This window comes from Sphingomonas sp. RS6 (genome assembly GCF_054489705.1).
Window position 1 is genome coordinate 1 of record NZ_JBTMWM010000009.1, and the last position, 114,433, is coordinate 114,433.

The 114,433-nt window shown below is 66.8% G+C and carries 98 protein-coding genes, 1 tRNA gene and 1 pseudogene (1 of these 100 cut by a window edge); 50 read left to right on the forward strand and 50 right to left on the reverse strand.

What is annotated here, in order from left to right:
• Positions 1-20: 20 nt before the first annotated feature.
• The 10 genes from ACX40Y_RS14655 to ACX40Y_RS14700 form a co-directional block, all read right to left on the reverse strand.
• Positions 21-1,172: a reverse transcriptase family protein gene (locus ACX40Y_RS14655; protein WP_459120311.1), complete on the reverse strand. Its 1,152-nt coding sequence runs from the start codon at positions 1,170-1,172 to the stop codon at positions 21-23.
• Between the two features lie 181 nt (positions 1,173-1,353).
• Entirely contained in the window at positions 1,354-2,493 is a 1,140-nt protein-coding gene (locus tag ACX40Y_RS14660) for a phosphoribosyltransferase-like protein (RefSeq protein WP_459120312.1), read from the reverse strand.
• Positions 2,493-3,890 (reverse strand): hypothetical protein, encoded by a 1,398-nt coding sequence (locus ACX40Y_RS14665; RefSeq protein ID WP_459120313.1) that lies wholly within the window; start codon positions 3,888-3,890, stop codon positions 2,493-2,495. Before ACX40Y_RS14665 ends, ACX40Y_RS14660 begins: the two co-directional genes overlap by 1 nt.
• The gene (locus ACX40Y_RS14670) at positions 3,883-4,911 is read right to left on the reverse strand and encodes an HNH endonuclease (protein WP_459120314.1); all 1,029 of its coding nucleotides are present in this window, start codon (positions 4,909-4,911) and stop codon (positions 3,883-3,885) included. Before ACX40Y_RS14670 ends, ACX40Y_RS14665 begins: the two co-directional genes overlap by 8 nt.
• On the reverse strand, positions 4,908-5,735 hold the full coding sequence (locus tag ACX40Y_RS14675; RefSeq protein ID WP_459120315.1) for a DUF6339 family protein: 828 nt from the start codon (positions 5,733-5,735) through the stop codon (positions 4,908-4,910). Before ACX40Y_RS14675 ends, ACX40Y_RS14670 begins: the two co-directional genes overlap by 4 nt.
• Positions 5,732-6,643 (reverse strand): hypothetical protein, encoded by a 912-nt coding sequence (locus ACX40Y_RS14680; protein WP_459120316.1) that lies wholly within the window; start codon positions 6,641-6,643, stop codon positions 5,732-5,734. The genes ACX40Y_RS14675 and ACX40Y_RS14680 overlap by 4 nt, the downstream gene beginning before the upstream one ends.
• Positions 6,643-8,478, reverse strand: a complete 1,836-nt coding sequence (locus ACX40Y_RS14685) for a hypothetical protein (RefSeq protein WP_459120317.1) — start codon at positions 8,476-8,478, stop codon at positions 6,643-6,645. Before ACX40Y_RS14685 ends, ACX40Y_RS14680 begins: the two co-directional genes overlap by 1 nt.
• Entirely contained in the window at positions 8,460-9,473 is a 1,014-nt protein-coding gene (locus tag ACX40Y_RS14690; RefSeq protein WP_459120318.1) for a PD-(D/E)XK motif protein, read from the reverse strand. The genes ACX40Y_RS14685 and ACX40Y_RS14690 overlap by 19 nt, the downstream gene beginning before the upstream one ends.
• On the reverse strand, positions 9,463-12,102 hold the full coding sequence (locus ACX40Y_RS14695) for a Z1 domain-containing protein (RefSeq protein ID WP_459120319.1): 2,640 nt from the start codon (positions 12,100-12,102) through the stop codon (positions 9,463-9,465). The genes ACX40Y_RS14690 and ACX40Y_RS14695 overlap by 11 nt, the downstream gene beginning before the upstream one ends.
• Positions 12,103-12,244: 142 nt before the next feature.
• Entirely contained in the window at positions 12,245-13,855 is a 1,611-nt protein-coding gene (locus ACX40Y_RS14700; RefSeq protein ID WP_459120320.1) for a DNA cytosine methyltransferase, read from the reverse strand.
• A gap of 76 nt (positions 13,856-13,931) precedes the next feature.
• On the opposite strand from ACX40Y_RS14700, the gene ACX40Y_RS14705 reads away from it, so the two are divergent.
• From ACX40Y_RS14705 to ACX40Y_RS14715, 3 genes are all read left to right on the forward strand, one after another.
• Entirely contained in the window at positions 13,932-14,399 is a 468-nt protein-coding gene (locus ACX40Y_RS14705; RefSeq protein ID WP_459120321.1) for a very short patch repair endonuclease, read from the forward strand.
• 115 nt (positions 14,400-14,514) lie between these two features.
• A complete protein-coding gene (locus ACX40Y_RS14710; protein ID WP_459120322.1) occupies positions 14,515-15,138 on the forward strand; it encodes a type IV toxin-antitoxin system AbiEi family antitoxin domain-containing protein in 624 nt (207 codons plus the stop codon).
• Positions 15,131-16,006 (forward strand): nucleotidyl transferase AbiEii/AbiGii toxin family protein, encoded by an 876-nt coding sequence (locus ACX40Y_RS14715; RefSeq protein ID WP_459120323.1) that lies wholly within the window; start codon positions 15,131-15,133, stop codon positions 16,004-16,006. The genes ACX40Y_RS14710 and ACX40Y_RS14715 overlap by 8 nt, the downstream gene beginning before the upstream one ends.
• Before the next feature lie 53 nt (positions 16,007-16,059).
• Here ACX40Y_RS14715 and ACX40Y_RS14720 read toward each other — a convergent pair whose 3' ends face one another.
• Positions 16,060-17,784 carry a hypothetical protein gene (locus ACX40Y_RS14720; protein WP_459120324.1) on the reverse strand — a complete coding sequence of 575 codons (1,725 nt, stop codon included), beginning with the start codon at positions 17,782-17,784 and terminating at the stop codon, positions 16,060-16,062.
• 324 nt (positions 17,785-18,108) lie between these two features.
• A pseudogene (locus tag ACX40Y_RS14725) lies at positions 18,109-18,890 on the reverse strand (IS5 family transposase).
• Positions 18,891-19,271: 381 nt separating this feature from the next.
• Here ACX40Y_RS14725 and ACX40Y_RS14730 point away from each other — a divergent pair.
• From ACX40Y_RS14730 to ACX40Y_RS14785, 12 genes are all read left to right on the forward strand, one after another.
• Positions 19,272-21,323, forward strand: a complete 2,052-nt coding sequence (locus ACX40Y_RS14730; RefSeq protein ID WP_459120325.1) for a conjugal transfer protein TraG — start codon at positions 19,272-19,274, stop codon at positions 21,321-21,323.
• Positions 21,324-21,325: 2 nt separating this feature from the next.
• Complete coding sequence (locus ACX40Y_RS14735; RefSeq protein WP_141986233.1) at positions 21,326-21,727, forward strand: CopG family transcriptional regulator; 402 nt, start codon at positions 21,326-21,328, stop codon at positions 21,725-21,727.
• A complete protein-coding gene (gene trbB / locus ACX40Y_RS14740) occupies positions 21,724-22,713 on the forward strand; it encodes a P-type conjugative transfer ATPase TrbB (protein WP_459120326.1) in 990 nt (329 codons plus the stop codon). The genes ACX40Y_RS14735 and trbB overlap by 4 nt, the downstream gene beginning before the upstream one ends.
• A 2-nt stretch (positions 22,714-22,715) precedes the next feature.
• The gene (locus tag ACX40Y_RS14745) at positions 22,716-23,045 is read left to right on the forward strand and encodes a TrbC/VirB2 family type IV secretion system protein (protein ID WP_459120327.1); all 330 of its coding nucleotides are present in this window, start codon (positions 22,716-22,718) and stop codon (positions 23,043-23,045) included.
• Complete coding sequence (locus ACX40Y_RS14750; RefSeq protein ID WP_459120328.1) at positions 23,042-23,314, forward strand: VirB3 family type IV secretion system protein; 273 nt, start codon at positions 23,042-23,044, stop codon at positions 23,312-23,314. The genes ACX40Y_RS14745 and ACX40Y_RS14750 overlap by 4 nt, the downstream gene beginning before the upstream one ends.
• Positions 23,308-25,746, forward strand: coding sequence for a conjugal transfer protein TrbE (gene trbE / locus ACX40Y_RS14755; RefSeq protein ID WP_459120329.1), 2,439 nt, complete (start codon positions 23,308-23,310; stop codon positions 25,744-25,746). The genes ACX40Y_RS14750 and trbE overlap by 7 nt, the downstream gene beginning before the upstream one ends.
• Positions 25,747-25,750: 4 nt before the next feature.
• Complete coding sequence (trbJ, locus tag ACX40Y_RS14760) at positions 25,751-26,491, forward strand: P-type conjugative transfer protein TrbJ (RefSeq protein ID WP_459120330.1); 741 nt, start codon at positions 25,751-25,753, stop codon at positions 26,489-26,491.
• Between the two features lie 113 nt (positions 26,492-26,604).
• The gene (gene trbL, locus ACX40Y_RS14765; RefSeq protein WP_459120331.1) at positions 26,605-27,903 is read left to right on the forward strand and encodes a P-type conjugative transfer protein TrbL; all 1,299 of its coding nucleotides are present in this window, start codon (positions 26,605-26,607) and stop codon (positions 27,901-27,903) included.
• Between the two features lie 3 nt (positions 27,904-27,906).
• The gene (trbF, locus tag ACX40Y_RS14770; RefSeq protein ID WP_459120332.1) at positions 27,907-28,713 is read left to right on the forward strand and encodes a conjugal transfer protein TrbF; all 807 of its coding nucleotides are present in this window, start codon (positions 27,907-27,909) and stop codon (positions 28,711-28,713) included.
• A gap of 152 nt (positions 28,714-28,865) precedes the next feature.
• Positions 28,866-29,639, forward strand: a complete 774-nt coding sequence (gene trbG / locus ACX40Y_RS14775; RefSeq protein WP_459120333.1) for a P-type conjugative transfer protein TrbG — start codon at positions 28,866-28,868, stop codon at positions 29,637-29,639.
• The gene (locus ACX40Y_RS14780; protein ID WP_459120334.1) at positions 29,636-30,844 is read left to right on the forward strand and encodes a TraB/TrbI/VirB10 family type IV secretion system protein; all 1,209 of its coding nucleotides are present in this window, start codon (positions 29,636-29,638) and stop codon (positions 30,842-30,844) included. Before trbG ends, ACX40Y_RS14780 begins: the two co-directional genes overlap by 4 nt.
• 9 nt (positions 30,845-30,853) lie before the next feature.
• The gene (locus tag ACX40Y_RS14785) at positions 30,854-31,078 is read left to right on the forward strand and encodes a DUF2274 domain-containing protein (protein WP_126002469.1); all 225 of its coding nucleotides are present in this window, start codon (positions 30,854-30,856) and stop codon (positions 31,076-31,078) included.
• A gap of 396 nt (positions 31,079-31,474) precedes the next feature.
• On the opposite strand, the gene ACX40Y_RS14790 is transcribed toward ACX40Y_RS14785, so the two are convergent.
• Positions 31,475-31,888, reverse strand: a complete 414-nt coding sequence (locus ACX40Y_RS14790) for a hypothetical protein (RefSeq protein ID WP_459120335.1) — start codon at positions 31,886-31,888, stop codon at positions 31,475-31,477.
• A gap of 89 nt (positions 31,889-31,977) precedes the next feature.
• Here ACX40Y_RS14790 and ACX40Y_RS14795 point away from each other — a divergent pair, with 89 nt between their 5' ends.
• The 5 genes from ACX40Y_RS14795 to ACX40Y_RS14815 all read left to right on the forward strand — a co-directional run bounded on the left by ACX40Y_RS14795 (position 31,978) and on the right by ACX40Y_RS14815 (position 37,259).
• Positions 31,978-32,913, forward strand: a complete 936-nt coding sequence (locus tag ACX40Y_RS14795; RefSeq protein ID WP_459120336.1) for a LysR family transcriptional regulator — start codon at positions 31,978-31,980, stop codon at positions 32,911-32,913.
• A gap of 41 nt (positions 32,914-32,954) precedes the next feature.
• Positions 32,955-33,386: a MarR family winged helix-turn-helix transcriptional regulator gene (locus ACX40Y_RS14800; RefSeq protein WP_459120337.1), complete on the forward strand. Its 432-nt coding sequence runs from the start codon at positions 32,955-32,957 to the stop codon at positions 33,384-33,386.
• 74 nt (positions 33,387-33,460) lie between these two features.
• The gene (locus tag ACX40Y_RS14805; protein ID WP_459120338.1) at positions 33,461-33,967 is read left to right on the forward strand and encodes a (2Fe-2S)-binding protein; all 507 of its coding nucleotides are present in this window, start codon (positions 33,461-33,463) and stop codon (positions 33,965-33,967) included.
• Positions 33,964-34,950, forward strand: coding sequence for an FAD binding domain-containing protein (locus tag ACX40Y_RS14810; RefSeq protein ID WP_459120339.1), 987 nt, complete (start codon positions 33,964-33,966; stop codon positions 34,948-34,950). The genes ACX40Y_RS14805 and ACX40Y_RS14810 overlap by 4 nt, the downstream gene beginning before the upstream one ends.
• A complete protein-coding gene (locus ACX40Y_RS14815) occupies positions 34,947-37,259 on the forward strand; it encodes a xanthine dehydrogenase family protein molybdopterin-binding subunit (protein WP_459120340.1) in 2,313 nt (770 codons plus the stop codon). The genes ACX40Y_RS14810 and ACX40Y_RS14815 overlap by 4 nt, the downstream gene beginning before the upstream one ends.
• Before the next feature lie 41 nt (positions 37,260-37,300).
• On the opposite strand, the gene ACX40Y_RS14820 is transcribed toward ACX40Y_RS14815, so the two are convergent.
• Together ACX40Y_RS14820 and ACX40Y_RS14825 are read right to left on the reverse strand one after the other, a co-directional pair.
• Positions 37,301-37,603, reverse strand: coding sequence for a DoxX family protein (locus tag ACX40Y_RS14820; protein WP_459120341.1), 303 nt, complete (start codon positions 37,601-37,603; stop codon positions 37,301-37,303).
• On the reverse strand, positions 37,600-37,800 hold the full coding sequence (locus ACX40Y_RS14825) for a hypothetical protein (protein WP_459120342.1): 201 nt from the start codon (positions 37,798-37,800) through the stop codon (positions 37,600-37,602). The genes ACX40Y_RS14820 and ACX40Y_RS14825 overlap by 4 nt, the downstream gene beginning before the upstream one ends.
• Before the next feature lie 144 nt (positions 37,801-37,944).
• On the opposite strand from ACX40Y_RS14825, the gene ACX40Y_RS14830 reads away from it, so the two are divergent.
• Positions 37,945-38,850: a LysR family transcriptional regulator gene (locus ACX40Y_RS14830; protein ID WP_459120343.1), complete on the forward strand. Its 906-nt coding sequence runs from the start codon at positions 37,945-37,947 to the stop codon at positions 38,848-38,850.
• A gap of 45 nt (positions 38,851-38,895) precedes the next feature.
• Here ACX40Y_RS14830 and ACX40Y_RS14835 read toward each other — a convergent pair whose 3' ends face one another.
• Positions 38,896-39,810 carry an SDR family oxidoreductase gene (locus ACX40Y_RS14835; protein WP_459120344.1) on the reverse strand — a complete coding sequence of 305 codons (915 nt, stop codon included), beginning with the start codon at positions 39,808-39,810 and terminating at the stop codon, positions 38,896-38,898.
• A 113-nt stretch (positions 39,811-39,923) separates the two neighbouring features.
• On the reverse strand, positions 39,924-40,808 hold the full coding sequence (locus ACX40Y_RS14840; RefSeq protein WP_459120345.1) for an AraC family transcriptional regulator: 885 nt from the start codon (positions 40,806-40,808) through the stop codon (positions 39,924-39,926).
• A 298-nt stretch (positions 40,809-41,106) separates the two neighbouring features.
• Here ACX40Y_RS14840 and ACX40Y_RS14845 point away from each other — a divergent pair, with 298 nt between their 5' ends.
• The 6 genes from ACX40Y_RS14845 to ACX40Y_RS14870 all read left to right on the forward strand — a co-directional run bounded on the left by ACX40Y_RS14845 (position 41,107) and on the right by ACX40Y_RS14870 (position 48,684).
• Complete coding sequence (locus ACX40Y_RS14845; RefSeq protein ID WP_459120346.1) at positions 41,107-42,309, forward strand: MFS transporter; 1,203 nt, start codon at positions 41,107-41,109, stop codon at positions 42,307-42,309.
• A gap of 145 nt (positions 42,310-42,454) precedes the next feature.
• A complete protein-coding gene (locus tag ACX40Y_RS14850; RefSeq protein WP_459120347.1) occupies positions 42,455-43,252 on the forward strand; it encodes a MipA/OmpV family protein in 798 nt (265 codons plus the stop codon).
• A 76-nt stretch (positions 43,253-43,328) separates the two neighbouring features.
• Positions 43,329-43,799, forward strand: a complete 471-nt coding sequence (locus ACX40Y_RS14855; RefSeq protein ID WP_459120348.1) for a (2Fe-2S)-binding protein — start codon at positions 43,329-43,331, stop codon at positions 43,797-43,799.
• Positions 43,800-43,894: 95 nt separating this feature from the next.
• Complete coding sequence (locus tag ACX40Y_RS14860; protein ID WP_459120349.1) at positions 43,895-44,473, forward strand: Isoquinoline 1-oxidoreductase subunit; 579 nt, start codon at positions 43,895-43,897, stop codon at positions 44,471-44,473.
• Positions 44,474-44,495: 22 nt separating this feature from the next.
• The gene (locus ACX40Y_RS14865) at positions 44,496-46,664 is read left to right on the forward strand and encodes a xanthine dehydrogenase family protein molybdopterin-binding subunit (protein WP_459120350.1); all 2,169 of its coding nucleotides are present in this window, start codon (positions 44,496-44,498) and stop codon (positions 46,662-46,664) included.
• 67 nt (positions 46,665-46,731) lie between these two features.
• Complete coding sequence (locus tag ACX40Y_RS14870; protein ID WP_459120351.1) at positions 46,732-48,684, forward strand: M61 family metallopeptidase; 1,953 nt, start codon at positions 46,732-46,734, stop codon at positions 48,682-48,684.
• On the opposite strand, the gene ACX40Y_RS14875 is transcribed toward ACX40Y_RS14870, so the two are convergent.
• Positions 48,681-49,514 (reverse strand): helix-turn-helix transcriptional regulator, encoded by an 834-nt coding sequence (locus tag ACX40Y_RS14875; protein ID WP_459120352.1) that lies wholly within the window; start codon positions 49,512-49,514, stop codon positions 48,681-48,683. The two genes, ACX40Y_RS14870 and ACX40Y_RS14875, sit on opposite strands and share 4 nt — an antisense overlap.
• A gap of 97 nt (positions 49,515-49,611) precedes the next feature.
• On the opposite strand from ACX40Y_RS14875, the gene ACX40Y_RS14880 reads away from it, so the two are divergent.
• A complete protein-coding gene (locus ACX40Y_RS14880) occupies positions 49,612-50,508 on the forward strand; it encodes an SDR family oxidoreductase (protein ID WP_459120353.1) in 897 nt (298 codons plus the stop codon).
• Here the strand turns inward: ACX40Y_RS14880 and ACX40Y_RS14885 are convergent.
• On the reverse strand, positions 50,505-51,875 hold the full coding sequence (locus ACX40Y_RS14885; protein WP_459120354.1) for a sensor histidine kinase: 1,371 nt from the start codon (positions 51,873-51,875) through the stop codon (positions 50,505-50,507). The two genes, ACX40Y_RS14880 and ACX40Y_RS14885, sit on opposite strands and share 4 nt — an antisense overlap.
• Positions 51,872-52,549 (reverse strand): response regulator, encoded by a 678-nt coding sequence (locus ACX40Y_RS14890; protein ID WP_459120355.1) that lies wholly within the window; start codon positions 52,547-52,549, stop codon positions 51,872-51,874. Before ACX40Y_RS14890 ends, ACX40Y_RS14885 begins: the two co-directional genes overlap by 4 nt.
• Positions 52,550-52,691: 142 nt before the next feature.
• Here ACX40Y_RS14890 and ACX40Y_RS14895 point away from each other — a divergent pair, with 142 nt between their 5' ends.
• Positions 52,692-53,405 carry a hypothetical protein gene (locus ACX40Y_RS14895; RefSeq protein ID WP_459120356.1) on the forward strand — a complete coding sequence of 238 codons (714 nt, stop codon included), beginning with the start codon at positions 52,692-52,694 and terminating at the stop codon, positions 53,403-53,405.
• A gap of 411 nt (positions 53,406-53,816) precedes the next feature.
• Here ACX40Y_RS14895 and ACX40Y_RS14900 read toward each other — a convergent pair whose 3' ends face one another.
• The 12 genes from ACX40Y_RS14900 to ACX40Y_RS14955 form a co-directional block, all read right to left on the reverse strand.
• Positions 53,817-55,049 (reverse strand): tyrosine-type recombinase/integrase, encoded by a 1,233-nt coding sequence (locus ACX40Y_RS14900; protein ID WP_459120357.1) that lies wholly within the window; start codon positions 55,047-55,049, stop codon positions 53,817-53,819.
• A 196-nt stretch (positions 55,050-55,245) separates the two neighbouring features.
• Positions 55,246-55,321: transfer RNA gene (locus tag ACX40Y_RS14905), tRNA-Thr, on the reverse strand.
• A 139-nt stretch (positions 55,322-55,460) separates the two neighbouring features.
• On the reverse strand, positions 55,461-58,421 hold the full coding sequence (locus ACX40Y_RS14910) for a TonB-dependent receptor domain-containing protein (RefSeq protein WP_459120358.1): 2,961 nt from the start codon (positions 58,419-58,421) through the stop codon (positions 55,461-55,463).
• A gap of 145 nt (positions 58,422-58,566) precedes the next feature.
• Positions 58,567-61,308: a TonB-dependent receptor gene (locus ACX40Y_RS14915; RefSeq protein ID WP_459120359.1), complete on the reverse strand. Its 2,742-nt coding sequence runs from the start codon at positions 61,306-61,308 to the stop codon at positions 58,567-58,569.
• A gap of 37 nt (positions 61,309-61,345) precedes the next feature.
• On the reverse strand, positions 61,346-62,341 hold the full coding sequence (locus ACX40Y_RS14920; RefSeq protein ID WP_459120360.1) for a N(4)-(beta-N-acetylglucosaminyl)-L-asparaginase: 996 nt from the start codon (positions 62,339-62,341) through the stop codon (positions 61,346-61,348).
• A 259-nt stretch (positions 62,342-62,600) separates the two neighbouring features.
• The gene (locus ACX40Y_RS14925; RefSeq protein WP_459120361.1) at positions 62,601-64,529 is read right to left on the reverse strand and encodes an alpha-L-fucosidase; all 1,929 of its coding nucleotides are present in this window, start codon (positions 64,527-64,529) and stop codon (positions 62,601-62,603) included.
• The gene (locus ACX40Y_RS14930; protein WP_459120362.1) at positions 64,526-66,727 is read right to left on the reverse strand and encodes a hypothetical protein; all 2,202 of its coding nucleotides are present in this window, start codon (positions 66,725-66,727) and stop codon (positions 64,526-64,528) included. Before ACX40Y_RS14930 ends, ACX40Y_RS14925 begins: the two co-directional genes overlap by 4 nt.
• On the reverse strand, positions 66,727-69,048 hold the full coding sequence (locus ACX40Y_RS14935) for a GH92 family glycosyl hydrolase (RefSeq protein WP_459120363.1): 2,322 nt from the start codon (positions 69,046-69,048) through the stop codon (positions 66,727-66,729). The genes ACX40Y_RS14930 and ACX40Y_RS14935 overlap by 1 nt, the downstream gene beginning before the upstream one ends.
• Positions 69,048-70,475: a glycoside hydrolase family 125 protein gene (locus ACX40Y_RS14940; RefSeq protein ID WP_459120364.1), complete on the reverse strand. Its 1,428-nt coding sequence runs from the start codon at positions 70,473-70,475 to the stop codon at positions 69,048-69,050. The genes ACX40Y_RS14935 and ACX40Y_RS14940 overlap by 1 nt, the downstream gene beginning before the upstream one ends.
• Positions 70,472-73,033, reverse strand: a complete 2,562-nt coding sequence (locus ACX40Y_RS14945) for a glycoside hydrolase family 3 C-terminal domain-containing protein (RefSeq protein WP_459120365.1) — start codon at positions 73,031-73,033, stop codon at positions 70,472-70,474. The genes ACX40Y_RS14940 and ACX40Y_RS14945 overlap by 4 nt, the downstream gene beginning before the upstream one ends.
• Positions 73,033-75,621: a beta-mannosidase gene (locus ACX40Y_RS14950; RefSeq protein WP_459120366.1), complete on the reverse strand. Its 2,589-nt coding sequence runs from the start codon at positions 75,619-75,621 to the stop codon at positions 73,033-73,035. The genes ACX40Y_RS14945 and ACX40Y_RS14950 overlap by 1 nt, the downstream gene beginning before the upstream one ends.
• Complete coding sequence (locus ACX40Y_RS14955; protein WP_459120367.1) at positions 75,618-77,930, reverse strand: beta-N-acetylhexosaminidase; 2,313 nt, start codon at positions 77,928-77,930, stop codon at positions 75,618-75,620. Before ACX40Y_RS14955 ends, ACX40Y_RS14950 begins: the two co-directional genes overlap by 4 nt.
• A gap of 247 nt (positions 77,931-78,177) precedes the next feature.
• On the opposite strand from ACX40Y_RS14955, the gene ACX40Y_RS14960 reads away from it, so the two are divergent.
• Together ACX40Y_RS14960 and galA are read left to right on the forward strand one after the other, a co-directional pair.
• Positions 78,178-78,915: a GntR family transcriptional regulator gene (locus ACX40Y_RS14960; protein WP_459120435.1), complete on the forward strand. Its 738-nt coding sequence runs from the start codon at positions 78,178-78,180 to the stop codon at positions 78,913-78,915.
• A gap of 67 nt (positions 78,916-78,982) precedes the next feature.
• On the forward strand, positions 78,983-81,871 hold the full coding sequence (gene galA / locus ACX40Y_RS14965) for a beta-galactosidase GalA (protein ID WP_459120368.1): 2,889 nt from the start codon (positions 78,983-78,985) through the stop codon (positions 81,869-81,871).
• A gap of 380 nt (positions 81,872-82,251) precedes the next feature.
• Here galA and nagE read toward each other — a convergent pair whose 3' ends face one another.
• The 8 genes from nagE to ACX40Y_RS15005 form a co-directional block, all read right to left on the reverse strand.
• Positions 82,252-83,973, reverse strand: coding sequence for an N-acetylglucosamine-specific PTS transporter subunit IIBC (nagE, locus tag ACX40Y_RS14970; protein ID WP_459120369.1), 1,722 nt, complete (start codon positions 83,971-83,973; stop codon positions 82,252-82,254).
• Positions 83,970-86,465 (reverse strand): phosphoenolpyruvate--protein phosphotransferase, encoded by a 2,496-nt coding sequence (gene ptsP / locus ACX40Y_RS14975; protein ID WP_459120436.1) that lies wholly within the window; start codon positions 86,463-86,465, stop codon positions 83,970-83,972. Before ptsP ends, nagE begins: the two co-directional genes overlap by 4 nt.
• 69 nt (positions 86,466-86,534) lie before the next feature.
• Positions 86,535-87,668: an N-acetylglucosamine-6-phosphate deacetylase gene (gene nagA, locus ACX40Y_RS14980; protein ID WP_459120370.1), complete on the reverse strand. Its 1,134-nt coding sequence runs from the start codon at positions 87,666-87,668 to the stop codon at positions 86,535-86,537.
• Entirely contained in the window at positions 87,665-88,714 is a 1,050-nt protein-coding gene (locus tag ACX40Y_RS14985) for an SIS domain-containing protein (RefSeq protein WP_459120371.1), read from the reverse strand. The genes nagA and ACX40Y_RS14985 overlap by 4 nt, the downstream gene beginning before the upstream one ends.
• A gap of 61 nt (positions 88,715-88,775) precedes the next feature.
• Positions 88,776-89,516, reverse strand: a complete 741-nt coding sequence (locus tag ACX40Y_RS14990) for a copper homeostasis protein CutC (protein ID WP_459120372.1) — start codon at positions 89,514-89,516, stop codon at positions 88,776-88,778.
• A 67-nt stretch (positions 89,517-89,583) separates the two neighbouring features.
• On the reverse strand, positions 89,584-90,498 hold the full coding sequence (locus ACX40Y_RS14995; RefSeq protein ID WP_459120373.1) for a hypothetical protein: 915 nt from the start codon (positions 90,496-90,498) through the stop codon (positions 89,584-89,586).
• Complete coding sequence (locus ACX40Y_RS15000) at positions 90,441-90,788, reverse strand: MmcQ/YjbR family DNA-binding protein (protein ID WP_459120374.1); 348 nt, start codon at positions 90,786-90,788, stop codon at positions 90,441-90,443. The genes ACX40Y_RS14995 and ACX40Y_RS15000 overlap by 58 nt, the downstream gene beginning before the upstream one ends.
• On the reverse strand, positions 90,781-92,100 hold the full coding sequence (locus ACX40Y_RS15005; RefSeq protein WP_459120375.1) for a replication-associated recombination protein A: 1,320 nt from the start codon (positions 92,098-92,100) through the stop codon (positions 90,781-90,783). The genes ACX40Y_RS15000 and ACX40Y_RS15005 overlap by 8 nt, the downstream gene beginning before the upstream one ends.
• A 136-nt stretch (positions 92,101-92,236) precedes the next feature.
• Between ACX40Y_RS15005 and ubiM the strand changes: the two genes are divergently transcribed.
• The 3 genes from ubiM (at position 92,237) to ACX40Y_RS15020 (ending at position 94,533) form a co-directional block, all read left to right on the forward strand.
• Positions 92,237-93,409: a 5-demethoxyubiquinol-8 5-hydroxylase UbiM gene (gene ubiM / locus ACX40Y_RS15010; protein WP_459120376.1), complete on the forward strand. Its 1,173-nt coding sequence runs from the start codon at positions 92,237-92,239 to the stop codon at positions 93,407-93,409.
• A 217-nt stretch (positions 93,410-93,626) separates the two neighbouring features.
• A complete protein-coding gene (locus ACX40Y_RS15015; RefSeq protein ID WP_459120377.1) occupies positions 93,627-94,133 on the forward strand; it encodes a PadR family transcriptional regulator in 507 nt (168 codons plus the stop codon).
• A 76-nt stretch (positions 94,134-94,209) separates the two neighbouring features.
• On the forward strand, positions 94,210-94,533 hold the full coding sequence (locus ACX40Y_RS15020) for a DUF2218 domain-containing protein (protein WP_459120378.1): 324 nt from the start codon (positions 94,210-94,212) through the stop codon (positions 94,531-94,533).
• A 28-nt stretch (positions 94,534-94,561) separates the two neighbouring features.
• Here the strand turns inward: ACX40Y_RS15020 and ACX40Y_RS15025 are convergent, their stop codons facing one another.
• Complete coding sequence (locus tag ACX40Y_RS15025) at positions 94,562-95,716, reverse strand: glycosyltransferase family 4 protein (RefSeq protein WP_459120379.1); 1,155 nt, start codon at positions 95,714-95,716, stop codon at positions 94,562-94,564.
• A 95-nt stretch (positions 95,717-95,811) separates the two neighbouring features.
• Here ACX40Y_RS15025 and ACX40Y_RS15030 point away from each other — a divergent pair, with 95 nt between their 5' ends.
• From ACX40Y_RS15030 to ACX40Y_RS15045, 4 genes are all read left to right on the forward strand, one after another.
• The gene (locus ACX40Y_RS15030; RefSeq protein WP_459120380.1) at positions 95,812-96,033 is read left to right on the forward strand and encodes a hypervirulence associated TUDOR domain-containing protein; all 222 of its coding nucleotides are present in this window, start codon (positions 95,812-95,814) and stop codon (positions 96,031-96,033) included.
• Positions 96,034-96,083: 50 nt separating this feature from the next.
• On the forward strand, positions 96,084-97,454 hold the full coding sequence (radA, locus tag ACX40Y_RS15035) for a DNA repair protein RadA (protein WP_459120381.1): 1,371 nt from the start codon (positions 96,084-96,086) through the stop codon (positions 97,452-97,454).
• A gap of 274 nt (positions 97,455-97,728) precedes the next feature.
• Positions 97,729-98,301, forward strand: a complete 573-nt coding sequence (locus ACX40Y_RS15040; RefSeq protein ID WP_459120382.1) for a PEP-CTERM sorting domain-containing protein — start codon at positions 97,729-97,731, stop codon at positions 98,299-98,301.
• Positions 98,298-98,918: a L,D-transpeptidase gene (locus ACX40Y_RS15045; RefSeq protein ID WP_459120383.1), complete on the forward strand. Its 621-nt coding sequence runs from the start codon at positions 98,298-98,300 to the stop codon at positions 98,916-98,918. Before ACX40Y_RS15040 ends, ACX40Y_RS15045 begins: the two co-directional genes overlap by 4 nt.
• 21 nt (positions 98,919-98,939) lie before the next feature.
• On the opposite strand, the gene ACX40Y_RS15050 is transcribed toward ACX40Y_RS15045, so the two are convergent.
• Positions 98,940-99,611 carry a CAP domain-containing protein gene (locus tag ACX40Y_RS15050; RefSeq protein ID WP_459120384.1) on the reverse strand — a complete coding sequence of 224 codons (672 nt, stop codon included), beginning with the start codon at positions 99,609-99,611 and terminating at the stop codon, positions 98,940-98,942.
• 211 nt (positions 99,612-99,822) lie between these two features.
• On the opposite strand from ACX40Y_RS15050, the gene ACX40Y_RS15055 reads away from it, so the two are divergent.
• The 6 genes from ACX40Y_RS15055 (at position 99,823) to ACX40Y_RS15080 (ending at position 103,895) form a co-directional block, all read left to right on the forward strand.
• Positions 99,823-100,383, forward strand: coding sequence for a CvpA family protein (locus ACX40Y_RS15055; RefSeq protein WP_459120385.1), 561 nt, complete (start codon positions 99,823-99,825; stop codon positions 100,381-100,383).
• Between the two features lie 76 nt (positions 100,384-100,459).
• On the forward strand, positions 100,460-100,894 hold the full coding sequence (locus tag ACX40Y_RS15060) for an iron-sulfur cluster assembly scaffold protein (RefSeq protein ID WP_459120386.1): 435 nt from the start codon (positions 100,460-100,462) through the stop codon (positions 100,892-100,894).
• Positions 100,894-102,672 carry a cation:proton antiporter domain-containing protein gene (locus tag ACX40Y_RS15065; protein WP_459120387.1) on the forward strand — a complete coding sequence of 593 codons (1,779 nt, stop codon included), beginning with the start codon at positions 100,894-100,896 and terminating at the stop codon, positions 102,670-102,672. Before ACX40Y_RS15060 ends, ACX40Y_RS15065 begins: the two co-directional genes overlap by 1 nt.
• A gap of 16 nt (positions 102,673-102,688) precedes the next feature.
• Complete coding sequence (locus tag ACX40Y_RS15070) at positions 102,689-103,030, forward strand: DUF423 domain-containing protein (protein ID WP_459120388.1); 342 nt, start codon at positions 102,689-102,691, stop codon at positions 103,028-103,030.
• On the forward strand, positions 103,027-103,386 hold the full coding sequence (locus ACX40Y_RS15075; protein ID WP_459120389.1) for a hypothetical protein: 360 nt from the start codon (positions 103,027-103,029) through the stop codon (positions 103,384-103,386). Before ACX40Y_RS15070 ends, ACX40Y_RS15075 begins: the two co-directional genes overlap by 4 nt.
• Positions 103,387-103,397: 11 nt before the next feature.
• Complete coding sequence (locus ACX40Y_RS15080) at positions 103,398-103,895, forward strand: YcxB family protein (protein WP_459120390.1); 498 nt, start codon at positions 103,398-103,400, stop codon at positions 103,893-103,895.
• A 4-nt stretch (positions 103,896-103,899) separates the two neighbouring features.
• Here ACX40Y_RS15080 and ACX40Y_RS15085 read toward each other — a convergent pair whose 3' ends face one another.
• From ACX40Y_RS15085 to ACX40Y_RS15100, 4 genes are all read right to left on the reverse strand, one after another.
• Positions 103,900-104,043 (reverse strand): DUF2256 domain-containing protein, encoded by a 144-nt coding sequence (locus ACX40Y_RS15085; RefSeq protein ID WP_459120391.1) that lies wholly within the window; start codon positions 104,041-104,043, stop codon positions 103,900-103,902.
• Positions 104,044-104,047: 4 nt separating this feature from the next.
• Entirely contained in the window at positions 104,048-105,931 is a 1,884-nt protein-coding gene (locus ACX40Y_RS15090) for a M1 family metallopeptidase (RefSeq protein WP_459120392.1), read from the reverse strand.
• Positions 105,932-106,278: 347 nt separating this feature from the next.
• Positions 106,279-107,376, reverse strand: a complete 1,098-nt coding sequence (gene aroB / locus ACX40Y_RS15095; protein ID WP_459120393.1) for a 3-dehydroquinate synthase — start codon at positions 107,374-107,376, stop codon at positions 106,279-106,281.
• Entirely contained in the window at positions 107,373-107,912 is a 540-nt protein-coding gene (locus tag ACX40Y_RS15100) for a shikimate kinase (RefSeq protein WP_459120394.1), read from the reverse strand. Before ACX40Y_RS15100 ends, aroB begins: the two co-directional genes overlap by 4 nt.
• Before the next feature lie 77 nt (positions 107,913-107,989).
• Between ACX40Y_RS15100 and ACX40Y_RS15105 the strand changes: the two genes are divergently transcribed.
• From ACX40Y_RS15105 to ACX40Y_RS15120, 4 genes are read left to right on the forward strand one after another with little or no spacing between them, the layout of a single operon-like run.
• Positions 107,990-108,127: a hypothetical protein gene (locus ACX40Y_RS15105; protein ID WP_459120395.1), complete on the forward strand. Its 138-nt coding sequence runs from the start codon at positions 107,990-107,992 to the stop codon at positions 108,125-108,127.
• The gene (locus ACX40Y_RS15110; protein WP_459120396.1) at positions 108,108-109,925 is read left to right on the forward strand and encodes a hypothetical protein; all 1,818 of its coding nucleotides are present in this window, start codon (positions 108,108-108,110) and stop codon (positions 109,923-109,925) included. The genes ACX40Y_RS15105 and ACX40Y_RS15110 overlap by 20 nt, the downstream gene beginning before the upstream one ends.
• Positions 109,922-110,848, forward strand: a complete 927-nt coding sequence (locus tag ACX40Y_RS15115; protein WP_459120397.1) for a tyrosine-type recombinase/integrase — start codon at positions 109,922-109,924, stop codon at positions 110,846-110,848. The genes ACX40Y_RS15110 and ACX40Y_RS15115 overlap by 4 nt, the downstream gene beginning before the upstream one ends.
• A gap of 11 nt (positions 110,849-110,859) precedes the next feature.
• Positions 110,860-111,807 (forward strand): acetyl-CoA carboxylase carboxyltransferase subunit alpha, encoded by a 948-nt coding sequence (locus ACX40Y_RS15120; protein ID WP_459120398.1) that lies wholly within the window; start codon positions 110,860-110,862, stop codon positions 111,805-111,807.
• Between the two features lie 88 nt (positions 111,808-111,895).
• Here the strand turns inward: ACX40Y_RS15120 and ACX40Y_RS15125 are convergent, their stop codons facing one another.
• The 3 genes from ACX40Y_RS15125 to ACX40Y_RS15135 all read right to left on the reverse strand — a co-directional run bounded on the left by ACX40Y_RS15125 (position 111,896) and on the right by ACX40Y_RS15135 (position 112,704).
• Positions 111,896-112,063 carry a Flp family type IVb pilin gene (locus tag ACX40Y_RS15125; RefSeq protein WP_459120399.1) on the reverse strand — a complete coding sequence of 56 codons (168 nt, stop codon included), beginning with the start codon at positions 112,061-112,063 and terminating at the stop codon, positions 111,896-111,898.
• Between the two features lie 165 nt (positions 112,064-112,228).
• The gene (locus ACX40Y_RS15130; protein ID WP_459120400.1) at positions 112,229-112,396 is read right to left on the reverse strand and encodes a Flp family type IVb pilin; all 168 of its coding nucleotides are present in this window, start codon (positions 112,394-112,396) and stop codon (positions 112,229-112,231) included.
• A 131-nt stretch (positions 112,397-112,527) separates the two neighbouring features.
• Positions 112,528-112,704: a Flp family type IVb pilin gene (locus ACX40Y_RS15135; RefSeq protein WP_459120401.1), complete on the reverse strand. Its 177-nt coding sequence runs from the start codon at positions 112,702-112,704 to the stop codon at positions 112,528-112,530.
• A 102-nt stretch (positions 112,705-112,806) separates the two neighbouring features.
• Between ACX40Y_RS15135 and ACX40Y_RS15140 the strand changes: the two genes are divergently transcribed.
• Complete coding sequence (locus ACX40Y_RS15140; RefSeq protein WP_459120437.1) at positions 112,807-113,205, forward strand: (deoxy)nucleoside triphosphate pyrophosphohydrolase; 399 nt, start codon at positions 112,807-112,809, stop codon at positions 113,203-113,205.
• Here the strand turns inward: ACX40Y_RS15140 and ACX40Y_RS15145 are convergent.
• Positions 113,202-114,035 carry a methyltransferase domain-containing protein gene (locus ACX40Y_RS15145; protein ID WP_459120402.1) on the reverse strand — a complete coding sequence of 278 codons (834 nt, stop codon included), beginning with the start codon at positions 114,033-114,035 and terminating at the stop codon, positions 113,202-113,204. The genes ACX40Y_RS15140 and ACX40Y_RS15145 overlap by 4 nt on opposite strands.
• Before the next feature lie 43 nt (positions 114,036-114,078).
• Between ACX40Y_RS15145 and ACX40Y_RS15150 the strand changes: the two genes are divergently transcribed.
• Positions 114,079-114,433, forward strand: partial view of a ComF family protein gene (locus ACX40Y_RS15150; protein ID WP_459120403.1) — the beginning only. 377 nt of this gene lie beyond the right edge of the window; only the first 355 of its 732 coding nucleotides appear in the window; its start codon is at positions 114,079-114,081; its stop codon lies beyond the right edge, outside the window.

A 114,433-nucleotide genomic window follows, 5' to 3' on the forward strand; every position in this document is an offset into this window, starting at 1 on the left:
CCTCCGGTATACCCGCTCGATCATGACAAAGGTGTCCAGTTCCACTTCATCAAAGCCGCCTCGAGCCGAACTCGGAGTGCATCAGCGAAATTAGCTTCGACATCGCGAGCGAACCTGATGAGTCCCGCTATGTGATTGATCATCCCCGTCGTCGACGCGAACCCGCGATTGTCTGCATGCGCGGCAATTCCGAACCGCTCCAAGCCTCGGACGTGATCCTCGAGGCGGGTGCGCAGCTCCCGCGAAAGGCGCGGACGATCGCGATCGACAAGCAGGCCGAGAACCACCTTTCTTGCTCCCGGTGGGACGACCGAGATCTTGCCCTCGTGCATGCGAAAGCGATGTCGAACAAGGATGCTTCGAACCTCAGCTGTCAACAGCTTCGCTCGATCGCGCGAGAAACTGCTCGTCGGTCCGGAAAAGGTCAGATCATCGGAATAGCGAGTGAACACCAGCCCTTCACGTGAAGCAAAGGCGCTCAAATCCTCGTCAAGGGATCGGCACACGAGATTGGACAGCATCGGACTGGTCGGAGCGCCCTGAGGCAGATAGCCAGTAAACCGACGGCGATAGAGCTCTATGCCACGTCTCGCCCAGTTGGCGACCGAGCGCTGTCTCTGCTTGTCCACTGGTGGATCGATCCAAGGCCTCGTGCAGATCCGGGTCAGTTCAAACGAAACAAGCGGCTGATAACCCAGCGATCGGAAGACATGATACACCGATCGCTCCGGGATGCTCTCGAAGAAATCGTGTATGTCCAGTTTGAGCAGCCATCCTGCTCCTACGTGCCTAGTCGCGCAGTCGACAATGGATCGACGAGGTACGTAGGCAAAGCAGGCGTCATGCACTGGTCTGTCACGCAGGATCTCGCGCGCAATCCAGCGCTGCACCGACATCAGTTTCGGAGCGGGAACTACAACGCGTCTGAGACCGCCGGAACGTTTTCGAATATGGAACTCACGGTAGAATTCACCTGTACGCTTTGCGATCACCGACCGGAGATACCGGTGGCTCACATCCATACGAAACGCGAGATGCCCCAGCGTCAGGATAGCCGGCGCTCCCATGGCCTCCGCCTTCGCAGCCTGAGCTATCGCCGCCGAGATTACTGGTTCCGGCCGGCCGCGCGCCGCGGCCTCGGCGCGATACTGGTGGGGCGAAGCGCCGATCATCCACTTTGACCCGAATGGAGGCCCTGGTGGAGCGAACGAGCCCAGTCCTCGTCGGAGCCGGAGTTCGCTTCACCACGGTCGATCCCAGCGATGCCGTTTCCCAGGCGAAGTGCAACGCACCAGCCCGCCACGAGAACCCCGTGGCATGGACCGGCCTTTCGGCCGGCGGGAAGCTGAACGTTCACCGCTCCGCCCTCAATTCACGAGGATAATAGGCTTCCGCCCTGTTGGGCAACTGTTGATCTGGATGCGCAAGGCGCCATTTTTTGAGCTCGATCCTGCCAGCGTCGGTGAGCCGCAGGTTCTGATTGGCAAGGCTGAGCTGCTTTACAAGGTCGATCAGACGTTTCACCTCAGCGATGCTGATATCCGTGATCTCAGCAATCTCCGCGACATTGCGCACACGGCGGGCGAGCAGGTCGACGATCTGACCCAGTCGTGCGGCTCCAGCGCTTCCTGCCAAGGGACCATGAACAGGAGTCGGTCTCATGGTGAACAGCGGGAGCAGATCGCTGGGTACAGCCTTGTCTTCGAACAGGCTGTTCCAGTTTTCTGCCCTTTTCCAGAGAATGTACGGAAGATTGTTTGGCGCAGTATGTTCGAACGCAATCAGGGCGCGGCTGTCGCGAAACCCAAGCGCGCGGCGCCTGTTGCTTCGGCCTGCATGGGCCAGACAAAGTCTCTCTACCTCCTCCTGCTGCTCCGGCGTCCAGCCGGTGCCGAGAAAGGTGGGACACGCGCGCACAATGTGCACCCGTTCCTTGCCAAACCTTCGTTCGAGGAGCGCGATGGCACGGGTCGTGGCGGCGAATGCCGCGACATGAAACTTGATCCAGCCGAATGAGGTCCAGCTTCGCACGGTCGGATGGCGGAGCATTGCACTATGGAAGTCGAGGAGACGCTTTCCTGAGCCCGAAAAGTCGTCGACCAGCAGCATCGTCTTGACCTTGCGATCGCGGAGGGTAGCGAGATCGAGCAGGGAGAGAAGGTGCGCGGACGGGCCCCTGCGTCTGACTACTCCGGTCAAGATGTTTCCGATGATTGCCTCGCTGCCCGGCAGACCAGGTTCGAGAAGGTGATAGGCACCGTCCCGCCCAGCCTCATGCGCCGAGCGGGCTGGGTCAACCTCTCTGGCCGGAAACGCTGCGACTGGCGTCTGAAGCTTGTCCACGAGCAATGCGAGGTGACCGCCAAGTTCACGTCGGAGGTCCGTCTCGCTGATAAGGGAAAGCGCGTCGATCAGATCTCCGGCCACTCCGCGCTGCGCTGCCGGAAAGTTCTTCAACCAAGCAGCGACGCGTGCATGATCGATCCTGACCACTAGTCGACCCGTCGGACGAGGTCGAGAAGGCGCAGAAATTCGTCGTTCGGAGTGGCGTTCTTCCAGTAGTTCACGAACTGACAGACAACCTGAATGTTGCCCGGCGCATAGTGGCCCCTGCTGTCGATCCTGTCCGGCGACGGCAGGATGCTTCGATCAGCGCCGTCAAAGTCGAAGGGTATGCCCGTCAGGGCGCAGCGATTTTCCTGAATCGCCAAGCATTGTTCGAGCAGCTTCTCCAATGCGCGTGCGTCGAGCAGGAGGTCCTTGTTCTTTACCGTACGGAGAACTGCCTGGCCGTTAGCCTGCGCCACAGTCCGCTCGATCGAAAGACGCATGTTAACGATCGCCTTCGCCCGAGCGCCGAGAATGCGACCAGGATCAACAACCGGACCACCACTGCCGGCCTCCGGGAGCTTAACGAGCAGCCAGCAGAATGAGTGGGCGTCGATCAATCGAACGCCTCGGATACGCCTGATCGATACGAGATCGTCTCGAACCTGGTCGATGGCAGCGTTGAACTGCAGATAGTTGTCCCAGCTGCAGTTGCGGAGAGTGACCAGATCGATTCCCAGCTCCTGAAAGGCTCGATCAAATCCCGTCGGCTGGATCGGCATGAACCGATCCATGTCCTTCAGGAAATAGAGGTACGCGAGCAGCGGATATCGCGGGCCGAGGAGCTCGCCGAGCTCGGAGAACAAGGGTGCTTCGTCCCCCCCTCGGTAGAGTGCAAACAGGGCCTTTTCGATATCACTTCGAGGTCCCGGGCGGTCGATCGCCTCGAGCAGCGCGCGATGCTCCCTGTTCGCATGACCATAGCGATTCTGCCAAAAGACCAGATTGTTCGTCAGATTGGTACGATCTTCCTGTATCTCGATGGCGTCGATTGCTCGTTGCAGAATCTGGCCGGATCCGATCATTTGCGATGTCCAGCTTTCCGGCGCCAGAAGCTCCAGCGCACGGCTGCGGAGACGCGGTTTGTAACCTTCCCAGGCTGCTGCAACCCCTTCGTCGAAGTTCGTAAACGGCAGCCCCTTCTGAAAAGCAGCAATGTTTCTTAGGAAGCGGGACCACGCTTGGTCAAGGTTCCCGCTGCTGCCCGCCGCTGAGCCAGCCGGCTCCGTCACTTCAAACCCGAGCTCGCGCAGTCTCTTCGCGGCATCCGTGCGGCCGCCGCTGAGTTCGAGCGCTGTCAGAGCTTGACCCCCGCCGCCCGCTGCCCACTTGTTGGCCACCGCGGCAATTGCCTTCGAGTCGTAGCGACGCCCTTCGTGGATCAGAAAATAGTCCCGCGCTCCATTAAAACCATAGCGCTCAAGAAACGCGTCTCGCCCTGACGCGTTGAATTCGGCGATCGCATTCAGGACATCTTGCCTCGCGAGGTTGCCTCTAGGCACCGGCACCTCCGCTGCCCGCAAATTCGTCGAAGTCGCTCGGCGGCAGCTGTTCGACGTAGAGGAGCCAGCGTTCTTCGAGCGCTGACCGCTCAGGCCCTGTAGACCCGTTCAGGTGGATTGCGACCCCGTCGAACTGTTCATACCCGGCAGCTCTCGCCTGCGGGTTCACTGCTGTTCTGAGCGACTTTGGATCGATTCCCAACAGACCAAGATCGAAAAGCGTATGCAGATCGCTTCGCAGAAGCAGGCCATTGCGCTCACTGTTGTCATTTGAACGAGCATAAGGGCTGATGTGAGCCGCCTCGATGAGGCCGGGAAATGCGCAGCCGCTAACCTGACAACAGGCGCCATAGCGATCTATCAGGCGTTGTCGAAATCGGGCTTGGCCCCGGCGAAGCGCAATTTCCCTGAGCACACGACGCCGCTCCTCTATGATCGAGTGCGCGGCTTCATTGCCACCTGCGTCGGTATCCTCAGGGGAGAGGCGGCGTATGTAATTCTGGACGAAGTCAGCGGTAATCCCATTGGACAGCAGGACAGGTTCCAGCTGCGCGAGATCGATTTCCTTGATCGACATCTGGGTACTCGGACGCATGACGGCGCCATCCAGCAAAGCGAGTGTCATCGCATTTGAGCACGGCTTGAAAGTGCCTCCGTAGTGCGCTTCGAAAGTCGTCACCTGCACGATTTCCTCGACAGGCTCATCGAACAGATGACCTTCCCTGCAGCGCCAGCGGGGCGTCCGAGCGGCACGCGACTTGATGGTGGCCGTGCCGCATTCGGAGCATCGCTGGCGCGACTTGGGGCCGGTCGCTTCGATTACGTTCTCTACCGTCGCAATCCCCAGCACAGCTGCCCGCGAACGGATGATCGCGACATCACCGGGGCGGACATTCAGATGGTTGGGAACATCGCTGTCATACCGGTAGACGGTGGAGGGGGTGTCCTCGTAGCCGGCGTTGCCACCATATTGGCGAGCACCGTCGATGGCGAGAAACGACCAAGCTCTTGGCGAGGTCACGCAGTGTTCCTAGTCATGTTGGTGATCGGGCCGCGGCCCAGCAGACGATCGGTCCACGACCGACTCTCCGGCGCGACTGCAGCATGCGTATGCGCGAAGAATGCGTCGACCGCCTCTTCGAGCGCCCGATCATCCAGTTCGGACAGGAGCTGCACCTGATTGCGAAGCCTCAGTCGGATCACCGCCTCCCGCATGGCGCCTTCCATTGCCGCGCGCCCCAGCTGCTGCGATGCCCGCAGCCAGCCTTCGGCCAGTGCTCGAGACAGCCTCGCGTCATTGCCAATCGATGGGCGCTCCGTGATCTGAACCAGCGCGTCCTCGGTGAGCGCGCCAAGAAGCTCCCAGCGCCTTTCTGCCGTGTCGCCGCGGTCCAGAATTCGGCCTCGAAGCCAGAGGCGCTGAAACGTATTGCGCACCCCGCCATGAAAGCGCTCCACAGGCCGATCCGCGAACCGCCAAGCCACCAGATCCGGAAGAAGCACGCAAGCTAGGAACGCCCATACGTCGTCGCGCAGGGCCTCGCCGCCATCAAGCTCGTTTCGCTGGGCAAGAAAGGCGGACGCGCGCTCATCGAACCGCGCGCGATCGGCTGCGCTTCCGCGGTCGGGGAATCCGCAGCCAGCTGCGATCTCTTCAAGGCCAGCGCGAATATCGATGAGGATCTCATGCCTGATCGGACTGCCGCCACTTGCAGCGTAGCGGGTCTCGACTGGAAAGCTGTCTGCATCGACAATGGGTTCCGGACTTACCGCGTCGTCGGCGCGGGCGGACAGAAGCGCGTCGACAGCCAGTCGATCCAGCCTGGGGAAAAGCTGCACGATCACGCGCCTTCCTCGAGACCGACGATGTCCGCCGCAGCCAGAATGCCGGCATGGAATGTGGACGGGCGAAGATCGATCATGCTGCGGACTGCAGCAATGTCCTGTCCGGGAAATGCGAGGCCAATCCAGTGGGCTGCCCGGCCGGCGATCGAACATGGATCGGCCTCCACGGCGAGCCGTTCGAAATCATTCTGGCGCAGCGACACAGAAATGATCTGGGTCATGACATCGGCGAGGACCACCTGGGTAGTGGCGCGATCGCCCACGAGCAGTCGATCGGTCACATCGGCGCGGTCGCTGTTGAGATACAGGCGTACACTTCCGCCGAAATCGCGATGCAGGTTGCCTGGCGTCCAGTGCAGCAGCCAAGGGGCATAGGCCTCGGGCCGGCCGGCAAAGCGCTCCAAGAAGCTGACGGCCTCCATAGGAAAACGCGGTTCCTCGCCTTCCAGGCGGAGATCGAGCTGATCCGACCACAGCTTCGAGCCGGCAAGGCCGGGCGACAGCGGTGAACCCTCCCGCGGCTGGCGTAGGATGACGAGAGTATCGACGAGCAGGCGCTGCGAGAGGCTGTGGCCGGACACCACCTCGTCGATGACAACTGTCGGTTCCATCCGCATCAACGGCAGCTTCGAAGTCGCAATGATCCGACGCGGCAAGTTGCCGATACCAGTCCCGATCCGGGTGACGAGCTCGAGCGCACCATCATCGATCGGCATCGAGAGCAGGTCAGCGGCGCGATCGAGATCGGTTGTCACGAGGCGTCGGAGACGAAGGTCTCTCGCAGCGTCCCAGTCGGGCAGCCACGCGTCCCCGATCGGTGTCTCCACGCCGCCATCAAGCAGCGCCCAAGGTTCCGGACTGATCGCGGTCTGATCCAAGGTCAGGAACGGAAAAGCAATCCGTCCCATCAGACGGTCTCGTCAGAGCTTATGCGTGCGTTTATCGTCACTGCACAGTCTGCCGGCATGGCAACCGAGACCTCGAACCTCCCCCGACGGTCGCTGATGACCACAGGTCCGTCGATCGCGAGCTCTTCTCCGGCCTCGTCGACAACGCGGGTGACGGTCGGGCGCGCGGCAGTGGAATATTCCGATGCCGTTCCGCCATCCATGACCAGCAGCGGATCAAGGTGGAGCGAGACCGCCGGCCCTTCGCCACGAACCGCGAGTTCGAAGACACCGACAGGTCCGGCTTCGCCCAGTTCCAGCCGGACGAACGTGGGTCGGGTAACTGACGGCCCCGTACCACCGCCGCCGCCTGGCCCAAGTCGACGCGGTCCGGCTCCTTCGCCATCACCCTCCAGTGCTCTGCCGAAAAGTCCGGCAATGCCCGCGAGCGACGGCCCCTTGTCTCCGTCCGGAGCAGGGGCCGAGATCGGGTTTGCATATTCCAGCGCGGCTGCCCGGATGCGATCCACTGCGATCTTGACGATGCTGCGAGCTGCTTTGTCGGAGAGCGCCTCATACTGCCAGTCATCATGAGCCGGAGGCTCTGCCATGGCGAAGGCTTCTTCGACGGTATCATCGTCCGAAGCTACAAAGACACCGGCCCATTCGAAGCGGTCATCTGCGATCTGGGTCCCCGCGAAATATCGGACGACGAGCTCTACCGGCCGCATGACGGCAATTGCCGCGCAGCGCTCGGGAAACAGGCTGTCCGCGCGGCCGGCAGGCGCAACGCGATCGGCACGAAGGCCACGAGTGAAGCTCAAGCGCCCCAGATCGCGCTTCGGCCGAAAGGATTTCACGACGTCGCCGCCCGGAGGATCGGAGCGCAGATTCTTCATCGCGCGAGCAAAGAGATCGAGCGGCGGGAAATCCTCGGGTCGAGGCAGCATGCGTTCCTCGCCGTCCACGAAGATGCGAAAGTGCATCTTCCTGCTTCCAGGCGTGCCCTCCAGCAATCGAGGCCAGAAGAACCAGAGAAGGGCCTCTTCAATCAGATCGATCGCGTGCTCGCGGTCCTCCTCCACGAACACCGGGTCGAGGATCATGATCGATGTGCCGCTATGTTCCGGTGATCTCCTCGGGAAGCCGAGAGCGCCGGCGAGGTCGGCTGCATCGTCTCCTTCGACCGGGTCGACATATTCGTCATCACCCGATCTCTGCCCCCACCAATGTCGACCGGTGAAACGGCGTCGAATGCCGTCGGCATCATTCGCGCTGAACGCAGAGCCCAGCTGAGCCGCCATGAGCCGGCGCCGAGGTTCTCCTGCATCGGTGGTCTGGCTGTCGATCACGATCGTCGAGCATCGGCTGGCGAGATACAGCGAGGTCTTCCCGTAGCCATACGTCCCGCCGCCATGCGTCGTGTTCCGTCGGGAACCGACATTTCTGAGAAAGTCGACGAAGTCGGTCGGTTCGTCCTCCGTCGCCGCCACATCCGCGCGCGTTGGACCCGCCAGTCCGGCCGTTCCGAAATCGCATATTTCCAGAACATGCGGGGTCGCACTCGACAGAAAGGCTTCGAGGGGGTCTGCCGCGCTTTCGTCGAGCGGTCGATCTACCAGAACGGTATCGCGAAGTGCTTCTAGCTCGGCCGGCTGAAGGGCTCTCACACGGAAGTGAACCTCCGCGCCGCCATCCGAAAGGGCCGCGTCGCAACTGTTCTGGACGGCCTCTCGGACGACCGTCTGCACGAGATCGATGGAGGGCGCGCCGAGTAGCTTGCGGTAGCCGTCGGCCGCCAGATTGCCTGACGCCGAGTAGGCTTCGGAGTGAAGCGTCAGAGGTGGTCGAGGCATGCAATCAGCTCCGCATTTCGGGCCTCGACGCCCTCGTTGCTCAGTCGGCAATGTTCCGCCGCGCCGAGGTTCACGACGTAGGAGATCTGTTCGACACCGCTCGGGACGACTCCGCCTGCAAAGCTGTCGGGAATGACCCGCGGAAACCCAGTGTCGACCAGATAGTGATCTTCATCTTCCAGTCGAAACCGGCATCGGTTCCATTCTCGGGATTCGGGATTGGTACAGCCATAACCGGAGACAAGGCGCGCGACCTCCTGCCCGTCGGAGGCAGCGCGCATGACATCAGCTGCAAGTCTCGCGACCGAGATGTCCCCACCTTCCGTCTCCGCCAGCTGAAAGACCGCGAGTGTCAACGAGCCTCCCGCCGGTGGCAGAAGCTGGTCCACAGCCGAAATCGTCACGCTTCGCGTGGCCGACCGACTGGTCGTCTTCACTTCCGTCGCAACGGTTCCACCGTGGAAGTCGTGGCGCTCGCGAAGCGGACCGCGCCAGAGCTTCCACGCCGTCGGATCGAGGGCAAGCAATGTGCGCAGCATCAGCAGTTCGCCGATCAGGCCCCGAATCTCCTGGATCGAGACCTCCGCAGACGGCGTGATCAGCAGAGAGCGGAAATCGTCGATCGTTGTGCGACATGCCTCCACAGGGGACGCACCCTCGACGATTCTGTCCATGATCTCGTCTGCGACATCGGCGAACACGCCATCGAGGGCGCCGACCAGGCAGGTCATGTCGAGATATCGGATAGGAGTGCCGCCCAGAGTGTAGGTCGCTACGCCGATGCCAAGAGCATCACTTGGTGGCGTCTCTGCTATCCTTTCGCTCTGCCGGACGGGAAGCAGCAGCCTGAGCTCGCCCGCGATGCCCAGAGCAAGGCGCACCGAACCTGAGCCGGTCTCGACCCCAGTGTCGATGCTAGGTATCTCGAGTGCCGTCGACGCCTGCCCGCCGCGCCGAAGCATCTCCCAGTGATCGACTGACGCTTCAGCGGGCACGCCCGGCCTCAAGCTGTTCGGCGATCTCGTCTTCGATCTCCTCGAGATCATCCGCTGACGGGGGCTCGAGGCGAACGCTGTAGTATCCGCCCGCTCCCTCGGCCGCGCCGGGGAAGACTATCCCGAAGCCTACGAGGTCACCGACCGCATCGAGCGGAGAGCGCTCGGTCGAGCCTGGCCGAGGCTGCGATGATCGATCAATCGGATAAAGCAGGAGCATCGGAACGGGCCCGACGATCCCGGCGCGCGCCGCCTTCAGCGCGCTCCAGTCCGCGTCCGGAACGCCATCACCTGGCTCGCCGCAGTCGAACAGGACGTCGCGTTTGGACATCAGGGCCTTGATATCGGCGAAGTCTTCCGGCCGGTTCAGGCGGCTTCTCGTGGACAGTCGGACAGGTCCCAGGCCGCCGAGTGGCTCGGCAGAGGCGGCGCCGATCCGAGGCTCGATGACGCCGACGCTCCAGGTCTTCTGGCTGTCACCGGACGCCTCGAGATAGCCGAGCAAGAAGTCTGCCGACAGTTCGCGGTGCGACGCCTGCACGGAGTAGGCGCGCAGGAACTGGACGATCAGCCTGCCGGGAACGCCTTCGAACAGGACCTGCGAGAGGTCGGCCGATCGAAGGCCCAGGTCTGTCGCCTGGGTCATGAGATGTGCAGCCGCGGTCCAGTTCGCCTGCACGATTCGCGGATCGTGATGATCGAAACGGATCGTCTGCACGTGCTTTCCGGCGTAGCTGACGTCGGTCAGCACCGCCGCTCGCATCTTGCTTGCAGCAGTGATCGCCATGCCCGGTATGGAGCGGACGCGGACGGCGAACTCCATCGGAGTGTTGTGGCGAATGGCATATTCGGCGACGTCATCCCGGATTTCCGCCTCGATGAGGGCAAGCGAGCGGAATGCGGTCGACAGCGCCTCTGTCATCCAGATCCGCGGCATGTCCTCATAGTCCGGACGATATCCGAACCAGCGGCCCATCTGTAGCAGCGTGTCGTACTGGCTGGAGGTGCGCAGGAAATAGCTGACACACAGACCTTCGATCGTAAGTCCGCGGGCAAGAATCGATCCGCCAACGACGATGTAGGTCTTCGGAGGACCGTCGTAGTCGATGCGATCCTCGCTGACGCCGTTCTCGACGGGCACTTCAAGCGATTCCAGCACGGCCGGCATGAAGGGCATCAGCTCATCGGAGGTGACATGCGGATGAGGACAGACCCCATCTGGAATCCTGAGCTGCTCTGCATTCCAGAAGGCCAGCATTCGCTGGCACAGCGGAGACGAGGGATCCAGCAGCTGCTTGCCGACGACCTCCAGCCACGCCTTGACCAGCGTCGCAAGTCGATCATGCATGATCACGTACGCAGAGGTATGGATCAGCATCGACATGTGGCTGCCAGCCTGCCCCCGGAAGCGCCGCGCGGCGCAGGATGCGAGAAAGTAGAGAACAGCGTCCTCGAGCGAGGAGGGCATCCGCGGCTGGAAGGTATCTTTTTGCGCCCGGCTCGGCGGTTGAAGCAACGCGGTATCGTCCTCGGCAATGTCCCGGATCATGTCGAGGCCCTCTTCGTCCGGAAGAGGCGCTTCGGCATCGGCGGGCGGGCGGCCAAACAGCCGCTCAGTGCCAAAATAGCCGTCCGGTGTCGGAAGAGCGGTGATGAAATCCTTCGGGTAGAGGTCGTCCAGCTCCCCGCCGTTGACGGGGAACGGGTTGATCAGGACATTCGCAAAGGGTGTCGCGGTGTAACCGACATAGGAATTTGCCGGAAACTTTTTCAGGATCACCCGGATGTTCTCGTTGATCCGGGTCATGTCATACTCGCCCGAAGCGGTGTTGACGCTGGCCTGATCGCATTCGTCGTCGATGATGAGAACGCGCAGCCTGCGGAGCACGGCTGGAAGCGTACGATCGAGCGTCGCAAGAAGCTGACCGAGCGGCGCCACGTTCTTCTTGACGACGGCAAGCTGCACGACGCCCTCCGCCGGGGCCGGAAAGCCGCCGTTTGGCGGCATCCTGAAATCGCCTTGATCGTCCTCCGTGGTCCGAAGCTCCCACCGATCGCGCAGTCGATCGACCAGATCCTTGCGCATCCGGCTCTGGGTTTGCCTCCGCAGCTTGTTTGTCAGGCCAGCCAGGATAATGACCAGATTGTAGCCTGCATCGACAGCCTTCGAGATGACCGCCGTCATGTTGGCTGTCTTGCCCGACTGGACATGACCGATCACAAGACCCCGACAGGCAAAGCTGTCGGCCGCAGGATTTTCAAGCAGCGAGACGATCTCGTTGGAAGCGGCACCGATCCGCTCATCGACGGTCTCGGCCGACCAGCCCTTGGAATCCACGAGGTAGGAGCGCAGCGCCGGCCAGTGCCGGTCGCCCTCCGCAGGACCGCGATACCACTGCTGGCGCACGCGGAACATGGAATTGACGCGCAGGATTTCCACGGGCCGGATCGTGGCTCTGACGCTGTCTATCGCAGCAGCAAAGTCCTCCTCCTGCTCCTGCGAAAACGCGCCGAGGATCGGCTCGAGATCAGCGCGAACCAGACGAGCGGCATCATCGACATCAACTGCCGTTGCGAGGCGCGCGCGCAGCTGTCTGGCAAACGCCTCCGTCTGTGTGGCTGATGGCATCAAGCTCCCCCAAAGCCTTCAAGTTCGAGTCCCGCCCCGACCAGTTGTGCACAGCGCCGAACAGAGCGACAAGCCATATTTTCAGCCAGATTGAACTACCTTGCAGGCTCGCGAGGATGCTGGCGAAGATGATGGTTCCGGCTCAGCCAGTCCGCGCAAGAAGAGGCTCTTCAGTTGCATCCGCAGCTTCGTCGCGGTCCGCGGTGAGCAGCGCGTAGAGAGCCTCACCGATCCATCGCGCAAGCAGGGGTGGCACCGCGTTGCCGACCTGTGTGTACTGCTGCGTGCGGTTTCCTTTGAACAGATAGTTGTCGGGGAAAGTCTGCAGCCGCGCAGCTTCCCTGACCGTGAGGCTCCGGCATTGCAGCGGATCTGGATGGATGAAATAGTGGCCGTCCTTGGAGATATGACTCGTGACCGTGGTCGACGGACCGGTGGCGAGCTGAACCCTGAAGCGGTCGGCAAAATTGCCGGAGGTCCAGTTTTCGTGCGCCGGCGCCAGCTCTTCCGGAAAGTCCGACGCCTTCGGTGACTTGCCTGTCACCTCGGCGAAGACGGCCGCAAAGAAGTAGCGCGCCAGATCGCTGCCCATGTGGCCCCGCGTCGCATGGTTCGGTAGCGTTTCCAGCTTCGCGTCGGTCAGCCAGTCTCGCAGATCCTCCGGGCAGTCTTCGGAAATCCCGACACCAAATCCTTCCCGACCGGGGATATCATTCAGTGCCGCAAAGCGGCGATGATAATCGCTGGCACGCTCGGCGAAGTCAGCGTGCTGCTCATCGGTCAGACTGGTCTCCAGCTCGGCCACAAAGGCCATCGCTGCGAGCACGAGCGCGCGCCAGGCATCAGGTCCGTCTGCCTCCTGGCTGAGACCGCTCCGCAGTCGTGGCATGCCGGTTAGGGCGTGGCCGACTGTCGTCTTCAGATTGTGGCGGATCATGAGGTCAGCGAGCGCCCGATCCGGCAGGTCTTCAGCAAGGTCGGCGCGCAGCCCGACCACTATCACCCGATGGCGCGCCTGGGGTACACCGAAGTCCTCCGCGCGTACTATGAAGTCGGGCGCGCGTGGCTCGAAGCGGCCAAGATCAAGCTGCTGTCGACGGCGCGGATCAAGTGCGATCAGCCGATATCGTCGCCCGCCTTCGCGTTCGCCTCGAAGGTCGCGCAGAACCTGATCGAAGATGCGGTTTTCCCCATCCACCGAGGAAGACAGCATGCCCTTCACGTTCTCCATGACGAAGGCGGCGGGGTTCAGGCGATCCAGAATTCGGATATATTCCTGGTAGAGGAAATGCCTGTTGTCCTCGAGCGCTACGTAGCCCTCCTTGCCCGCATTGCGCGAACGGCCAGCGAGCGAGTAAGCTTGGCATGGCGGTCCGCCGATCAGGATGACATTGCCATCGCTCTCCTCGCGGATCGCGTCCAGTCGCGCGTCGAGCCGTTCAGCAGGGTCCTCCTTGCCGAGTTCGAGCTTCCAGGCCTCCCTTTCCGCGGCCATCCACTCGTCCGGATACGACGAAGCCCAGTCAGGCTCGGCGATCTTGCCGTTGATGAAGTCGTAGTAGGCAGCGGGAAGCGCGCCGTCGAACTGGCGCAGGAAGCTGCGGAGGCGTAACGTCTCGTGCGCCGATGTTTCTTTCTCGATCGACAGGGCGATGCTGAAGGCATGCTCGTTGGCGGCACCGGGAACGCTCGAAAATCCCTCGGCCAGTCCCCCCGGACCTGCAAAAATGTCAACGACCGAATATCTTGGCAAGACTCGCACGCTTTCCGAAGGTCAGGCAAAGGGATGATGATTACCACCATCGACGCGAAATGACAGGTCGCTTTCCATGGTCGACGTAGTCGATGCGGCGACGCGGTCGCGCATGATGTCTGGCATCCGCAGCACGGACACGCGGCCGGAGGCCTTTCTGCGCAAGGCGCTGCATCGTGCCGGGTTCAGATACAGGCTGCACGCAGCAAAGCTTCCCGGGCGGCCCGATATCGCCTTGGCGTCGCGGCGAGCTGCGATCTTCGTGCACGGCTGCTTCTGGCATCGCCATGAGGGATGTCACTGGTGCACGACACCGGCCAGCAACGTCGAGTTCTGGCGCGGCAAGTTTGAACGCAATGTCGAACGGGACAGGAGCGTCGTCGAGACGTTGCAGTCGATGGAGTGGCGGACGGCGATCATCTGGGAATGCGGTCTTCGGAAGCCTTATGCAGCGTCGACCCTGGAGGATGTCGTGTCGTGGCTCCGGTCGGATGATATCGCCTACGAGAGCGCGCTCGTTCGGCCAAAAGCAATGATCGATTGAAACATCCGCATGCGTCACATAACCTGGGTCTCATCTCGTCCAAACCCAGGTTATGTGACAATCAGCACGCCACATAACCTGGGTCTCAAGTCAGCCAGACCCAGGTTATGTGGCCATGAATGAAGAGCAGCAACCCCAGCGCACCCTGCTTTCCCAGCTCCTGATGCAACACCCCATCGTGCGCGCCTACGAGCTTCGCAACGAAGGTATCGATCCAAAAACCATTTCCCGCGCCGTCGCGGCCGGTGAACTAATCCGCATCTCGCGTGGCCTTTACCAGCGCCCGGAGGCCGACATCGATACCCATCAGGTACTGGCAGAGGCAGCGAAGAAAGTCCCTCGTGGCGTCGTGGCGATGGTCTCCGCGCTGGCATACCACGAACTGACAGATCAGATGCCGCGCAAGGTCTGGATAGCGGTCAGCGTGAAGGACTGGAGCCCGTCTGCTTCATCCTATCCCCCTATCCGCATCGTCGAGTTCCGGGACAGATACATGCAGCAGGGGATCGAACATCACACGATCTCAGGGATCAGCGTTCCAATCTACTCGATTCCGAAAACCCTCGCAGACGTCTTCCGAAATCGAAAGCTGGTCGATCGATCCGTGGCAGTAGAAGCACTCCGCGCCACGCTGGATCAGCGCAAGGCGACGCCGGCATCGATCGCAGATGCGGCAATGGCAGGCGACGCATGGAACATCATGCGCCCCTATCTCGAGGCACTCACGTCAAATGGCTAGGGTGCCGGCGAACATTGCGGCTTCGGTCAAGCAGCGGCTGCTCAATCTCGCCCGTGCCGAACGGCGAGTCTATGATGTGGTGCTCGTCCGTTATGCCCTCGAACGGCTGCTTTATCGCCTTTCCTTATCCGAACATCGCGGTTCCTTCATCCTGAAGGGAGGCATGCTCGTCACCCTCTGGATCGAAAGCGATTCGCGCGAGACGAGAGATGCGGACTTTCTGGGTCACGGGAACTCCGATCCTGACCACCTGCGCGAGGTTTTTGCCGGAGTCCTGTCGATCGACGCCGACGATGGGCTTGTCTTCGACACCCGGAGTCTGAGGACCGCCGTCATCAGGGAGGAGATGGAATATGGTGGCGTACGGCTCCGTGCCGACGCCTATCTTGAAAGGAGTCGGATACCCGTCACGATCGACATCGGGTTCGGCGACGCCCTCGCCGACGCTGCCCGGACCATGGCCTATCCGTCAATGCTTGGCATGGAGGAGCCGGAAATCCGGATCTACCCACCTGCCTCGGTCATTGCCGAGAAGTTCCAGGCCATGGTTGCTCTTGGCGCTGCCAACGGGCGGATGAAGGACTATTTCGATCTCTGGGCCATTCCGAGAGCCCTGGAGATTGCGCCGGAAGACCTCGATGCGGCGATCAGCGCGACATTCGATCGGCGAGGCACGGCGCTACCCGACAAGAGGCCGCCGGGACTGTCCGACGCGATGTTGACCGACGCCAAGCAGGCTCAATGGCGGGCATACGCCGCATCACTGGATTTGAAGGATCTCGCCTTCGAAGAAGTCATCGATGCGGCATGGGGCCTCGTCGGTCCGTCATGCGAGCGCCTGTCAGGCGCCAAGTCGCCGCCGATTTGATGAGCAAAGGCGCCCTTTAGCCCGGTTTGACAGCGGAAGCAGGGCAAGGGCGCCTAGACCTGCTCCTGCTCGATCGTGAAACGCAGGTTTCGGACGGTCCAGACACTGGACGGTTCGGGCAGATGCTCTTCCTGTTCCGGCGTACTCAGAGCCCTCAGCTCCTCGATCAGATCGCCAGCCGAGGCATCGCCTGCTCGCTCCTGAAGTCGCGCTATCGCCGTGACGAGCTGATTGCAGTTGGAGAAGGTAGCATCGTCACCGGCCACAACCTGCCGGAGCGAATGCGCGTAGTGCCGCGTGAGAACAAGCAGGCTGATTTCGGGTCTCGCCGAACCGGACGGCAGCCGAAAGGTCGCGCGAAGTTCGGCCGTGCTCGCGGCGGCGAGCCATGAACGCACCTTGCGAAGCCATTCGCTCACCTGCTGATTCAGCCGCCCGGTCCTCGCCAGCATCGTGGCGAAATCCGCGCCGTACGGGTCCTGATGCTTCAGCTGCGTGAGGATCACGCGGTTGCCCGGCGCCTCGACAATCACCAGATCGATGTCCGTCAGAACCTTGCCGGCCTGCCTCAATTTGATGTTGCCCCGGAATTCCAGAGTCGGAAGCACCGAGCGTATCGCCTTCTCGACCGATCGCTGCATCACCCCTTCCCGGGCCCGCTGCGCCCGGTCGTACTCCTTCGGAAAGCTGTGCTGCAGCGAATTCAGGAGGAACAGCATGACCTCATCGCTGGTCGCGCCCGCCAGTGGCCTGATGACGTGATCGTCGGAGCACTGGATCAACGGCGGGATCGGTGCTCCCGGCCGATCAAGTAGCGCCAGATTGCGCCTGCTTACGGAAAGCACGTCGAAGATGATCCGCACGTCGTCATCGGTCACCGGCACATGGCCTTCGAACCGCTTGCCGAACTGATTGATGAACTCTCGCAGTCCTTCGAGGAAGCCTGCGGTCTCGACCGACACGGTGAGGACGTCCTCGATCCTGATCGACGGCTCCTTGTCCAAGAGCGCTCGCACGAATGCCCGGTGCTTCATCGCCACCGACACGATGAAGATTGCTGCGAGCTTGTAGTTCGCGAATGTCACGCCACCGAAGAGCGTCGAGAAGTGGAAGGTGTCGAAACCCTTTGCCAGCAGCATGTCGTTGTAGGCATGCCCGAAGAAGTAGAAGTCCAGCGCGGGATCCGCCTCGTAGCCAATGAAGTGCGTCGCGAAGGGATAGACGAGATCGGTAAGCAGCGATCTGACCTCGTCGCCGATCCTGGGCCCGACGATCGCTTCATAGCCCTCCGCCAGCCTTCTCCTGTGATGCCCGGTGTGAAGACGCTCGAGCTCGCGCTCGTGCAACTCGAGATCGGCCAGCTTCGCGGGCAGGACGATCCGGAAGCGATCGGGCAGCTTCTCAATTCGGGCGCCCTTCGCGGCTAGGCTCTGTGCCACGCGCCGACCGTGCTCGACTGCGCCGGCCACATCGATGAGTGAGAGCACCGCACCCGAGTAGGTGAGGTCGCGCTGGATCGTTAGTGTCGGTGCAACGAACCGATCGTGTGCCTGCATTGCCAGCTTGATGATGCGGGCCACGCCGATCCGCATTAGGTACGATCGCTCCTGATCGGCCTCTGTCGGCTCGGCTCCGAGGTCCACACCTTCGAAATCGAGGTCGAGCTCGTTGATGGCGATCCGCCTCAGCAGCCCGAGACGGTCGGTCGCGACTTCAGCCGCGAGAGCTCGCTCCTCCTGATTGAGGCTTTCGTAGAACTCTCGCAGACTGTCAGTCACCTGACGCTGATCCCCCTCTGCGCGCTCCAGTCTCGCGAACCTGCCGGCGATCTATGGGCGCCGCTTTGCGTCAGAAAGGGGGTTCTGCTGTCGCATGAAGCATTGAAATATATGCCTGCCATACATCATGGACGTGGATGAGGCACGGATTTCTAGGTCGGCTCTCGTGCTGGAAAAAGTCGCTTACATGGGGTCGGCCTAACCGCCTGCCTGTCCGAAATTTGTGGTCCTTTTTCGGACATGAGCCCAACCGGCCCGACGCCCAGAAGGACTCGAACCGCCCCGTCCATTCACGTCCAGCCTTTTCCACGAATCCAGATCGTGCTAGGTCCTGTTGACAAAGTTGGGCAACCATTTGCGGATGGCGGCGAGATTGAGGAAACTGGCGAAGGACAGCGCGGTCTTGTCGTAGCGGGTGGCAATGCGGCGTTGATGCTTGAGGTGCCCGAACATGCGCTCGATGCGGTTCCGGTCCCGGTATCGACGGAAGTCGCAGGCAATGGGTTCGCGCCGGTTGGCCTTTGCCGGGATGACTGGCAGGATACCGCGCATCAACAGGTTCTCCCGGACCGCATCGCCGTCATAGCCTTTGTCGGCCAGCAGCGCGTTGGGCTTGTTGACCGGTAGCGCCATGAGGTCCTCGACAGCGCCGTAATCCGACGCTTCGCCGCCGGTCAGGACGAAGCCGAGAGGGCGTCCCTGATTGTCACAGCGGGCGTGGACTTTGCACGTAAAGCCGCCGCGTGATCGACCAAAAGCCTCCTTATGAGTCCCCCTTTAGCGCCCGCTGCCGAAACATGGCCGCGAACCGTGGTGCTGTCGATCATGTGCTGCCAGTCGTCGGTCAGCCCGAACTCGACCAGCGTGGCCAGCATCGCATCCCAGACGCCTTGTTCCGCCCAGCGCCGGAACCGCACATAGACCGAGTTCCACTTGCCGTAGCGCTCGTGCATGTCCCGCCAGGGACAGCCAACCCGCAGCACATGCAGCATGCCATTCAGAAACCGCCGGTTGTCATGGGAGGGCCGCGCCTTTCGGCCGCGCTCTGACGGCAGCAGACCTTCGAGCACCGCCCATTCTTCGTCCGTCAGATCGCCACGCGCCATTGCTGCTCCCCGCAAAAAGCAGCCTTGAATCAGAGATCAGGCCGTTTGGGAATCCACTTTGTCAACACAGCCTAATGATGCCGTTGGCGAGTTCGGAAGTCTATGATTTGACGGCGAAATCAATCGCTTAGGTCGCCCGGCAGAAAGCTCTTCTGACACGAGCTTCCGAACAACTGTTCGATACACTTGGTCTCGGGAGTTTCATTTATTTGGCGCGCCAGCTTTGGCCATTTAGGGTCACGTGAACGCGTTAAGACCGCCGCGCGACAATCGCGTCTAATCTGCATCGGAATGCACTCCACCGGGACTGCCTAAATTCGTAGCATTGGAGGACCCTAGCGACCGACCCCGCGCAGGCTGAACTGGCGGGCGGAGGCCCGCATGACTGCTACCAAGTTGCTCATTGGACAGATCTTGATCGTGCTCGTCATCGTATTGGCGGGTGTCTGGATCGCGACGCAGTGGGCAGCAGCAGAACTGGCGTATCAGCCCGAGCTGGGCAGGCCCTGGTTTGTCGCGTTCGGGCGCCCTTTCTATCGACCCTGGGCGTTGTTCGGCTGGTGGTTCTCGTTCGAGGCCTATGCCCCAACGATCTTTGAAGAGGCGGGCGCAATCGCGGCCACGAGTGGCTTGGTCGGATGCGGGGCGGCAATCTTCGGGTCTCTCTGGCGTGCCCGTCAGCGGCGCCATGTCACGACGTACGGCTCAGCCCGCTGGGCGAGCTTTCAGGATATTCGCGCCGCCGGGCTTGTCACGGAGGCCGGTGTGTTCCTCGGCCGCGTGGGCCGGCAGTACCTGCGCCATGACGGCTCCGAGCATGTCATGGCGTTCGCGCCGACCCGAAGCGGCAAGGGCGTGGGGCTCGTCATACCTTCGCTGCTCGGCTGGACCGGCTCGGCAGTCATCCACGACATCAAAGGCGAGAACTGGCAGCTGACCGCCGGCTGGCGCCAGCGTTTCTCGCATTGCCTGCTGTTCAATCCGACAGACGTGCGCTCGGCGCGGTACAATCCGCTGCTGGAGGTCCGTCGCGGCAAGGACGAGGTGCGCGACGTCCAGAACATCGCCGACATCCTCGTCGATCCCGAAGGAGCGCTGGAGCGCCGTAATCACTGGGAGAAGACCAGCCATTCTTTGCTGGTCGGCGCCATCCTCCATGTCCTCTACGCCGAGCAGGAAAAGACGCTGGCCCGCGTCGCGTCCTTCCTTTCCGATCCGCAGCGCAAGTTTACCGACACGCTGGACCGGATGATGACCACCAATCATCTCGGAACCCCGGAAGCGCCGGCGGTGCATCCGGTGGTCGCGTCGGCGGCACGTGAAGTGCTGAACAAGTCCGAGAACGAACGGTCCGGCGTGGTGTCGACCGCCATGTCGTTTCTCGGCCTCTACCGCGATCCGACGGTCGCGGCCGTCACGTCGCGCTGCGACTGGCGCATCGCCGACCTGGTCGAAGCCGAGGCGCCGGTGTCGCTCTACCTGGTGGTGCCGCCCTCGGACATCAGCCGCACCAAGCCGCTGATCCGTCTCGTGCTCAACCAGATCGGCAGGCGGCTGACCGAGCATCTGGAAGCCGAGAAGACAGCCAAGAGCGGTGGCCGCCACAAGCTGCTGATGATGCTCGACGAGTTCCCCGCGCTGGGGCGCCTCGACTTCTTCGAGACCAGCCTGGCGTTCCTCGCCGGTTACGGCGTCCGCGCCTTCCTGATCGCCCAGAGCCTCAACCAGATCGAAAAGGCATATGGCGAGCACAACGCCATCCTCGACAATTGCCATGTCCGCATCGCCTTCGCGACCAACGATGATCGCACGGCGAAGCGCATTTCCGATGCCCTCGGCACCTCGACCGAGCAACGCGCGATGCGCAACTATGCCGGGCACCGGCTGGCACCCTGGCTCGCCCATGTCATGGTCAGTCGGCAGGAGACGGCGCGGGCGTTGCTGACGCCTGGCGAGGTGATGCAGCTGCCGCCGACGGACGAGCTGGTGCTGGTGGCGGGCACGCCGCCGATCCGCGCCACCAAGCTGCGCTATTACAAGGACGCAGTCTTCAAGGCCCGAATCCTGCCGCCGCCCGTACTCGGTGATGGCGATTATGCCGATCGGCCCGCGCCGCGAGCAAACGACTGGGCCGGCGTCGTCCGTGAAACGGATACACGCCTCGCCGGAAGTGCGGCAGAGCAGCGCGAGGATGAGGATGGCGGGCTCGAGCAGGCGCGTCATCCTGGGCAGGAGCTTCCGGTGAAGCCGGAGGTAGAACCCACGCCCACCGAGGTGCTCGGGCTCGGCCAGGACGAGGACGATTCGGCCGCCGACCAGCGTGCCATGGACCGGGCCGGCGCCTCCGGCATCGCGCGCGCCGCCTTCGCGATGGACGCAGGTGCGGATGGTGCCGGCGGGCACCGGGCCGGCGACATGCAGGTGGAGCTGTGACCATGGTCGAGAAGGTCCGCCATCAGCTCTTCCTGCCAAAGCCGCTCAGCGATCGGTTGGAGGCGCTTGCGGCAAAGCCGGGCGCGTCGAAGTCGGCGATCCTGGCGGATGCCGTCACTGCCTGGCTCAATCGGCGCGGCGTGTCGGAGTTGGAGGAGCGCTTCGGCCTGCGGCTGGACCGCATGACGACGGCAATCGGCCGGATCGAGCGGAACGAGCATGTCCTGCTAGAGACCCTGGCGCTGTTCGTGCGGTACGAGCTCGCGATCCACGCACCGCTTGCCGAGAGCGACCAGGCGGGTCGCGCCATGGGCGCCAAGCGCTTCGAGGCGTTCGTCACCCAGGTCGGCCGGCAGGTTGCGGCTGGCCGCAGGACGATCGGTTCCACGGAGACCGGCCAGTGACCGCCGGCATTTCCGGCGATCGGCGGCGCGCGATGCTGCGGACGGCCATGGGCCCGGCGATTGCCGCCGCGCTCGCCGATCCGCGGGTCACCGAGATCATGGTCAATCCCGACGGCGCGCTCCGGCTGGACCGGTTGGGGGAGGGGCGCTCCGACACGGGCGTTCGCATGGAGGCCGCGCAGGTCGAGCGGATCATCCGGCTCGTTGCCGCGCATGCACGCGCCGAGGTGCATGGTGACGCGCCGATCGTGTCGGCCGAACTCCCACCCCACGAGGAAGGGCGGGCAGGGGAGCGGTTCGAGGGTGTGCTGCCGCCGGTGTCGACCGCGCCGTGCTTCTCGATCCGCAAGCCGGCCGAGCGTCTCTACCGGCTCGACGACTATGTGGTCGATGGCGTCATGACGCGGCTCGCGGCCGACCGGCTGAAAGCCTGCGTGCTCCTCCGCCACAACATCCTGATCGCCGGCGGGACCAGCTCGGGCAAGACCACGCTCGCCAATGCGCTGCTCGCCGAAATGGCATGCCTCGACGAGCGTATCCTCCTGATCGAAGACACGCGCGAACTGCAGAGCCCTGCCGCCGACACGGTTGCGCTGCGCACACGGCCCGGCGTCGTGACCATGGCGGACCTCGTCCGCTCGACTCTCCGGCTGCGCCCAGACCGCATCATCGTCGGCGAAGTCCGCGGCCCCGAGGCGCTCGACATGCTCAAGGCGTGGAACACCGGCCACCCCGGCGGCATCGCCACGGTCCACGGCAACAGCGCGCTGTCCGCGCTCACCCGCATCGAACGCCTGGTGCAGGAGGCGGTGGTCACCGTGCCGCGACAGCTCATCGCCGAGGCGATCGACGTCATCGTCTTCGTCTCCGGCCGCGGTCTCGACCGTCGGGTCTCGCAGGTCGCCCGCGTCGCCGGGCTCGACCCGGACACCGGCAGCTACGCGCTTGCCGACCTTCTCTTGCCCCCCAGCCCCGAAGGAGATTGATCATGCAATTCGCCAGGATCCCGGCACGCCGTGCGCGCCTCGTCGAACTTGCCGCCATCGGCATCGCATTTGCCACCTCGGCCCATGCGGCGGGGTCCGGCATGCCGTGGGAGGAACCGCTCCAGCAGGTACTCGAGTCGGTCCAGGGGCCGGTCGCCAAGATCGTTGCCGTCATCGTCATCATCACGACCGGCCTGTCGCTGGCGTTCGGCGAGAGCAGCGGTGGCTTCCGGCGGCTGATCCAGATCGTCTTCGGGCTGTCGATCGCCTTCGCCGCCTCCAGCTTCTTCCTCAGCTTCTTCAGCTTCGGCGGGGGAGCGCTGGTCGCATGAGCGACACCGGCCAGCACCTGCCAGGCTTCGAGGCACCGATCCATGCGAGCCTGGGATCGCCAATCCTCCTCGGCGGTGCGCCCCGGGGGATTGCGATCGTCAACGGGACCATCGCGGGGGCGGTGGGCCTCGGACTGCAACAGTGGCTGGCCGGGCTGGTGCTCTGGGCCGTCGGGCACAGCATTGCCGTGTTCGCCGCGCGGCGGGACCCGGACTTCGCGCCCGTCCTGCTTCGCCACCTCCGGCAGAAGGGATATTTCGCGTGCTGAACCTCGCCGAATATCGTCGCCGCACGGATCGGCTGGCCGACCATCTTCCCTGGGCGGCGCTGGTCGCGCCCGGCGTCGTCCTCAACAAGGATGGAAGCTTCCAGCGCAGCTTCCGCTTTCGCGGACCCGATCTCGAATCCGCCACCGAGGCCGAGCTCATCTCGGCCTGCGCGCGGGCCAACAACGTACTCAAGCGGTTCGGAAGCGGCTGGGCCCTGTTCTTCGATGCTGAGCGGCGTGAGGCGGCCGCCTATCCGGAAAGCGATTTCCCCGACGCCGCATCGTGGCTGGTCGACCAGGAGCGCCGGGCGGCTTTCCTCGATGAGGCTGCCCATTTCGAAAGCCGCTACCACCTGACCCTGGTCTGGCTGCCCGCGCCGGACAGCGCCGAGGCCGCCGGACGGTCGCTGGTCGAGCGGCCCGACGCCGGGACGGGGCGGGACTGGCGCGGGGCGCTGGCCCACTTCATCGCCGAGACCGACCGTGCGCTCGACCTGTTCGCGAGCTTCATGCCCGAGGTTCATGCGCTCGATGACAGCGAGACGCTGACCTTCCTGCACGGCACGATCTCGACGCGACTGCAGGCGGTCGCGGTACCGGAGACGCCGATCTACCTGGACGCGCTGCTCGCCGATACGCCGCTGACCGGCGGGCTGGAGCCGCGGCTGGGGGACCACCATCTCCGCACGCTGACTATCCTCGGGTTTCCGAGCATGAGCCGGCCCGGCATCCTCGATGCCCTCAATCACCAGGACTTCGCCTATCGCTGGGTCACGCGCTTCATCGCATTGGACAAGGGCGACGCCACCAAGGCGCTGACCAAAATCCGTCGCCAGTGGTTCAACAAGCGCAAGTCGATCACCGCGCTGCTTCGCGAAGTGATGTACAACCAGCCGTCGCAGCTGCTCGACACCGACGCCGACAACAAGGTGGTGGATGCCGATCTGGCGCTCCAGGTGTTGGGCGGCGACCACGTCGCCTTCGGCTACCTGACCACAACGATCACGGTCATGGACACCGATCGCGCGCGGGTCGAGGACAAGGTCCGGCAGGTCGAGCGGATCGTGGGCGGGCTCGGCTTCACCCGCATCCGCGAGGGCGTCAACGCGGTCGAGGCCTGGCTCTCGTCGCTGCCGGGGCAAGTCTATGCCAATGTCCGCCAGCCGCTCGTCCATACGCTGAACCTCGCGCATCTGATGCCGCTGTCGTCGGTCTGGGCGGGATCGAGCCGCAATGCGCATCTGGATGGCCCGCCGCTGCTCCACGCCAGCACCGCCGGGTCGACGCCGTTCCGGCTGTCAACCCATGTCGGCGACGTCGGCCACATGCTGGTGGTCGGGCCTACCGGTGCCGGCAAGTCGGTGCTGCTGGCGCTGATCGCGCTCCAGTTTCGGCGCTATGTGGACGCGCAGGTCTATGTCTTCGACAAGGGCTTCTCGGCCCGCGCCGCCGTGATGGCGATGGGTGGTGCGCACCATGCGCTGGGGATGGGCACCGGTGTCGGCGACACGCTGGCCTTCCAGCCGCTCCGTGGAATCGACGATGCCGCCGAGCGGAGTTGGGCCGCCGAATGGATCGCGGCGCTGCTCGCGCACGCGAAGGTGCTGGTCACGCCCGAGGTCAAGGACGCGGTCTGGTCCGCGCTCGGCAGCTTGGCGTCGGCGCCGGTGGAAGAGCGCACCCTGACCGGGCTGGTGCTGCTGCTCCAGTCGAACGCGCTGCGCACCGCGCTTAGCGCCTACACGCTCGACGGTCCCTATGGCCGGCTGCTCGATGCGGCCGAGCAGCAATTCGCTTTTGCCGATGTTCAATGCTTCGAGACCGAGGCGCTGATGGGGCAGGCCGGCGTGGTGGCCCCCGTGCTGACCTATCTCTTCCACCGCCTGGAGGAGCGCTTCGACGGCCGGCCAACGCTGTTGATCCTCGACGAGGCCTGGATCTTCCTCGACCATCCCCTGTTCGCCGCGCGCATCCGCGAATGGCTCAAGGTGCTGCGAAAGAAGAATGTCGCGGTGCTGTTCGCGACCCAGAGCCTTGCCGACATCGCGTCGAGCAGCATCGCGCCCGCCATCCTCGAAAGCTGTCCGCAGCGCATCCTGCTGCCGAACGACCGGGCGATCGAGCCGCAGAGCCGCGAGACTTACCTGCGGTTCGGGCTCAACGAGCGGCAGATCGAGCTGGTCTGCCGCGCCACGCCGAAGCGCCACTACTACCTGCAGTCCGCGCGCGGAAATCGGCTGTTCGAGCTGGGGCTGGGCCCCATCGCCTTGGCCCTGTGCGGCGCCTCCGATTCCGCGACACAGGCCCGCGTCGACGCGTTGCTCGCCGAGGGCGGGCACGCGGATTTCGCCGCGCGCTTCCTCGTCGATCGCGGCCTTGGCTGGGCCGCCGAGCTCCTCGCCACCTTCCCCGACCCTCAGAACAAGGAGTGATGTGATGCGTATCCGCACCCGCAAATATCTGGTCGCGAGCGCCCTGGGCCTGGGCACGGCCGGATCGCTCGCCATGGCGCTGACCTGCACGCAGGCCCGTGCGCAGTTTACCGTGTTCGATCCCAGCAACTACAGCCAGAACCTGCTGACCGCCGCACGCACCCTCCAGCAGATCAACAACCAGATCCAGTCGCTCCAGAACGAAGCGACCATGCTGATCAACCAGGCCAAGAACCTGACCCGGATCGACTTCCCCGAACTCCAGGCGCTCACCCAGACGCTGCAGCAGGTCGACCGGCTGATGGGGCAGGCGCAAGGCATCCAGTTCCGCGTGTCCGGACTCGACCAGCAGTTTCGCCAGCTCTTCCCGCAGAGCTTCTCGGCGGCGCTCCCGACCAACGAGCAGGTCGTCGCCGCGCGCGCCCGGCTCGATACCGCGATGTCCGCCTATCAGCAGACGATGACGGTGCAGGCGCAAGTGACCGAGAATATCACGGCCGATGCTCAGGCGCTGAGCGGGATCGTCGCCAAGAGCCAGGGTGCCGAGGGCGCGCTCCAGGCGCAGCAGGCGACCAACCAGCTGCTGGCACTCGCCGCCAAGCAGCAGTTCCAGATCCAGAACCTGATGGCCGCGCAGTACCGCGCCGAGACGATCGAACAGGCGCGCCGCGCCCAGGCCGAAATCGACGCGCGCGCGGCAACGCGCAGGTTTCTCGGCTCCGGCAGGGCCTACACCCCCAGGTAGCACCGCCGGCCAGGGCGGCGGCGGTCTTGCCTCCCGCCGTCGTCCGCCGCGAGGCGGGGCTCTCACCCCCGGTCCCGCCTCGCGGCACTCCTCCAGCGCAGGACATCGCCACCGTGAACGACCTCAACGTCATCGATCGCTTCCTGGCCGCGTTCACCCGCTACATCGACAGCGGGTTCGGTCTGCTGGGCGGGGATGTCCGCTTCCTCACGGCGACCCTGATCGGCATCGACATCACGCTTGCCGGACTGTTCTGGGCGATGGGCGGCGAGGACAATGTCATCGGCCGCTTCCTGCGCAAGATCCTCTACATCGGCGCCTTCGCGTTCATCCTGAACAGCTTCTCGACGCTGGCCGACATCATCTTCCGCTCGTTCGCGCAGGCTGGACTGACCGCCGGCGGGGGCACGCTGTCTGCCGAGGATCTGCTGAAGCCCGGTCGTCTCGCCGGCACGGGCTTTGCCGCTGCGTGGCCGCTGCTCGACCAGGTGTCGCAGCTGATGGGCTTCACGACCTTCTTTGACAATTTCCTGACGATCGCGGTGCTGCTGTTCGCCTGGGCTGTCGTGATCCTGACCTTCTTTCTGCTCGCGGTGCAGATGTTCGTCACGATCGTCGAGTTCAAGCTGACATCGCTCGCCGGCTTTCTCCTCGTGCCTTTTGCGCTGTGGAACCGCACCAGCTTCCTCGCCGAGCGGGTGCTCGGCAATGTCGTCTCGTCGGGCATCAAGGTGATGGTGCTCGCCGTCATCGTCGGCATCGGCGCCAATTTCTTCAGCGAGTTCACCAGCGCGCTGCAGGGGCAGGAGCCTGATATCGGCCAGGCGATGAGCCTGATGCTCGCCAGCCTGACGATCTTCGGGCTGGGCATCTTCGGGCCCGGAATCGCTTCGGGCCTCGTTTCCGGTGCGCCGCAGCTCGGCGCGGGCGCGGCGCTGGGCACCACGGTCGGCGCCGCCGGCATGGCAATGCTTGCCGGGGGTGCTGCCGTCGGCGGTGCCCGCATGCTGGGCGGGGCCGCGCTGGGGGCCGTCCGCGTAGGTACCGCGATGGGATCGGCTGCTTCCACGGCCTACACGCTCGGCAAGGAGACGGCAGCAGCGCCGACCATGTCGGCGGGGCTGGGCGGGGTGGCTCGCGCCGCCGGCAATGCCGCACGCGCGCGCGCCTCCAGCGCGCTGGGCCTGGGCGAGGCGGCCTCACGCGGCCGCGAGGCAGCCTGGAATGCGCTGAATCGCAACGGCGGCGATACCGCATCGCAGTCCGCGCCCGAAGAACCCGTTCCTGCATGGGCCCGCGCCATGCAGCGCCAGCAGACTGGCCGCCATCACCGCCAGGTCGCCTTGCATGCCCTCCAGCAGGGCGATCGCGGCGGCGCATCCGCAACCCCAGACATCAAGGAAAGGGACTAGCCGATGGTCTTCCGACGCGCCGTCCAGCGCTATGGACGAACCCCCGAACCGGAGACGCCGTACCACCGCGCCGGGCAGCTCTGGGACGAGCGGATCGGCTCGGCCCGCGTGCAGGCGCGGAACTGGCGGCTGATGGCATTCGGGTGCCTTGCGCTCGCCACCGGCGTGTCGGGTGCGCTCGCCTGGCAGTCGGCGCAGAGCCGGGTGACGCCCTATGTCGTCGAGGTCGATCGGCTGGGGGAGGCGCGTGCCGTCACCGAGGCAGAGGCCGGATACCGCCCGACCGACCCGCAGATCGCCTGGCACCTGTCGCGCTTCATCGCCAATGTCCGCGGCCGCTCGCTCGATCCGGTGCTGGTGCGTCGGAACTGGCTGGACGCTTATGACTTCGCCACCAAGCGCGGTGCGCAGTTCCTCGGCGACTATGCCCGCGCGGCCGACCCTTTCGGGGCCATTGGCGAGAAGACGGTGACGGTGCAGGTCACCAGCGTGGTGCGGGCATCCGATCGCTCGTTTCAGGTCAAATGGACCGAGACCGCGTTCGAGCGCGGCGCCGAGGCCGGCACGTCGCGCTGGACGGCTATCCTGACCGTCGCAATCACGCCGCCCAAGGATGCTGACACGCTCCGCCGCAATCCGCTCGGTGTCTATGTCGATGCGATCGACTGGAGCCGGGAACTGGACGCGCCGGCCGCCCCGAAGCCGGCAGCCACGCCGATGCTCCCGTCGTTCGCCCCCGCCTCGGCGCCGACCAGTCCCCCAGTCGATCCCGCTGCCCCGGCGCAGCCCAGCACGGAGGTCCAGTCATGAAGCTTTTGCTCGCCCTATCGGCGGCTTCCCTCGCCATGGTATCCGCCTCGGCGCAGCATGCGCCGCCGCCTCCGGTCAAACCGACCCCTGCGCCGTCCGCCACCGCGTCCTCGCTTGCCAAGCCGCCGGTCCGCAAGCATGTGCGGAAATCCGTGAGCCCTGGCGCCGCGCGCGTCGCTGCTGCCAATCGCGCAGCTACCCAGCAGCCGCAGGCCCAGGGCTTCGTCAACGCGGTGCAGGTCTACCCCTTCAGCGAGGGCATGATCTATCAGGTCTATACGGCGCCAGGTGCCGTGACCGACCTTGCCTTGCAGCCGGGCGAGAACCTCGTCGATGTCGCGGCGGGTGACACCGTGCGCTGGGTGATCGGCGACACCACCAGCGGTACGGGTGCCGACAAGCGCACGCATATTCTCGTGAAGCCCTTTGCGAGCGGCCTTGCTACCAACCTCGTGATCACCACCGATCGCCGCAGCTATCACCTCCAGCTTACGGCCACCTCGCGGACCGCAATGGCTGCCCTGTCCTGGACCTATCCTGCCGACCAGCTGATCGCGCTCCGGCAGAAGGAAGCCCAGGCGGCAGCGGTGGCCCCGATCGCTGCGGGCTTGTCGGTCGACAGCTTGCACTTCAATTATTCGGTGACTGGCGACAGCCCGGCGTGGCGCCCGCTCCGCGCGTTCGACGATGGGCGGCAGACCTTTGTCGAGTTCCCCGCCAGCATCGCGGTCGGCGAGGCGCCGCCGCTGTTGGTGATCGGGGCGGCGGGGGAGGCCGAGCTGGTCAACTACCGGATGCGCGGGCGCTTCTATGTCGTCGACCGGATCTTCGACCGGGCCGAATTGCGGCTCGGCACCGGCAAGCAGCAGGTCGTCCGCATCGATCGGGTCGCCGAGGTCGCGGCGCCGAAAGGCAAGCGCTCATGAGCGACGATGCCGTCCCATCAACCTCGAAGCTCGACCCCGAATCGCTGGCGATCCGGGTCAAGCCGCCGCGCGCCATCCGGTTCCGGCGCGGCGTGATCATCGCTATCGCGGCACTGGGTTCGGTCGCCCTTGTCGCCGTGGCATGGAGTGCTTTGGGATCGCGGCTGCGGCTGGCGGCAGCCGAGCGGAAGGAGCTATCGGAACCGAGCAGACAGGCGCCGCCCGATGCCTTGAACAGGCTCCCCGCAAGCTATGGCGAGGTTCCAAAGCTCGGCCCGCCGCTGCCGGGCGACCTGGGGCGGCCCATCCTTGAGCGCCAGCGTCGCATGGCGGCCGAATTGGAGGCGAATGACGCGGACGGGCCGGGGAGGGTGGAGGCACAGGCCGCGGCGCAGGAGCTCGATCGGCAGCTTTCGGAGCTGAAGGCAGCACGCGCGTCAGGACTCCTGGTGCAGAACCAGAGCAGGCCATCGGCGCTGGTGTCAGCGGAGATCGCTGCTCCGCTGACACCCGTGACCACGGAAGCGCCAACGCTGGCAGTCGATCCGGAGCGCGATCCCAACGCTCAGAGCCGCAAGGCCCAGTTCGTCACCACGCGCGACACATCGGCGGACGTCAATCCGCACAGGCTGGAAGCCGCGCCGTCGCCATATCTCCTCTCTGCTGGCAGTGTGATCCCAGCAAGCCTGATGTCCGGTCTCCGGTCCGATCTGCCCGGCCTGGTGACGGCGCAGGTGACAGCGAACGTGTTCGACAGCCCCACCGGGCGCATCCTGCTCATTCCGCAAGGCGCGCGGCTGGTCGGGAGCTACGATAGTGTCGTCGCCTTCGGGCAAAAACGTGCGCTGGTCATTTGGCAGCGCATTCTGCTGCCGGACGGCAGCTCGCTCCGGATCGACAACGTGCCGGCGACCGATGCCTCGGGCTATGCCGGCCTGCAGGACAAGGTGGACTTCCACACCTGGACGCTGCTCAAGGGCGTTGCGCTGTCCACCCTGCTCGGCGTGGGATCGGAACTGACGGTCTCCGGTGACAGCGATCTGGTTCGCGCGATACGGCAGTCAACGCAGCAGAATGTCGCACGCGCGGGCGACCAGATCACCTCGCGTAATCTCAACATCCAGCCGACGCTCACAATTCGCCCCGGCACGAACGTGCTGCTCGTGGTCCACAAGGACCTGATCCTCGCGCCCTGGCGCGGATAGGAGGCCCACATGCCTGACCTGAAACTCGCCAAGCTGCCGGATCGGAAGCCCGTCAAGCTGGCGATCCTCATCACGCCCGACCTGCACCAGCGGCTGCAGGACTATGCTGCGCTATATGCCGATACCTATGGGCAGAAGGAGGCGGTAACGGATCTGATACCAGCGATGCTCGCGTCCTTCCTCGAGAGCGACCGCAGTTTCGCAAGGGCAAATGGAGCAAACCGCCGGGGCTAGGGTGAGCGCCCATCTGGAGGAAGGATCAATTACATTGAGCCAGATTATGGTGGCCTACTTTCCAGGGAACGAAGCCCGATACTGAATGCAACTGGCCGAGTTTGATTTCCCCAGCGCGGGACCGCAGAACCATTGGCGGCCTACCGGGCGTACCGTCGTCTGAGCCTCTCTTGCCGCGCGGCGGCAGGAGCTTTGCGAAAGGATCCAGAACTCCTGCTTGTATAGTAATACTGCTTGTGATGAGGTTAGCGGAAACAAGCCATGGGAGGATAAACGGGCATCATCTGTCGCTTTGTATCTCCTTTAAGGTTTTTGCCTTCCAGCGGCTGTCTGCGCCGATCTTCCATGCGCGGTTGCTCAGGCGCGACGGTGTTGCCGCTAGATCAATATACCCCATCAGCGCGCCCGCGTCGCGATGAAGCGCCAGTCGGCGATCGCAGCGAAACGATGCGGCTTGGCGCGGCGGGTGTAGACGTCGCTATCGAGTATCGCCCGGAGATCGGCGAAGCTGTCGTAGCGGACGACGACGATGTCGTCCCATTGGTCGTCCGGTCCGGCGAGCAGGTTGTGGACCCGCTGGCCTGCATAGAGCAGCTCCGGAGTCACGCCCGTGGCTTCGCACGCGGCGCGGAAGCCGCCGACATATCCTTCATAATAGCCACTGCGAGAGTCCGGCTTTGCCCCCTCAAAACCCTTGGGATAATCGGGCGTCTCGCGGAACTTCACCAGGTTCACCATCACCACGGGCCCTTGGCCGATAGCCTGCACGGCTGCGTCCAGGGCTGCGTCGTCGAGCTCGTTTGATTGCATGTCGTGTGCCTCCGATTTTCGGTGTAGCGAGTATCGCGATGCGCACAGGGCGCGTGTAGAGATGCTGGGAGCAGGATTGAGTTGCCACCATGTCCACACCGCCCCATGTCCAGCGACTGTTGAACCTGCTGCATTTCGCGCGGGTGGTGGATGCTGGATCGTTTGCGGAGGCGGCGCGCCGCGCGGGCACGACGACCTCTGCACTGTCCAAGGCAGTCTCGCGCTTCGAGAAGGCGAACGGGGTACGGCTGCTCCATCGCACCACCCACGCCATCTCGCTGACGCCCGAAGGCGAACGCCTGCTCGAAGGCGCGCGCGACCTGCTTCGCGAAGCCGAAAGGCTTGAGGCCCTTCTCGATCATGCGAAGGCGAGCGGGTCCGGTGGGCGCATCCGGCTGAGCGCGCCGGCGCCCTTCCTGCGCGCCAGGCTGGCGCGGCAGGTGCCCGCCCTTCTGCGCGCGAACGCGGACATCGAGCTGGAGCTCAAGATCGACGACGGCACGCTGGATCTCGCGGCCGAGGGTATCGACATCGCGATCCGGTTTGGCGCGCTTGCCGGCTATGCGAACGTCGTCTCGACGCCGCTGGGCAGCTTCCCCTGGGTGCTGTGCGCGACGCCCCGCTATGTGGAGATCATGGGCACGCCGCAATCGCCGGCGGACCTCGACGCGCACCACCAGATCGGCTTTCGCGATCCCGGCTCGGGCCGCGTGATGGCGTGGCAATTCGCCGATCCGGGCAGCGGCGTCGTGGTTCGGCACCTTCCGCGCCCGCGCATCGTGGTGGAGGATCTCGGGGCGATCTGGTCGATGATGCGGCAAGGCCTTGGGCTCGCCTGGATACCGGCCTGGGTTGGCCTTGGTCCCTTGCGCGACGGACGCGTCGTCGAGCTTCTGCGCGCATGGCGCGTGCAGGAAACACCGATCCACGCGGTGCGCCTGGAGCGGCGCCATACCCCCTTGCGGGTCCGCTCGGTGCTGGACGGGCTGAAGGCGGCGGCAACAGACTGGCGCTATCTCGGCTGAGCCACTGGCCAAGCCCCGCCGGCCCGCGATATGCGGAGCGGATGCGTGAACCTACCGAAGACCAGCTTGCCGCACTCGGTGCCGCGTTCGAAGCATTCGGCCGCCGCTACAAGCTGGCCGACGCGCTTCGTTCCGAGCGGCCGCTCGCCGAACTGGACAAGGCGGTCCTGCTCTATGTTGCGGAGCATGCGGGTTGTGGCCCGACCGATGTCGCGCGCTTTCTCGAGGTGCCCACGACCACCCTGTCTTCGGCCACCGACCGGCTGGTGAAGCGCGGCTACCTCCGGCGCGAGCGGATCGAGGCCGATCGGCGTGCGGTGGCGCTGTCTCTGTCCGATGCTGGAACGGCCTGTGCGCGCGGCTTGGTGGATGCCTATCGCCAACTGCATATGCTGATGCTGTCGCGATTGGCGCCCGACGAGCGCGACCCGTTCATCGCAATGATCGGGAAGATCGTGTATGACGATAGTTGAATAATCCGAAGTTCGTTGTATCCTCTCCGAGGATGCTGCCGGGGCGGCGTCGCGCCAGCGGACGGAGCGGAACCATGTCGATACGGGTGAACGATACAGAGGTTCCAGCGCCCGAGGACGCCCGGGTCTCGCTGCTCGACCTGTTGCGCGAGCGTCTCCACCTTACCGGCACCAAGAAGGGATGCGACCAGGGCGCCTGCGGTGCCTGCACGGTCCTGCTCGACGGGAACCGCGTCCTGTCCTGCCTCACGCTTGCCGTGCAGGCGGAGGGCCGTGCGGTGCGCACGATCGAAAGCCTGGCGGGCGCCACGGGCGAGCTGCATGTGCTGCAGCGCGCCTTTGTCGAGCATGACGGCCTTCAGTGCGGCTATTGCACGCCGGGCCAGATCTGCTCGGCGATCGCCATGGCGGAGGAACTGCGTCGGGGCGACCCAAGCTACGTAACCCCTGATATCGCAGCGGGGCCGACCGCGGTGACGCGGGAGGAGATTCGCGAGCGGATGAGCGGCAATCTCTGCCGGTGCGGCGCGCATAACGGGATCGTCGAGGCGATCGAGGTGATGCTGGAGACCACGGCATGACGCCGCTGCGCTATGTCCGCCCGGCCGATCGAGTGGATGCGCTGGCGCGGGTCGCGAATGGGGCGCGATGCCTGGGCGGCGGCACCAACCTGGTCGACCTGCTGCGCCAGAATGTCGAACAGGCAAGCGAACTGGTCGACGTGAGCCGCTTGGACGGGGCGATCCGCGAACGCGAGGGCGGCGGGCTGTTCATCGACGCCGCGGTCACCAACGCCGCGCTTGCCGCGCACCCGCTCGTGCGCAGCCGCTATCCGGTGCTCGCGCGCGCGCTGCTCGCCGGTGCATCGGCGCAGATCCGCAACATGGCGACTGTCGGGGGCAACATCCTCCAGCGGACGCGCTGCATGTATTTCTACGACGTCGACGGCGCCCGCTGCAACAAGCGCCAGCCGGGCGCCGGCTGCGACGCGCGCGAGGGGTTCAACCGCTATCATGCGATCCTCGGCGCCTCGGACCAGTGCGTCGCCACCCATCCTTCCGACATGTGCGTCGCGCTCGCAATGCTCGATGCCGTCGTTCATCTCTCCGGGCCCGGCGGCAACCGATCGGTGCCGCTCACCGACTTCCACGTCCTGCCAGGTGCGACGCCGCAGGTGGAGACCCTCCTGCAGCCGGGCGAACTGATCACCGGCGTCGACCTGCCGCCGCCGACCGATGCGATGGTTCGATCGGACTATCGCAAGGTCCGCGATCGCTCCAGCTATGCGTTCGCGCTGGTGTCGGTCGCGGGCGGCCTAGCGCTCGCCGACGGGCACGTCCGCGAAGCCCGGATCGCGCTCGGCGGCGTCGCCGCCAAGCCATGGCGGGCGAGGCGGGCCGAGGCGGCGCTGGTCGGCGTGGCGCCGCACCCCGACGCGTTCCTTGCCGCGATCCGCGAGGAATTGGCCGACGCTCGGCCGCTGTCCGGCAATGCCTTCAAGATCGGCCTCGTCGAACGCACGGCAGTCGCCGTCCTGACCACCCTCGCAGGAGCGCGCGCATGACCAAGCTGCAGAATGCCATCATCGGTGGCGTGCGCGCTGTGCTCGGCCATGTGCCGGCAAGCTGGCTGCCCGGCGGCACGCCCGATCCGCTGATCGACAAGCGCGTGGCGCTGGGCGGGCAGCAGTCGCGGATCGACGGTTCCGACAAGGTGCGAGGCGCCGCGCGCTTCGCCGCAGAAGTGGCGATGGAGGACCTGCTCTACGCCGCCTTCGTCCATTCGACGATCGCGCGCGGTCGCATCGCCGATCTGGACGTGTCGGAGGCGGAAGCGGCGCCGGGTGTCGCGCTGGTCATGACCTATCGCAACGCGCCCAGGATCGGCGTGCCGCCGCCGATCGGGCTGACCAATCTCAAGGCGGCGGGCAATCACACCCTGCCCATCCTGCAGGATCCCGAGATCCACTGGAACGGGCAGGTCGTCGCGGTGGTGCTCGCCGAGACGCGCGAGCAGGCCGATCATGCGGCCAGCCTGGTCCGCGTGCGCTACGACGCCGCGCCCGCCAGGACGCGGTTCGAGGAGGGCAAGGCCAGCGCCAGCACGCCGGAGTCGATCCTCGTCGAGCGCAACCGCCTCGACAAGGGCGATGCCGGCCGGAAGTTTGCGCACGCGGCGGTCAAAGTCGACGGCGTGTATACGACGCCTTGGGAGAGCCATGCCCCGATCGAGCCCCATGCCACGACGGTCGCCTGGCAGGACGGCAAGCTGATCGTGCACGACGCGACCCAGATGATCCACGCCACTGCCGGCTCGCTCGCCAAGGTGTTCGGGCTGAAGGCGGAGGATGTCCATGTCAGCTCGCCCTATGTCGGCGGCGGGTTCGGCGCGAAGGCGCTGTGGGATCACCAGATCCTCGGCGTGGCGGCGGCGAAGCTCGCGGGCCGCCCGGTGCGGGTCGCGCTGTCCCGCGCGAGCATGCACCGGCTGATCGGCGGGCGCACGCGGACCGAGCAGCGCGTGGCGCTGGCGGCCGATGCGGACGGCAAGCTCACCGCGCTGCTGCACCATGGCTATGGCGTGAAGCCGCGGCACAGCGTCTGCGACGAGGGCTTCAGCCTGACCGGCCGCTCGCTTTATGCTTGCGAGAGCTTCGACATCGTCCAGCACAATGTCGAGCTGGACCTGCTCGCGAACAGCTTCATGCGCGGGCCGGGCGAGACGCCGGGCACCTTCGCGATCGAGTGCGCGATGGACGAACTGGCCCATGCGCTCGGCATGGACCCCATCGAACTGCGCCGCCGCAACGCCGCGACCCGCGATCCGGTGAGCGGGGCGCCCCATTCGCAGAGCGCGATGATGGAAGCCTATGATCTCGGGGCGGCGCGGATCGGCTGGGACCGGCGCGCGGCGGAACCCGGCACGCGGCGCGACGGCGAGTGGCGGATCGGCATGGGCTGCGCGACCGGCACCTTTCCCTTCACGCGGATGCCCGGCACCTCCGCCCGGATAACCCTCGACGCGAACGGCGACGCCCATGTCGCCAGCGCCGCGCAGGAAATGGGGATGGGCACCGCGACGGTCCAGCGCCAGCACGCCGCCGATCGGCTGGGCCTGCCGCTTGAGCGCGTCACGGTGACGATCGGGGATTCGCGCCTGCCCTTCGCCAGCTTTGCCGGCGGATCGTCGCAGACCGCCTCCCTGGCCGCGGCGATCAGCGCGGCGAGCGGAAAGCTCGCGATCCAGCTGATGCGGCTGGCGGGCAACGACACGCCGCTAGCGGGGCTCAAGCCGAGTGAAGTCGAGTTCGCCGATGGGGGCCTGCGCAGCGTCGAGGATCCCGCCCGCCACGAGAGCTTCGCCTCGATCCTGCGCCGGGCAGGGCGGGGCGAGCTGAGCGCGATCGGCGAAAGCGGTGCGCCGCTCGAGGTGCTGAAATATTCGATGCACAGCACCTCGGCGATATTCTGCGAACTTCGCGTCAGCGAGGTCACCGGCGAGATCCGCGTCGATCGGCTGGTCGGCGCGTTCGACTGCGGCCGCATCCTCAATGCCAAGACGGCGACCAGCCAGTTCAAGGGCGGCATGATCATGGGCCTGGGCATGGCCTTGACCGAGGAGACGCTGCTCGACGAGCGGACCGGCCGCATCATGAGCACGTCGCTCGCCGACTATCACGTCCCCGTGCATCTCGACGTGCCGGACATCGACGTGCTGTGGACCGACATCCCCGATCCCCGCACCCCGCTCGGCGCGCGCGGGATCGGCGAGATCGGCACGACCGGCGTGGCGGCGGCGGTTGCCAATGCGGTGTTCAACGCGACGGGCAAGCGGGTGCGGGACCTGCCCCTTACCCTCGACAAGCTGCTCTAGCCTTTGGATCGGCGCGGTCCCGCCGATCAGGGGGAGGTCCGTCAGGCACTCCGAGCAGATCGCCCCAAGCGGGTATCGATCGACCAGGCGCCCGCCCCGTTCATGGCAATGTGCAGCGCGACGACGCCGAGGATGATCGGATATTCGATGCCCCGATCGATCCAGGGATAGGTCGGCCCCAGTGCAAGGCAGATCGCCGCCATCTGGACCGCGAGCATCGGCGCGACAAGCCGCGTCGCGAAGCCGATGGCGATCGCCAACCCGCCAAAGCTTTCGAGCAGCGCCACGAACAAAGCCAGTTGCGGCGCGAAGGGCAGGCCCAGCATATTCTCGATCAGGTTCACCGAACCGCCATCGGATCAGCCATCGAGCCGTGGGCGCCGCCGGTCAGCTTCGGCAAGCCGTGGGTCATGATGGTGATACCGAAGGCCATCCGGAGCAGAACATAGCTGGCCACGCGCCCGCGGGCGTAAAAGCCTTCGAGTGCGGGGGAGGGCAATCGAGGCGCCTGTGTCGCCGCGCGGACAGATGGGGCCGGCATGTCCAACTCCTCTACATGTTTCGTTGGAGACAACAGTATCGCGGGAGCTTGAGCGCTCAATCCCGTAGGAGCTGAACTCACCATTCCAAGTGCGGCAACAATCCCAGCTTGATGTGCGATACATATCGGCGCATCCGAGGACGCATGGATCGGTTCGAAACCATGCGGCTCTTTGTCCGGATCGTGGAACGCGGCAATTTCGCAGGCGCGGCGAGAGACCTGGGGTTCCCCCGCGCCACGGTCACGCGCGCCATCCAGCAACTGGAAGGGCATCTCGGCACGCGGCTTCTGGAGCGCACGACCCGCGCTGTCCGGCCGACGGACGACGGCATTGTCTACTATGGGCGATGCGTCCAGCTTCTAGCAGACCTCGACGAGATCGAAAGTGGATTTCGGCCATCCGAACCCAAGGGGCCGTTGTGCGTCGACATGCAGGGCACGCTCGCGCGGTTCTTTGTCCTGCCGGCGCTCCCCGAATTCCTGCGCCAGCATCCGTCGATCGAGCTCCGGCTGAGCGAGACCGATCGCATGGTGGATCTGGTCGAGGAAGGCATCGACTGCGTGCTGCGGGCGGGAGTCCTGCCGGACTCCTCCCTCGTTGGCCGGAAGGTGGCGGACGCCGAGCAGGCGACCTTGGCGAGCCCCGACTATCTCGACCGGTTCGGCATGCCCTCGGCGCTGGAGGATCTGCCCAGCCATCGCATGGTCGCCTACGCCGCGTCCGCCTCCGGCCAGCCATACGCGCTCGACTTCATGGTCGACGGAGGGACGCGAGAGGTGCTGCTACCGTTCGACGTCACCGTTCGCGGGGCCGAGCTCTACACGGCGGCGGGCGTCGCCGGTCTCGGGCTCATCCAGGTTCCGCGCTATCGCGTGCAGCACCAGATCGATGCGGGCTTGCTCATCCCCGTCCTCGCGCAGTTTCCGCCGCCGCCGGTGCCGATATCGGTGCTCCATCCCGGACATCGCACCGTATCGCCGCGGACGAGGGTGTTCGCCGACTGGCTGGTCGCCTTGTTCGAGCGACTTCAGGCAGAGGGGCGGCTGTAAGTCGCCTCTGGCCCCATCCTGCAAACGAGCAATGCGAGAGACAGCTCAATCGAACCGGACGCCCGCAAGCCTGCAAGATTCCTCCCATAGCCGTGCCGCCGAAACACCGTTCAGGGCCCGGGCAGGGGGCTTTTCGAGCGCGGGATAGCCGCGCGTGCCGCCCAGGGCGTGGGGGCCGTAATAGCCGCCGTCCTGCGCGGAGGGATCGGTGGCGGCAAAGAGCGTCGGCAGTGCGCCCTGCCAGGCCGGCTGGAACAGGAAGGGCAGGAAGCGCCGTAGCCGCCCGGAGACGCTCTGCGGACCTGCGCCGTTCACGATCAGGTCCGTGCGGGTGATGCCGGGATGTGCCGCCATGCTTGCGATGCCCCAGCCGTGCCACCGGCTTTGCCGGCTGAGCTCCAGCGCGAACATCAGGCAGGCCAGCTTGGACTGGCTGTAGACCGACATCGGCCGGTAGCCGTGCTCGGCCTGGAGGTCGTCGAACGCGATCGCGCCGCCGCGTGCGGCGACGCTGCTCAGCGTTACCACCCGCGGCTGCATTCCCCGCTTGAGCAGCGGCAGCAGCCGGGCGGTGAGCGCGAAATGGCCGAGATAGTTGGTGCCGAACTGCAGTTCGAAGCCGTCGCTGGTCTCCAGCCGCGTCGGCGGTGCCATGACGGCGGCGTTGTTGATCAGGAGGTCCAGCCCCTCCTGCTGGTCCGCCAGGCGCTCGGCGAACCGCGCGACCGATTCCAGGCTGGCGAGGTCGAGAAATTCGAACCGTACCGTCGCGCCCGGGGCCGCCGCGAGCACGGCTGCAACCGCCTGCACGCCCTTTTCGGGATTGCGGCCGGCGATCACCACCGCGGCGCCCGCGCCGGCGAGCGCGCGCGCGTCCTCCAGGGCCAGGCCCCCGGTGCCGGTGACGACGGCCGAGCGGCCATGCTGCGAAGGGATGTCGGCGGCGGTCCAGCGATTCATGTCTGTTCTCGGATCAGGTGCAACTGCCGCCGGAATAGCGGGGCGCCCGGCGCCCCGCTTGCCCGAAGCCACGGAAAACCTGTCCGATCCTCGCTTTCGTGGCGCAGCGGGCGCTACCGCCCGGTCACCGCCGCGATCAGCGCCTTGCGCTCGAGCACGTCGCGCTTCGGCGCGATGCCGAAGGTACGGCTATATTCCCGCGTGAACTGCGACGTGCTTTCATAGCCGACCTGATAGGCCGCCGTGGTCACGTTCGCCGCATCGTCCAGCATCAGCCGGCGCGCCTCCATCAGCCGCAGCTGCTTCTGGAACTGGATCGGCGTCATCAGCGTCAGCGTCTTGAAATGCTGGTGGAAGGAGGAGGGGCTCATCCCCGCGGCGTCCGCAAGATCCTCGATCCGCAGCTTCTCGGCGAAGCGTTCGCGCAGCAGCCTGATCGCGCGGGTGATCCGCTCCAGATGCGTGTCGGCGATGAGTTGCTTGCAGATCTCGCCGCCCAGCGGCCCGGTCAGCAGCCAGTAATAGACCTCGCGCATCAGCGAGGGGAACAGGATCGGCACCGCCTCGGGCGTCTTGGTCAGCCGCAGCATGCGGACGAGGCAGTCGGCGAGCGAATCGGTCACCCGCGTCACGAAGATGCTCGGTCCGTCATGCTTGCCGGGCTTGGGCCGCTGCTGGAGCTGTTCGAGCACCTCGCGCAGCAGTTCCAGGTTGAAGTCGATCGTCATGCCGACGAAGGGCTCCCCCGGCGACGCCCCGACGATGCGGCCCGACGCCGGCATCTCCATGTTGACGATCAAGCATTCCATCGCGCCATATTCGAGCGAGTCGTCGCCGAACTCGATCTGCTTGAGGCCTTCCACCACCACGCACAACGACGGCCGATAGATCTGCCGGTTCGCGGGGACGTGGCGCATCGCGCGGATGACGTGCACTTCCGGCGCCGGCAGCGGGAACAGCCCCTCGCCGCCGCCCCCCGCATCGATGTGCGCGTACACGGCTTCCCGCAAGGCTGCAGCTGCGCGATCGTCCGGCGGCGCGATGGGCTGGGCGTGCGCTGCCCCGCCACGCGCGGTGCCATTTGGAGGAAAAGGCAAGATTTTCGCGGTTTCCGGCATTCTGGTCATCGAAGACACCTTCTAACTTGATGGCGCAGATAAGCCGAGGTGTTGCCCGAAGATGACAGATCCAGCGATCCCGTCAACCCGAAATTTGCAGAAGTTTGCGGGCGAGATCGCGGTGCGTGAAGCAATTCATCTTCGTGAATCGAGAGAACTACGGTTTGTAGGAATACTTTTGCTGGTAAGTATTGTCTGTCAGGTCGACAGGATATTGCCGTTCATCCTGATAGAGCCGATCAAGCGCGATCTTGATCTGAGCGATGCCCAAATTGGCCTGGTAACCGGTCTGGCATCGGCGCTTTGCTATACGCTCTTTTCGCTGCCGATCGCCCGCGCTGCCGATCGCGGCTCGCCCAGGCTGGTCCTGCTCGGCTGCGTTCTGGTCTGGAGCGCGATGACTGGGCTGGGCGGGCTCGCCACCAGCTTCGCCGCGCTCGCCGCCAGCCGCTTCGGCGTCGCCCTCGGCGAGGCCGGCGCGATCCCCGCCGCGCACGCGCTGATCGCGCGGCGGATCGCACCGGATCGCCGCGGCCGCGCGCTCGGGCTGTTTTCGATGGGCATTCCGCTCGGCACGATGCTGGGCTTCGCGCTGGGCGGCGTCGTCGTCGATGCGCATGGCTGGCGGACGGCGCTGCTCGGCGCCGGAATCGCGGGTGCCGTCCTGGCGATCCTGGTCGCCGGCCTGGGCCCGACCCCGCCGTTGCGGCAGCAAGGGGAAAGCGTCCCGTTCCTGAAGACGGGCAGGGTGTTGCTGGCGTCGCGCGCGTTTCGCTGGCTGCTCCTTGCCGCGGTCTGCGTCGGCTTTGCGTCCGCGCCTTTCTATGCCTTTGCCGCGAGCTTCCTTATCCGTGTCCATGGGTTCAGCGCCGCGCAGGCGGGGCTCGCCTTCGGACTGCTCCAGGGCAGCATGGGGCTGGTCGGCACGCTGCTGGGCGGGCGCGACTTCGATCGGCGGCGCAGCGCCGGCAATCGCCGCCTGCTCGCGACGCCCGCGCTATTGTTCCTCGTGGCGGGCGCCACCGCCAGCGCCGCGCTGTTCGTGCCGATCGGCTGGCTCGCGATCGCGCTGTTCGTGCCGACCATGCTGTCCTTCGCCTTCATGCTGCCCGGGGCCTTCGGCGCCGCGCATCTGGTCGCCGGCGCCGGCCATCAGGCGATGGCATCGAGCATGGTCCTGATCGCGTCGGGGCTGCTGGGGCCGACGCTGGCGCCGCTGCTGGTCGGCGCGGTGAGCGATGCCGCTGGCGATGCGGGCATCCGCCACGGACTCCGCTTCGGCCTGTTGCTCGTGCCGATCGCCAGCGTGGTGACCGCCGCGGCCATGCTGGTCGCCAACCGCCACATCGCTGCCGCCGCCGGGGAACCGGCGATGGCCTGAGATCGGGTCTGCGGCACCCCGGCCGCAGATCCGGCGAGGGATCGCCCACCGCCTTCCCCTGGGCGGCGCGCGCCCTCGAACCGCCGCCGGAGGCCGCGCCTTCCCCTGCCTCCGGCGGCTACCCCCATGACGAGGAGTTTCGAAGATGCGTATTCTGCTGCTGCTTTCCTTCGCCTGGACTACCGTGCTGACCAGCGCGGCCGCCCATGCCCAGCAGGCCCCTGCCGAGGACGGCGGCGCCCATGGCATGGTGGCGCTCGGTGCCGGGGTGGTCCCCGAATTCGACGGTGCCGGCGACGTGCGCCCGTTCCCCTTCGCCACCGCCGATATCCGCTGGCGCGGCGTCAACTTCCAGCTCCGCGGCAATGGTGCGCGTGTCGATCTGGTCTCCGATCCGCGCTTCGCCGCCGGGCCGGTGATCGGCCCGCGCCTGCCGCGACAGGATGTGGACGGGCGGCTCGGGCGGCTTCCCGAGATCGGCACCGCGGTCGAGGCGGGCGGCTTCGTCGGCTACCGCATCGGCGGCAATGCGCAGGGGCAGGGCGGGGTGCAGCTGGAACTGTCCGTCGTGCACGACGTGTCGGACACGCATGACGGACTGCTCGCAACGGCGAGCGCCTCCTACGCCGCCGTGCAGCGCCGTGACCTGTTCCTGTCCTTCGACCTGCGGACGACCTGGGCGGACGAGAAATACACCCGCACCTATTTCGGCATCGACGCGGCGGGCGCGGCGGCGAGTGGGCTCGCGCCCTACCGCCCGGGATCGGGGCTGCGCGACGTCGGCGGCGGGGTGACCGCGGGCTATTGGTTCGATCCCCATCTGGGCGTCATCGCCCATGCCAGCGCCGGCTATCTGATCGGCGATGCAGCCGACAGCCCGGTCACCCGCGAAGGCAGCCGCTGGCAGCCGATCGCTGGCCTGATGCTCGCCTATCGCTTCTGACTAGCGTCCCGGCGCGGGCTCTCCAAGGCCGGCGCCGGGGCTGCCTTCCCGATCAACGCCCGCCAGGAGCCCAACCATGCCCTATCTGCTCACCGTCAACGGGCAGCGCCACCGGATCGAGGCGGACGGCGAGACGCCGCTTCTCTGGATCCTGCGCGACACGCTCCATCTGACCGGCACGAAATATGGATGCGGCGCCGCCCAGTGCGGTGCCTGCACGGTCCATCTCGACGGTGCTCCGGTTCGGTCCTGCTCGGTGCCGTTGAACGCGCTCGGCACGGCCGAAGTGACGACGATCGAAGGCGTCGATGGCCCGCAGGCACAGGCGGTGCGCGACGCCTGGGTCGCACGCGACGTGCCCCAATGCGGCTTCTGCCAATCCGGCCAGGTGATGAGCGCGATTGCCTTGCTGCGCGCGATCCCCACGCCCTCGGACGCCGATATCGACGCGGCGATGGGCGGCAATCTCTGCCGCTGCGCCACCTATACGCGCATCCGCGCGGCGATCCATGATGCCGCCGCTGCCGTCGCCGGGGCAAGCGCATGACGAAGCGGGCAACGGCAGCGCGGCCCCGCCGGCGACTGAGTACGCCGCAACTAGCGGCGATTGTGGTACCGGCGCTGTGCGTCGCCGGCGCCCTGTTGTTGCGCCCTACCGAGCCGAGCGCGACACCGCTGCCGCCGCCACCCTCCGCACCCACGGAGACGCTTCGCCCGGTGGGGGCCTTCTCCAAGATTGCCGATCCCCGGCAGCGTTCGGTCGCGCTCTTCCGCGAAGCCGGGCGGGTGTTTCAGCATCCGCGTTGCCTGAACTGCCATCCGCGCAGCGCTCGGCCGACCCAGAGCGGGGCGATGCGCCCGCATCTGCCGCTGGTGACGCGGGGACCGGACGGCGGCGGCACGGAGGTCCTGCGCTGCACCACCTGCCACCAGGCAGCCAATGTCGCCGCTTCGGGCGTGCCCGGCAATGTCCGCTGGCGTCTCGCGCCGCCGGAGATGGCCTGGCAGGGCAAGTCGCTCGGCGCGATCTGCCGCCAGCTGCTCGATCCTTCGCGCGCGCATCTGCGCCGCGACGCGCTGCTGGAGCATGTGGCGCACGACGATCTGGTCGGCTGGGCATGGCATCCCGGTGCGCAGCGACGCCCGGCGCCAGGCACCCAGGCACAGTTCGGCGCGCTGGTCGCGGCGTGGCTGGAAACCGGCGCGCATTGCCCCGCCTGAGAGCGTTCCCGGAGATGTTCTGATGTCCGATACCAAGCCCGCAGCACACGGCTTCCGCATGACGCGCCGCCGGATGATCCTCGGCGGCAGTCTGACCGGCGGCGCGCTCCTCGTCGGCTATGCAGCGACCCATCCGATGGAGGTCGCCGCCATGCTGCTGAGCGGCGGGGGCCACGATCCCGAACCGAGCGCGTTCGGCGCGTATATCCGCATCGCCGCCGACGGGATGGTGACGATCGTCAACAAGCAGCAGGAACTGGGTCAGGGAATCCACGCGGCGCTGGCGGCGATGATCGCCGAGGAGCTCGACGCCGATTGGAACCGCGTTCGGGTGATCCCCGCCGAGGTCAATTTCCGCGCCTATGGCGTCCAGCTGACCTATGGGTCCTTTTCGGTGAGCACGCAGTGGGACGCGATGCGCCGCGCCGGGGCCGCCGCGCGCGCGATGTTCATCGCGGCCGCGGCGCGGCGCTGGCGGGTGCCGCGCGCCTCGATCGGGGTGCGCGACGGCATCGTCTCGCACGCCGCCTCGGGACGATCGGCACCCTTTGCCGCGCTGCTCGCCGATGCCGCCAGGGAGAAGCCACCGCAGCAGCCCCGACTGAAGCAGCCCGCCGAATATCGGCTGCTCGGTACCGATCGCGTGCGCCGCAAGGATGCGCTGCCCAAGAGCACCGGCGCCCAGGTTTATACCCAGGACATCCAGCGTAGCGGCATGCTGTTCGCCGTGCTCGCGCGCAGCCCGCGTTTCGGCGGCCGGCTCGTGCGCTTCGACGATCGTGCGGCGCGCCAGGTGACGGGCGTGGTCGACGTGTTCGCCATGCCCGCAGGCGTGGCCGTGGTCGCGGAAAACAGCTTCGCCGCGCTCCGCGCCCGCGCGGCGCTGCGTACAGAATGGGACGACCGCCAGGCCGAGCGCCGCTCCACCCCGGAGATCGTCCAGGAATATCATCGCATCGCGCTTGGCCAGTCCACCCTGAAGCCCGATCGGTTCCTGCAGCGCGGCGATGCCGACCGCCTCTTCGGCAAGAGGCAGTTCGAGGCGGCGTTCGACTTTCCCTATCTCGCCCATGCGCCGATGGAGACGCTCGATTGCGTCGCGCAGGTGGACGGATGGCATGTCCGGATCGCCTGCGGCAGCCATCTGGCGACCGGCGAACTCGTCAACGCCGCCATCGCCACGCCGACGATTCCCGGCAGGGTCGAGCTCGAGGTGCTCCCCGCCGGCGGATCCTTCGGCAGGCGGGGTGCGGCGATGGGTGATTATGTGGCGGAGTGCGTCCATATCGCCCGACGCCTGCAGGGCCGGCCGGTCAAGCTTTTCTGGAGCCGGGAGGACGATCTCACCGGCGGTTATTACCGCCCGATGGCGCATCACCGCGTGTGGATCGAAACCGGCTCGGACGGCTTGCCCACGGCCTGGCGACACCACATCGTCGCGCAGCAGCTGCTGCCGTTCGGGGCGAACAGCCAGAATTACGAGGGCGTGAAGAATTCCCCCTATCTGGCCGGCGCATCGACGGTGGACTGCAAGATCTTCACGCCCAAGTCCCCGGTCACCGCCACCTTCTGGCGCTCGGTCGGGCATTCGCACAGCGCGATGGTGATGGAGCATGTCGTCGACCAGCTCGCGCGCCGCGCCGCCAGGGATCCCGCCGACTATCGCCGCGCGCTGTATCGCCGCGCCGGTGCGACGCGGCATCTGGCGGTGCTCGACGCGGTCTGTCGCGAGGCGAGCTGGGGCACCCCGATCGATGCGGGCTGGGCGCGCGGGCTGGCAATACAGGACTATGCCGGCACCGTGGTCGGCCAGGTCGCCGAGGTCCGGCTGGAAGGTGGGCGGCCCATCGTTCGCCGTGTCGTTGCCGCGGTGGATTGCGGCATCGCGATCAGCCCGGACCAGATCGCTGCGCAGATGGAAGGCGGGATCGGCTTCGGCCTGTCCGCAGCGCTGTACGGTGCGATCACGCTCAAGGACGGGATCGTCGAGCAACGCAACTTCGATGGCTACCGGGTTGCACGCATGGACGACATGCCACGCGTGGAAACCCATATCCTGCGATCGACGGCGCCGCCCACCGGCATGGGAGAGCCCGGCGTCCCGCCGATCGCGCCCGCGATCGCGAACGCGATCCTCGCCCTGACGGGGCAGCCGACCTGGCGCCTGCCCTTCGTGGGCACCGACGCTTGACCGCTATCTTCGATGCGGCCAGCTGCGCTAGCTGCCGGCGGTGGCAATGGCCCAGGGAGCATGGTTGGTGAGGATTTCGTTCGGCAAGCCGTTGGTGTTGGCAGTGGCACTTTGCGGTGGCACCGGCATCGCCGGGGCGCAGCCGTCGCAGGGGCCGGCATATCGCACGCCGGCGGCGAGCGTTCCCCTGCCGGTGGACCATGGCTTCCATGGCGTGCTCGACCTGCAGGTCGATGCGACCGACATCGCGCACCGCATCTTCACCGTGCGCGAGCATGTTCCGGTGGCGGGCGGCACCCGGGTGACTCTGCTCTATCCCCGCTGGGAAGCCGCGAGCCACGGGCCGAGCCTGAACGTCGTCGACCTGGCGGGGCTGGTGGTGGAGGCGGAAGGCCGGCCCGTCCGCTGGCGGCGCGACCCCTACGAGCCGCATGCCTTTCATGTCGATGTGCCGGCGGGGGCCAAGGCGATCGACGTCCGCTTCCAGATGGTGGCGGGCGGGGACTTGCTGACGCCCGACATCGTCAGCGTGCCCTGGCAGCGGCTGGTCCTGTATCCGGCCGGCTGGTACGCCCGGAACATCCGCACCACGGCTTCGGTCACGCTGCCGGCGAGGCTCCGCGCCTTCACCGCATTGCACGTCGAAACGGCTGGGAGCGCGACGCTGCGCTTCGCCGAGACGACGCTCGAGTCCCTGCTCGACGCCCCCGTCCTTGCCGGACGCTACACTCGGCAGGTGCCGCTGACCGTTCCCGCCACCGGCAGCGTGACGCTCGACCTTGTCGCGCAGCGCCCTGCGGATCTGGCTGTGCCGCCTGAACGCGTGGCGGAGCTGACCGCGCTGATCGCACAGATGACGGCCGTCTTCGGAACCACCCCCTTCGCGCACTACGACATCCTCGCGCGCCTGGGCGACGATGGCGCCTCGGGCGGCACCGAGCACCGGTCGTCGAGCGAGAACGGCTTGCCATCCTCGCTCTTCCGCGACTGGCAGTCGCAGATCCTCTCCCGCGACCTGATCGCGCACGAGATCGTCCATGCCTGGAACGGCTTCTACCGAATCCCGGCCGATCTTTGGGCGCCGACGCCGAACGTGCCCGTCTCGGGTAGCCTGTTGTGGGTCTATGAAGGGCAGACAGAGTTCTGGGGGCGGGTGCTGGCGACCCGGGCCGGGCAGTTCACCCCCGCGGAGCTGCGCGACCGGATCGCGGTCGAAGCCGCCGAGATCGCCGCTAGGCCCGGCCGCGCGTGGCGGCCGCTGTCCGACGACGTCCACTACCCGGCCTTCATGCTCCGCCAGCCGGTGCCCTGGCGCGACTGGCAGCGGCGGCGCGACTATTATTCGGAAGGCGTGCTGCTGTGGCTGGCAGTGGATGGTGAACTGCGGGCGCGGACCGGCGGGCACCGCGGCATCGACGATTTCGCCGGCGCCTTCTTCGCCGGAGCGACACCGGATGCGCCCACGCGAACCTACACGTTCGAGGACCTTTGCGAGACGCTGGAGGCAGTTGCACCTGGCGATTGGGCCGGGTGGCTGCGGCAATGGATCGACGGGCAGGGCGCGCTCGACACGACCGCCGGGCTCCGCAGCCATGGCTGGCGCCTGGTCTTCACCGATACGCCTACGGCTGCTTTCCGCGCCACCGAGGAAGAGGCGGGCGTTGCCGATCTCAGCTATTCGATCGGGCTTGCCGTGCGAGAGAATGGCGTCGTTCGCGCGGTAGCGTGGGACGGCCCCGCCTTTCGCGCCGGATTGCGCCCGGGCGCGCGCGTCGTGGCGATCGATGGGGCCGCGTTTGGTACGGAGACTCTGCTCGCCGCCATACGGGCGTCGGCTGGCCATCCGGTGATGCTGACGGTCGAACAGGATGGCGTCCGAGCGGATCGGCCGATTCCTTACGCGGGGCCACTGCGCTATCCGCGGCTCGAGCGGATCGCGGACAGGCCCGACACGCTCCGGGACCTGCTGGCGCCTCGAACGATCCTGCCGAAGGCCGGTACGCGCCGCGGGGCAGGCTAAGCGGACGGCTTCGGCCCGATCAGCGATGCGATCCGCCGCGCCGTATCGTCGGTCGCCGGATTGTAGACGATCATGCCCAGGTCGGGGCGGCCTTCGATGGCGAAGTACGAGAATTCGAGTTCGAGGATCCCCTGCTCGGGATGGTGCACCCGCTTGTGCCCGTTTGCATTCCCGGCAACGTCATTGTCTTGCCAAAGCGCCTCGAATTCGGGGCTCAGCCGCGACAGTTCCTCGACCAGCCGGGTGATCTCCGCCGCCGCGCCGGCGCGCACCGCGTCCGCCCGAAAGGCACCCACGACATAGCGGGCCACGCTTCGCCAATCTTCCTGCGCTGACTTCACCTTGGAGTTGGTGAAGACGAGACGCAGGATGTTGCGGTGTTCGCGGGGTAGCAGGCTATAGTCGGTCAGCACCGCCGCCGCCGCGGCATTCCACGCGACCACGTCCCAGGTCGCGGTCTTGATGATCGCCGGGCTGGCCGGCATCGCGTCGAGGACGCGCTGCAGGCGCGGCGTGACCTCGTCCGAACTGCGGATCTTGATCGCGGGTGGCCGCCCGAGCCCCAGCACGAACAGGTGCTCGCGCTCGGGTGCGGTCAGCATCAGGCCGGAGGCGAGGCGCTCGAGCACATCTTCCGACGGCGCGCCGCCGCGGCCCTGTTCGAGCCAGGTATACCAGGTGGCAGAGATGTTCGCCCGTTGCGCAACCTCTTCCCGGCGCAACCCGGGCGTCCGCCGCCGCCCCGCCGGAAAGCCAAGCGCGGCAGGATCCAGCCGCGACCGGCGGTCGCGGAGAAAGGTGCCCAGGGGGTTGGTAGATACAGGCGACATTGCCGAACCTGGTGAAGTTTATACCATGATAAAGCCACTACTTTAACAGGAAACGGTATAGGTCGAGAGGTGTCCGCGAACAACCACGAGGTGTCTCATGCGGATATTTCTGACCGGCGCGACGGGCTTCATCGGCGCGCACATTCTTCCCGAATTGCTGGCGGCCGGCCACCAGGTGCTGGGCCTTACGAGATCGGACGCCGGGGCCGGGCGCCTGTTGGCCGCAGGCGCCGAGGCGCATCGCGGCACGCTCGAGGATCTGGGCAGCCTGCGCGATGGCGCGACGCAGTGCGACGCCATCATCCACACCGCCTTCGACCACGACTTTGCCCATTATGTGGAGAATTGCGAGAAGGACCGGCGCGTGATCGAAGCGCTGGGCTCGGTCCTGCACGGGTCCGACCGGCCGCTGCTGATCACCTCCGCCGTGGGCATCGGTACGCCGGCGGACGGCGGGCCCGCGATTGAAGCGGTGTTCGACAGCGCGCATCCGCTGCCGCGCATCGCGTCCGAACAGGCCGGCAACGCGCTGCTCGACGCCGGGGTCGACGTCCGGGTCGTGCGGTTGCCGCAGGTGCACGACACGGTGCGGCAGGGCCTGATCTCCCCCTATATCGATCTCGCCCGCGCCAAGGGCGTGGTCGCCTATGCGGGCGAGGGTGCGAACCGCTGGTCTGCCGCGCATGTGCACGATGTCGCGAGACTCTATGTGCTGGCCCTTGATCGCGGACGCGCCGGCGAACGCTATCATGCCGTTGCCGAGGAGGGCGTGCCGATGCGCGACATCGCGCGGACGATCGCTACCGGCCTCGATCTGCCGCTCGTTTCGCTTTCTGCCGCGGAACTACCCGCACATTTCGGCTGGATGGCCGCGTTTGTGGGACGGGACATGCGCGCTGCCGCCGATTCGACCCGGGCGCGGCTCGAATGGCTGCCGACGGGGCCGGACCTGCTCGCCGACCTCGCGGCCATGGACGATGCAGCCGCACCCTAGGCGCTGCCGGGATCGCTCCATGCAGGAGCTGCCGGTGCAAGCTGGAGGGTGAAGACCGTCCTCCCCGGCACGGAAGAAAGCACGGCCGGGCTGCCGTGCAGCCGTGCCACGCCATCGACCACTGCCAGGCCCAGGCCGGCACCGCCATGTACCTTGCGGTCGCGTCGCCAGAAGCGCTGGAACACCAGCGCCTGCTCCGCGTCCGCAATGCCGGGGCCATTGTCTTCTACCGACAGCTGCCCGCTTTCGGTGACGGCGACGGTGATCTCGGTGCCGCCGGGCGTGTGCTGGACGGCATTCTCGACCAGTGCCCGCAAGGCGCGGTCCAGAAATTGGGGATGCGCCTGGACCGGCACCGGGCCCGTCGCGCCGCCATAGGCGATCGTCTGGCCACGCCGGAAGGCCAGCGGCGCGATATCGGCGACCGATTGCTGGGCCAGTGCCGTCAGGTTCACGGTTTGCATCGGCATGCCCGCGAGCGAATCCAGCTCGGCGATTTCCAGCAGCTGTGCGACGATACCGCCTAGGGCGTCCAGATCCCGCTTGATCCCCTCGGCAAGCAGTGGATCCGCGATTTGCTCGGCACGAACGCGGGCAAGCGTGATCGGGGTGCGCAGCGCATGGGCCGCATCGGCGGTGAAGTCGCGCTGGGTCTGCAGGCTTTCGGTCAGGCGGTCGAGCGCATCGTTCACGCCTTGGGCGAGGGGGCGAACCTCCGTCGGCAATGCCGCAGCCGGCAGCCGGATGTCCGGTTGCGCGGGTGCGATCGTCCGCACCAGCGCCGAGGCGCGCCGCACCGGGCGAAGCGCGGTACGGATGATCCAGGCGTCGACCGCAAGCAGCAACGCCAGCAAGGGCGCGACCACGACGAGCCCGTGGGTCAGGAACTGCCGGACGAGGTCGTCGAGGACATTGGCCGGATGGTCGAGATTCTGCACCACCAGGATCCACAGGCGTTGCCGATCGACAACGACGGGTACGCTGAGGGCTGCGTAATAGGCGTGGCGGGATCGCCGTGTCCGATACACCTCGGTCGTGCGCTGGGGGACGCGCACCGCCAGCTTCAGGGCCGCCGGCATCCCGTCGATCAGCGCGGCGCCCCGCGCATCGGCGACACGAAAGCCAAGGCCGGCCATTTCCAGCCTTGTCCGCGCACCTGCCGACGCCAGTGCCAGTTTCCCGTCGCGAACGATCAGATCGTCGCGGATCGCCATCGCCTCCGATCGCAACGTCTGGCGCTCGAGCCGCTCGGCCGTGGTTTCGAGCATCCAGTAGACGCCGGCGGATACGGCGAAGGCGGTGATCAGCACCGCCACGGCATGCCACGCCAGGATGCGCGACAGCAGCGATCGCGGCGCGCGGATCATGCGGCCGGTCCTGCCAGCATGTAGCCGACCCCGCGGATCGTGACGATTAGCGCGCTCGCGCCGGCATCGGCCAAGCGTCGGCGCAGGCGGTGGATGTACACCTCGACCGCATTCGAACCCAGATCGCCCTCCAATCCGAAGAGCTGCGCTTCGATCTGCGCCTTGGCGACGACGCGCTCGCGCCGCTGGATCAGGATTTCCAGGATCGCCAGCTCCCGCGCGAACAGGATCGTCGGCGCGTCACCGATGCGCACCTCGCGCGTGGCGGGATCGAGGGTGACGTTGCCGCAGGTCACGGGGCGGTCCGCGATCAGGTTGTTTCGTCGCAGCAGCGCCTGGACGCGCGCGATCAGTTCTTCCGGCGCGAAGGGCTTGACCAGATAGTCGTCGCCGCCCGCGCCGAGGCCGGCGACGCGATCCGCGACGCTGCCGCGCGCGGTCAGCAGGATCACCGGCGTGATATCCCCGCGCGCCCGCGCCGACTGGACGACGCCCCGCCCGTCACCATCGGGCAGCCCGATATCCAGGATCACGGCCGCATAGCTGCCCAGTTCCAGCATCAGTGTGGCGTCCTCGACGCTGGCGGCGTGATCGATCGTGAAGCCGGCGCCGGCCAGGAGCGGGCGGAGCATCGCCACCAGCTCCGCGCTGTCCTCGACGATCAGAAGTCGCATGCCGTCTCCGTTCCATCTCCGCCATTGCGGACCCCATCGCACCAGCGCCGTGTAAGGTCCGTGTAAGCGCGATCAACCTAGCGCCGCCGCTTCGGCCACTTCCGGCCGCCTTCGGTAGGAAAGCGCAGCGATGGCGAACCTCATGAAACGCTGGACGGGCGGCGCGCTGCTGGTCGCAATTGCGCTGGCCGGCGCGATTCCGGCAGGCGCGCAGAACGCCCCCACTATCGCCGAGCCGATGGTGTTCGACCTAGTTCGGCCGCTCGGCGCGAAGCGCGGCGAGCTGGAAGTCAACGCGTTGGCGCAGCAGAACCTGTCCGGGCCCGATCGCACGACCGAATGGGCGCCCGAGATCGAGCTGGCGGTGGCGGACGGCTTCGCGGTGGAGCTGGAGCTCCCGCTCGAAGGCCGGCACGTCACCGCGTACAAGATCGGGCTGCAAGGCACGTTCGGACTGCTGAACCAGGGGCGGGGCATCCACGGCGTGCAGTATCTCGGCGTGTGGAATCGAGCGGAGCGGCGCTGGGAAAGCTCGCTGCTGTACGTGCTAGGCAACCGCTTCAACCGGCGGGTCAGCACCCTGAGCATGATCGGCATCGGCGATGTGAGCAGCGCCGGACGCTCCGAGCGCGCGCTGCTGGTCAATCACACGAGCTTCTACGATGCGAGCGACGCGACGACGCTGGGCGTGGAGGTCAATGTGCGGCTCGGGCGCGAGCGGTCGGTGCTGGTGATGCCGCAGCTCCACCAGTCGTTGAAGCCGCGGCTGGACGTGCAGGCCGGGATCGGCGCGACTTGGCGAACCGACGAAGCCTGGCGCCCGCGCGTGGGGGTGCGCTTGGTCCGCCAGCTCTGAGGCATTGCCCCTCGCCAGCACTCTTCGCAGCTATCCCTCAAAGCCAGCGCCATTCCCGCTGGTCCGGCGCCTAAAGAAGCGAGCTGGGCCGCAACACGCAACGATTGTCGGCATTGCGCCGCGAGAGATTGCGGCTGCATTCAGCTGAACCATCGCCAGCTATTTGACCCTCGCGGGCACGACGTGGCGTCGTTCCGCCTCTTGCGACGACCCTGCGGCATCGATCCAAATGGCATCATGAAACGCATTGAGGAATAATCACAAAGGTCGGTGGGGCAAAGGTTCGTGTCCGGGTTTCGGACCGAAATTTTTGGTGGGCCACGAGTGGGCCACGGCATTTTGGGGATTTGAAAAGTGGCGGTTTTCTGGGGTTTCTGGAGGTAGATGTGAGTCCGGCCAGGGCCAAAGCACCTAGCAAGCCATCGCCTCAGGAAAAGGCAGGATAGTCGCCCCGTTGCGCAGGCTATCCAGCAGGTCCGACCACCACTGTGCCATGGCCACGCGTTCCTTCCAGTGTCTGCCGCGATGGTAAGCCGCGCGGACCCTGTCGCTGTCGCCATGCGCCAACGCGCGTTCGATGGCGTCGTAGGACCATTTGCCGGATTCGTTCAGCAAGGTGCTCGCCATCGCCCGGAAGCCGTGTGCCGTCATCTCGTCGCTGGAATATCCCAGGCGGCGAAGTGCAGCGTTGAGCGTGTTGTCCGACATCGGCCGCGTGCGCGACCGCATTGACGGGAACACATAGCCATTTCGCCCGGTGATCGACCGGATTTCCAGCAGGATGGCAATCGACTGGGTCGAGAGTGGGACATGATGCGGCTTGCGCATCTTCATCTTCTCGGCCGGGATGGTCCACACAGCGGCGTCCAAGTCGATCTCCTCCCACCGGGCATGTCGCAATTCCCCAGGGCGGACGAACACATGGGGCGCTAGCTGCAGTGCCCATTTGGTCATTCCTTGGCCTTCGTAGCTGTCAATGGCGCGCAGCAGCTTGCCGACATCCTTCGCTTCGGTGACGGCGCCATAATGCGTGACGGTCGGCGTCAATAACGCGCCACGTAGGTCCCGTGTCGGATCGGACTTCAATCGGGCAGTAGCGATCGCGTAGCGGAACACGGCGCTCGCCAACTGGAGGGTGCGCCGTGCGGTCTCCAACTTGCCGCGCTTCTCGATCTTCCGGATCGCGGCGAGCGCATCGATTGGCTCGATCTCATGGATCGGCATCTTGCCGATCGAGTTGTCGAGCAGGCTGAGGAGATATTCGCTGCGTGACGCGGTTGCAGGAGCCCACGCCCGGTCACCATCACGCCGTCTCTTCGAGCAGTATTCGTTGGCGACTCGGGTGAAGGTAATGTCCGCAAGCGCTTCCCTCCGAAGTTTCTCGCGATGCCGCTCCAGAGCGGGGTCTTTCCCTTCTGCGAGAAGTTCGCGGGCGTCGTCGCGCAGATTGCGCGCGTCGCGCAGGCCTACCTCGGGGTAAGCGCCGAAACTGAGCTTTTTTTCGACGCCGTGGCGCTTGTACTTCATGCGCCAAAGGCGGGAGCCGGACGGCGACACGACGAGAAACAGGCCGAGCTCGTCGTAGAGCTTGTAGGCCTTGTCGCGAGTCTTGGCCTTTCGAATTGCGATATCGCTCAGCGCCATGGTTCGGGCCTTTCGCAGCGAAGCCCGACCGGGTGGGGCCTCATGCCAAATTTTAGGTCCGCAATCTTGGGAAAAGGGCCCCACTTGGCCTTGCGCTTCAGTGGAACTGAACGAGCGATCACGAACCGGACGGCCAAAAAATACCGCAGATTTCTGCGGTTTACAAAGCCGTATGGGATTTCCTGGGATCGAGAAATGGTGCCGGTTGCAGGAATCGAACCCGCGACCTTCGGTTTACAAAACCGCTGCTCTACCAGCTGAGCTAAACCGGCGCCGATACGCTTGCGGCCAGGGCGGCAGCGTATCGGCGCATCTGATCGGTTTGAGGCGCGCGGTCAAGACTGCCGCCGCGCACAAAAAAACGCCCGCCTCCGAAGAGGCGGGCGCAGGCACTTGGGAACGGTTGTTGCGTCAGAAGTTGATCGTCGCACCCACGGCGATCTGACGGCCGAGCGAATCGTAGCGCGCCGACAGCGTGTTGCTGCGCGACAGGCCGTAATTGTACGAGTTCGCAAGGATCGGCGGCGTCTTGTCGAGGATGTTGTTCGCCGAGACCCGGAACGAATAGTTCTGGTTGACGCGGAAGCTCAGCGCCAGATCGAAATAGTCGTAGGCCGGGATGCGTGCGAACGTCTCACGCTCGCCACCCTCGACCCAGCCGAGCGCCGGATCACCCGAGTTGGTGACGTTGGTCAGGCCGCTCAGGTGGCGCCAGTTGAGCGACGCGCTGAACACGCCGTCCTGGGTGGTGTAGGTGCTGCGCAGCGTGTGGGTCCACTTCGGGATCAGCTGGCCGCACGGCCCGCCGAAATAGCCGCCCGCGCAGTTATACTTGGCGAGGATCGGCGAATCCTGCCCACCGAGATAGGTGGCGAGCGAACCCGCGAAGTCGAAGTCGAGGCGACCGGCGCTGCCGAGGCCCAGATTATACTGGCCCTGGAAGTCCCAGCCGTGCGACTTGCTCTTGTAATAGTTCGTCGTGCCCTGGCGTATATAGCCCGTTGTCGGGTTGTCACCGGGGGTGCTGTACAGCGTGCCATCGGCGTTGCGGACGAACATCTTACAGAAGAAGTCGCTGCCGGTGGCGGCGCAGCCGTTCGAGAAATAGGCGTAGTCGTTATAGCCGATCGAGTCGTTGAGATCGATCAGGAAGCGATCGACCGACAGCGTCAGACCGGGCAGGAAGCGCGGCTTGAGGATGATGCCGAAGGTCTTGGTGTACGCCGTTTCCGGATCGACCGTGAAGCCGCCGCTGCGATAGGTGCAGCCGACGTCGGTCGGGCACAGCAGCGTGGTGCTGCCGTACAGATTGTCGGCGAGACCGGTTGCCGCGCAGACTTCGCGCGAAGCAACGGGTGCGCCATAGTTCGGCACCTGCTGACCCGAAACCGGATCGGTGGTGTACGTCACCGTCGGAGCGCAGATGTCGTTATAGGCGGTGGTGATCCGGCCATAGCTGGTGTTTGCGCCCTGAGCAGCCTCGACGACCGTCGGTGCGCGCTGCGCGCGATTGATCGAGCCGCGGAACGTGATGTCCGGGATCGGCGCCCAGACCGCTTCGGCCTTCCAGGTGGTGAAGGTCTGCGGGTTGGTGCTGTACTTCGACAGACGAGCGGCACCGTTCAGCTGAAGCAGATGGGCGAACGGACGACGCTCCATGATCGGCGCCTGGAGCTCGACCATGCCTTCCCAGACATTCTGGGTGTAGTTGGCATCGCTGCCGCCATTCTGTTCGCGCCAAAGCGCATCGGCGTAGCTCTTCAGATGGTCTTCGCGATATTCGGCGCTGAGCGCGATCGCGACGCCCTGTTCGGCCCAGGGGCTGGTGATGCCATAGGTGCCGAGATCGCCCTGAACCGTGGCGATGCCATCATATAGCTCGGTGAGGTTCGTCGTAGTGCCGTAGGTGCCGTCGACCAGATAGTTGAACAACGTGGTGTTGTTCGTGGTCGAATAGGCGCTGAACGGATCGAAGGGCACGCAGCCATCGGCCGTGCCCGACGCGCAGGTCGGCACGCCGTTGACGTTGACGACGTTGAGCGCCTTGTTGATGCGATCGAACGACGGCAGCGCCCAGCTGGTATCCTGCTGGTTGCGAGCATAAACGCCGCCGACGTCATAGCTCCAGCCCTCGGCGATATTGCCGCGGACGCCGCCGCTGACGCGGGTGCCTTCGTTGACGTAACGGTCTTCGAGGTCCGGCACGCCGCTAAAGCGATAGCGCAGTTCGATCGGAACCATCGTGGAGGTGCCGGCCGCCGAGCCGCAGATCGTCTGTGCTTGCGAGCTCGACAGGAACGGGTTGTCGCAGTTCACCTGATAGGGCGTGTCGCCATAGGCGGTGTAGCTGTAAACGCGTGCCGGATAGAGGTTGGCCGACTTGTCGCGGAACCACATCGCATTGGCATAGACGGTCGCCGCGTCCGAAATTTCGTACGAGGCATAGCCGCCGGCGTTCCAGCGCTCCGAGCGACGCTGGAAGGAATAGCCGTCATACGGATTGGTTGCGACGGCGCTGCTGTACGGCACGAAGGTGCGCGAGCCGTCCGGATTGTTGACATACTGGTTGCCCGACGCGGCGCCGGTACGCGGCGAGACATAGCCGGTCTGCGTGTAGGTGGAGATCGTGCAGGTCAACGGGCCGTCGACCGTCGATTGGACGAGCTGGCAACCCGAGGTCTCACGCGCGTCATAGGGGACCAGGTCCGCCTTGCGGTAGTTCACATAGCCCGAGAGGTGCAGACGATCTTCGAACAGCTTCTTGCCGGCCGCGATCGACAGGTCGGCACGGCCGCCATCGGTGACGAAGCTGTGGCTCGGCTGCGAGAAGTTGTACTGGCTGGCGACTTCCGAAACCAGGCCCGCCTTGTTCTGGTGGGCGTAGAAATTGTAGTTCGCGTTGAGCTGAACGCCTTCGAAATCGTCGTTCATGATGAAGTTGACGACGCCCGCGATCGCGTCCGAACCGTAAACGGCCGAGGCGCCGCCGGTGAGCACGTCGACGCGCTTGATCAGCGCGGTCGGAATCATGTTGACGTCCTGGCCGTTCATCGTGCCGAGGCGCTTGCCGTCGACGAGGACGAGCGTGCGTTCGAAGCCGAGGTTGCGCAGCTTGATGCGCTGGCGGCCGTCCGAATCCTGATAGTTCTGCTGGCTGTCCGGCGCGATCTGCGGGATGCGATTCAGCACATCCTCGATGTTGACGGCGGCCTGAAGCCGGATCGCCTCCGACGTGACCGACTGGATCGGTGCCGCGGCGGTCATGTTCGGGCGGTTGATGCGCGAGCCCGTGACGATGATCGCGTCGCCGGCATCGGCCGTGCTGGTCTGCGCGCTATCCGTCGACGTCGTCTCCTGCGCAAATGCCGGCATCGCAAGTAGGCCGGCAACACAGGTACTCGCAAGCAACAGTTTGTTCATTCGCAACATAGGTTCCCCTTTGGTGAAGTGATTGGATGCTTTCCTTGTTGAACAGGGCGAGCGCCTACATAGCAGGCGCTCGCCGATGCTCTGGAAATTACATCCGGATCGACGCGCTCAACGAGAATACGCGACCGTTCTTGTAAATCGAGGTTGGTGCGTCCGGCGTGGAGCTGTACTGATAATAGGTTTCGTCGAGCAGGTTCGACGCCGCTGCGGTCAGCGAGATCGCCTTGTTCAGATTATACGAAATCTGCGCGTCGAGCTGACGGTAGGAGTCCGTGTAATCCTGCGACTGCTGGCGACCGAAGCGATAGAAATACTTCGACCGATAATTGTAGCTGAGACGCGCCTGGAACGGTCCCTTCTCGAAATAAGGCGAGAGGGTGTATGTGTCGCGAGACAGGAACGGGAGGCCGGTGGCGGCCTGCGTATCGGCGTCGGCAAAGGTGTAGTTCGCCTGGATGCCGAAGCCCCAGAGCAGGTTGGCGTTGCCCGAGATCGAGAAGCCGGTCACCGATGCCTTGCCGCCGTTCACCGGCCGGCTGATCGAGTATTTCAGCGTCTGGCCGGTAACGGTGTTCGTGAACGGCACGCCATCGCCATCCGGGCCATCGTCAACCTCGTTGCCGATATAGTTCGAGATGTCGCGATAGAAGATTTCGCCGGCGAGGAAGCTGCCCGGTGCGAAATACCATTCGGTCGAGAAGCCGAAATTGGTTGCCGCATAGGGCTTCAGATCGGGATTGCCGCCGCTGCCGGAGCGCGTCGTGTCGTCCAGCGAGATCGATCCTGCGAGATCGCTGTAACGCGGGCGCGCGATCACCTTGGCCATCGAGCCACGAAGAACGACGTCCTCGCCCGCCTGATAGATCAGGTTGAACGCCGGGAGGAAGCGATTGTCGTCGTTGGTCACTCGCGTCAGCGCATAGGTGCCGCCGCTCTGAAGGTAGAAATTCGACTGATCTTCGGTGTGAACGAAGCGCCCGCCGAGATTGCCGCGGAACTTGCCCAATTCGAAGTTCGCCTGGACATAGCCGGCGCCAATCCGCTCCTTCACGAGCCAATAATCGCTCTGCGAAAGGCCGCGATCTATCGAGAAGTTGCCATACTTCTCCAGCGCAGCAATGATCGCGTCCTTGTCCAGCCCGGCGAACGGGATGCCGTTCCCTGACGTGCCGAGGCCGCTATACAGATCGGCGCTGCGGATCGTGGGGTTGAGATCGGCGACGGTGAAGTCCTGATCGGTGTAGATCGCGTTAGAGTAGGTCGTGTTGCTATTGGTGTGATCGACGTAGCGACCACCGAACAGAAGCGACGTGATCGGGCCCCATTCGACGTCGCGCTTGAAGTTCAGCTCGCCGAACCATTCCTTGTCGACAGTGAAGCCGGACTGGGTGGGCACACCGCCGATCTGACGACCGAAGAACGTGGTGCCGTCAGGCGCGGTGATCGTCTCGCCGCCATTGGCGGTATAGTTGCTCAGCCACTTGCTGGCGTCGGTCGCGGGGGAGTCCCAGTTGACGGTCGTGCTCTGGCCATTGGCGCCTGCGGTGAAGCCCTGCTGCGTGCGGAAGTCGAGCAGATATTCGGGATCCTTGCCGCCCGACGCCTTGGTGTAGCCGACATTGCCGGTAACTTCCCAGCCGCCCGGCTTCCAGTCCAGCAGCATGGCATAGGAGTCGTTCTTAACACGCGTACGGCGATAAAGCGTATCGAGCTGGCCGGTCGAGCCGGTGCCGCTGGTGATGCCGCCGAACGTGGCGGAGTCGACGACGCCCGGGCTGCCATCCTTGCCGGCAACCGAGGTTGCGGAAATCAGCCGCGAGCCTTCGTAGCCATAGGTGTACATCGAGTTCGAGACGTTGTCGTAATTGCCGCGGATCACCATCGCGGTGCCGGTGAGTGTCAGATTGTCGACCGGCTTGACCTGGATCGTGCCGTTGAAGCCGATGCGCTCACGTTCCTGGCGGAAATATTCGCGGGCCAGGAAGGAGGCATAGCGGGCGTTGCCGAACGCGGTCTTTTCCGCATCGGTCATTTCGGCTTTGGTCTTGCCGTTGAACGTCGCGGTGTCCGGTGCATTGTCGAGCAGCGCATCGCCGGTGCGATACCAGTAGCTGGCGACGCCGGCGCGGGCGAGCTGTTCCTTGTCGTAGTTGGCGCCGACCAGGATGCCGATCGTGCCGGCTTCGTTATGCCAGCTGTAAAGGCCCGAGCCGCGGAAGCTGCCCTTGTCGGCGCGGTCGTTATATTCATAGCCACCGTTGAAGGCGAGGGTGCCGGGCTTGAGATCGAGCGGCTTGCGCGTGACGACGTCGACGCTGGCGCCGATCGCGCCTTCCTGCAGACGCGCCTCGGGCGTCTTGTAGACGATCGCCTGGCTGATGATCGTCGGCGACAGCAGCGAATAGTTGAAGGTGCGGCTGGAGCGATCCGAAGGGTTGCCGCCCCAATCGGCCGAGGCGATCGAATGGCCGTCGATGGTCAGGCGGTTCAGCGCGGGTTCGACGCCAGCGATCGAAAGCTGTTCACCTTCACCAAATTGGTGATCGACCGTGACGCCTGGCAGGCGCGACAGCGATTCAGCGATGTTGTTATCAGGGAATTTGCCAACGTCTTCGGCGCTGATCACATCGACGATCGAGTTCGCATTACGTTTAGTTTCGATCGAGTCCTGGATACTCTTGCGAATGCCAGTGACGACGATTTCGCTCTGACCGGAATCGTCATTTTGTGCGGTGCTGCTCTGTGCCATCGCCGGTGCGACGTGCCCAAGCGAGAGCGCCAGTGCCGCGACGGCGGCAGAATTCAAAAGCGAACGATTGAAACCCGACATTCGTGTTCTCCCCTTCCCTGACCCGAAAATGCGAAACCTATTTGCCGCCCCCCATCAGGCTGGCTGCGGCCCGAACCACCGTCTCCCCGGAGGGATCGGTAACCGCATAGGTAAATCCCGGCTGGAGCGCGTAGGCGCCCACCCGGCCGTGGTGATCGATCGCGAGGAACGCGACCTGCGCGTCCTTCACGGCATCGCCGCGGAGTTTGGCGATGTGTGCCACCGCCTCTCGGCACGCCGCCATCGGCGACATGCCCGCGCGCATCGACGACACGACCCGAGCCGAGCCGGCGATCCGCGTGACTTCTTCCCCGACCCCCGTCGAGGTGGCCGCGCCGACGCCTGGTTCGACCATCAGGCCGCAGCCGGCCTGGGGCGAATCGCCCACCCGGCCACGCAGCTTGAACGCCATGCCGGAGGTGGTGCAGGCACCCGCCAGCCGGCCGTTCGCGTCGCAGGCGACGATGCCGATCGTGTCATGGTCGAGCGCCGAGCCGCGCTTGTTCTCGATATTGGCGATCGGCTGATACTTCGCCGTTTTCAGCCATTTGCGCCATTCCGCCTCGGCTTCGGGCGTCAGCAGCACCGTTTTCGGAAACCCCTGCGACAGCGCGAACTGGCGCGCGCCTTCGCCGACGAGCATCGTGTGCGGCGTCTGTTCCATCACGCGGCGCGCAACGGAAATCGGGTGGAGAATATCCTCGAGCGCCGCCACCGCGCCGACCTGGCCGCGATCGTCCATGATGATCGCGTCGAGCGTGACATGGCCGTCGCGATCGGGATAGCCGCCAAGGCCGACCGAGTGATTGGCCGCATCGGCTTCGGGCACGCGCGCGCCGGCTTCGACGGCGTCGAGCAGCGAACCGGTGGCTTTCCATTGCAGATAGGCCGCGGCGTTGGCGGCGGCGCCGAAATCCCAGGTGGAGACGATGAAGGCTTCGCGGCTGGCGGGCTTCGCGATGGCGGCACGTGCCGGGACTGCCGTCAATGCGGCGAGACCGATCTTCAAACTCCGGCGTCGAGCGACGTCCATCGTTGCATCCCCTTGTCGGCGCAGCCCCTGCTGCATCCATGCGCCGGACGCTGCGTCATTTGCATGTCATCCGATAGCCAAGAGGTTGTCATAGGTCCTACATCAATACAATACCAAAACCGAAAATTGGTTTCATATATGGCAGTGAAGCCTGCTGGACGGGACATTTTCCTGCGTTGCTGTGGCCTGATGGCAACGCGCCGGGCACCGCTGAAGCGGCCCCGGCGCGCGTGCATCTCGGGTCCCGTTTACCCGGCGTTTATCGCCGAATCGACGTAAATCCGCCGATTTCGGCAATGGCGAGCTTGGGTTCGTCGACTGCGGTCTCGGCGAAGCGAAGTCGCAGATAGCGTGCCTCCCGGGCACGGGTGAAGGCGATGCGCTGGGTCGAGAGCGCATAGGCAATGTTGGAGAACTCGCCGGTCGCCGCTGGATCCCAATTGGTACCGTCGACGCTGGTCTCGGCGACGTAACCCTTTGGCGGCGCGGCATCGGTCATCACGTGGCGCGACGGGGTGAGGCTGAAGCCGGCGAGCAGAAGCGCGTCGCCCATGTCGATCGTGACCTGAACCGGCGCCTGCGGCTTGGGCGCGGGCAGAATCCAGATCGTGCCGGGATCGCGATCGAGCAGCTTTTCGGCGCCCGGGCCGCTTGCCTCGTTGACGCGCCACTTGCTGGTATCGAGCACGGTCGGGTCCGACGAGACGATCGGCGCGACCGGCACCGGCGCGACCGAGCGGAACAGCGCGAATTCGCTGATTGCGGGGCAGGCGGGCGCGTCGACGATTCGCAGCCGCACGCGGCGCGGCGCGATCGGGGCGGGCAGGCGGATGATGCGCTGGGCCGAAATGCACTCATGTTCGGCAAGCTGCTGCCAGCGGCCGTCGATCTCGGCATCGACCGCGAACCGCGTCACGCGCACGCCGAGCGGCAGATATTCGCGCAGGCGGATCAGATCGAAGCGCGTGCCGGGCTTGAGGTCGAGCGTCAGCGTGGGTGTCCTCACACCGTCGGCGGTCGACCAATAGGTTTCGCGCGATCCATCGAGCACGCGTGCCGGCTCGAATCCGGGGCCACGGACATGGCTGGCATGCGCCACCGCGCCCTTGGCGAGATCGGTCGCGAAGCTGGCGCGGATCGCATCGCCGAACGACTTGAGGATCTTGACGTCCTGATCGGGAATGCGGCCGCGACGATCGGGCGGGATGTTGAGATTCATGTTGGTGCCGCGGGCGACCGATTCGTCGAACAGCTTGATGAGGCGCTCGGGGCTCTTCACCCGCGAATCCTCGTCCGAGTGATAGAACCAGCCGGGACGGATCGAGGTATTGGTCTCCGCCGGCCACCAGAGCGGCGCACTGCGAACGCCCGAATTGCCTTCGCTCTGCACATAGGGATGGGTGGGCATGGTGGGCCAGCAGGGATCGCCGGCGATGCCGTCCTCATTGCCGACCCAGCGGATGTCCGAGCCCATCGGATCGAAGGTGCAGGCATCGGGCTGGAGCTTGTGAACCAGCGCGACGATCGACGGCCAGTTGTAATAGGCGGGGGCGTCGATCTTCCGCGTCTCGCGCGCGCCGCCATAATAGCCGTCACCGCCATTCGCGCCATCGAACCACACTTCGTAGAGGCGGCCATAATTGGTGCAGAGATCGGTCAGCTGGGCTCGGTAATAGTCGATATAGGCGGGGCGCCCATAATCGGCATGATTGCGATCCCAGGGCGAAAGATAGATCGCGAAGGGCATCTTGGCTCGCGCGCAGGCGTCCGAGAACTCGCGGACGATATCGCCCTTGCCATTCTTGTAGGGGCTGTTGCGGATGCAATGCTCGGTGAGCGGGGTCGGCCAGAGGCAGAAGCCGTCATGGTGCTTGGCGGTCAGGATGATCCCGCGCAGCCCGCCCGCGCGCGCGGCGGCGACGATCTGGTCCGCGCTGAAATCGGTGGGGTTGAAGGTTTTGGGGTCTTCGTCGCCATAGCCCCATTCCTTGTCGGTGAAGGTGTTCATCGAGAAGTGGACAAAGGCATATTGCTCGCGCTGGTGCCATTTCCACTGGCGCGCGCTGGGGGTGGCGCCATAGGGGCGCGGCGCCGCGATGCGGGTGGCGCCGGGGCGGGCCAGGGCAGGCGCGGCGATGCCGGCGCTGAGCCCGGCGGCGACCAGCGCACGGCGCGAAAATTCGGTCATGGTGTTTCTCCAGCGAGAGGTTCGGGAATGAGCCAGGTTTCGGCAACCTGATGGCCACGGCCGCTGCCGCCCATGCCGGGTGGCCGCGTCCAGGCGAGATCGAGCGTGCCGCCGCGCGTGGCGGCGTGAGGGATTTCGAGTTCGACCAGCATCGGATTGCTCGATCGATTGAGCGGCGGGTGGAGCTCGATGCCGCCATTGGCGACGAGCCGCATCGGCAGCCAGTAATCCTCGCCCGCATAGGTGGCGATCAGGCGATAGCGGCGCTTGGGGTCCAGGCCGGTGTAATGGAGCCGCAGTGGGGAATCGTAGAGGCTTTCGGCATAGCTGATCCACGACATCCGCCAGCCGTCGTTCGGGGTTCGATCGGCAATGCCCTCGACCACGCCGTGGAAGCGGAGCGGATCGGCAAGCGGGCTGGAACCGCGCACGAGATGCGGGGCGTTCCAGGGATCGCCGAGATCGTCATAGCGCGCGCCGTCGCGGGTGCGGGCATGGTCCGCCAGTTCCGCGGGCGTGCGGGTGGCGAGCTGTTGCTCGATCCAGACGCGGTCGTTCAGCTCGACATCGACGCGATCGAGATTGGCGCCGCGTTCGACATTGGAGGCGCCGTACAGCTTCACGCTGAGTTGGAGCCGCGCGCGCTGCCACAGCCGCTCGGCGAGCGCGAACAGGCGGGCGCGGAGCGCGGGAACCGGCGCGGGATCGGGCTCGGCAAGGCGGGCGCGGGCGGCGGCGGCGTCCGGTGCGGCGAGCGCGGCAGCCTCCCGGGCGCGGGCGGCGATCAGGCGGTGGCGGACGATCGCGTCATAGACCGCGCGGTAGCGAAGCGCGTCGACACGCCAGTCGGCCCAGGGCGCCGGCGCAAGGCGGTCGACCAGGGCGAGGGTGGCATCGATGGCGGAGTTTGTCGCCGGATCGCCGCTCCAATTGTCCTCGAGCGCGAAGATCGCCTTTGCCGCCGCAGGATCGCCGATGAACATGCGCGCATAGTCTGCGGCGAAGGCGTCCGGGGTGACGCCTGGCGACCAGCCGAGGCGGAACCAGAGGAACTGGTTCACATCGTCGTTCACCCCCTCGGAATAGGTGATGAAGCCGCTGCTGCCGGGATCGAGATGGCGGAACAGCGCCGCCATCGCGCGCGGACGCGGGTTGATCGGCTCGCGCCCCTCGGTCAGCGCGAAGGCGGGGCTCCAGCGATCGACCGGCACCTGCGCGTGCATGGTGTGGGCGATATCGGGATAGAGCAGCAACTGGTAGCCGCGGGGCAGGTGGCGCCGCTGGACGGCGACGGGATCGCGCGTCTGCGGGCCGGCGAAGATGCCGGTCAGCCAGCGGGGGCGGCGGGCGAGCTGCGCGTAGAAGGCGTCGAGCCCGGCCGCGTCGAAGCCCTGGGTGGAAATCCAGACGCTGGCGGCGGGATTGCGGGCGTGGAGCGCGGCCGCCTGTTCGGCGACGAGCGGAAACAGATTGGCGGGGGCGGCATGGCCGGGATCGCCACCGGGAATGTAGAGCGCGTCGACGCGCGGCAGCTGGCTGAGCAAGGTGCGGAAGCGGGCGAGTTCGTCGTTGCGCTGGGACTGCGTCACATAATCGTGCAGATTGGGGTAGTAGAGCGCGAAATCGATGCCGAGGCTGTGCGCGATTTCACCGATTCCGCGCAGCGTTTCGAGCGGCGGAGCGGGGAAGAGCGGGCTGGTGGCGGCGTCGTCGGAAACTGGCGCGATCACCTGCACGCCGCTGGCGCCCCACAGCGCGAAATCCTCGATCCGTCGGCGGAACATTGCCAGGGTCCAGGCATCGTAGCTGTTGTTCTTCGCGCGGTAGCCGATCTGGGTGAGGCGGACGGGGCGGGCGGGGGCGCTGTCGTAGCGCAGCGGCCGCGCGCCGGTGCGCAGATACCAGCCGGCGCCGTAGACGAGGCCGCGCGTGCCCCGGGCGGTGATGACGAGCGTGTCACCGATCCGGCGCACCGCAAAGCCCTCACGCGGAAGACGCCCTGGCGCGACCTTGCGCCACGCGGCGCGATGCGCGGGGGGCAGCGATGCCGCCACCGCGTCCTGCGACGCGAGCAGCACATGCGCGCACGGCGCATGCTGCTCGGCCAGCCGCTCACGCAGGAGATCGGCCGCGACTTCGCCGCCCGCGCCGGCAGCGACGCAGGGAGCCGAGGCCAGAAGCGTAGCGGCGAGCAGCATCAGGCGGGCGTGCGACCGTTGGACGGCGGCCGATCCGCCGGCGCACGGCCGAAGGCGGGGTTCGGCTTATCCGACATGGTGAAACGCAGCGTGCCGCCTTTCACCAGATCGGCGTGCGCGATCCAGCTCTTGCGCCACGGCTTGCCGTTCCACTGCACCGCCGCGACATAGGGCGTGTCGGCGCGGTTGCCCGGCGCCTCGATCACCAGCTTGCGACCCTTGCCGACCATCACCTCGGCACGCTCAAACAGCGGCGACCCGAACACATAGGCCGCCTCGACGGGATCGACCGGATAGAAGCCGAGCGCCGAGAAGATGAACCAGGCGCTCATCTGGCCGCAATCGTCGTTGCCGATAATGCCGTCGGGATCGTTCTTGTACATCTCGACGCCCAGCCGCCGCACCATCGCCTGCGTCTTCCAGGGGGCGCCGACATAGGCATAGAGATAGGCGGCGTGCTGATCGGGCTCGTTGCCATGGGCGTATTGGCCGACCAGCCCGGAAATGTCGGGTGGCGCATTGTCGGGCAGGGTGGAGGGCGCGTTGAACAGCGCATCGAGCTTTGCCTCGAACTTCGCGTCGCCGCCCATGTGCGCGATCAGGCCATAGACGTCGTGCTGGTTGAGGAACGTCGCCTGCCAGCCATTCGCCTCGGTATAGTCACGCCACCAGGGCTTGGGCATATGGCCGAGCTGAATGGGGTCGTACGGCGTCCACCAGCTGCCATCGGCGAAGCGCGGGCGCGCGAAGCCGATGCTGCCGTCGATCACGTTGCGCCAGTTGCCCGAACGCTTGCGCAGCCGCTCGGCATCGCCCTTTTCGCCGATCGCGGCGGCGAGGTGCGACGATGCCCAGTCGTCATAGGCATATTCCTGCGTGCGGCTGACGCTTTCGAACCATTTGTCGGCGGGGACATAGCCCATGCGGTCGTAGAGATCGCGGCCCTTGCTGTTGTCCCTGTCCGGCGCGGTGAAATCGAAGCTGCGGCGGCGGATCGCCGGCCAGGCGGCGGCATAATCGGCCGGAATCCCCTTGGCCTGGGCCTCGGCGAGCGGCACGACGCCGTGCCAGCCGATCATCGTGCCGGTTTCCTTGCCCTGGAGCGGCCAGACCAGCGGGCCATAGGGGGACTGGGCGGTTTGTCGGATCATGTCATCGACCAGCGACTTCACCCGATCGGGCGCGATCAGCGTGAGGAGCGGGTGGAGCGCGCGATACGTGTCCCACAGCGAATAGGTGCTATAGGCCGCGCCGCCGCTGGGGACGGTGTGGATCTGGCCGTCCATGCCGACATAGCGACCATCGACGTCCGAAAACAGCGTCGGCGCGAGCTGTGCATGGTAAAGCGAGGTGGACAGGATGGTCCGCTGATCGTCGCTGCCGCCTTCGACGCGGACGGCATCGAGCGCCGGTTGCCACCGGGCGGTGGCATCGCGCCGCACGGCATCGAAGTCCCAATGTCTCGCTTCGGTGACAAGATTGGCGCGGGCGCCGGCGACATCGACGCCGGAAATGCCGCAACGCACGAGAATCGGCGCGTTTCCGGCATCGTCATAGTGAAGGACAGCCTTGAGTCGCCGCCCGGTGATGCGCCGGCTGCCGGCCGGTTGTTCGGCGTCGTCATCGGCATAGAGCGTGATCGAATCGGGCTGGCGCGACATCTGGAGCGCGAAAAAGATCTTGCGGCCCTTGGCCCAGCGGAAAACTTGTCGCTGACCGGTGATCGTGCCGTCGTCCTCGATCGTGAAGGCGGCATCGGCGATCAGCGGCGGGCTATCCGAACTGTCGAGAACGAGGTGCGACAGATCGAGCAGCAAATGGCCCTTGCCGGCCGGAAATGTGTAACGATGCCAACCGGTTCGTTCGGTGACGGTCAGTTCGGCGCGGACGCCGTTTTCAAGTGCGACATGATAATAGCCGGGTTCGGCGCGCTCGTCGCTGTAACGCAGGCGATAGCCCGCGTCGGGCGCTTCGCGTGTGCCGGGTTGGAGCACCACCGGCCCCCGGCCAGGGACAACGAGCAGATCGAGCATGTCGCCGATGCCGGTGCCCGACAAATGGGTGTGCGAGAAGCCGAGGATCGAGCCGTCGCTGTGATAATAGCCCGAACAGGTCTCCCAGCGCTCGACGCCCGTGTCCGGGCTGAGTTGCACCATCCCGAAGGGCAGGGTGGCGCCGGGATAGGTGTGGCCGGTGCCGCCGGTGCCGATGAACAGATTGGGCGTGCCCCGCCGCATCGGCTGCGCAAGGGCGGCGCGTGGAGCGGCCGCAGCAGCGAATCCGATCGCGCTGGTGGCGAGCAGATGGCGTCGGGAAATCATCACAGCGTTTCCTGAAGGATTTTGGGTTGCACGGCAGCGAGATGGAGGGTCAGTTCGCCGAACAGGCCATTGGCCCAGGCGAACCAGTCGCGGGTGAACTTCGAGGGATCGTCCTGATCGACCGCTTCATGGATGAAGCCCGTGGCAGCATCGCTATTGCTAATCATTTTCAGCATATTGCGAAGCGTTCGCATGTCGCCGTCATGGTTGAAACCCCGCATAATCAACGACATCGGCCAGACCTGGCCGAGCCCGACATGCGGGCCGCCGATTCCTTCGACGACCTTGCCGCGCGACCAATAGGGATTGGCATCGCTCCACGCCGCGTCGGCGGTGCGCTGCCACAGCGGGTCGGCGCGATCGAGGCAGCGCAGATAGGCGAGGCTGGAGAGCGAGGGCACGTTGGCATCGTCCATGAAGATCGCGTTGCCGAAGCCGTCGACTTCATAGGCGATCACCTCTCGCCCGTCGCGGAGGCGCATCGTCCCATAGTCGCGGAGCGCGGCGGCGACCTCGTCGGCGAGCGCGGTAGCGTCGTTCGCCAGTGCCGCATCCTGCCGCGCCGCCATTGCCAGCGCCGCCAGCTCGCGCAGCGTGGCGACGGCGAAGTAATTGGCGGGGATCAGGAACGGATAGACGCAGGCATCGTCGGAGGGGCGGAAGCCCGAATGGATCAGCCCCACCGGCCGCGTGGGCGCGCCATAGCCGTCGAGCATCAGCGTCTCGGTCGGCCGATCGCTGCTGCGCAGGAAGCGATAGGGGCCCTTGCCGTGCTTGCGCTGCTGTTCGCGGAAGGTGGCGACGATCGCGCGTGCGGAGGCGGCCCATTGCGCGTCGAACGGCGCGGTATCGCCGGTCGCTTTCCAATAATCATGGGCGAGGCGGATCGCGTAGCAGAGGCTGTCGATCTCCCATTTCCGCTCGGCGACGCCGGGCTTCATCTCGGTCTTGTCGTGCAGCGCCCAGCTGAGTTCGGTGCGGCCGTTCGGATCCTCGAGAAAGGCATTGGCATAGGGATCGATCAGGATGCAGCGCGCCTGGCGGGCGATCAGGCCGTGGTAGAGCCGGCGGAGATCGGCGTCTTCGCGGGCAAGATGCAGATAGGGGCGAACCTGCGCCGAACTGTCGCGCAGCCACAGCGCGTCGATGTCGCCGGTGATGACGAAGGCATCGGGCTTGCCGTCGACTACGCCCATCTTCACCGTGGTGTCGAGCGTGTTCGGATAGCAGTTGGTGAACATCCAGCGGAGCTTGGGATCGGCGATCTGCCGCGACACGCGCAGGATTTCGCGCTCGACCGCCTTGCTGACAAAGCGGCGATCGGCGGGGGCCGGGCGCCGGCTGGTGAAATCGGGCGCGGCATTGGCCAAGGCAGGCGTGGCGGCGAGCGCGAGGCCGGAGCCGATCAGGGTGCGGCGGTCGATCATTTCGGGAGTACCTGTGCATTGCCGGCAAGGGTGAATTCGGCCCATTCGCCCGGTCCGTCGCCGGGCTGGCCGCCGCCGACCCAGACGCGATAGGTGCCGGGCAGCACGCTGCGGGTGCCGTCGCGCGCGACGCTGCTGATGCTGCGCGGATCGAGCGTGAAGGACAGGCTGGCAGCCTTGCCGGGCTGAAGCGCGACGCGCCGGAACCCGGCGAGCTGGCGCTGGAGGACCGGCGTGGTGAACCCGCCCGGTTTGCCGGCGTCCGGCGTGACGACATAGACTTGCGCCACTTCCTCACCGCTGCGGTTGCCTGCATTGGTCAGCTTCGCGCTGACCTGCACCGGCTGGCCGATGCCGGCAGCCTTTGCCGACACGTCGCCATAGGCGAAGCGCGTGTAGCTGAGGCCGTGGCCGAAGCCCCAGAGCGGCTTGCCGGTGAAGTAGCGATAGGTGCGCTCCTTCATGCCGTAATCGACGAAGGCGGGCAGATCGTCGACCGAGGCGTAGAAGGTGAGCGGCAGGCGGCCCGAGGGGTTGTTCTTGCCGGCCAGCGTCTCGGCGATGGCGGTGCCGCCTTCCTCGCCGGGATACCAGGCTTCGAGGATCGCATCGGCGAGGCCGGGATCGACCGCCACCGCGCTGCCGCTGGTGAGGACGAGGACGAGCGGCTTGCCGGTCTTGCGCAGCGCCTTGAGCAGTTCGAGCTGCGGGCGGGGCAGGGCGATATCGGTGCGGTCGCCGCCGACGAAACCGGGGATCGAGACGCTGAGCGCCTCACCCTCCAGATCGGGCGACAGGCCGAGCACCGCGACGATGGTGTCCGCATCCTTCGCGGCGGCGATCGCCTGGTCGCGCAGGGCATCGGCCGGGGGCTGCCACATCAGGCGGACGCCGAAATCCTCGCTTTTATGGTCGATCTCCATGCGGAACGGCACGGGGCGGCCGTCGCTGGCGAGCTTCACCGCCACGCGCGCCTTGCCGAGCGGGCCATCGTGGAGGAGTTTGCCGTCGACCCACAGGCGCACCGCGTCGTGCGTCGAGCAATCCTTCCAGCAGGCGGGGATGTCGATCGCCAGTTCATAGTCGCCGGCGGCGGGCGGCACGAACTCGCCGGTCCAGCGCACCCCGAAACCGGTGGGGTTCAGCCCCGGCAGCGGCGCGGCGCGGGTGTAGTTGAAGTCGATCCGGCGATCCTGGCGGGTGGCGACCGGCGTGCCGGTGACGGTGGGGCTGGCGAAATATTCGGCCTTGAGCCCCGGCTTGCCATCGGCGCGGAACGCGGTTTCGGGCATCGTCACCGCGGCGGCCTCGGCGAGTGTCGAGCCCTGGGCATAGACGACCTTGTCGGCGCCGAACTGGCGGCGGATGCCGTCGAGCGGCGTCACCGCGTCCTTGGCGGTGCCGTGATAATTGCCCTCCAGCACGGTGAGATCATCGGCATTGGCGCCGATCACGGCGATGCGGCCGCCGGGGGCGAGCGGCAGGCGATCGCCGTCATTCTTGAGCAGCACGATGGCCTTGCGCGCAGCCTCCAGCGCCAGCGCGCGGCGGGCGGGGGTGCCGAGTTCGCTCGGCTTGATCCGGCCCCACGGATTGGCGGCGCCGAACGCGATGCCGAGCGCGCGGCGCGCCTCGAGCGCGCGCTTGAGCGCCACGTCGACCTCGGCTTCGCTGACCAGCCCGTGCTTCACCGCTTGCGGAAGCGCGGCGTAGGTGGTGCCGCAATTGAGGTCCATGCCGCCCTTGATCGCGGCAGCCGATGCGGCGGCGGCGTCGAGGCGATAGTGATGGAACAGGTGGATGTTCGCTACTGCGTCGCAATCCGAAACGGTGAGGCCGGTAAAGCCCCAGTCTTTCCGCAGCCGATCGTTGAGCAGCGCGCCCGAGGCGCAGGCCGGGGTGCCGTGGATCGAGTTGTACGCGCACATAAGCGACTGGGCCTTGCCCTCGGTGATGGCGAGGCGGAAGGCGGGGAGATAGGTCGATTCCATGTCCTGCGGGCTGGGATCGACATCGAAGCCGTCGCGGCCGGCTTCGGGGCCGCTATGCACCGCGAAATGCTTGGGCGTGGCGAGCACCTTGGGATGCGCCGGGTCCGGCCCCTGAAGTCCCTGGATGAAGGCGACCCCGAGATGGCCGGTGAGGAACGGATCCTCGCCATAGGTTTCCTGCCCGCGGCCCCAGCGCGGATCGCGGAAGATGTTGATGTTGGGCGACCAGATGGTGAGCCCTTCATAGATTTTCCGGTCCGCGTTCACCGGGCGCGCGTTGAACTTGGCGCGGGCTTCGGTGGCGACGGTGTCGCCGACCTTGTGGAGCAGATCGACGTCCCAGGTTGCGGCGAGGCCGATCGCCTGCGGGAAGACGGTGGCGGTGCCGTTGCGGGCGAGGCCGTGCAGCCCTTCGTTCCACCAGTCATAGGCGGGCAGGCCGATCTGCGCGTCGGCGGGGGCCGTGCTCTGAAGCTGGGCGGCCTTTTCCTCGATCGTCATCCGGGCGATCGCGGCATCGACCGGATCGGGATCGCTGGCGAGGAGGAGCAGGGGGAGAAACGGCATCAACGGGGTCCCAGCGTACGGAGGGTAAGGGCGCGGGCCAGCGTGGCGCGGCTCGCGTCGGACGTGATGGTGAGCGTGCGGCTTTCGCCGGGCAGCAGATCGAAGCCATTGTCGCTCGGATGGGCGGCGGTGGCGCCGAAATCGAGCATCACCGCGCGGGCGAGCGCGCCGGCCTTCACCGTCACCTGCTTGCCGTGCCAGCGCACCGAGAGGCGCGGAAACGGATAGGCCATGTCCTTGGGCAGCGACCGCTCGATGATCTGGCGCGAAACGGGTTTGCCGCCGATCCACAGCTCGGCGACAGCATAGCTCTGCGCGGGCGCCGCGGTGCCGAACAGATCGGCGTCGGGGATCGTCGCCAGCTCGAGCGAACCGGGCGAGAGATCGAGCTTCTCGGCTTTGCTGCCCAGCGGCTTGCCGGCCATGGTGAAGCCGCGCACGCGCCATTCGGCGGCGATCAGGCCGGTCGCATCGGACACGGCGGCGAGGCGGGTGGCGCCGTCCTTGTGCTCGGCGACGATCGCCTGCGGCGCGAACATCCGGCGCGCCTCATACTGGAGCAGCTTCCACTGGCCGTCATAATCGATGCTCGACCAGCTGATTGCCGGCCAGGCATCGTTGAGCTGCCAGTAGAGCGAACCCATCGTGATCGGCGCGCAGGCGCGGTGATGGCGTGCGGCCATGCCGATCGCCTGCATCTGGTTGACCTGGGTGAGATAGACCAGATCGGCGAAATCGGCGGGCTTGCGCAGACGCTGGTCGAGATAGAGCTGGAGCCGGCCATTGCCTTCGCCCGCCAGGAATTTCTGGTGCGCCTTGAGCGCCGGGCTGTCGATCGCGAGCGGGCCATTGCCGGCGAAGTCGCGGATCGTCGACAGGTTGGGCATCGCCTGGAAGCCATATTCGGACATGAAGCGCGGGCAGCTGTTCAGATAATTCTCGACCGGCTTCGATCCCGACCAGACATCCCAGAAATGGCGGTCGCCATTGGCATCGGTATCGGTGGGGCCGGTATAATCGGTGGAGGGCGAGCCGGGCCAATAGGTGCTGCCGGGCGCTTCCTTGAGCACCGCATCGCGCAGCGTGCGGTCGAACAGCACGGCCATGCCGGTGCCGATCCGTTCCTGCTCGTCGGCGCCGACATTCTTCTTGAACGCCTTGCGATCGGACCAGTTTTCCCAGCCCGACAGCACTTCGTTGCCGCCGTTCCAGCCGATCACCGATGGATGCGGCTGGAGCCGGGCGACCTGCTGTTCGGCCTCGATGCGGACATTTTCGCGAAAGGCGGCATCGGGCGGGGTGACGGCGCCGCCGAACATGAAGTCCTGCCAGATCATTAGCCCGAGCTCGTCGGCGGCCTGGTAAAAGGCGTCGTCGAGATAATAGCCGCCGCCCCAGATGCGAATCATATTCATGTTCGCATCGCGCGAATCTTTGAGAATGCTAATCATTCGCGCAGGTTCGACGGCGCTGGGGAACATGTCGAACGGGATCAGGTTCGCGCCCTTGGCGAAGATGCGAACGCCGTTGATCCGGAAGCCGAAGCCGTCGCCCTGGGTCAGCAACTCGACCGTGCGCAGGCCGATGCGCTGGGTGACATGATCGCTGACGGTGCTGTCTTCCTCCAGCGTCGCTTCGACCGTGTAGAGCGGCTGCGCGCCATAGCCGACCGGCCACCAGAGCTGCGGCTTGGGCACGGTGAGCGGCACGCTGACGGCGTTTTCGCCCGCGCCGATCGCGAGCACGCGCGCCGCCTCCACAGCCTTGCCGTCGGGGCCGGTGACGCGGGTGCGGACGGTGATGCTGCGGGCGCGATCGCCGAGGATCGTCCAGCGCGCGACCAGCCGCGCCTCGTCGGGGTTGAGCGCTTCCTGATCGATGCGGAAGCCATCGATCCGGGCGTCGTCCCACGCCTCGAGCCGTACCGGCCGCCACAGGCCGATATTGACGAGGCGCGGCGCCCAATCCCAGCCATATTGATATTTCGGCTTGCGGATATAGGGCGAGGTCTGCTTGCCCTTGGGCTCGTCGCCGAACGCCGAATCATATTCGCCGGGCAGCGGGAATTTCTCCGCCAGCACCATCGGCTGCAACGTCTTGATCGGCGAGGCGATGGTGACGATCAGTTCGTTCGCGCCCGCCTTCAGCGCCTGCTTGGCGTCCACGCGCCAGCGGCGGTGTGCGTTGTCGGTCTCCAACAGCGTGCGGCCGTTGAGCGTCACCGTCGCGAAGGTGTCGAGCCCGTCGAACACGAGATCGAGGTGATCGCGCGCGAGCATTTCGGGCGTGACAGTGAGCGTGCGGCGGAACTGCCAGCGGGTGAGGCCGGCCCATTGGATCGGCGCTTCGTTGATGCCCTTGTACGGATCGGGCACGCGGCCGGCGGCGATCAGATCCTGCTGGACGCTGCCGGGCACCCTGGCCGGGAACCACACCGCTTCCTTCGGATGTGCCTTGGCGGCATCGGCATCGCTGGGATCGATGCGGACCTCCCAGGCGCCGTCGAGCGAGAGCGACTGGCGCGGATCGGCCCATGCCGGGGTGACGAGCGCGAGCAGCGGGAGGAGCGCGAGCGTGCGCGCCTTCATCGCGCGTCCTCCGTCAGCACGACGCGGTCGACGGCGTAGAAGGGGTCGGAAATCGGCGAGGTGAACTGGAAGCAAAGGTCTTCGTCTCCTGCGAGCTTCGGCAGGGTGCCGGTAAAACGGAACTGCTGCGGCGCAGTGGCGGGATCGGGTAGCGGGAAGGCGGCGATGGCAACCGGCGGCGTAGCCTTGTCCTTTGACTGGCACCGGGCGGTGACAACAAGCTCACCATAGGGCGTGACGCTGTAAGTGCGCTGAACGGCGCCATAATCATGCGCCAGCGCCCAGTTGCGCGGCAGGCGGGCGACATCGACGGTGAAGCCCGTCGCGAGGTCCATCGGCGCCTGCGGATAGATGCTGCACGTGTTGAAGATGTTGACGCTGAACGCCGGGCCGGTGGTGGCATCGGGGTTGAGCGGCACGCGCAGCATGAGCGGCGACCCGACGGGGCAGGGGGCCATGGTCGCGCTGGTGCGGGTGAGCAGCGCCGCAGCGCTGCTGTCGAAACGGCGGGGCGCGGCCACCGGCGCCCCGGCGGCATCGAAGGCGGCGGCGAGGATCGTCGTGCCCGGCTTCACCGTCAGCGGCGCGGTATATGCCCGCGACGTCGCGGTCGGCGCCTTGCCGTCGAGCGTGTAGCGGATCGTGCCGAAGCCGGTCTGGCTGGCGAGCGCCACCTGCACCTTGTTTGCCCTTAGCGCATCGCCGCGGCTGCCCTGCAGCTTGTAGTCGACGGCGAAGGCGCTGTCCGCGACCTCGATGCCCGACCGGCGCCAGCGGCGGATCTGCGGTTGCAGGCGCGTGACGAAATCGCCGAAGTCGCGCTTGCCCTTCGCGCTCCACGTCATTTCCGCGATGGCGGCGGCGCGGGGGAAGATCGCGTGCTGCACCTGATAGGAGGTGACCAGATATTCGCTCCAGGCATTGCCCTGCGCGCCGAGCACATGGTGCGCCTTGTCGGCGGCGATCGCGGCGGGCATCGGCTCATAGCCATAGACCATCGCCAGCGACTGGACATTCAGGCGGCCCGGCGGCTCGTCGCCGCTGTCGGCCTGAAGATTGTCGAGATAGAGGATCGGCGCGGGCGAGAGCACGACGTCGTGGCCCTTGTTCGCGGCCTCGATCGCGCCCTTTTCACCGCGCCAAGACATCACCGAGGCGGAGGCGGGGACGCCGCCTTCCAGAATCTCGTCCCAGCCGATCAGGCGGCGGCCATGCTGTTCCAGATAGGCGCCGAACTGGTCGATCATCCAGCTTTGCAGCGCATTCTCGTCCTTCACGCCCAGCGCCTTGATCTGCGCCTGTACCTCCGGCGAGCGCTGCCACTGATCCTTCACCGCCTCGTCGCCGCCGAGATGGATATAGGTGCCGGGGAACACCGCCATCAGTTCATCGAGCACTTCCTTCACAAAGGCGATGCCCTGCGGGCCGGGATTGAACAGATAGGGATCGATCCCCCAGTGATTGGAAACCGGCGGCCGATCGCCGAGCACGCCGAGTTCGGGATAGGCGGCGACAAGCGCGGTTGCATGGCCGGGCAGATCGATCTCCGGCACGATCGTCACGCCGCGTTCGGCGGCATAGGCGACCAGCGCCTTCAACTGATCCTGCGTGTAGAAGCCGCCGACATCCGGCCCCGGCGCGCCGCCGGCCGAAGGGGGCGTGCGCCGGCTGCCGATCTCGGTAAGCTTCGGATAGCGCTTCACCTCGAACCGCCACCCCTGATCGTCGGTAAGGTGAAGGTGCAGCGTGTTGAGCTTCACCGACGCCATCTGGTCGATCAGCGTCTGAAGAAACTCGATCGGCTGGAAGTGGCGGGCGACATCGACCAGAAGGCCGCGCCAGGCGAAACGGGGGGCATCGTCGATCGTCACGGCGGCGATGCGGGCCGGCTTGCCGAACGCGGCGTCGGTGCTGGCCAGCTGTGCCAGCGTCATCGCGCCATAGACCAGACCGGCGTCGCCTGACGCGGCGATGCGGACGCCGCGACTGTCCACCGTCAGCCGGTACGCCTCCGCACCGGCGATCGCGGGGTCGCGTTCGAAGCGGATCGCGCCCGTGTCGCCGCCCAGTGAAAGGGCAAGGCCGCGCTCCGTCTTCACATGCGCGGCCAGCACGCGCGCAGCTGCGGCGGCGCCAGTGTCACCGGTCGGTGTCGCGATTTTTGCGCCGTTTGCGACGGTGTAGCTGCCCTTGCCGGGAACTGTAGACGCCGGAATCGGCGTGAGCGGCGCGACCTGGCCATAGGCCGTCGATGCGAGCAACAGCGCCACCCAGCCGAGATGCCTGCCGCGCCCGATGATTGCCGTCATTGCCCGTCCCCTCTGCCTCGCGGTCGCTCGCACCGCGTGAAAGGGTGTAACCAATATAAGTCCTATTCGGCAACCGCACTCGCGCGGTGAGCAAAAAATCTTTACGATTATGCTATTGACCTTTGCGAGCGGGGCTGTTGGGGTCGGCGTACCAATGTATACCTGTTCGCTGCACGCGGCACTTGCCGACGCGCGGATCGACGCCGTAGCCTCGCAATGGGTATCGGGGCTGGCAGGGGGAGGACTGATGACGTTTTCGGATCAGATAGGCCGGTTTCGCGACGGGAACCCGTCGCCGCTCTATCTGCAGCTTCAGCAGCTGATTCGCGATGCGATCAGCGGCAAGATTCTCAACCAGGGCGATGCCATCCCGCCCGAGCGCGATCTGGCGGTCGAATATGACGTGTCGCGCATCACGGTTCGCAAGGCGATCGGCGGGCTGGTGGAGGAAGGGCTGCTCACCCGGCGGCGCGGCGCCGGCACCTTCGTCGCCGAGCGTGTCGAGAAGAGCTTTTCCAAACTGTCGTCGTTCACCGAAGACATGGCGGCACGCGGCCGCACCGCAAGCAGCAGCTGGATTTCGCGCGCGCCGGGGCAGGTGACGCCCGAAGAGGCGATGGCGCTCGGCCTGTCGCCGGGGGCGCCGGTGATGCGCTTCTCGCGCATCCGCTTCGCCGACGAGGAGCCGATGGCGCTCGAATTCTCGACGATCGCCGGCTATTGCCTGCCCTCGGTCGATGCGGTGGGGGACTCGCTCTATGCCGCGCTCGAAGCGGCCGGCAACCGCCCGGTGCGGGCGTTGCAGCGGCTGCGCGCGGTGCCGTTCCTGGGCGAACATGCCAAGATGCTGGGCGTCAATCCGGGCCATGCCGGGCTGCTGATCGAACGCCGCGGCTTCCTGCGCGACGGGCGGGCGGCGGAGATCACCCGATCCTATTATCGCGGCGACGCCTATGACTTCGTCGCCGAGTTGAGCGACGTCTGACGCCGCATATCCCTGACACCCCAATATCCCGGCCGCGATATGGCCGACCGACTGTGGAGTACCCCTGATGGATCGTCGCCAGATGCTGCTCGGCAGCGCCGGATTGAGCGTGCTGGCCGGGATCGGCGTGCCGCCCGCCGCCTTCGCCCGGTCCGAGGATGTTGCGCCCGAGGGGTTGCCGATGCCGGCGCCGCGCCGTGCGCTGCTGCCGCGCCTGCCGGAAACCGATCCGTCGCGGATGCTGATCGAGCGGGGCTGGCGCTTTCACGAAGGCGATATCGCCCCGCCGCCGCTGACCACGCACGACGCGACCTATGGCAGCGTCAAGGCCGGCAACGCTCAGGGCGCGGCGGCGCGCGACTATGACGACAGCGACTGGCCGGAGGTGCGGCTGCCGCATGACTGGGCATCGTTCCAGCCGTTCGTCGAAACCGCCAACGTCTCGCAAGGCTATCGCCCGCGCGGGATCGGCTGGTACCGGCGCCGGCTGGTGCTCGACCCCGCCGATCGCGGCAAGACGATCGAATTGCATCTCGACGGCGTGGCGACCAACGCCACCGTCTGGGTGAACGGCAGCGTCGTCGCGCACAACTGGTCCGGCTATTCGAGCATCTATGTCGACATGACGCCGTTCGCGCGCTTCGGCGACGAGGACAATGTCATCGCGATCCGCGTCGATGCCGATGCCAAGGAAGGCTGGTGGTATGAAGGGGCGGGGCTGTATCGCCACGCCTGGCTGATCCGCCGCGCGCCGGTTTCGATCATTTCGGATGGCGTGCATTGCGATCCGCGCAAGACGGCGTCGGGATGGCAGGTGCCGGTAACGGTGACGCTGGGCAATATCGAGCGCGCGCCGGTGGACGTGACGGTGGAGGCCGAACTGCTCGATCCCGCCGGCAAGCGCGTCGCGATCGGCAGCGTCGCGGCAACCGCGCCGGTGCTGGACCATGCCGAGGCGTCGTTCGCCCTCGATGCCGGCACGCCGCAGCTCTGGTCGGTCGAGACGCCGACGCTCTACACTGTGCGGACGCGCGTGCTGCGTGACGGCGCGCCGGTCGACGAGCGGCGCACCGCCATCGGCTTCCGCACGATCCGCTTCGATGCCGATCAGGGGCTGTTCGTCAACGACAAGCACGTCAAGCTGAAGGGCGTGTGCATCCACCAGGACCATGCCGGGGTGGGCACCGCGATCCCCGATGCGCTGCTGCAATGGCGGCTCGAACGGCTGAAGGCGATGGGCTGCAACGCGATCCGCATGTCGCACAATGCGCCGACTGCCGAACTGCTCGACTGGTGCGACCGGATGGGCTTCCTCGTCATGGACGAGAACCGTCATTTCAACCCGGCGCCCGATTATCTGGCGCAGCTCGAATGGATGGTACGCCGCGACCGCAACCATCCCAGCATCATCCTGTGGTCCGTCTTCAACGAGGAGCCGATGCAGGGCACCGAGGCGGGCGTCGAGATGGTGCGGCGCATGGAAGCGGCGGTGCGGCGGCTCGACGACAGCCGGCCGGTGACGGCGGCGATGAACGGATCCTTCTACAATCCGGTCAACGTCTCGTCGGTCGTCGACGTGATGGGGTTCAATTACTATCAGGGCGAATATGACAAGTGGCACGCGCTGAACCCCGGCCGGCCGAGCACCAGTTCGGAGGATACCAGCGCGTTCGAGACGCGCGGCGCCTTTGCCAGCGATCCTGCAGCCCATGTCATCACCTCCTATGACGACGAGGCGGCGGCGTGGGGCAACACGCATCGCAAGGCGTGGCAACTGATCGCCGAGCGCCCCTTCCTGGCGGGCGGATTCGTGTGGACCGGCTTCGACTATCATGGCGAGCCGACGCCCTATGCCTGGCCGACCATCGCCAGCTTCTTTGGCATCATGGACCTGTGCGGCTTTCCCAAGACCGCGTTCGGCATCCACAGCGCCGCCTGGATCGACGATGCGCCCGTCGTTTGGCTGGCGCCGCACTGGACCTGGCCGGGCAGGGAAGGCGAGACGATCAAGATCTTCGTCGCCTCCAATGCCGAGAGCGTGACGCTGCTGCTCAACGGCAAGGTGGTGGGCGCGCAGACGGTCGACCGGCTCCAGGGCAATGAATGGCAGCTGCCCTATGCGCCGGGCCGGCTGGAGGCGCGGGCGATGCGCGGCGGCAAGGTCGTGGCGACGATGGTGCACGAGACGGCGGGCAAGCCGGTCGCGCTGCGGCTGACGCCTGCCCGCACGGCGATGGCGGGCGATGACGAGGATGTGCAGCCGATCACCATCGACGCGGTGGATGCCAAGGGGCGCCACGTGCCGACCGCCAATCTGATGACCCGGTTCACCGTGGACGGCGCCAGCATCATCGGCGTCGGCAATGGCGATCCGAACTGCCATGAGCCGGAAAAGGGCAACAGCCGTTCGCTGTTCAACGGACTGGCGCAGATCATCGTGCAGGCGGGCATCGGGCGCGGCCGGATCACGGTGCGCGCGACCGCCGACGGGCTGAAGCCGGCGACGCTGACGATCGACCGCGCCGACATCGCGCCGCGCCCCCAGGTGGCGGCGATCGCCGCGCCGATGCTGCTGGGCGACTGGCGGCGCTCCGAGCCGTTGGCGGCAAAGCCCGCGCCGGGGCTGGTGCCGGACAACAACAGTTGGGCGTTCCTGCGCAGCGCGACGCCGACGCCGGCCGAGCCACAGCCGGGCTGGCGCGTCTACAACAACCGCCTGACCCCCTGGAAGCGTATTGCCGCCGAGGGCGGGGTGCTGCGCTTTGCGAGCGTCGGCGGGCTGGCCGAACTGTGGGTGGACGGCAAGAAGCTGGCGGAAAAGGCGGATGCAGCGCCGGGGCCGCTGGAGGCCGCGTTCCCGGCAGGGACGGGCGAACGCACGGTGGAACTGATCGTCGAAGCGCCGGCCGGGCAGGCGAGCGGCTTGCTGGGGAAGGTTACGCTGGCGGCGCGGTGAGCGTGCTTCCCATCCTCTCGGTCAGGGCGAGGATGGGAAGGACGGAAAGTGGTGGTTAGCTGCCGGCCCGCGCTGGACCCAGCCGGCGCCTTAATCTGCCAGCCAGCAGTCCAAAGAGGAGCGCCACTGGGATCGCCAAGGCCCAATACAGCAACCTCGAAACGCCCCAGCCCACAGATAAATCTTTGACGATCAACAGCGAGATCGTCGTGACGGGAACGAGAACGGGGGGACTGAGTGCGAGATCGAGTGCGCGCATCCCAGGAGGATGTCATCGATCTTGATGATCCGCAACTCGGCCGTGATGGGCGGCTTCTGGGGTGCGAGCCGTCATTCGTTGGGCGGGGCTCCATCGGGTTGTGAAGCACGGCGATCGTGCCTCACCCCATCAGTTCGGCCAGCACGCCGTCATCGCCCAGAAGGTGCAGCACCGTTGCCGATGGCCGGGCGAGTCCGCGCAGGCCGAGGGCGAGGAGCGCGTCGCTGTCCACCTCGGCAGGCTCGCGCAGTTCCACGCGCAGGCGGTGATTATGGGCGCTGACCGCGACGACGTTGCGCGCGCCGCCCAGCGCGGCCAGCGCGGTCGGCTGGAGCGTCACCGGCAGGTCTGCCGCCGGTGCGGCCGTCGGGGCGGCAGCGGGGGCGGCGACGCCGCCGCGCGCGGTCGCGTCGCGGATTTCCACCGCCACCACATCGGCGACCGGACCGAGGACCACCTGCAGCGCGCGAGCGGACGGGCGGAGGATGCCATGGGCGCCGAGCGCCTTGAGCGCGGCGTCGTCGACCGCGCCCTGATCGGCGACGATCAGCCGGAGGCGGGTGGTGCAGGCGCCGACTTCGATCAGGTTGGCCGATCCGCCCAGCGCACGGGCAAAGGCCTCGCCACGGCTAGCGGGCGCAGTGCCGGCCGCCGCGTCCGCCACCACCGGCGCCTCGGCCTCGCGGCCGGGGGTCTTGAGGTCGAAGCGGCGGATCGCCCAGCTGAAGATGCCGTAATAGAGCGCGAAATAGACGAGGCCGACCGGGATCAACAGCAGCGGCTTGGTCGCCTTGCCGAAGTTCAGCACATAATCGAACAGGCCGGCGGAGAAGCCGAAGCCGAGCTTCACGCCCAGCGCATCCATCACCACCATCGCCACGCCGGTGAGTACCGCATGGACGGCGTAGAGCACGGGGGCGAGGAACATGAAGCTATATTCGATCGGCTCGGTCACGCCGGTCAGCAGCGAGGTGAGCGCGAGGCTGAACAGCAGGCCGCCCACCGCCTTGCGGCGTTCGGGCAGCGCGGCGCGGTACATGGCGAGGCAGGCGGCGGGCAGGCCGAACATCATGACGGGGAAGAAGCCGGCCATGAACGCGCCCGCGCTGGGGTCGCCGGCGAAGAAGCGGCGCAGATCGCCCGTCGCGCCGTGATAATCGCCTTGCACGAACCAGAAGACGTTGTTGAGGATGTGGTGGAGGCCGGTGACGAGCAGCAGCCGGTTGAGCACGCCGAACGCGAACAGGCCGAAGCCGCCGGCATCGGCGATGCCGTGGCTGAGCCCGTCGACGCCCGCGCTGATATGCGGGAAGCCGAGCCCGACGATGACGGCGATGACGAGACCGGCCAGCCCGCTGACGATCGGCACGAAGCGCCGGCCGCCGAAAAAGGCGAGATACGCGGGCAGCTTGATCGCCGAGAAGCGGTTGTAGAAGCCGCCGCCAATCAGGCCGGCGGCGATGCCGATCGGCACGTCGAGCCGTGCGACCGCCTTTGCCTTCCATGCCGCCACCGCCAGCGCCGCCGTGTCTGGCGCGAGCCCGGCACCGATATCGCCGGGGACGGCGAGCAGGGTCTTGCCCGCCTCGGTGGAGACGAGGAAGCAGACGATGCCGGCCAGCGCAGCGGCGCCATTGCCGTCCTTGGCATAGCCGGTCGCGACGCCGATCGCGAACAGAAGGCCGAGATGCGCGAACAGCGCGTCGCCCGCGGCGCTGACGAACGCGATGTCGAGCAGATCGGGCTGGCCGAGCCGCAGCAACAGGCCCGCTACCGGCAGCACCGCGATCGGCAGCATCAGCGCGCGGCCGAGCGGCTGGAGCAGTTCGAGAATGGACTTCATGCGGCGAACTCCCGGGCGAGACGGCGGACATCGTCGGCGGTGGCACAGGCCAAAGCGGCGGCGGCATGGGCGCGGGCGCGCGCCAGCGTCAGCGTCGATACCAGCGCCTTGATTTCCGGAACGAGCGCAATCGTCGCAGATAATTCGGTGACGCCGAGCCCGATCAGGATCGGCACGGCGAGCGGATCGGAGGCGAGGCCGCCGCAGACGCCGGTCCAGCGGCCCTTCGACGACGCGCCCTGGCACGTCTGCGCGATCAGCCGCAGCACCGCCGGGTGCAGCCCATCGATCCCGCCGGCGACGGCCGGATTGCCGCGATCCATCGCCAGCGCATATTGGGTGAGGTCGTTGGTCCCGACCGAAACGAAATCGACCTCGCTGGCGAGCAGATCGGCGGTCATCGCCGCCGCGGGCGTTTCCACCATGATGCCAAGCTCGACCGGCGCATCGATGCCCATCTCCGCCTTCAGCCGATCGAGCACCGCGCGCACCGCGCGTACTTCGTTGAGGCTGGCGACCATCGGCAGCATGATCCGCGCCTGGCCGATCGGCCGGACGCCGAGGATCGCGCGTAGCTGATCCTCGAGGATCTGGGGATGGGCGAGCCCGACGCGGATGCCGCGCAGGCCCAGCGCCGGATTTTCCTCCGCCGCGATCGGCAGATAGGGCGCGGGCTTGTCGCCGCCGATGTCGAGCAGGCGGATGATCAGCGGGCGGCCATCGAGCGCGTCGGCGATCGACTGATAATCGGCGGTCTGTTCGGCGACACTGGGCGGCGTCTCGCGTTCGAGGAACAGGAATTCGGTGCGCAGCAGGCCGCTGCCCTCCGCGCCATTGGCGCGGGCGCGTTCGGCATCGGCGCGCGAGCCGAGGTTGGCGAACACCTCGATCCGGGTGCCGTCGGCCATGTGACAGGGCGCGCTCGCCGCCGCGAGGGCAGCGGCGAGCGCGGTGGCGCGGGCTTCGACGCGGGTTCTGGCTTCGGCCAGCAGCGCCGCCTTTGGCGCGACCCGAAGGGTGCCCGCGCCGGTGTCCAGTATCAGTGTCTCGCCATCGGCGACGCTGCGCAGCGCCGGCCCGATTGCGACCAGCGCCGGGATGCCGAGGCTCGCCGCGAGGATCGCGACGTGCGAGGTGGGGCCGCCGCGCGCGGTGCAGATGCCGCGAACATTGGCGGGGTCTAGCGCGGCAACCTGCGACGGCAGCAGATCGTCCGCCAGCAGGATCGTCTCGGGCGGCAGCGCCGGCGCGGTATCGGCAACGCCCTCGATCGCGGCAATCACGCGGCGCTCGAGGTCGACCATGTCGTCGGCGCGTTCGGCGAGGTGCGCGTCGCCCGAGGCGCGCAGTAGATCCGCCTGCGGGCGAATGGCGTCACGCCATGCCTGGCTTGCGCTGACACCGCGCTCGATCGCGCGGCTTGCGGCGGCGTGGAGTTCGGGATCGCCGAGCATCGCGCGGTGGGCGGCGAGGATCGAGGCGAGCGGGCCGCTGGCATGCGCGCAATCGGCGTCGATCGCACGTGCCACCGCCGCGATACCGTCGTCGAGACGGGTGCGCTCGACATCGGCGCCGCTGCCGGCCGGATCGAAGTCGATTTCGGCGAGGCGGAAGAAGCGGGCGATGCCCACCGCGATGCCTGGTGCCGCGGCGACACCGGGCAGCACGCCCGGTTCGGCGGGGCTGGCGGCAGCGGCCGGCATGGGCGGCGGCGTAGGAGCAGGCGCCGGGTGGTCGGTCTTTTCGCCCATGCCGCCTTCGATCATCGCGGCCAGCGCATCGACGGCGGCGGCGGCATCGGCGCCCTGTGCCTCGATCCGCACGCTGTCGCCGTGGCGGATGCCGAGCGTCATCACCGCCACGGGACTTGCCAGATCGGCGCTGCGGCCCTGCTTGGCGATGGTGACGCGCGCCGAATGCGCCGAGGCTGCCTCGCGCAGTCGGGCGGCGGGGCGGGCATGGATGCCGTGCGCCAGCGGGACGACCACGTCGCGCGCGGCGGTTTCGCCGCCGGCGGCGGTTTCGCCCGCCTGCGCCGTGCCGGCCGAGCGGATCGTGAAGATCGCGTCGCCGGGCGCAACCGTGCCGGCGGGGCGCACATCCTTGAGCGTGAAGGCGTCGCCCGCGATCATCAGCACCGGCGTCGCGACCGAGGGCGCGCCGCACACCACGGCATCGAGATCGAAGCGGATCAGCACGTCGCCCCGGCGCACGCGCGTGCCCACCGTGACGGCAGGCGTAAAGCCGCGACCGGCGAGGCCGACCGTGTCGATGCCGATATGCATCAGGATTTCCAGCCCGTCGGCGATGCGCAGCGTGATCGCATGGCCGCTGGGTTGCAGCACCGACACCTCGCCGTCGCACGGCGCGTAGAGGCAGCCCTCGGTGGGATCGATCGCGACGCCGTCACCCAGCATCCGCTGCGCGAACACCGGATCGGGCACGTCGCTGAGCGGCATCAGCCAGCCGGCGAGCGGCGCGGCGATGACGATCGTGGCCCCGGCAGTGGCGTCGTTCGTGAAGGGCGGCGCGGTCGTGCTCAGGGTCGGTCTCCGTTCGGATCAGGGAAATCGGGTGGCGCCGATCCAGCAGGCAGCGGGCTGGAGGTCGGACGTCAGTTGCACCCAGTCGGCGCGCATGCCGGGGGCCAGCGTGCCGCGCTCATGCGCCAGGCCGAGGAAGGTAGCCGGGCTGGCGGCCGCCATCGTCGCCGCATCGACGTGCGAGGCGCCGACGCGCGTCACCATGTTGCGGAACGCCGCCGCCATGTCGAGCGCCGAACCGGCGAGCGTGCCGTCCTCACCCAGGCAGCGGCCGTCGCGGACCAGGATGCGCTGGCCGTGCAGATCGAATTCGCTGACGTCGGCGCCGACGCAGGGCATTGCATCGGTGACGAGCATGAAGCGGTCGTGCGGACGCGCCTGGAGCGCGATGCGCAGCACCGCGTCATGGACGTGATAACCGTCGGGAATCAGTCCGCAATAGACCGACTGGTTCTCGAGCGAGGCGCCGACGACGCCGGGCGCGCGGTGGAGCAGCGGCGACATCGCGTTGAACAAATGCGTCACGCCGGTCATGCCCGCCGCGAAGGCGGCGGCGGCGGTGTCGTAATCGGCATCGCTATGGCCGATGCTGAGGATCACGCCCGCGTCATGCAGCCGGCGGATGTCGTCGAGCGACACCATTTCGGGCGCCAGCGTCAGCAGCACCTTGCCCCGGCGCGGGCGGGTGAGCAGCGCGATCATCGCTTCGTCCAGCCCGCGGAACTTGGCGGGATCGTGGATGCCCTTGCGCGATACGTTGAGGATCGGCCCCTCGATATGCGCGCCCAGACAGCCGGGCACGCCGGCCTCGATCGCGGCATCGGCAGCGTCGAGCGCGCGCGCGATCACTTCCGGCACGTCGCTGATCAGCGTCGGCAGGAAACCGGTGGTGCCGAACCGGGCATGCGCCGCGCCGATCGCGGCGATCCCGTCGACGGTGGTGGCGTCGTTGAACAGCACGCCGCCGCCGCCATTGACCTGAACGTCGATGAAGCCGGGCACCAGCCAGCCGCCGCCCAGATCGATCGTCTCGTCGCCCTGGCCATCGGCGGCGATGGCGGCGATGCGATCATGGTCGATGCGGATCGTCGCCGATGGCAGCACCCCGGCGGCGGTGACGACATGGCCGTTGACGAAGCGAAAGGCGGTCATCGCGTTTCGGTCACCTTGCGGAGATACAGCGGCCGATCGGGGTCGTTGCCGCGCGCCAGCGATAGCGCGTTGACCATCGGATAGAAGCTCTGCACCATCAGGATCGGCTCGATCACCGGATGCGCGGCGATCACGCCGAGCGGCGATTCCGCGCCCGCCGCCGCATCGGCGAGGCAGACGCGGGCGCCGCGCGCGGCGAATTCGGCCGCCGCCTCGCGAACGCTGTCCCCGGCGGTGTCGGACGTCGCGAAGGCGAGCAGCGGAAAGCCTTCGCCGACGATCGCCATCGGGCCGTGACGGACTTCGGCGGCGCTGAACGCTTCGGCGTGCAGGCCGCAGGTTTCCTTGAACTTCAGCGCCGCTTCCTGCGCGACGGCGAAGCTGTAGCCCCGGCCGATCACGAACAGGTTGGCGGCCTCACGCAGCGTGTCGACCGCCGCCGACCAGTCGAACTCGCGCGCCTGTTCCAGCTGATCGGGCAGCGCTGTCAGCGCGTCGCCAAGCGCTGCGTCCTGCACCCATTCGGCGACGAGCGCGGCCAGCCCTGCGAGCGCGGTGATATAGGATTTGGTGGCGGCGACCGAGCGTTCCGGGCCGGCCTTCAGCCCGATGCACGTGTCCGCCATCGCGGCGAGCGGCGACTCTTCGTCATTGACGAAGGCGACGATGCGGGCGCCGGCCTCCTGATAGGCCTTGACGGTCGCCAACAGATCGGGGCTGCGGCCGCTCTGCGAGATGGCGATGCACAGCGCAGCCGTTTCCGCCACCGGCGCGGCGAACACCGACGCGACCGAGGGCGCGGCCGATGCCACCGGCAGGCCGACCAGCGTTTCGATCAGATATTTGCCGAAGGTGGCGGCATGATCGGAGGAACCGCGGGCACAGGTGACGACGAGCGCCGGCGGGGTCTCGCGCAACTCGCGGGCCAGCGCAGCGATTGCGGCGCCGTTCTCGTCGAGCAGGCGGCGAACCGCTTCGCCCGCTTCCGCCGCCTCGCGCGCCATCAAGGTGGCGCCGTCGGCCGGCTTTTCCGTTTCCGCGATCATATCCCCCAATGGCCTCCGCTGGCATGTAATGACCCAGCGATAAGTTACATATTGGTATTGTTCAAGCGCTAGCTTGTCCATCGAGCAAATTGCGCAGCGCCTGCACCTTCGCAGCGTCGGTCGCCAGGCGCGGGCCGCTTTGGAATCCGAAGGCGATCTCGCGGGCGTCGGCGGTACCCACGGGGCTGCGGCACGAGGCATGGACCTCGCGCACGCCGGTCGCCAGAATCGCGGGCAGGGTGCCGGCGTCGACGCCGCTGCCGGCAAGGATGACGATGCGGTCGCCGGCGGCCGCGACCAGCCGGGCGAGCATGTCGCACCCGTCGATCGCGCGCGGGGTGGCACCTGACGTGAGGATACGATTGAAGCCCAGCGCGATTGCCTCGTCGAGCGCGGCGAGCGGATCGGGGCAGAGATCGAAGGCGCGATGAAGCGTCACTGAAAGCCGGGGATCGGCTGCACGGGCGACTTCAATCCACTCGGCGAGCAGTGCGGTCTCCAGCCGGTGATCGGGCCGGCTGGCGCCGATCACCACGCCGGCAAGGCCCGCCTCGGCCGCGGCGCGAATGTCGGCGGCGACCAGCGCGGATTCGGCGGCGCTATATGTGAAATTGCCGTCTCGCGGGCGGGCGAGGAGGTGGACCGGGATCGGCGCCGCCGCCGCTTCGGCGATCAGCGAGGCGGGCGGCGTGAGCCCGCCAACCGCGAGCGCGGCGCAAAGCTCGATCCGGTCGGCGCCGCCGGCCACCGCTGCGGCGATCCCGCCGACATCCTCGACACAGACTTCGAGCAGGCGGCGCATCGTCGTTTCGATCCCTTTCGGTGCAGGTTCTAGAAAAGTCTTACTTTGCGCCGGCTGTGGTTTGCAATCACCGAACGCCGAAGGTCCAGCCCTCGGTGCGGGCAAGCGCCGGGGTCAACGCGCTCGGCGCCCAGAGCGCGTCATCGGTCGCTGCGACGCGCAGCCAGGCCGCGCTGAGGATCGCGTCGGTGGCGTGATCGTCGGCGCGCGGCAGCGGTCCATGCGGCGCCGATCCGAACACGGCGAGCAGGCTGTCGAGCGTTGCCGCGTCGCGAATCTTCGACACGCCCTTGCGCATTCCCGCGAGCCGCGCGGCGAGCGCGGTGTAGATTTCCACCAGCACCGGGCCATCGGCGGGAACCGGATCGAACGGCCAGATCGGCACGGCACCGCGCAGCCGGTGGAGCACCCGCATGCCCGTCAGGCTCGATTTGCCGACCTGGCTCGCACCAACCAGGTTAAAACAGCTATAGGGGGAGAGCGCCATTGCTTCCTGCCCGACCTCGCACAATCGGAAGCGGCCGCGTCCGCCCGGGAACAGATCGCCGCAATCGCCCATCTGGCGGAAATGGCGCCGCGCCTGTTCATGCTGGACGAAGCTGGTGGCGGCGAGATGGGGATCGGCCTCGCACAGCCGGTCGACCAGCGCCCACAGCGCCGGGCCATCGCCCGGGCTTTCCGCCCAGCCGGGGAAATAGGCGCCATGATCGACAAAGGGAAAGGCGGGCGAGAGGTCGAGCCCGATCAGCGCGCGCGTGTTCGTCCGCGCCAGTTCACCGAGGAAGTCGAGGATGTCGGCGCGCGACCAGGGCCGGTCGATCAGCGCGGGTGGGGCATCGCCGAGGCGCGCATGGGCGACGGCGAGCCCCTTCGGCCGCGCCACCGCCTGGCCGGACCAGTCGATCGCGATGAAATCGGTGAAGCTCAGGGCCGCTCGTCCATGCCGGCCGCGATCCGCTGGGCCTTTTTCGCGCGGTCCCACCAGGCCCGCTGGATATAGAGTTCGATGCGCTCGCGCGAGGGCGTGCCATAGCGGACGAGCAGCATCGGATAATTGGCGTAGTGATCGGTCTGCCAGAACGTCTCGGGATCGGTTTCAAGCAACAGCGGCTTCTCTTCCATCGCCACCATCAGCCCGAAGCTGCCCGGCTTTTTGGCGTATGACATGAGGCCCTTGCCATTGATCTTCGGGCACGGCGTGCCCCACCAGGGCGCCATCACGACGTCGGGCAGGGTGAGGGCATAGGCGCAGGCATCGTCCCAGTCATCCATCGCGTCGCTGCTCCCGCATCGCCGCCCACCAGGCGAGCCGTTCGGACACGCGCTTTTCATGCCCGCGATCGGTGGGGGTGTAGAAGGTCTGCGGCTCCATCTCCGCCGGCCAGTAATTGTCGCCGGAAAAACCGCCCTCGGCATCATGGTCGTAGGTATAGCCCTTGCCATAGCCGACCTGCTTCATCAGCTTGGTCGGCGCGTTGAGGATGTTCTGCGGCGGCATCAGCGAGCCGGTTTCCTTCGCCACCTTCCACGCCGCCTTCTGCGCCTTGTAGGCGGCGTTCGATTTGGGTGCTGTCGCCAGGTAGAGACATGCCTGGACGATCGCCAGTTCACCCTCGGGTGACCCGAGGAAATCATAGGTGTCCTTGGCGGCGATGCACTGCACCAGCGCATTGGGATCGGCCATCCCGATATCCTCCACCGCCATGCGGACGAGGCGGCGGAGCAGGTACAGCGGCTCCTCGCCGGCGGTGAGCATCCGCGCGAGATAATAGAGTGCCGCCTGCGGATCGGAGCCGCGCACCGATTTATGCAGCGCTGAGATCAGGTTGTAATGCCCCTCGCGGTCCTTGTCGTACACCGCGACGCGGCGCTGGAGGAAGGCGGAGAGTCCGGCGGGGTCGAGCGGCGCCTCGAACTGCACCGAGAACAGCGTCTCGGCCTGGTTAAGCAGGAAGCGGCCGTCGCCGTCCGCGCTTGCCACCAGCGCGTCGCGCGCCTCGGGTGTAAGGGGCAGGGGGCGCTCCTCCAGCGCCTCGGCGCGATCGAGCAGCTGGCTGAGCGCCGCATGATCGAGGCGGTGCAGGATCAGCACCTGGGCGCGGCTGAGCAGCGCGGCGTTGAGCTCGAAGGACGGGTTTTCGGTGGTGGCGCCGACCAGCGTGACCGTTCCGTCCTCGACGTAGGGCAAGAAGCCGTCCTGCTGGGCGCGGTTGAAGCGGTGGATCTCGTCCACGAACAACAGGGTGCGCTTGCCGATCCGGGCATGGTCGCGCGCCTCGGCGAACACTTTCTTGAGGTCCGCGACGCCAGAGAACACCGCCGAGATCGCAATGAAGCGCAAGCCCACCGCATCGGCGAGCAGCCGCGACATGGTGGTCTTGCCGGTGCCCGGCGGCCCCCAGAAGATGATCGAGCTGAGCTTGCCCGCCGCCACCATCCGCCCGATCGCGCCGGCCGGGCCGGTCAGATGCTCCTGACCCACCACCTCGTCCAGCCGCTGCGGGCGCAGGCGATCGGCGAGCGGACCGCCATCGGCTTTGTGCGGGGTGGCGGGGCTTTCTTGCGTGGCGAACAGGTCTGGCATCGGCGCGAAGATAGGCGCGGCAGCGGCGATTTGCATCCCGCCGCTTGATCGCGCGCAAGGCGCGGGGGGGATGCGCGCGCGCAAGCCTCGCTGGTCCCGCGACGGCCGGGGCGACCAGCGCTTGAGGAGGATCGGCATGGACTGCGACGTGGTCATCGTTGGGGGCGGCCCAGCAGGTCTGGCCTTTGCTCGGTCGCTCGACGATCTGGGGCTCGATATTGTGCTGGTCGAGCGTGCGCCGCAGGCCGCACTGGCGACACCGCGTTTCGACGGGCGCGAAATCGCGCTGACGCATGGATCGAAGCGCATCCTCGAACAACTCGGCGCGTGGCGGCGCATTCCGGCAGACGCGGTGGCGCCGATGCACGCCGCGCGCGTGCTGAACGGCGATTCGCCCTTTGCGCTGACCTTCGATGCGGAGGGCGGGGTGGCCGATCAACTCGGCTTCCTCGTGCCCAATCACCATATTCGCGCCGCGCTCTACCAGGCGGCGGCGGGGCAGGCGGGGCTGCGCATCGTGACCGGGGCGGAGGTGGTGCATGCCCGTTCGGGCGCCGCCGGCCCACGCGCCGAAATCCTGCTCTCCTCGGGCGAGGTCGTGCGCTGCAAGCTGCTGGTGGTGGCGGATTCGCGGCTTTCGGGCACGCGCCGGGCGCTGGGAATCGGTGCCGACATCAATCCGCTCGGTCGATCGATGCTCGTCGTCCGCGTGAACCATGATCAGCCGCACGGGCGCACCGCGCTCGAATGGTTCGATCATCACCAGACGCTGGCGCTGCTGCCGCTGAACGGCAACCAGGCGGGGGCGGTGCTGACATTACCCGAAGCGGCCGCCCGGCGCGTGGCGGCGCTCGACGATGCAACACTGGGCCAGGATCTGACGGCGCGGTTCCGCGCGCGGCTGGGCACGATGACGGTGGCGAGCGATCGCCAGCTCTATCCGCTCGTCACCACCTGGGCACATCAATTCGTCACCGGGCGCGCGGCGCTGATCGGCGATGCGGCGGTGGGCATGCATCCGGTGACGGCGCATGGCTTCAATCTCGGCCTCAGCGGCCAGGCGCTGCTCGCGGCCGAGGTGCGCGAGGCGGTGCGGCGCGGGCTCGATCCGGGGACGCCGGCCGCACTGCGCCGGTTCGAGGCGAGCCACCGGGCCGATTGCCGGCCGCTTTATACCGGCACCAACCTGCTGGTCCGCCTGTTCACCGACGAGCGGCTGTCGGCGCGGGCGATGCGGCATGCGGTGCTGCGGCTCGGCGCCGGGCTGCCGTTCGTGCGGCCGGCGGTGCGGGCGATGCTCACCCACTGAGCGTCGCCGGGGGACGACCCTTCGGTCCCGCACTCAAAAAATGCGGGAAGCCACTTGCGCAATCTCTTTCAAGATATATCTTGAGCGCATCGAGACTCAGACGAAAGAGATTTTTATGTTTTCGCAACAAGGACGGTCTGGCCGCGGGCCAGGCCATCGCGGCTTTGGCGGGCGTGGATTTGGCCCCCGCGGCCGCGAATTTGCCGCCGGTTTCGGCATGATGTTCGGCATGGCGCCGGAGCGGGGCGGCGGCGGTGGTCGCGGCCGGCGGATGTTCGGCGGTGACGAACTGCGGCTGATCCTGCTCAAGCTGATCGAGGAAGCGCCGCGCCACGGCTATGACCTGATCCGCGAGATCGAGGCGCGCTCCAGCGGCGCCTATGCCCCCAGCCCGGGCGTGGTCTATCCCACGCTCACCTTGCTCGACGAGATGGAACTGATCGGCGAGCGCAAGAGCGAGGGCGCCAAGAAGCAGTTCGAGATCACCGAAGGCGGTCGTGCGCATCTGGCCGAACATGCCGGCGAGGTGGCGGCGCTGTTCGAACGGCTGGCCGCGCTGGGCGAGCGCCATTCGCGGACCAGCGGCGGCCCGGTGCGCCGCGCGATGCACAATCTGAAGACGGTGCTTATGGCGACGGCGATGGACGAGGACACCGACGCCGAGCGGCTGCACAACATTGCGGAGATCCTCGACGAGGCTGCCCGCAAGATCGAGCGGCTGTGACGCGACCATGCCGCGCATCGAGATGTTACGGCGACGGCTGGGCCTGCTCCCGGCTGCGCCAAAGGAGAATGAGACCATGACGATCCCGACCTATTCCGCACAGGCGTTGGTGCCCACCGAGCATGCCAGTCGCTATCTCCAGCAGCTCTGCAAGCATTGGCAGCACAATCTGCAGGTCGAATTCACGCCCGAAAACGGCACGGTGATCTTTCCCAAGGACGCGCGGGGCAGCGCATTCCCGGGCGACGCGGTGGTCACGTTCAACGCGGTCGAAACCGGGCTCGACGTGCGGATCGATGCGTCCGCGCCCGAGCAGCTCGAAGGGCTGAAGGGCGCGGTGGCCCGCCATCTCGACCGCTTCGCCTTCCGCGAGCGCGAGCTTCAATACGACTGGCGCTGATGCCGGCGCGGCCGGCCCTGGCGCTTCGTCAGCGGCCGGCGCGTGCGACCAGTGCGTCGAGATAGGTGTCGAGCACGGCGCGGTTCACATCGTCCCAGACATAGGCCCGCGCCATCGCGTGGCCCGCCCGTCCGGCGGCGGCGGCGCGGGCCGGATCGCGCACCAGCTCGGCAATCGCATCGGCATAGGCATCGACGTCGCGCGGCGGCACCAGGAAGCCGTTGACGCCGTCTTCGATCAGGTCGATCGCGCCGGTCGCGCGCGCGGCGACGACGGGCACGCCGCACGCCATCGCCTCCGACGTGACGTTGCCGAACGTCTCGGTCACCGAAGGGTTGAACAGCACATCGAGCGACGCGACCGCGCGGGCGAGATCGTCGCCGCGCTGGAATCCGGTGAACACCGCGCCGGGCACGCGATCGGCAAACCAGCTGCGCGCCGGGCCTTCGCCGATCACCATCACGCGGTGCGGCACGCCGCGCGCGGTGAGCGCGCCGCAGACCTCCGAAAACACGTCGAGTCCCTTTTCGAGCACCAGCCGCCCGAGAAAGCCGACCACGAATTCATGGTCGCCGATGCCAAGCGCGCGCCGCCATGTCAGGTCGCGCCGCTGCGGATTGAACCGCGCATGGTCGACCCCGCGCGACCAGATCCCGATCGGCGTTGCGACCCCCCAGCCGCGAATCAGCTCGGCGGTCGAGCGGCCGGGCGTCACCACCCGGTCGACGCGGTTGTAGAAGCGGGTGAGCAGCCGGATGATCAGCGGCTCGACAAAGCCGAGATGATAATAGGCCGGATAGGTCTCGAAGCGGGTGTGCAGCGACGCCACCGTCGCGATCTCACGCTTGCGTGCCCAGCTCACCGCGCGGTGGCAAAGCATTTCGGGTGCCGAGACATGGACGATATTGGGCGCGAACGCCGCCAGATCCTCGCGAATGGCGCGCGGCAGGCCGGTCGCGAACTTGTATTCGGCGCGGCCACCCGGCACCGGCCATGCCGGCACGCTCACCAGATCGCCGGTGGGCGGAAAGGCGGGCGTGTCGGTGGTCGGCGAGTAAATCCGCACGGTAACGCCCTGCGCCAGCAAATAGCCGACCAGCTTGTTCAGCGCCTGGTTCGCACCATCACGCACATAATTATAATTGCCGCTGAAAAGCGCGACACGAAGATCGGTGGGTTGCATTTGCGATCGGCGCATAGTCGTCGCTTGCAAACGCGGCAAGCGGACGGAATGTCCCATCGGTGGAACGCCGGTGGCTCCGCCGGGTTTTCCAGCGCATGAGCAAGCATTTCGGCAAGGGCGCGGCCGTGCGCTGGAACTGGGGCAGCGGCACCGCGGATGGCAAGGTGAGCGAACGGTTCGACCGTCGCGTCCAGCGCACGATCAAGGGCCAACGCATCGTCCGCAACGGCAGCAAGAACAACCCCGCCTATCTGATCGAACAGGCCGATGGCGATCGCGTGCTGAAACTCGGCTCCGAACTCGAAGGCGAGGGCTGAGCCCGCAAAATCCGTTCCCTTTTCGTTTCCATCGCGCTACATCCGCGGGCATGGCGAAACTTCAGAAACGCTATGTCTGTCAGGCCTGCGGCTCGGCCACGTCGAAATGGGCGGGGCAATGCGGCGATTGCGGCGAATGGAACACGCTGGTCGAGGAGGCCGGCGCGGCTGTCACGCCGTTCCACGCCAAGCATAACCTGCAATCGGGCGGCCGCGCGATCCAGCTTTCCGGGCTCAACACCGATGTCGCGCTGCCCGAACGCATGGCCAGCGGCATTGCCGAACTCGACCGTGCGCTGGGCGGCGGTTTCGTCGAGGGGTCGGCGACGCTGATTGGCGGCGATCCCGGCATCGGCAAGTCCACCCTGCTGCTCCAGGCGGCGGCGAAGATCGCGGCCAAGGGTCTCGCCGTCGCCTATGTCTCGGGCGAGGAGGCCGCCGATCAGGTGCGGCTGCGCGCCCGCCGGCTCGGGCTAGGGCAGGCGCCGGTGCAGCTTGCCGCCGCCACCTCGGTCCGCGACATCCTCACCACGCTCGGCGGTGCGGCGCCGCCCGACCTGCTCATTATCGATTCGATCCAGACGATGCACTCGGACCTGATCGAGGGTGCCCCCGGCACCGTCAGCCAAGTGCGGGCCAGCGCGCAGGAACTGATCCGCTTCGCCAAGGAACGCGGCACCGCGCTGGTGATGGTGGGCCACGTGACGAAGGACGGTTCGATCGCCGGGCCGCGCGTGCTCGAACACATGGTCGATACCGTTCTGGCGTTCGAAGGCGAGCGCAGCCATCTCTATCGCATCCTGCGTGCGGTGAAGAACCGCTTCGGCGGCACCGACGAGATCGGCGTGTTCTCGATGGAGACCGAGGGGCTGGCAGAGGTCGGCAATCCATCCTCGCTGTTCCTCACCCAGCGCGACGAAAGCGTCACCGGCACGGTGGTGTTCCCGGCGCTGGAGGGCACGCGCCCGGTGCTGGTCGAGGTGCAGGCGCTCACCGTCCGCCTCGCCTCGGGCGCCACCCCGCGCCGGGCGGTGGTCGGCTGGGATTCGGCGCGGCTGTCGATGGTGCTCGCGGTGCTGGAGGCGCGGTGTGGGCTCAGCTTCTCGGCGTGCGAAGTCTATCTCAACATCGCCGGTGGCTACCGGGTGCAGGATCCCGCGGCCGACCTGGCGGTGGCGGCGGCGCTGATCTCGGCGTTGTCGGAGCGGCCGGTGCCCGCCGATGCGGTGGCGTTCGGCGAAATTGCCCTGTCGGGCGAGGTTCGTCCGGTCGCGCATGCGGCGCTGCGGATGCGCGAAGCGGCCAAGCTCGGCTTCAGCCGCGCGTTGACGCCGGCGACTCAGGGGGGCGAGCCGGGCGCGCTTTCGATTTCCGCATTCAAGAATCTCGGCGGTTTTGCCGAGCATCTGCTGGGCCGTTAACCTCGTTACAAGCTCGCTGTGCTTATCGCTTCGCCAGTTTTAGCTAATATGTTTCGTAAGAAGATGGTAAAGACCGAGGTGGGACAGGCAATTTGCTTGCGTTTTGGTGCAGGTGAAATTACCACCGGCACAGTTGAACGAATTGTATGAAAAGCAGTTAGTTAACCTGTGAGGTTAACAACACTTCATGCGATTGTCAGCGTCGAGATTGAACATGGGGCGAGAGATGGCGGGCGAAGCGACAGATTCCGGGCGACGGGCGCGATATCGGCGGGTGGCCGTGCGCGCCGGCGGCATTGCGGCGATCGCTTCGCTGATGCTCACCACCTCGGCGGGAATCGCCGTGGCGCCGGTTGCAGCTGCGTTCGACGCGTTGGCAATGCTGAGCGCGCGTTCGCCGGGCGTACGCGAGGTGGGCGCGGTCAACACCAAGCTGGCGCGCGGCAAGATGCCGCTGGTGCTGGCCGGCGAGCCGCCGGTGATGGCGCCGCCGGTCGATTCCGAGTTTGCGCCGATTCCGGCGGCAGCGGCGCTTCCTGCCGATAACCCGCTGACCGAAGTCGCGGGCGGCAATCCGATCGGTGGCACCGACAGTTTCACGACCAGCGACAGCTTCACGCCGATCGGCGGCGGTTTTGGCGGTGGCGGGCCCGGCGGTCCGGTTGGCATCGTGCCGGGCGGCGGCGGTGGCGGCGGTGGTGGCGGCGTTCCGACGCCGACCCCGACGCCCACCACGCCGGTTTCGCCGGTGCCCGAACCGGGCATCTGGGCGATGATGATCGCGGCGCTGTTCGTGCTCGGTGGCCTCGCCCGCCGTCAGTCGCGGAGCGAAACGGCCGTCGGATGAGTGCGGCCCGACCCGCGGGCATGTGGATCGCCGCTGCCGCCGTGCTGGTGGGCAGCGTAGCGATCCCGCTGTCGATCAGCCTCCGGGCGAAGTCCGATCCCGCACCGGCGGTGATCGTCCAGCCGAAGCCGCCGGCCGCGCGCATAACCTTTCCGGTTCATCAGCTGCCCCGGCTTGCGCTGCCGGACGGCTCGACTCGGGCGGTGAAGAGCCTGCTGAACGTTCCCGACAAGATGCGCTACGGCGACTTTGTGTGGAACGAGAACGGCGTCGGCAAGGGTGTGGTGTGGATCCGCGTGGACCTCACCCGACAGCTGCTCTCGGTATTCCGCGATGGACAGGAAATCGGCACCAGCGTGATCCTCTATGGCGCCGATGGACTCGAGACACCGGTCGGCGATTTCCCGATCAAGTGGATGCGCGAGAAACATCGTTCGCGCACCTATGACGCGCCGATGCCTTATACGCTGCGCCTGACCGACGATGGCGTGGCGATCCACGGCAGCAACGTGCGCGAGGGCGCGGCGACGCATGGCTGTGTCGGCGTGCCGCTGGAATTTGCCCGGCATCTGTTCGCGGTGGCGGCGCCGGGCGATCTGGTGACGATCGTCCGCTGAGCGGCGCAGTCCCGCCGGGGATCAGTTCGACGCCAGCATCGTCAGGCGATTGTTGGACGCATAGATCGACATGCCGTCATGCGTGCGCGCGACGTCGATCACGCACATATGGCCATAGCGCCGATGCTCGCCGCAGCCGACGCCGGCATAGCGCAGCTCCGGCTCGAAGATCAGCCGGCGATGGCCGCGATCGATCACGCCGTCATCGACGATGAGCTGGCGGACCACCGCGTCGGCATCGGCATAGCCATAGGAAATGTCTTCCCCCACCAGATCGCCGCCGCCTAGCTTGCGGACGCGTTCGCCGGGCGAGGTGCCGTCGGGGCCGACATGACCGTGCTCGCCAAGCGGCCCCTGCATCGCGACATGATGCCGCGCGGCCAGCGCGAGCAGCGAGGCGCGGTTGAGCGGCGGTAGGGCGGGCTGCTGTTCGAGGAACGCGATCGCCTCGTCGACGGCGGCGACGCCCTCCTGCGTCAGCAGTCCCTTGGCGCGATCGGGCAGGAACACGGCATTGCCGAGGAAATGGCGGCGGTAGTCGCGAAGCTGTTCGGCATAGGCCGCCGGATCCTGCCGGACGGCGTTGATCCGTGCCAGCACATCGTCTTCCAGCGCAGGCGCTTCGTTCGCCGCGATCAACAGCGGCGCGGCGGCGGCCAGTGCAGCGAACCCGAGGCGGCGAAGACGAACCACGCTCCACTCCAATCACCACGGCCGAAACTGGCCGTTGTCGGAGATGATTTTGCCGGTGCGAACTTGAGATATGCCGAAGGAGCAAGGTTAATCGACGTGGTTTTCAGCCGGTTAACGCGGTGCGCCGCCTGTGGCCGGCCGCCCCGATGCGATTTGGCGGGTTTCGCGCCGCCGCCGCGGTGCTAAGGAGCGGCGGCGTGGGGAGGATCAGGTGACCGGGCTCGATATCATTGTTCTGATCGTGATCGGCGGGGCGGCCGTGCTGGGATTCCTGCGCGGGTTCACCACCGAGGTGCTGGCTTTTCTCGCTTGGATCCTGGTCGTCGTCGCCGTGAAGTTCTTCCACGCGGGGCTGACCGCGCTGCTTGCCGGCGTGATCGGCACGGCAGGCGGGGCGGCGGTGCTCGCCTTCGCGCTGCTCGCGGGTACCAGCTATTTCGGAGGGCGACTGATCGCGAATTCGCTGGGCGCGCAGATGCGCAACTCGATGCTCGGCCCGATCGATCGCGCGCTGGGCGTCGGCTTCGGCGTGCTCAAGGGGCTGATCCTGGTCAGCATGGCATTTCTGGTGCTGGTGCTCGTGCTCGATACCGTTGGCGGTGGGCGGCGGAACCGGCCGGAATGGATCACCGCATCGGTCACCTATCCGCTGCTCGACACCACCAGCGCGGCGCTTGCGGATTTCGTCGACCGGCGCCGCAACGGCGAGCCGGTGTTCGGCGGCGCGCCGGCCGATCGCGACGGCAGCGCGCGTGCGCGTCGGCGCGACTGAGCAGCACCGCGCGCGCGGCGGAGGCTGCGCCGATTTGCCCCTCGTAACCGGGACGCGGCTGCCCTAGATCGGGGGCATGAATGCGCCCCTCTACAATCTCGAAATCCTGCGGCTGGCCGCGTCGATTCCGCATCATCAGCGGCTGGCGGCGCCGGGCGGCTCCTCCGAGCGCCGGTCGCCGGTGTGCGGCAGCCGTGTCACCGTCGACATCGACGTCGACGATGCCGGGCGGGTGTCGGCGGTTGGCATGCTGGTCCGCGCCTGTGCGCTGGGCCAGGCATCGGCGGCGCTGATGGGCGAGGCGGTGATCGGCCGGACGGCCGGCGAAATCGCCGAGGCGCGCGACGCGCTGACCGCCTGGCTCGCCGGCGAACGGGATGCGCCGCCCGACTGGCCGGGGCTCGAACTGTTCGGTCCGGCGCTGCCCCATCGCGGGCGGCACGCTTCGATCCGCCTGGCCTTCGAGGCCGCGGCGGATGCCGCCGTGCAGGCCGCCGAGGCGCGCGTCTGATGGGGCACGAGGGGGGCGGATCGCTGCTCGCCGATGCGGTGCCGCTGCTCGGCTTCGCGTTGTTCTTCGTGCTGCTGTTCCGCCGGCTGGGGCTGGGTGCGACGCTCGGCTTTCTGGTCGCGGGCGCGCTGGTCGGGCCGCATGTGCTCGGGCTGGTCGGCGATGCCGAAGGCAAGATGGGGATCGCCGAACTCGGCATCGCGCTGCTGCTGTTCCTCGTCGGCCTCGAACTCAGCCCGTCCCGGCTGTGGCGGATGCGGCGCGACATTTTCGGGCTCGGCACGTTGCAGGTCGCGCTGTGCGGCCTGGCGATCGCCGCCATCATCTGGATCATCACCGGATCGACGCTCGCCGCCGCGCTGGCGCTGGGCCTGCCGATGGGGCTTTCGTCGACCGCACAGGTGCTGCCGCTGCTCCAGTCGGCGGGGCGCCTGCGCACCCCGTTCGGCGAGCGGGCCTTTGCGATCCTGTTGTTCCAGGATCTGTCGATCGTCCCGCTGATCACGATCGTCGCTGCCCTGTCGCGCAACCCCGCCGATCAGGCCGGGCCGCCGGGATGGCTGCTCGGCGTCTATACGGTGGCGGCGATCGTCGGGCTGGTGCTGGCAGGCCGCTTCCTGCTCCAGCCGCTGTTCCGGCTGATCGGCAATCTCGACGAGCGAGAGATGTTCGTCTTTGCCGGCCTGTTCGCGGTGATCGCCAGCGCGGCGGTGATGGAGGCGCTGGGCCTCTCGGCCGCGCTGGGTGCGTTCATCGCCGGCGTGATGCTCGCCGATTCGCCCTATCGCCACGAACTGGAGGCCGATGTCGAACCGTTCCGCGCGATCCTGCTCGGTCTGTTCTTCCTCGCGGTGGGCATGACGCTCGATCTCAACGCGATCGCCGATCGCCCGCTGTTCGTCGCCGGCATGGCGCTGGCGCTGATCGCGACCAAGGCGGTGCTGATCATGGGCCTGGCGCTGCTGTTCGGCATGAACATTCGCGCGGCCTTCGCGCTGGGCCTGCTGCTCAGCCAGGGCGGCGAATTCGGCTTCGTGCTGTTCGCCCAGGCCCAGAATGCGCTGCTGATCGAGCCGGAGGCGGCGAGCGTGTTCAGCGCGATCGTCACCGTATCGATGGCGACCACGCCGTTCCTAATGATGGCGACACGGCCCTTGCGCGTGGAAAAGCCGAAGGATGGCGGGCATCTCGACGAGCCTCGGGCGGAAGGCGCCAACGCGGTGGTGGTCGGCTATGGCCGCTTCGGCCAGACGGTGGCGCAGATGCTGATCGGCCAGGACATTCCGGTGACGATCATCGACCGCGATGTCGAGATGATCGAGACGGCCGGGACCTTCGGCATGAAGGTCTATTATGGCGACGGCACGCGCATCGACCTGTTGCGACAAGCGGGCGCGGCGGAGGCCGAGCTGATCCTGTTCTGCCAGGATGGCGATGCGATGGATACCGCCGCGGTGGAGGGGGTCCACGCCGCTTTTCCCAAGGCAAGCATCTTCGTGCGTGCCTATGACCGGCGCAGCGTGATGAAGCTGAAGGGCGCGCCGGTGGCCGGCGTGGTCCGCGAGGTGATCGAAAGCGCGGTGGTGATGGCGCGGCGGGCGATGCAGAATGTCGGTGTCGACGGGGCGGAAATCGACAAGACCGAGGCCGAATATCGCCGCCGCGATTCCGAACGGCTGAAGCGGCAGAAGGAAACCGGCGACCTCTATGCCGGGCGCGACGACATGTTCAGCCAGGCCGCGGCTGCCGCCGCGCGTGAAGCGGATGCCGGTAATTGAGAAAGGGATCGGGGCGATGAATCTGCTGGCGATACTGGCGGCGCTGTGCGGCGCGATGGCAGTGGCGGCGGGCGCGTTCGGGGCGCACGGCGCGCAGGGACAGGCGGTGGAATGGCTGAAGACCGGCGGCCATTACCAGCTGGTCCATGCGGTGGCGGCGCTGGTCGCGATCCAGATGGGTGCGCGCGGGCCGGCCTGGCTGTTCGTTGTCGGCGGCTTCGTGTTCGCGGCAACGCTCTACCTGATGGCGCTGGGTCTGCCGCGTTGGCTGGGCGCGGTGACGCCGATCGGCGGCGCGGCGATGATCGCGGGCTGGCTGTGGCTGGCCTGGGTGGTGGCGTCCAGGGCCGCGCGATGACCGGCGGGCCCAGCGACTGGAACGCGGAACAGGTCCGCCTCTGGCTCGATCGCCGGATCAAGGCTGCGCGCGCGGATCAGGACGTCGCCGACCGCTATGGCCGCGACCGCGAGGACGAGTATGACAAGGCGGCGGCCGAGGAATGGGTCTGCGCGCAGTTCCGACAGAGCGAGGCGGTGGAAGATCAGGCTCGGTTCGACGCGGCGCTGAAAGCGCTGCTCGCGAAGGATGATTTCTACCGCGCCGGGGTTCGCAGCGAGCAGCGCTTCGAGCGCGAGGTGAAGGCGTATCTGCGCAAGCTGATGAAGATGACGAAGACGAACACTGGGTTCGGAAAGACGCTGCGGTACCAGTGAGGCAGAACAACGTGCAGACCGTAATCTTCAAACCGACGCTGGAAGACGTGCTCGCAGCAACTCGATTGAACTATCGGTCGAATTTACGCTCGCAGCGTGTGGTGCTCGCCTATATCGTGCCAACCCTCATTCTTGCTGCGGCTGGCTGGTTCCTGGCAAGCCCGTGGAGTCTCGGCCCGGCGCCGATTGTCGCGACGCTGGCAGCCGGGTACTGGCTCCTCGTCTTCACGGGAATCCTGGGCGTTAGCTATCTGCGTCTGCCGAAGATCGTGCGCCGGACCTTTGCGCAACAGCGGTCCTTGCACGATCCGATCACGATCGCGTGGTCAGAGCATGCAATCGCATTCACCTCTGAGCGAGGTTCTACGAATCTTGCTTGGGAAGATTATGTGAACATCGTGAAAGGCAAGGATTCGATCGTCCTGCGTCAGACGGAGCTGCTGTTCAACTTCGTGCCGACGCGATTGCTGACGCCCGAGCAGATCGAGGCCTTCCCGGAAAAGCGGTGATCGCCTACCGCCCCGACCGCCGGCAGCGGTCGGAGCAATAGACGACATTTTCCCAGTCGCGTTCCCATTTCTTGCGCCAGGCGAAGGGGCGCTGGCAGACCGGGCAGGTCTTGGTCGGCAGGTCGCGCTTGGCCACCCCGCGCGGCATCGGCCTACTCCGCGCCGACGATCTTGGCGATGCCCGCCGCGACGGTCGGGTGATAGGTCGCCTTCGCACCCTGATAGAAGCGCAGCGCGATCGGCTTGCCCCAGTCGCCCTGTGCCATCAAATCCTTGTAGATCGGATAGATCAGCAGGCCGCGCCCGACGCTGCCGACCAGCTTTTCGATGCCCGGCAGCGCCGGATCATAGCGGTTGGCGATCGCCAGTTCGCCCCAGGCCGAGCGGACATAGGCGTTGTTCGAGGCCGACAGGCCCAGCGTCTCGTCCAGTTCCTTCAGCCGGGCCGGCGTCTGCTGGCGGTTGAGGCCGTTCAGAAAGCGCAGCCATTGCTGGGTCGACCAGCCCTTGGGATCGACCGCCGCCACCGGCCCGCCGGCATTCACTGCCGCGAGCTGGCGGTCGATCGCTTGCAGCGTCGCCGACTGGACGTGGACGGCATTGTTGGGCAGGCCCGGCGCATAGGCCCATTTGTCGAGCTGCAGGTTCGCTTCCAGCCCGGCATCGCCCTTTACGAGGTTGGCGCGCAGGTCGGCGAGGAAGCCGGCAGTGGTCTGCGGCTGGAAGGCGTGGCGGTCGAAATAGCCGCGCAGATACACGTCCCAGCGCGCGCGGCCGACGATCCGCTCGATCGTGCGCAGGAAGGTCGAACCCTTGAAATAATCGAGCTGGCCGAAGGTCGCGCCCGGATCGCCGTGCAGCCGCGTGGTCGGCGCGTCCATGCCGCCGGCATCGGCGATGTCGCGTTGCAGTCCGTCCCATTCGAGATCGGCGTCGGTCGCGGCGCGTTCCTTGCCGTACACCGCCTCCATGATGCGGTTCTCGAAATAGGTGGTGAAGCCTTCGTTCAGCCAGCTGTCCGACCAGGTGGCGTTGGTGACGAGGTTGCCCGACCAGCTGTGCGCCAACTCGTGCGCGACCACATCGACGTTCGACTTGTCGCCGGTGATGATCGTCGGCGTCAGGAAGGTGAGGGTGGGGTTCTCCATGCCGCCATAGGGAAAGCTGGGCGGCAGGACGAGCATGTCGTACCGGCCCCAGCGATAGGGGCCGTAGAGCGCCTGCGCCGCGTCGATCATCTTTTCGACATCGCCGACTTCCTTCGCGGCGGCGTCGAGCATGCTCGGCTCGGTCCACACGCCCGCGCGCGGGCCGACGGCCTTGAAGGCGAGGTCGCCGACCGCGAAGGCGATCAGATAGGGCGGCACCGGCTTGTCCATGCGGAAGCGGAAGCGGTGCCAGCCCTTGCCGGCGGGCACGCCCTTGGCGCCGTCGATCCGCTCGGCGCTCATCACCGCGACCAGGTCCGACGGCACGGTTAGCGTCGCCGACCAGGTCTGGCGGATGCCGGGGCTGTCCTGTGTCGGGATCCAGCTGCGGTTGTTGATCGGCTGGCCCTGGCTGAACAGATAGGGCTTCTGCTTGCCCGCCGTGAGCTGCGGCGCGAGCCATTGCAGCGCGGACGCGCTCGGCGCCGAGCGATAGTGGATGACGATGCGACTGGCGCCGTTCAACTGTACGGTCAGCGGCGCGCCGATCTCTGGATCGGCCTTGCCGACGGTGTAGGGCAAGGGCTTGCCGGCGGCGTCGGTGATCTTCGCGATGACCAGCCCGTCATCGTCGAGCACGATTTCCTTGGCCCCCGGCGCGGCGAGGATGTCGAGCGTGGCGGTGCCGGACAGCGTCTTCGCGTTGAAATCGGCGCGCAGGTTCAGCGCGACATGGGTGACGCGGGCGATTTCGGGGCGGGCATGGGTCCACACATCCTTGGCCTCGGCCGTGGTGAGGATCGGCGCCACGGTGGCGGGGCGCTGCTGGGCGAGCGCGGGCGGGACGAACATGGTCGAGGCGGCGAGCGCCAGGGCAAGAATACGCATCGCGCCGGGGTAAGGCGTTGGAAGGCTTTGGGCAATGGTGGCTTGGGGGGCGGGGCAGGTTACGCGCCTTATCGGGCCGGTGGTTGCGAGGCCTTCCCATTCATGCGAACGAACCACTGATGGCGCTTACATGGGTAACCCTGATCGGCGGTCGCCATTCTCGGTGTGCCATTTTTGATGATATGGCTGAATATCCGCAGGCGGCATGCGGGATGGTGGTTGCTCCTGATCGTGCTTGCCTTTGCGATCGTCGGTAATGTTGTCGAACAAGTGACGATCGGTACGGCACCGCTTTTCTGACTGACGTCGCCAACACCGCCGGCGCGAACTTGCGAGGCCGGCTTCCCTTACCGCGCCCGGTCGAGGAACGCCGCCACCGCCGTTAGGTCGACACTCTTGTCGAGATAGGTCTGGCCGATGCCGCGCGCGAGCAGGAAGGGCAGGGTGCTGCCCTCCATTTTCTTGTCGTGGAGCATGTGGTCGACCAAAGTCTTGCCGTCCGCCGTCACGCCGGCCACCCCCAGCCCGTCGGGCAGGCCGACGCTGCGCAGATGCGCGGCCACCCGCGCCGCATCCTCGGGCGGGCACAGACCCTGTTCGGCCGAAAAGGCAAAGGCCAGCGCCATGCCGGCGGCCACCGCCTCGCCGTGGAGCAGCTTGTCCGAAAAGCCCGTCTCCGCCTCGAGCGCATGGCCGAAGGTGTGGCCCAGGTTGAGCAGCGCGCGGGTGCCGGTGGTCTCGCGCTCGTCGGCGGCGACGATGCGGGCCTTGGCGGCGACCGAATGGCCGATCGCATGGGCGCGCGCGGCCGGCTCGCCGGCGAACAGCGCCGCCGCATTCGCCTCACACCAGCCGAAGAAAGCGGCGTCGTCGATCAGGCCATATTTGGCGACTTCGGCATAGCCGGCGCGCAGCTCGCGCTGGGGCAGCGTATCCAGCACCTGCGGGTCGATCAGCACCACGGCCGGCTGGTGGAAGGCGCCGATCAGGTTCTTGCCAGCGCGCGAATTGATCGCGGTCTTGCCGCCGACCGAACTGTCGACCTGGGCCAACAGCGTGGTGGGGATCTGGACGAAGTTGCAGCCGCGCTTGAGGATGCTGGTGGCGAAACCGACCAGATCGCCGATCACGCCGCCGCCCAGCGCGATCACATGGTCGCTGCGGACCACGCCCTGATCGAGCAGCCAGTCGGTCAGCGCCTCAAGCTGCGCCCAGCTCTTGGTGCCTTCGCCGGCCGGCAGCGTGAGCACCGGCGCGGCGATGCCGGCGGCGGCCAGGCTGGCGACCAGCGCCTGGCAATGGGCGCTGAGATTGGTGTCGGTGATGATGGGCATCGCCCGCCCTCGCGAGAGCGGCGCCAGTACCTCGCCAGCGCGGGCCAGCAGGCCGGGTTCGATGCGCACGTCATAGCTGCGTGCGCCCAGCGCGACGGGAATGGTGGTCACTTGAAAAGGGCCTTCAGGATCGCTTCGACGGTGGTTTCGTGCGGTGCGGCTACGCTGGGGACGCGGATCTGTGCAAGCGCGTAAAACGGATTGCGCACCCGCGCCAGTTCAGTGAGCGTGACCAGCGGATCGCGTCCGCGCAGCAACGGGCGCGTGTCGCGGCGGCGCACGCGATCGGCGAGCACCGCCGGCTCGGCATCGAGCCAGATCGAAATCGCCTGGTCGAGGATCAGCTGTCGCGTCTCGTCATTGATGAACGCGCCGCCGCCGGTGGCGATCACCTTGGGCGTGCCATCCACCAGCCGGGCGATCACCCGGCGTTCGCCGTCGCGGAAATGCGGCTCGCCGAACCGGTCGAAAATGTCCGCCACGGTCATGCCTGCCGCGGCCTCGATCTCGGCATCGGCATCGACAAAGGGCAGCCGGAGCCGCTGGGCCAGCCTTCGGCCCACCGTGGTCTTTCCGGCCCCCATCAGGCCGACAAGGACGATCGGCTTGCCTTTCCAGCCTGCGGTTTGGACATGCGTTTGTAACATCGTGCGAGGGGCTATACAGCGTGGCCTCGTCTCGGGCAAAAGGCCCCTCCAATCATTCTTCCGACGGACTTTGTTGCATGCCGCGTTCGCTTATCGTGTTGCTCGTGATCCTCGTTCTGCTGGTCGCGGGGCTGTTTGCCCTGGCGGGTCGCGACACCGCGAAGGAGCCGGTGCGGATGGAGAAGGCGGTCGCGCTTGAAAATCTCGCCAACTAAGGTCTCGCGGATCGCGCTGGCGGCGGTGCTGCTGGCGGGCGTCGGCGTGCCGGCGCTCGGCCGGCAGCAACAAAAGGCCCCCGAATCGCTGCTCCCGCCCGGCTTCGACCAGCCGGCGCCGGCGCCGTCGCGCCCGGCCGCGACCCCGCGCCCGCAGCCCACGGTACCCCCGCAGACCGAGCCTGCGCCCGTGGCCGCACCCGCCGTCACGGCTGCTGAGGACGGCGGCGATTCGGTCGAGGCGGTGGACGGCAATGTCAGCGCCGCCGAACTGCCGCAGGTCGATCTCTCGCAATATGATCTGCCGCCCTCGGCGCGCCGTTCGCTCGGGCGGATCGGCAGCACTGCCTGGGGCAATGCTCCATTCGCCGCCAATGCGTTCGGCGACACCCACGGGCGGATGCTGCAGACGCTGATGCGCCGGCTCGACGCGCCGGTGGCGTCGCGCTGGGTGACGATCGCGCTGCGCCGCGCGCTGATGTCGCCGATCGATACGCCGCGCGACGTGAACGGGGCGGATTTCGCTGCGCAGCGTGCCTGGCTGCTGCTGCGGATGGGCGAGGCGGTGGCGGCGCGCGCGGTGATTGCGGGCGTCGATGTCGATCGGGCGACGCCGCTGCTCGACCAGGTGATCATGCGCGTCGCGCTCGCCACGGGCGATCCGGCGGGCGTCTGCCCGGTGGCGGACAAGGCCGCGCAGGCGATCGATCGCCGCGAATGGGCGCTGGCCCGCGCGATGTGCGCCGGGCTGGCCGGCAAGCCGGGCGAAGCCGACCGGCTGATGGATGCCGCGCGCCAGGGCACCAGCCAGGGCTCGATTGACAATCTCCTCGCCGAAAAGGTGATCGGCATGGGCGCCGAATCGCGCCGCGCGGTCACGATCGAATGGGCGGGCGTGCCCCGGCTTTCCGAATGGCGTTTCGGCCTGGCCGCCGCGACCGGCGTTGCCGTGCCCGACGATCTGTATCGCACGGTCGGCCCCGAATATCGCTACTGGCAGGCGCTGGCGCCCGGCGTTTCGCCGGCGGTGCGCGCGCCGGCCGCCGAACTGGCGGCGGCGGCGGGGGTGTTCTCCAATGCCGGACTGGTCGATCTCTATGCCGATCTCGATCAGGCGGGCGACGCCAGCGGCCCGCTGGCGGAGACGATCCGCGATCTGCGCAATGCCTATGCCGCGCCGGCGCCTGCAGATCGCGTGCGGGCGATCCGCGCACTGTGGGATGCGGCGGAAACGCCGCGCGCCCGCTATGGCCGGCTGGTGATGACGGCAAAGGCCGCGAGCTGGATTCCGGCAAGCAAGGATGTCGATTCCGCCGACGGACTGATCGCGTCTATGCTGTCGGCGGGCTATGACGGGGCTGCGCTGCAGTGGCGCGGCGTGGTCGCGTCCGGCAGCGAGGGCTGGGGGCTGCTCGCGCTCGCCGATCCGTCGCGTGCGGCAGTCAGCTTTGCCGCGTTCGACCAGTTTCGTGGTGCCGCCAGCCCGCGCAAGGCGGCGATGCTGCTCGCCGGCCTCGCCGGGCTCGGCCGCCTGAGCGCGGAGGATGCGCGCCGCGCCGCCGAGGCGACACAGGTGCGAATCGGCGGCGTCAACGCCTGGACTCAGGCGATCGACCGGGCCGGCACGAGTAACCAGCCGGGACTCGTTGCGCTGCTCGCGGCGGTGGGCATGCAATCGCCCCGCTGGGATCAGGTGACGCCCGAGGCCGTGTTCCACATCGTCTCGGCGATGCGCGCGGCGGGCATGACCAACTATGCGCGGATGATCGCCATCGAGGCGGTCACACGCGCCGCTTGAGCGCGCCGCCACCGGGCGGTGACGCCGCGCTGATCGAGCGCTTCCTGGAGATGCTCCGGGCGGAGGCGGGTGCAGCCGCGAACACCGTCGCCGCCTATGCCACCGATCTGCGGCTCGCCTCGACGCTGCTAGACGGCGGACTGGCGGTGGCCGGGGAGGCGGAGATCGCGCGGCTGGCGGACGAATGGCAGGCGCTTTCGGGCGCCACCGTCGCGCGCAAGGCGGCGGCGCTGCGGCGGTTCTTCGCGTTTCTGCTCGACGAGGGGTTCCGTGCCGACGATCCCGGCGGGCATCTGCCGCGCCCGGGCATCCGGCGCCCCTTGCCGCGCGTGCTGAGCACCGGCGACGTCGATGCGATGTTCGCCGCCATCGCCGATCGGCAGGCGCGGGTGCCGCCCGATCCGCTCGACCTGCGGCTCGCCGCGCTGATCGAGCTGCTGTACGGATCGGGCCTGCGCGCCACCGAACTGGTGTCGCTCCCCCGCAATGCGATCCATCCCGACCGGCCGTTCCTGATCCTGAAGGGAAAGGGCGGGCGCGAGCGGCTCGTGCCGATCTCCGATCGCGCGCGCGAGGCGGTGGCGCGGTGGCGCGATCATGTCGCCCCCGACAAGCCCTGGCTGTTTCCATCGGGCAAGGGGCATTTGTCGCGCATCCGGCTGTACCAGCTCGTCCGCGCGCTGGCGGCGGCGGCGGGCATCCCGCCCGATCGCGTCAGCCCGCACGTCCTGCGCCACGCCTTCGCCACGCACCTGCTGGAAGGGGGCGCGGACCTGCGCGCATTGCAGGCGATGCTCGGCCATGCCGATATCGCCACCACCGAAATCTACACCCATGTCGACAGCCAGCGGCTGGTCGAACTCGTCAATCAACGACACCCCTTGGGCGAGGCGCTCGTTGACGCGAAGCGCGGCGCCGCGTAGCGCCCGGCACCATGACGACATTCCTCGACTTCGAGAAGCCGATCGCCGAGCTGCAGACCCGGATCGACGAGCTTCGCACCACCGCCCAGGGCGGCGATGTGGACATCGCGGCCGAAATCGACCCGCTTCAGGCCAAGTCCGACAAGCTGCTCCAGGAAACCTATGCGCGGCTGACGCCGTGGCAGAAGACGCAGGTTGCCCGCCACCCGGAACGCCCGCACTTCAAGCACTATGTCGCGGGCCTGATCGAAGATTTCATGCCGCTGGCCGGCGACCGCGCCTTTGCCGACGACAATGCGATCATCGGCGGCCTAGGGCGCTTCCGCGGGCGTCGGGTGATGGTGATCGGCCATGAAAAGGGCGACGATACCGCCAGCCGCCTTCGCCACAATTTCGGCATGGGCAAGCCGGAGGGCTATCGCAAGGCGATCCGCCTGATGGGCCTGGCCGATCGGTTCAACATTCCGGTCATCACGCTGGTCGACACTTCGGGCGCGTTCCCCGGCGTCCAGGCTGAGGAGCGCGGCCAGGCCGAGGCGATCGCTCGCTCGACCGAGGCATGCCTCAACCTGCGCGTGCCGGTGATCGCATCGATTCTGGGCGAAGGCGGCTCGGGCGGCGCGGTGGCGCTGGCGGCGGGCAACCACGTGCTGATGATGGAGCATGCGGTCTATTCGGTGATTTCGCCCGAAGGCTGCGCGTCGATCCTGTGGCGCACCGCCGACAAGGCGGCCGATGCGGCCGAGGCGATGAAGGTCACCGCCCAGCATCTGAAGGAACTCGGCGTGATCGACCGCATCGTCGGCGAACCGCTGGGCGGCGCGCACCGTGCCCCGGGCCTGGCCGTGCAAGCGCTCGGCGACGCGATCGAGGAGTCGCTGCGTGGTCTGGACGGCGTCTCGGGTGAAGGACTGCGCCAGGCTCGCCGCGCCAAGTTCCTGGCGATGGGCCGGCTCTGAACCGCTCGCCGCAGGGCAAAAAACGCAAAAAAGGGGCGACGGGAGATGATCCCGCCGCCCCTTGGTCGATCTGAAGGGATCGCTGGGCTTACGAAGCCGCCATGTTCGACGAAACGTTGCCGAAGGTGGTGTTGAGCTGGTTGCCCAGGCCCTGCATCGCGGCGATTGCGGCGACGGCGATCAGCGCGGCGATCAGGCCGTATTCGATGGCAGTCGCACCCTTGCGGTTGGCGACGAACTTGCGAAGAGTCTTCATGGTACCGGTCTCCATGTCGATCGGAACGACGATGTCCCGCCAGCGACCTTGGGCGGCTTTGTCTAACATCGCGTGATCGGGTTTGGTTAAGCGCCGTTCATAAAAAAGAGGCGGCGGCACTCCTGTGCCACCGCCTCTCTCGCACGATCTGGGAGGATCGATTGCTTACGAAGCCGCCATGTTCGACGACACGTTACCGAAGGTCTTGTTGAGCTGGTTGCCCAGGCCCTGCATCGCGGCGATCGCGGCGACGGCGATCAGCGCGGCGATCAGGCCGTACTCGATGGCGGTCGCGCCCTTGGAATTCTTCAGGAAGTTACGAATCTTCTGCATACCGGTCTCCATCGTCCCGCAATTGCTTCATCACCGGCCCCTCGGCCGAAGCGTTCGGGGCAGGATCGAACCTACGCGGGGGAAGTTAAAAACCGCCTAAGCGACATCGGGGCGGAGGGCGCGCCGGGCCGTCAGTTCGTGCCGGCGCCCTGCACCTTTTCGGACACGTTGGACCACATGCTGCTGGTGGCATCGGCAAGGCCCATCAGGCTCGCCATGATCGCCAGCACGATCATCGCCAGAATAAGTCCATATTCCACCGCGGTCGCGGCACGAACATCGCTTTGCAGCGCACGGAAAATCGTCATCAGGGCTCGCATCGGCAACCAATCTTGTCCAAGGGCAGGCGGAAGCTCCCAGAATTTGATTGAGAAGTGATTATCGTGCCGGACGCAGAACAACGCGAGATCATGCTGGTGGTCGCGGCGGCAATGCTGCGCGAAGGCCGCGTGCTGGTGCAGCGCCGCCCGGCGGGCAAGCCGATGGCCGGCCTGTGGGAGTTCCCCGGCGGCAAGGTCGAACCAGGTGAGGCACCCGAATCGGCGCTGGCCCGCGAGCTTGGCGAGGAACTGGGCGTAACGGTGAATCCCGCGACGATAGCGCCGCTCAGCTTTGCCAGCGAATCGCTCGCCTCGCGCCATCTCGTGCTGCTGCTGTACCGAATCGATCATTGGCAGAGTGAACCGGAGGCGCGCCACGCCAGCGCGTTGCACTGGGCCGACGCCGCCGAACTCCGCGCATTGCCGATGCCCCCGGCCGACCTGCCGTTTCTCGATGTCCTCGCGCCGTTGCTCGGCGGCGGGGTTTAGGCGGCGCCGCCCTTGCGAAGCGCGTCCGCCAGCGAGGCGGTGGCGCTGCCCGGGCGGGCGGGCTTGGGTTGGGACGGGTCGGGTGACCATCCGGTGACAAAGATGATCTCGAACCGCTCCGGCGTCCGGCCGTCGGGATCGGCGCGCTCGACGAACGCGGCGGCGGTGCCGAGCAGCGTGTCGCGGCGGAGCGGCGGCGTGTTCGGCAACAGATTGGTCGCCGCCATCCCGCGAAGGTCGCGGATCAGCCCCGCCAGCCCGGTGTAGCGGACCTGCAGCGACTCGACATCGGCCACCGGCATGGCGAACCCCGCGCGGGCGAGCAGATCGCCTGCGGCACGCACGTCGATCTGCGGGTGGAACCGCGCGACCGGCCGCGCCGATTCGGCACCGATCAGGCAGGCACGGAGCGTCGAAAGGCTGCCCGCGCCCAGGAACGCGCCGAGAAACAGGCCATCCGGCTTCAGCGCGCGGCGGGCAAGCGTCAGCATGCCCGGCACGTCGTTGACGGTATCGAGCACGCCCGCCGAAACCACCAGATCGAAGCTGCCCTCGGGAAATGGGTGCATGTCCTCATCGGCATGGATGGCGCCGGTAGCCGCGGCAAAGGCGGCGCCCGCGTCCATCCGGGTGATAGTCGCGCCCGCCAGCTCGAACGCGCCGTCATGGCTGCCGAGATCGAGCACGTCGTGGAAACGGCGCTTCACCCCGTCGAGCCGCTCATAAATGCCGTCGAGCATGTGATCCCGCAAAAAGCCTTCATAGTTGCGGGCGGCGCGATCGCGGCGCTTGCGACGCAGGCGGCGGTCGAAGATTTCGGAGTCGGTCACGCCCGCGCTTGTGCAGCGCATTGAGGCAGGGGACAAGCATTGCATGATCGCCGCCGCGCGCCTTGCCCGACTGATCGATTTCGCGCTGCCGCCGCGCTGTCCCGGCTGCGGGACGATCGTCGATGCCGATCACCGCTTCTGCGGGGCCTGCTGGGGCAAGCTGCGCTTTCTCGGGCCGCCCTGGTGCGCGCATTGCCATCTGCCGTTCGAGTTTGATCGGGGGGAGGGCGCACGCTGCGGCGCCTGCATCGCTGATCCGCCGCCGCTCGACGGGATTCGCGCCGCAGTCGCGTACGGCGATGTCGCGCGGACGGTGGCGCTCAAGCTCAAATATGGTCGGCGACTGGCGAGCGCGGCGACGATGGCGCGGGCGATGGTCCGCCTGATGCCGGAGGACG

Excerpts from the sequence above, each read along its gene's own strand:
- ACX40Y_RS14655 (WP_459120311.1), bottom strand. The coding sequence starts at position 1,172 with ATGATCGGCGCTTCGCCCCACCAGTATCGCGCCGAGGCCGCGGCGCGC.
- ACX40Y_RS14680 (WP_459120316.1), bottom strand. The coding sequence starts at position 6,643 with ATGGGACGGATTGCTTTTCCGTTCCTGACCTTGGATCAGACCGCGATC.
- ACX40Y_RS14685 (WP_459120317.1), bottom strand. The coding sequence starts at position 8,478 with ATGCCTCGACCACCTCTGACGCTTCACTCCGAAGCCTACTCGGCGTCA.
- ACX40Y_RS14695 (WP_459120319.1), bottom strand. The coding sequence starts at position 12,102 with ATGCCATCAGCCACACAGACGGAGGCGTTTGCCAGACAGCTGCGCGCG.
- ACX40Y_RS14705 (WP_459120321.1), top strand. The coding sequence starts at position 13,932 with ATGGTCGACGTAGTCGATGCGGCGACGCGGTCGCGCATGATGTCTGGC.
- ACX40Y_RS14710 (WP_459120322.1), top strand. The coding sequence starts at position 14,515 with ATGAATGAAGAGCAGCAACCCCAGCGCACCCTGCTTTCCCAGCTCCTG.
- ACX40Y_RS14715 (WP_459120323.1), top strand. The coding sequence starts at position 15,131 with ATGGCTAGGGTGCCGGCGAACATTGCGGCTTCGGTCAAGCAGCGGCTG.
- ACX40Y_RS14730 (WP_459120325.1), top strand. The coding sequence starts at position 19,272 with ATGACTGCTACCAAGTTGCTCATTGGACAGATCTTGATCGTGCTCGTC.
- ACX40Y_RS14735 (WP_141986233.1), top strand. The coding sequence starts at position 21,326 with ATGGTCGAGAAGGTCCGCCATCAGCTCTTCCTGCCAAAGCCGCTCAGC.
- ACX40Y_RS14745 (WP_459120327.1), top strand. The coding sequence starts at position 22,716 with ATGCAATTCGCCAGGATCCCGGCACGCCGTGCGCGCCTCGTCGAACTT.
- ACX40Y_RS14750 (WP_459120328.1), top strand. The coding sequence starts at position 23,042 with ATGAGCGACACCGGCCAGCACCTGCCAGGCTTCGAGGCACCGATCCAT.
- trbJ (WP_459120330.1), top strand. The coding sequence starts at position 25,751 with ATGCGTATCCGCACCCGCAAATATCTGGTCGCGAGCGCCCTGGGCCTG.
- trbF (WP_459120332.1), top strand. The coding sequence starts at position 27,907 with ATGGTCTTCCGACGCGCCGTCCAGCGCTATGGACGAACCCCCGAACCG.
- ACX40Y_RS14780 (WP_459120334.1), top strand. The coding sequence starts at position 29,636 with ATGAGCGACGATGCCGTCCCATCAACCTCGAAGCTCGACCCCGAATCG.
- ACX40Y_RS14785 (WP_126002469.1), top strand. The coding sequence starts at position 30,854 with ATGCCTGACCTGAAACTCGCCAAGCTGCCGGATCGGAAGCCCGTCAAG.
- ACX40Y_RS14790 (WP_459120335.1), bottom strand. The coding sequence starts at position 31,888 with ATGCAATCAAACGAGCTCGACGACGCAGCCCTGGACGCAGCCGTGCAG.
- ACX40Y_RS14795 (WP_459120336.1), top strand. The coding sequence starts at position 31,978 with ATGTCCACACCGCCCCATGTCCAGCGACTGTTGAACCTGCTGCATTTC.
- ACX40Y_RS14800 (WP_459120337.1), top strand. The coding sequence starts at position 32,955 with ATGCGTGAACCTACCGAAGACCAGCTTGCCGCACTCGGTGCCGCGTTC.
- ACX40Y_RS14805 (WP_459120338.1), top strand. The coding sequence starts at position 33,461 with ATGTCGATACGGGTGAACGATACAGAGGTTCCAGCGCCCGAGGACGCC.
- ACX40Y_RS14810 (WP_459120339.1), top strand. The coding sequence starts at position 33,964 with ATGACGCCGCTGCGCTATGTCCGCCCGGCCGATCGAGTGGATGCGCTG.
- ACX40Y_RS14815 (WP_459120340.1), top strand. The coding sequence starts at position 34,947 with ATGACCAAGCTGCAGAATGCCATCATCGGTGGCGTGCGCGCTGTGCTC.
- ACX40Y_RS14825 (WP_459120342.1), bottom strand. The coding sequence starts at position 37,800 with ATGCCGGCCCCATCTGTCCGCGCGGCGACACAGGCGCCTCGATTGCCC.
- ACX40Y_RS14830 (WP_459120343.1), top strand. The coding sequence starts at position 37,945 with ATGGATCGGTTCGAAACCATGCGGCTCTTTGTCCGGATCGTGGAACGC.
- ACX40Y_RS14835 (WP_459120344.1), bottom strand. The coding sequence starts at position 39,810 with ATGAATCGCTGGACCGCCGCCGACATCCCTTCGCAGCATGGCCGCTCG.
- ACX40Y_RS14850 (WP_459120347.1), top strand. The coding sequence starts at position 42,455 with ATGCGTATTCTGCTGCTGCTTTCCTTCGCCTGGACTACCGTGCTGACC.
- ACX40Y_RS14855 (WP_459120348.1), top strand. The coding sequence starts at position 43,329 with ATGCCCTATCTGCTCACCGTCAACGGGCAGCGCCACCGGATCGAGGCG.
- ACX40Y_RS14865 (WP_459120350.1), top strand. The coding sequence starts at position 44,496 with ATGTCCGATACCAAGCCCGCAGCACACGGCTTCCGCATGACGCGCCGC.
- ACX40Y_RS14875 (WP_459120352.1), bottom strand. The coding sequence starts at position 49,514 with ATGTCGCCTGTATCTACCAACCCCCTGGGCACCTTTCTCCGCGACCGC.
- ACX40Y_RS14880 (WP_459120353.1), top strand. The coding sequence starts at position 49,612 with ATGCGGATATTTCTGACCGGCGCGACGGGCTTCATCGGCGCGCACATT.
- ACX40Y_RS14885 (WP_459120354.1), bottom strand. The coding sequence starts at position 51,875 with ATGATCCGCGCGCCGCGATCGCTGCTGTCGCGCATCCTGGCGTGGCAT.
- ACX40Y_RS14890 (WP_459120355.1), bottom strand. The coding sequence starts at position 52,549 with ATGCGACTTCTGATCGTCGAGGACAGCGCGGAGCTGGTGGCGATGCTC.
- ACX40Y_RS14895 (WP_459120356.1), top strand. The coding sequence starts at position 52,692 with ATGAAACGCTGGACGGGCGGCGCGCTGCTGGTCGCAATTGCGCTGGCC.
- ACX40Y_RS14900 (WP_459120357.1), bottom strand. The coding sequence starts at position 55,049 with ATGGCGCTGAGCGATATCGCAATTCGAAAGGCCAAGACTCGCGACAAG.
- ACX40Y_RS14910 (WP_459120358.1), bottom strand. The coding sequence starts at position 58,421 with ATGCCGGCATTTGCGCAGGAGACGACGTCGACGGATAGCGCGCAGACC.
- ACX40Y_RS14915 (WP_459120359.1), bottom strand. The coding sequence starts at position 61,308 with ATGTCGGGTTTCAATCGTTCGCTTTTGAATTCTGCCGCCGTCGCGGCA.
- ACX40Y_RS14920 (WP_459120360.1), bottom strand. The coding sequence starts at position 62,341 with ATGGACGTCGCTCGACGCCGGAGTTTGAAGATCGGTCTCGCCGCATTG.
- ACX40Y_RS14925 (WP_459120361.1), bottom strand. The coding sequence starts at position 64,529 with ATGACCGAATTTTCGCGCCGTGCGCTGGTCGCCGCCGGGCTCAGCGCC.
- ACX40Y_RS14930 (WP_459120362.1), bottom strand. The coding sequence starts at position 66,727 with ATGCTGCTCGCCGCTACGCTTCTGGCCTCGGCTCCCTGCGTCGCTGCC.
- ACX40Y_RS14935 (WP_459120363.1), bottom strand. The coding sequence starts at position 69,048 with ATGATTTCCCGACGCCATCTGCTCGCCACCAGCGCGATCGGATTCGCT.
- ACX40Y_RS14940 (WP_459120364.1), bottom strand. The coding sequence starts at position 70,475 with ATGATCGACCGCCGCACCCTGATCGGCTCCGGCCTCGCGCTCGCCGCC.
- ACX40Y_RS14945 (WP_459120365.1), bottom strand. The coding sequence starts at position 73,033 with ATGCCGTTTCTCCCCCTGCTCCTCCTCGCCAGCGATCCCGATCCGGTC.
- ACX40Y_RS14950 (WP_459120366.1), bottom strand. The coding sequence starts at position 75,621 with ATGAAGGCGCGCACGCTCGCGCTCCTCCCGCTGCTCGCGCTCGTCACC.
- ACX40Y_RS14955 (WP_459120367.1), bottom strand. The coding sequence starts at position 77,930 with ATGACGGCAATCATCGGGCGCGGCAGGCATCTCGGCTGGGTGGCGCTG.
- ACX40Y_RS14960 (WP_459120435.1), top strand. The coding sequence starts at position 78,178 with ATGACGTTTTCGGATCAGATAGGCCGGTTTCGCGACGGGAACCCGTCG.
- galA (WP_459120368.1), top strand. The coding sequence starts at position 78,983 with ATGGATCGTCGCCAGATGCTGCTCGGCAGCGCCGGATTGAGCGTGCTG.
- nagE (WP_459120369.1), bottom strand. The coding sequence starts at position 83,973 with ATGAAGTCCATTCTCGAACTGCTCCAGCCGCTCGGCCGCGCGCTGATG.
- nagA (WP_459120370.1), bottom strand. The coding sequence starts at position 87,668 with ATGACCGCCTTTCGCTTCGTCAACGGCCATGTCGTCACCGCCGCCGGG.
- ACX40Y_RS14985 (WP_459120371.1), bottom strand. The coding sequence starts at position 88,714 with ATGATCGCGGAAACGGAAAAGCCGGCCGACGGCGCCACCTTGATGGCG.
- ACX40Y_RS14990 (WP_459120372.1), bottom strand. The coding sequence starts at position 89,516 with ATGCGCCGCCTGCTCGAAGTCTGTGTCGAGGATGTCGGCGGGATCGCC.
- ACX40Y_RS15000 (WP_459120374.1), bottom strand. The coding sequence starts at position 90,788 with ATGGATGACTGGGACGATGCCTGCGCCTATGCCCTCACCCTGCCCGAC.
- ACX40Y_RS15005 (WP_459120375.1), bottom strand. The coding sequence starts at position 92,100 with ATGCCAGACCTGTTCGCCACGCAAGAAAGCCCCGCCACCCCGCACAAA.
- ubiM (WP_459120376.1), top strand. The coding sequence starts at position 92,237 with ATGGACTGCGACGTGGTCATCGTTGGGGGCGGCCCAGCAGGTCTGGCC.
- ACX40Y_RS15015 (WP_459120377.1), top strand. The coding sequence starts at position 93,627 with ATGATGTTCGGCATGGCGCCGGAGCGGGGCGGCGGCGGTGGTCGCGGC.
- ACX40Y_RS15020 (WP_459120378.1), top strand. The coding sequence starts at position 94,210 with ATGACGATCCCGACCTATTCCGCACAGGCGTTGGTGCCCACCGAGCAT.
- ACX40Y_RS15025 (WP_459120379.1), bottom strand. The coding sequence starts at position 95,716 with ATGCAACCCACCGATCTTCGTGTCGCGCTTTTCAGCGGCAATTATAAT.
- ACX40Y_RS15030 (WP_459120380.1), top strand. The coding sequence starts at position 95,812 with ATGAGCAAGCATTTCGGCAAGGGCGCGGCCGTGCGCTGGAACTGGGGC.
- radA (WP_459120381.1), top strand. The coding sequence starts at position 96,084 with ATGGCGAAACTTCAGAAACGCTATGTCTGTCAGGCCTGCGGCTCGGCC.
- ACX40Y_RS15045 (WP_459120383.1), top strand. The coding sequence starts at position 98,298 with ATGAGTGCGGCCCGACCCGCGGGCATGTGGATCGCCGCTGCCGCCGTG.
- ACX40Y_RS15060 (WP_459120386.1), top strand. The coding sequence starts at position 100,460 with ATGAATGCGCCCCTCTACAATCTCGAAATCCTGCGGCTGGCCGCGTCG.
- ACX40Y_RS15065 (WP_459120387.1), top strand. The coding sequence starts at position 100,894 with ATGGGGCACGAGGGGGGCGGATCGCTGCTCGCCGATGCGGTGCCGCTG.
- ACX40Y_RS15070 (WP_459120388.1), top strand. The coding sequence starts at position 102,689 with ATGAATCTGCTGGCGATACTGGCGGCGCTGTGCGGCGCGATGGCAGTG.
- ACX40Y_RS15075 (WP_459120389.1), top strand. The coding sequence starts at position 103,027 with ATGACCGGCGGGCCCAGCGACTGGAACGCGGAACAGGTCCGCCTCTGG.
- ACX40Y_RS15085 (WP_459120391.1), bottom strand. The coding sequence starts at position 104,043 with ATGCCGCGCGGGGTGGCCAAGCGCGACCTGCCGACCAAGACCTGCCCG.
- ACX40Y_RS15090 (WP_459120392.1), bottom strand. The coding sequence starts at position 105,931 with ATGCGTATTCTTGCCCTGGCGCTCGCCGCCTCGACCATGTTCGTCCCG.
- ACX40Y_RS15100 (WP_459120394.1), bottom strand. The coding sequence starts at position 107,912 with ATGTTACAAACGCATGTCCAAACCGCAGGCTGGAAAGGCAAGCCGATC.
- ACX40Y_RS15105 (WP_459120395.1), top strand. The coding sequence starts at position 107,990 with ATGCCGCGTTCGCTTATCGTGTTGCTCGTGATCCTCGTTCTGCTGGTC.
- ACX40Y_RS15120 (WP_459120398.1), top strand. The coding sequence starts at position 110,860 with ATGACGACATTCCTCGACTTCGAGAAGCCGATCGCCGAGCTGCAGACC.
- ACX40Y_RS15125 (WP_459120399.1), bottom strand. The coding sequence starts at position 112,063 with ATGAAGACTCTTCGCAAGTTCGTCGCCAACCGCAAGGGTGCGACTGCC.
- ACX40Y_RS15130 (WP_459120400.1), bottom strand. The coding sequence starts at position 112,396 with ATGCAGAAGATTCGTAACTTCCTGAAGAATTCCAAGGGCGCGACCGCC.
- ACX40Y_RS15135 (WP_459120401.1), bottom strand. The coding sequence starts at position 112,704 with ATGACGATTTTCCGTGCGCTGCAAAGCGATGTTCGTGCCGCGACCGCG.
- ACX40Y_RS15140 (WP_459120437.1), top strand. The coding sequence starts at position 112,807 with ATGCTGGTGGTCGCGGCGGCAATGCTGCGCGAAGGCCGCGTGCTGGTG.